Origin of the sequence: Burkholderia sp. AU45251 (assembly GCF_030482905.1) — a bacterium.
Taxonomy (GTDB): Bacteria; Pseudomonadota; Gammaproteobacteria; order Burkholderiales; family Burkholderiaceae; genus Burkholderia; species Burkholderia aenigmatica.
Window position 1 is genome coordinate 112,354 of record NZ_JAUJQH010000008.1, and the last position, 112,596, is coordinate 224,949.

Annotated in this window: 103 protein-coding genes, 1 tRNA gene and 1 pseudogene (2 of these 105 cut by a window edge); 57 read left to right on the forward strand and 48 right to left on the reverse strand. The window is 67.7% G+C overall.

What is annotated here, in order from left to right:
* From QZM67_RS18240 to QZM67_RS18250, 3 genes are all read right to left on the reverse strand, one after another.
* Nucleotides 1-1,201: the 5' portion of a DEAD/DEAH box helicase gene (locus tag QZM67_RS18240; RefSeq protein ID WP_301805539.1), read on the reverse strand. It extends 260 nt beyond the left edge of the window; only the first 1,201 of its 1,461 coding nucleotides appear in the window; it begins with the start codon at nt 1,199-1,201; the stop codon falls past the left edge of the window.
* A 127-nt stretch (nt 1,202-1,328) separates the two neighbouring features.
* Nucleotides 1,329-2,627: a cytochrome c gene (locus tag QZM67_RS18245; protein WP_043190707.1), complete on the reverse strand. Its 1,299-nt coding sequence runs from the start codon at nt 2,625-2,627 to the stop codon at nt 1,329-1,331.
* Nucleotides 2,628-2,646: 19 nt separating this feature from the next.
* Entirely contained in the window at nt 2,647-3,411 is a 765-nt protein-coding gene (locus QZM67_RS18250) for a c-type cytochrome (RefSeq protein ID WP_301805542.1), read from the reverse strand.
* Between QZM67_RS18250 and QZM67_RS18255 the strand changes: the two genes are divergently transcribed.
* Both QZM67_RS18255 and QZM67_RS18260 read left to right on the forward strand, forming a co-directional pair.
* A complete protein-coding gene (locus tag QZM67_RS18255) occupies nt 3,410-3,598 on the forward strand; it encodes a hypothetical protein (RefSeq protein ID WP_143331030.1) in 189 nt (62 codons plus the stop codon). The genes QZM67_RS18250 and QZM67_RS18255 overlap by 2 nt on opposite strands.
* Nucleotides 3,599-3,790: 192 nt before the next feature.
* The gene (locus tag QZM67_RS18260; protein ID WP_301805545.1) at nt 3,791-4,723 is read left to right on the forward strand and encodes a CopD family protein; all 933 of its coding nucleotides are present in this window, start codon (nt 3,791-3,793) and stop codon (nt 4,721-4,723) included.
* Between the two features lie 152 nt (nt 4,724-4,875).
* Here QZM67_RS18260 and dgoD read toward each other — a convergent pair whose 3' ends face one another.
* Entirely contained in the window at nt 4,876-6,024 is a 1,149-nt protein-coding gene (gene dgoD, locus QZM67_RS18265; protein WP_043190713.1) for a galactonate dehydratase, read from the reverse strand.
* 222 nt (nt 6,025-6,246) lie between these two features.
* Here dgoD and QZM67_RS18270 point away from each other — a divergent pair, with 222 nt between their 5' ends.
* Nucleotides 6,247-6,879 (forward strand): FadR/GntR family transcriptional regulator, encoded by a 633-nt coding sequence (locus tag QZM67_RS18270; RefSeq protein WP_301805771.1) that lies wholly within the window; start codon nt 6,247-6,249, stop codon nt 6,877-6,879.
* A gap of 27 nt (nt 6,880-6,906) precedes the next feature.
* Here QZM67_RS18270 and QZM67_RS18275 read toward each other — a convergent pair.
* Nucleotides 6,907-7,166: pseudogene (locus QZM67_RS18275) on the reverse strand (DUF1272 domain-containing protein).
* Between the two features lie 154 nt (nt 7,167-7,320).
* Between QZM67_RS18275 and QZM67_RS18280 the strand changes: the two are divergent.
* Entirely contained in the window at nt 7,321-7,668 is a 348-nt protein-coding gene (locus QZM67_RS18280; RefSeq protein ID WP_043190717.1) for a GFA family protein, read from the forward strand.
* Nucleotides 7,669-7,702: 34 nt separating this feature from the next.
* Here the strand turns inward: QZM67_RS18280 and QZM67_RS18285 are convergent, their stop codons facing one another.
* Nucleotides 7,703-10,810 (reverse strand): transglycosylase domain-containing protein, encoded by a 3,108-nt coding sequence (locus tag QZM67_RS18285; protein WP_301805550.1) that lies wholly within the window; start codon nt 10,808-10,810, stop codon nt 7,703-7,705.
* Between the two features lie 426 nt (nt 10,811-11,236).
* Between QZM67_RS18285 and QZM67_RS18290 the strand changes: the two genes are divergently transcribed.
* Entirely contained in the window at nt 11,237-11,623 is a 387-nt protein-coding gene (locus QZM67_RS18290; protein WP_301805774.1) for an MAPEG family protein, read from the forward strand.
* A 153-nt stretch (nt 11,624-11,776) separates the two neighbouring features.
* A complete protein-coding gene (locus tag QZM67_RS18295) occupies nt 11,777-12,061 on the forward strand; it encodes a PAAR domain-containing protein (RefSeq protein ID WP_301805552.1) in 285 nt (94 codons plus the stop codon).
* Between the two features lie 58 nt (nt 12,062-12,119).
* On the opposite strand, the gene QZM67_RS18300 is transcribed toward QZM67_RS18295, so the two are convergent.
* Together QZM67_RS18300 and QZM67_RS18305 are read right to left on the reverse strand one after the other, a co-directional pair.
* On the reverse strand, nt 12,120-12,431 hold the full coding sequence (locus QZM67_RS18300) for a cupin domain-containing protein (RefSeq protein WP_301805555.1): 312 nt from the start codon (nt 12,429-12,431) through the stop codon (nt 12,120-12,122).
* Nucleotides 12,432-12,498: 67 nt separating this feature from the next.
* Nucleotides 12,499-13,182 carry a DJ-1/PfpI family protein gene (locus QZM67_RS18305; RefSeq protein WP_301805558.1) on the reverse strand — a complete coding sequence of 228 codons (684 nt, stop codon included), beginning with the start codon at nt 13,180-13,182 and terminating at the stop codon, nt 12,499-12,501.
* A gap of 117 nt (nt 13,183-13,299) precedes the next feature.
* On the opposite strand from QZM67_RS18305, the gene QZM67_RS18310 reads away from it, so the two are divergent.
* Together QZM67_RS18310 and QZM67_RS18315 are read left to right on the forward strand one after the other, a co-directional pair.
* Nucleotides 13,300-14,271 carry a GlxA family transcriptional regulator gene (locus tag QZM67_RS18310; protein ID WP_301805561.1) on the forward strand — a complete coding sequence of 324 codons (972 nt, stop codon included), beginning with the start codon at nt 13,300-13,302 and terminating at the stop codon, nt 14,269-14,271.
* Between the two features lie 181 nt (nt 14,272-14,452).
* Nucleotides 14,453-15,427 (forward strand): LysR family transcriptional regulator, encoded by a 975-nt coding sequence (locus tag QZM67_RS18315; RefSeq protein ID WP_175022046.1) that lies wholly within the window; start codon nt 14,453-14,455, stop codon nt 15,425-15,427.
* Nucleotides 15,428-15,512: 85 nt separating this feature from the next.
* Here QZM67_RS18315 and QZM67_RS18320 read toward each other — a convergent pair whose 3' ends face one another.
* The 8 genes from QZM67_RS18320 to QZM67_RS18355 form a co-directional block, all read right to left on the reverse strand.
* Complete coding sequence (locus QZM67_RS18320) at nt 15,513-15,794, reverse strand: hypothetical protein (protein WP_301805566.1); 282 nt, start codon at nt 15,792-15,794, stop codon at nt 15,513-15,515.
* Entirely contained in the window at nt 15,791-16,339 is a 549-nt protein-coding gene (locus QZM67_RS18325; protein ID WP_301805568.1) for a hypothetical protein, read from the reverse strand. Before QZM67_RS18325 ends, QZM67_RS18320 begins: the two co-directional genes overlap by 4 nt.
* 144 nt (nt 16,340-16,483) lie before the next feature.
* Nucleotides 16,484-18,277 (reverse strand): ATP-dependent endonuclease, encoded by a 1,794-nt coding sequence (locus QZM67_RS18330; protein WP_301805573.1) that lies wholly within the window; start codon nt 18,275-18,277, stop codon nt 16,484-16,486.
* Nucleotides 18,278-18,633: 356 nt separating this feature from the next.
* Nucleotides 18,634-19,839 carry an IS110 family transposase gene (locus tag QZM67_RS18335; protein ID WP_301805577.1) on the reverse strand — a complete coding sequence of 402 codons (1,206 nt, stop codon included), beginning with the start codon at nt 19,837-19,839 and terminating at the stop codon, nt 18,634-18,636.
* A gap of 684 nt (nt 19,840-20,523) precedes the next feature.
* Nucleotides 20,524-20,600: transfer RNA gene (locus tag QZM67_RS18340), tRNA-Met, on the reverse strand.
* A 138-nt stretch (nt 20,601-20,738) separates the two neighbouring features.
* A complete protein-coding gene (locus QZM67_RS18345; protein WP_301805579.1) occupies nt 20,739-22,397 on the reverse strand; it encodes an MFS transporter in 1,659 nt (552 codons plus the stop codon).
* A gap of 226 nt (nt 22,398-22,623) precedes the next feature.
* The gene (locus QZM67_RS18350) at nt 22,624-24,171 is read right to left on the reverse strand and encodes a sensor histidine kinase (protein WP_301805581.1); all 1,548 of its coding nucleotides are present in this window, start codon (nt 24,169-24,171) and stop codon (nt 22,624-22,626) included.
* 17 nt (nt 24,172-24,188) lie between these two features.
* Nucleotides 24,189-24,917 (reverse strand): response regulator transcription factor, encoded by a 729-nt coding sequence (locus tag QZM67_RS18355; RefSeq protein ID WP_041492943.1) that lies wholly within the window; start codon nt 24,915-24,917, stop codon nt 24,189-24,191.
* On the opposite strand from QZM67_RS18355, the gene QZM67_RS18360 reads away from it, so the two are divergent.
* The 10 genes from QZM67_RS18360 to QZM67_RS18405 all read left to right on the forward strand — a co-directional run bounded on the left by QZM67_RS18360 (nt 24,916) and on the right by QZM67_RS18405 (nt 34,286).
* Nucleotides 24,916-25,056, forward strand: a complete 141-nt coding sequence (locus QZM67_RS18360) for a hypothetical protein (protein ID WP_155292077.1) — start codon at nt 24,916-24,918, stop codon at nt 25,054-25,056. The two genes, QZM67_RS18355 and QZM67_RS18360, sit on opposite strands and share 2 nt — an antisense overlap.
* A gap of 50 nt (nt 25,057-25,106) precedes the next feature.
* The gene (gene recA, locus QZM67_RS18365; protein ID WP_301805583.1) at nt 25,107-26,180 is read left to right on the forward strand and encodes a recombinase RecA; all 1,074 of its coding nucleotides are present in this window, start codon (nt 25,107-25,109) and stop codon (nt 26,178-26,180) included.
* Nucleotides 26,180-27,052: a recombination regulator RecX gene (gene recX, locus QZM67_RS18370; protein ID WP_089451217.1), complete on the forward strand. Its 873-nt coding sequence runs from the start codon at nt 26,180-26,182 to the stop codon at nt 27,050-27,052. Before recA ends, recX begins: the two co-directional genes overlap by 1 nt.
* A gap of 146 nt (nt 27,053-27,198) precedes the next feature.
* Nucleotides 27,199-27,807 (forward strand): DUF2889 domain-containing protein, encoded by a 609-nt coding sequence (locus QZM67_RS18375; protein WP_175022041.1) that lies wholly within the window; start codon nt 27,199-27,201, stop codon nt 27,805-27,807.
* Nucleotides 27,808-27,875: 68 nt separating this feature from the next.
* A complete protein-coding gene (sucC, locus tag QZM67_RS18380; RefSeq protein ID WP_043190750.1) occupies nt 27,876-29,042 on the forward strand; it encodes an ADP-forming succinate--CoA ligase subunit beta in 1,167 nt (388 codons plus the stop codon).
* A 69-nt stretch (nt 29,043-29,111) separates the two neighbouring features.
* Nucleotides 29,112-29,993, forward strand: a complete 882-nt coding sequence (gene sucD / locus QZM67_RS18385; protein ID WP_006477916.1) for a succinate--CoA ligase subunit alpha — start codon at nt 29,112-29,114, stop codon at nt 29,991-29,993.
* A 156-nt stretch (nt 29,994-30,149) separates the two neighbouring features.
* Nucleotides 30,150-30,854: a TerC family protein gene (locus QZM67_RS18390; RefSeq protein WP_175022040.1), complete on the forward strand. Its 705-nt coding sequence runs from the start codon at nt 30,150-30,152 to the stop codon at nt 30,852-30,854.
* A 98-nt stretch (nt 30,855-30,952) separates the two neighbouring features.
* Nucleotides 30,953-31,549 carry a pilin gene (locus QZM67_RS18395; protein WP_301805591.1) on the forward strand — a complete coding sequence of 199 codons (597 nt, stop codon included), beginning with the start codon at nt 30,953-30,955 and terminating at the stop codon, nt 31,547-31,549.
* Nucleotides 31,550-31,702: 153 nt separating this feature from the next.
* Nucleotides 31,703-33,481 carry a Wzy polymerase domain-containing protein gene (locus QZM67_RS18400; protein ID WP_175022039.1) on the forward strand — a complete coding sequence of 593 codons (1,779 nt, stop codon included), beginning with the start codon at nt 31,703-31,705 and terminating at the stop codon, nt 33,479-33,481.
* A 454-nt stretch (nt 33,482-33,935) separates the two neighbouring features.
* Nucleotides 33,936-34,286 carry a TonB family protein gene (locus QZM67_RS18405; protein ID WP_089451216.1) on the forward strand — a complete coding sequence of 117 codons (351 nt, stop codon included), beginning with the start codon at nt 33,936-33,938 and terminating at the stop codon, nt 34,284-34,286.
* A gap of 118 nt (nt 34,287-34,404) precedes the next feature.
* On the opposite strand, the gene QZM67_RS18410 is transcribed toward QZM67_RS18405, so the two are convergent.
* Together QZM67_RS18410 and moaC are read right to left on the reverse strand one after the other, a co-directional pair.
* Complete coding sequence (locus QZM67_RS18410; RefSeq protein ID WP_301805595.1) at nt 34,405-35,613, reverse strand: hypothetical protein; 1,209 nt, start codon at nt 35,611-35,613, stop codon at nt 34,405-34,407.
* 97 nt (nt 35,614-35,710) lie between these two features.
* Nucleotides 35,711-36,199 (reverse strand): cyclic pyranopterin monophosphate synthase MoaC, encoded by a 489-nt coding sequence (moaC, locus tag QZM67_RS18415; RefSeq protein WP_043190762.1) that lies wholly within the window; start codon nt 36,197-36,199, stop codon nt 35,711-35,713.
* Between the two features lie 270 nt (nt 36,200-36,469).
* On the opposite strand from moaC, the gene QZM67_RS18420 reads away from it, so the two are divergent.
* Complete coding sequence (locus tag QZM67_RS18420; RefSeq protein ID WP_301805597.1) at nt 36,470-38,164, forward strand: M48 family metalloprotease; 1,695 nt, start codon at nt 36,470-36,472, stop codon at nt 38,162-38,164.
* A 39-nt stretch (nt 38,165-38,203) separates the two neighbouring features.
* Here QZM67_RS18420 and QZM67_RS18425 read toward each other — a convergent pair whose 3' ends face one another.
* From QZM67_RS18425 to QZM67_RS18450, 6 genes are all read right to left on the reverse strand, one after another.
* Complete coding sequence (locus QZM67_RS18425) at nt 38,204-38,791, reverse strand: DUF2946 family protein (protein ID WP_301805601.1); 588 nt, start codon at nt 38,789-38,791, stop codon at nt 38,204-38,206.
* Nucleotides 38,784-39,821: a hydrolase gene (locus QZM67_RS18430; protein WP_043190246.1), complete on the reverse strand. Its 1,038-nt coding sequence runs from the start codon at nt 39,819-39,821 to the stop codon at nt 38,784-38,786. The genes QZM67_RS18425 and QZM67_RS18430 overlap by 8 nt, the downstream gene beginning before the upstream one ends.
* 34 nt (nt 39,822-39,855) lie before the next feature.
* Nucleotides 39,856-40,302, reverse strand: coding sequence for a nuclear transport factor 2 family protein (locus tag QZM67_RS18435; protein WP_006749968.1), 447 nt, complete (start codon nt 40,300-40,302; stop codon nt 39,856-39,858).
* Between the two features lie 115 nt (nt 40,303-40,417).
* Nucleotides 40,418-41,455: a lipopolysaccharide heptosyltransferase II gene (waaF, locus tag QZM67_RS18440; RefSeq protein ID WP_043190244.1), complete on the reverse strand. Its 1,038-nt coding sequence runs from the start codon at nt 41,453-41,455 to the stop codon at nt 40,418-40,420.
* Between the two features lie 140 nt (nt 41,456-41,595).
* On the reverse strand, nt 41,596-41,790 hold the full coding sequence (locus QZM67_RS18445) for a zinc-finger domain-containing protein (RefSeq protein WP_006749970.1): 195 nt from the start codon (nt 41,788-41,790) through the stop codon (nt 41,596-41,598).
* Nucleotides 41,791-41,840: 50 nt separating this feature from the next.
* Nucleotides 41,841-42,764 (reverse strand): branched-chain amino acid transaminase, encoded by a 924-nt coding sequence (locus QZM67_RS18450; RefSeq protein WP_089451211.1) that lies wholly within the window; start codon nt 42,762-42,764, stop codon nt 41,841-41,843.
* Nucleotides 42,765-42,970: 206 nt separating this feature from the next.
* Here QZM67_RS18450 and QZM67_RS18455 point away from each other — a divergent pair, with 206 nt between their 5' ends.
* The 3 genes from QZM67_RS18455 (at nt 42,971) to QZM67_RS18465 (ending at nt 45,523) form a co-directional block, all read left to right on the forward strand.
* The gene (locus tag QZM67_RS18455; protein ID WP_043190241.1) at nt 42,971-43,726 is read left to right on the forward strand and encodes an AzlC family ABC transporter permease; all 756 of its coding nucleotides are present in this window, start codon (nt 42,971-42,973) and stop codon (nt 43,724-43,726) included.
* Nucleotides 43,723-44,046 carry an AzlD domain-containing protein gene (locus QZM67_RS18460; protein WP_043190239.1) on the forward strand — a complete coding sequence of 108 codons (324 nt, stop codon included), beginning with the start codon at nt 43,723-43,725 and terminating at the stop codon, nt 44,044-44,046. Before QZM67_RS18455 ends, QZM67_RS18460 begins: the two co-directional genes overlap by 4 nt.
* Nucleotides 44,047-44,326: 280 nt before the next feature.
* Nucleotides 44,327-45,523, forward strand: coding sequence for a phosphoglycerate kinase (locus QZM67_RS18465; RefSeq protein WP_011353068.1), 1,197 nt, complete (start codon nt 44,327-44,329; stop codon nt 45,521-45,523).
* 157 nt (nt 45,524-45,680) lie between these two features.
* Here QZM67_RS18465 and QZM67_RS18470 read toward each other — a convergent pair whose 3' ends face one another.
* Nucleotides 45,681-45,809, reverse strand: coding sequence for a hypothetical protein (locus QZM67_RS18470; RefSeq protein WP_260865387.1), 129 nt, complete (start codon nt 45,807-45,809; stop codon nt 45,681-45,683).
* On the opposite strand from QZM67_RS18470, the gene pyk reads away from it, so the two are divergent.
* The 6 genes from pyk to QZM67_RS18500 all read left to right on the forward strand — a co-directional run bounded on the left by pyk (nt 45,808) and on the right by QZM67_RS18500 (nt 52,578).
* Entirely contained in the window at nt 45,808-47,244 is a 1,437-nt protein-coding gene (gene pyk / locus QZM67_RS18475) for a pyruvate kinase (RefSeq protein ID WP_043190263.1), read from the forward strand. The genes QZM67_RS18470 and pyk overlap by 2 nt on opposite strands.
* A 302-nt stretch (nt 47,245-47,546) precedes the next feature.
* A complete protein-coding gene (fba, locus tag QZM67_RS18480) occupies nt 47,547-48,611 on the forward strand; it encodes a class II fructose-bisphosphate aldolase (RefSeq protein WP_011353066.1) in 1,065 nt (354 codons plus the stop codon).
* Between the two features lie 221 nt (nt 48,612-48,832).
* A complete protein-coding gene (locus tag QZM67_RS18485; protein ID WP_175022035.1) occupies nt 48,833-49,723 on the forward strand; it encodes a phosphoribosylaminoimidazolesuccinocarboxamide synthase in 891 nt (296 codons plus the stop codon).
* Nucleotides 49,724-49,739: 16 nt separating this feature from the next.
* Nucleotides 49,740-50,261, forward strand: a complete 522-nt coding sequence (gene purE / locus QZM67_RS18490; protein ID WP_043190233.1) for a 5-(carboxyamino)imidazole ribonucleotide mutase — start codon at nt 49,740-49,742, stop codon at nt 50,259-50,261.
* 80 nt (nt 50,262-50,341) lie between these two features.
* Nucleotides 50,342-51,538, forward strand: coding sequence for a 5-(carboxyamino)imidazole ribonucleotide synthase (locus tag QZM67_RS18495; RefSeq protein WP_043190230.1), 1,197 nt, complete (start codon nt 50,342-50,344; stop codon nt 51,536-51,538).
* An 11-nt stretch (nt 51,539-51,549) separates the two neighbouring features.
* A complete protein-coding gene (locus tag QZM67_RS18500) occupies nt 51,550-52,578 on the forward strand; it encodes an L-threonylcarbamoyladenylate synthase (RefSeq protein ID WP_043190227.1) in 1,029 nt (342 codons plus the stop codon).
* Nucleotides 52,579-52,688: 110 nt separating this feature from the next.
* Here QZM67_RS18500 and QZM67_RS18505 read toward each other — a convergent pair whose 3' ends face one another.
* The 3 genes from QZM67_RS18505 to dacB form a co-directional block, all read right to left on the reverse strand.
* Entirely contained in the window at nt 52,689-53,816 is a 1,128-nt protein-coding gene (locus QZM67_RS18505) for an SGNH/GDSL hydrolase family protein (RefSeq protein WP_301805614.1), read from the reverse strand.
* A 95-nt stretch (nt 53,817-53,911) separates the two neighbouring features.
* Nucleotides 53,912-54,826: a sterol desaturase family protein gene (locus QZM67_RS18510; protein WP_175022032.1), complete on the reverse strand. Its 915-nt coding sequence runs from the start codon at nt 54,824-54,826 to the stop codon at nt 53,912-53,914.
* Nucleotides 54,827-55,223: 397 nt separating this feature from the next.
* On the reverse strand, nt 55,224-56,756 hold the full coding sequence (gene dacB / locus QZM67_RS18515; RefSeq protein ID WP_175022031.1) for a D-alanyl-D-alanine carboxypeptidase/D-alanyl-D-alanine-endopeptidase: 1,533 nt from the start codon (nt 56,754-56,756) through the stop codon (nt 55,224-55,226).
* Nucleotides 56,757-56,942: 186 nt separating this feature from the next.
* On the opposite strand from dacB, the gene QZM67_RS18520 reads away from it, so the two are divergent.
* The 6 genes from QZM67_RS18520 to QZM67_RS18545 all read left to right on the forward strand — a co-directional run bounded on the left by QZM67_RS18520 (nt 56,943) and on the right by QZM67_RS18545 (nt 62,312).
* On the forward strand, nt 56,943-57,605 hold the full coding sequence (locus QZM67_RS18520; RefSeq protein WP_039360640.1) for a response regulator: 663 nt from the start codon (nt 56,943-56,945) through the stop codon (nt 57,603-57,605).
* A 3-nt stretch (nt 57,606-57,608) separates the two neighbouring features.
* Nucleotides 57,609-58,955 (forward strand): ATP-binding protein, encoded by a 1,347-nt coding sequence (locus tag QZM67_RS18525; RefSeq protein WP_175022030.1) that lies wholly within the window; start codon nt 57,609-57,611, stop codon nt 58,953-58,955.
* A 100-nt stretch (nt 58,956-59,055) separates the two neighbouring features.
* On the forward strand, nt 59,056-60,543 hold the full coding sequence (locus tag QZM67_RS18530; RefSeq protein WP_175022029.1) for a DegQ family serine endoprotease: 1,488 nt from the start codon (nt 59,056-59,058) through the stop codon (nt 60,541-60,543).
* A 104-nt stretch (nt 60,544-60,647) separates the two neighbouring features.
* A complete protein-coding gene (locus QZM67_RS18535) occupies nt 60,648-61,085 on the forward strand; it encodes a carboxypeptidase-like regulatory domain-containing protein (protein WP_043190209.1) in 438 nt (145 codons plus the stop codon).
* Nucleotides 61,086-61,216: 131 nt separating this feature from the next.
* Entirely contained in the window at nt 61,217-61,576 is a 360-nt protein-coding gene (locus QZM67_RS18540; RefSeq protein ID WP_301805624.1) for a DUF427 domain-containing protein, read from the forward strand.
* Between the two features lie 28 nt (nt 61,577-61,604).
* A complete protein-coding gene (locus QZM67_RS18545; RefSeq protein ID WP_301805627.1) occupies nt 61,605-62,312 on the forward strand; it encodes a CoxG family protein in 708 nt (235 codons plus the stop codon).
* Nucleotides 62,313-62,354: 42 nt separating this feature from the next.
* Here QZM67_RS18545 and QZM67_RS18550 read toward each other — a convergent pair whose 3' ends face one another.
* Entirely contained in the window at nt 62,355-63,368 is a 1,014-nt protein-coding gene (locus QZM67_RS18550; protein WP_301805629.1) for a helix-turn-helix domain-containing protein, read from the reverse strand.
* A gap of 152 nt (nt 63,369-63,520) precedes the next feature.
* On the opposite strand from QZM67_RS18550, the gene QZM67_RS18555 reads away from it, so the two are divergent.
* Complete coding sequence (locus QZM67_RS18555) at nt 63,521-64,198, forward strand: cysteine hydrolase family protein (protein ID WP_301805630.1); 678 nt, start codon at nt 63,521-63,523, stop codon at nt 64,196-64,198.
* Nucleotides 64,199-64,286: 88 nt separating this feature from the next.
* On the opposite strand, the gene QZM67_RS18560 is transcribed toward QZM67_RS18555, so the two are convergent.
* Nucleotides 64,287-64,928 (reverse strand): TetR family transcriptional regulator, encoded by a 642-nt coding sequence (locus QZM67_RS18560; RefSeq protein WP_043190193.1) that lies wholly within the window; start codon nt 64,926-64,928, stop codon nt 64,287-64,289.
* 401 nt (nt 64,929-65,329) lie between these two features.
* Between QZM67_RS18560 and QZM67_RS18565 the strand changes: the two genes are divergently transcribed.
* Genes QZM67_RS18565 through QZM67_RS18575 form a run of 3 tightly spaced genes read left to right on the forward strand, consistent with a single transcriptional unit; the run spans nt 65,330 to nt 71,346 of the window.
* On the forward strand, nt 65,330-66,607 hold the full coding sequence (locus tag QZM67_RS18565) for an efflux RND transporter periplasmic adaptor subunit (RefSeq protein WP_175022025.1): 1,278 nt from the start codon (nt 65,330-65,332) through the stop codon (nt 66,605-66,607).
* Between the two features lie 15 nt (nt 66,608-66,622).
* Nucleotides 66,623-69,823 (forward strand): efflux RND transporter permease BpeB, encoded by a 3,201-nt coding sequence (bpeB, locus tag QZM67_RS18570; protein WP_175022024.1) that lies wholly within the window; start codon nt 66,623-66,625, stop codon nt 69,821-69,823.
* Nucleotides 69,823-71,346, forward strand: coding sequence for an efflux transporter outer membrane subunit (locus QZM67_RS18575; RefSeq protein ID WP_301805633.1), 1,524 nt, complete (start codon nt 69,823-69,825; stop codon nt 71,344-71,346). The genes bpeB and QZM67_RS18575 overlap by 1 nt, the downstream gene beginning before the upstream one ends.
* Nucleotides 71,347-71,705: 359 nt before the next feature.
* Here the strand turns inward: QZM67_RS18575 and QZM67_RS18580 are convergent, their stop codons facing one another.
* Nucleotides 71,706-73,082: a nucleobase:cation symporter-2 family protein gene (locus QZM67_RS18580; protein ID WP_043190182.1), complete on the reverse strand. Its 1,377-nt coding sequence runs from the start codon at nt 73,080-73,082 to the stop codon at nt 71,706-71,708.
* 439 nt (nt 73,083-73,521) lie between these two features.
* Between QZM67_RS18580 and QZM67_RS18585 the strand changes: the two genes are divergently transcribed.
* From QZM67_RS18585 to fghA, 3 genes are all read left to right on the forward strand, one after another.
* Nucleotides 73,522-74,988, forward strand: coding sequence for a xylulokinase (locus QZM67_RS18585; RefSeq protein ID WP_301805636.1), 1,467 nt, complete (start codon nt 73,522-73,524; stop codon nt 74,986-74,988).
* Between the two features lie 277 nt (nt 74,989-75,265).
* On the forward strand, nt 75,266-76,372 hold the full coding sequence (locus QZM67_RS18590) for an S-(hydroxymethyl)glutathione dehydrogenase/class III alcohol dehydrogenase (protein WP_011353045.1): 1,107 nt from the start codon (nt 75,266-75,268) through the stop codon (nt 76,370-76,372).
* Nucleotides 76,373-76,388: 16 nt separating this feature from the next.
* A complete protein-coding gene (gene fghA / locus QZM67_RS18595) occupies nt 76,389-77,237 on the forward strand; it encodes an S-formylglutathione hydrolase (RefSeq protein WP_301805639.1) in 849 nt (282 codons plus the stop codon).
* Between the two features lie 112 nt (nt 77,238-77,349).
* Here fghA and QZM67_RS18600 read toward each other — a convergent pair whose 3' ends face one another.
* Genes QZM67_RS18600 through QZM67_RS18615 form a run of 4 tightly spaced genes read right to left on the reverse strand, consistent with a single transcriptional unit; the run spans nt 77,350 to nt 80,452 of the window.
* Nucleotides 77,350-78,132, reverse strand: a complete 783-nt coding sequence (locus QZM67_RS18600) for a metal ABC transporter permease (protein ID WP_027789245.1) — start codon at nt 78,130-78,132, stop codon at nt 77,350-77,352.
* Nucleotides 78,125-79,015, reverse strand: a complete 891-nt coding sequence (locus QZM67_RS18605) for an ABC transporter ATP-binding protein (RefSeq protein ID WP_175022020.1) — start codon at nt 79,013-79,015, stop codon at nt 78,125-78,127. The genes QZM67_RS18600 and QZM67_RS18605 overlap by 8 nt, the downstream gene beginning before the upstream one ends.
* A 14-nt stretch (nt 79,016-79,029) precedes the next feature.
* The gene (locus QZM67_RS18610; RefSeq protein ID WP_301805646.1) at nt 79,030-79,944 is read right to left on the reverse strand and encodes a metal ABC transporter solute-binding protein; all 915 of its coding nucleotides are present in this window, start codon (nt 79,942-79,944) and stop codon (nt 79,030-79,032) included.
* A 46-nt stretch (nt 79,945-79,990) separates the two neighbouring features.
* The gene (locus QZM67_RS18615; RefSeq protein WP_011353040.1) at nt 79,991-80,452 is read right to left on the reverse strand and encodes a Fur family transcriptional regulator; all 462 of its coding nucleotides are present in this window, start codon (nt 80,450-80,452) and stop codon (nt 79,991-79,993) included.
* Nucleotides 80,453-80,781: 329 nt separating this feature from the next.
* Here QZM67_RS18615 and QZM67_RS18620 point away from each other — a divergent pair, with 329 nt between their 5' ends.
* From QZM67_RS18620 to QZM67_RS18655, 8 genes are all read left to right on the forward strand, one after another.
* Nucleotides 80,782-81,558, forward strand: a complete 777-nt coding sequence (locus QZM67_RS18620) for an L-iditol 2-dehydrogenase (protein WP_043190168.1) — start codon at nt 80,782-80,784, stop codon at nt 81,556-81,558.
* A gap of 96 nt (nt 81,559-81,654) precedes the next feature.
* A complete protein-coding gene (locus QZM67_RS18625) occupies nt 81,655-82,611 on the forward strand; it encodes a sugar kinase (protein WP_301805650.1) in 957 nt (318 codons plus the stop codon).
* Nucleotides 82,599-83,951: a D-tagatose-bisphosphate aldolase, class II, non-catalytic subunit gene (locus tag QZM67_RS18630; RefSeq protein ID WP_301805653.1), complete on the forward strand. Its 1,353-nt coding sequence runs from the start codon at nt 82,599-82,601 to the stop codon at nt 83,949-83,951. Before QZM67_RS18625 ends, QZM67_RS18630 begins: the two co-directional genes overlap by 13 nt.
* Before the next feature lie 58 nt (nt 83,952-84,009).
* Nucleotides 84,010-85,335, forward strand: coding sequence for a sugar ABC transporter substrate-binding protein (locus tag QZM67_RS18635; protein ID WP_089451193.1), 1,326 nt, complete (start codon nt 84,010-84,012; stop codon nt 85,333-85,335).
* A gap of 99 nt (nt 85,336-85,434) precedes the next feature.
* Entirely contained in the window at nt 85,435-86,388 is a 954-nt protein-coding gene (locus tag QZM67_RS18640; RefSeq protein WP_175022015.1) for a carbohydrate ABC transporter permease, read from the forward strand.
* Nucleotides 86,385-87,236 carry a carbohydrate ABC transporter permease gene (locus QZM67_RS18645; RefSeq protein ID WP_011353034.1) on the forward strand — a complete coding sequence of 284 codons (852 nt, stop codon included), beginning with the start codon at nt 86,385-86,387 and terminating at the stop codon, nt 87,234-87,236. The genes QZM67_RS18640 and QZM67_RS18645 overlap by 4 nt, the downstream gene beginning before the upstream one ends.
* Nucleotides 87,233-87,919, forward strand: coding sequence for an HAD family phosphatase (locus QZM67_RS18650; protein ID WP_301805656.1), 687 nt, complete (start codon nt 87,233-87,235; stop codon nt 87,917-87,919). Before QZM67_RS18645 ends, QZM67_RS18650 begins: the two co-directional genes overlap by 4 nt.
* Nucleotides 87,920-87,977: 58 nt before the next feature.
* The gene (locus QZM67_RS18655; RefSeq protein WP_301805659.1) at nt 87,978-89,087 is read left to right on the forward strand and encodes an ABC transporter ATP-binding protein; all 1,110 of its coding nucleotides are present in this window, start codon (nt 87,978-87,980) and stop codon (nt 89,085-89,087) included.
* 13 nt (nt 89,088-89,100) lie between these two features.
* On the opposite strand, the gene QZM67_RS18660 is transcribed toward QZM67_RS18655, so the two are convergent.
* Nucleotides 89,101-89,985 (reverse strand): LysR family transcriptional regulator, encoded by an 885-nt coding sequence (locus tag QZM67_RS18660; protein WP_175022013.1) that lies wholly within the window; start codon nt 89,983-89,985, stop codon nt 89,101-89,103.
* Nucleotides 89,986-90,099: 114 nt separating this feature from the next.
* Here QZM67_RS18660 and QZM67_RS18665 point away from each other — a divergent pair, with 114 nt between their 5' ends.
* Together QZM67_RS18665 and QZM67_RS18670 are read left to right on the forward strand one after the other, a co-directional pair.
* Nucleotides 90,100-91,296: a serine hydrolase gene (locus QZM67_RS18665; protein WP_301805663.1), complete on the forward strand. Its 1,197-nt coding sequence runs from the start codon at nt 90,100-90,102 to the stop codon at nt 91,294-91,296.
* Nucleotides 91,293-92,504: an MFS transporter gene (locus QZM67_RS18670; RefSeq protein ID WP_301805666.1), complete on the forward strand. Its 1,212-nt coding sequence runs from the start codon at nt 91,293-91,295 to the stop codon at nt 92,502-92,504. The genes QZM67_RS18665 and QZM67_RS18670 overlap by 4 nt, the downstream gene beginning before the upstream one ends.
* 35 nt (nt 92,505-92,539) lie before the next feature.
* On the opposite strand, the gene QZM67_RS18675 is transcribed toward QZM67_RS18670, so the two are convergent.
* The 4 genes from QZM67_RS18675 to QZM67_RS18690 form a co-directional block, all read right to left on the reverse strand.
* On the reverse strand, nt 92,540-93,553 hold the full coding sequence (locus QZM67_RS18675; RefSeq protein WP_175022010.1) for a sugar-binding transcriptional regulator: 1,014 nt from the start codon (nt 93,551-93,553) through the stop codon (nt 92,540-92,542).
* Between the two features lie 44 nt (nt 93,554-93,597).
* Nucleotides 93,598-95,079: a xylulokinase gene (gene xylB / locus QZM67_RS18680; RefSeq protein WP_175022009.1), complete on the reverse strand. Its 1,482-nt coding sequence runs from the start codon at nt 95,077-95,079 to the stop codon at nt 93,598-93,600.
* An 83-nt stretch (nt 95,080-95,162) separates the two neighbouring features.
* The gene (gene dalD, locus QZM67_RS18685; RefSeq protein WP_301805671.1) at nt 95,163-96,557 is read right to left on the reverse strand and encodes a D-arabinitol 4-dehydrogenase; all 1,395 of its coding nucleotides are present in this window, start codon (nt 96,555-96,557) and stop codon (nt 95,163-95,165) included.
* A 222-nt stretch (nt 96,558-96,779) separates the two neighbouring features.
* Nucleotides 96,780-97,691: a LysR family transcriptional regulator gene (locus QZM67_RS18690; protein ID WP_301805674.1), complete on the reverse strand. Its 912-nt coding sequence runs from the start codon at nt 97,689-97,691 to the stop codon at nt 96,780-96,782.
* 97 nt (nt 97,692-97,788) lie between these two features.
* Here QZM67_RS18690 and mdlC point away from each other — a divergent pair, with 97 nt between their 5' ends.
* The 4 genes from mdlC to QZM67_RS18710 all read left to right on the forward strand — a co-directional run bounded on the left by mdlC (nt 97,789) and on the right by QZM67_RS18710 (nt 103,501).
* Nucleotides 97,789-99,396: a benzoylformate decarboxylase gene (gene mdlC / locus QZM67_RS18695; RefSeq protein ID WP_301805676.1), complete on the forward strand. Its 1,608-nt coding sequence runs from the start codon at nt 97,789-97,791 to the stop codon at nt 99,394-99,396.
* 29 nt (nt 99,397-99,425) lie between these two features.
* On the forward strand, nt 99,426-100,877 hold the full coding sequence (locus QZM67_RS18700; protein ID WP_301805679.1) for an aldehyde dehydrogenase: 1,452 nt from the start codon (nt 99,426-99,428) through the stop codon (nt 100,875-100,877).
* A gap of 14 nt (nt 100,878-100,891) precedes the next feature.
* Nucleotides 100,892-101,836: a ketopantoate reductase family protein gene (locus QZM67_RS18705; protein ID WP_301805681.1), complete on the forward strand. Its 945-nt coding sequence runs from the start codon at nt 100,892-100,894 to the stop codon at nt 101,834-101,836.
* Between the two features lie 267 nt (nt 101,837-102,103).
* The gene (locus tag QZM67_RS18710; RefSeq protein ID WP_301805684.1) at nt 102,104-103,501 is read left to right on the forward strand and encodes an MFS transporter; all 1,398 of its coding nucleotides are present in this window, start codon (nt 102,104-102,106) and stop codon (nt 103,499-103,501) included.
* Between the two features lie 30 nt (nt 103,502-103,531).
* On the opposite strand, the gene kynA is transcribed toward QZM67_RS18710, so the two are convergent.
* The 3 genes from kynA to kynB all read right to left on the reverse strand — a co-directional run bounded on the left by kynA (nt 103,532) and on the right by kynB (nt 106,462).
* Nucleotides 103,532-104,464, reverse strand: a complete 933-nt coding sequence (gene kynA, locus QZM67_RS18715; protein WP_175022074.1) for a tryptophan 2,3-dioxygenase — start codon at nt 104,462-104,464, stop codon at nt 103,532-103,534.
* A gap of 78 nt (nt 104,465-104,542) precedes the next feature.
* Entirely contained in the window at nt 104,543-105,793 is a 1,251-nt protein-coding gene (gene kynU, locus QZM67_RS18720) for a kynureninase (RefSeq protein ID WP_301805776.1), read from the reverse strand.
* 27 nt (nt 105,794-105,820) lie between these two features.
* Nucleotides 105,821-106,462: an arylformamidase gene (gene kynB, locus QZM67_RS18725; RefSeq protein ID WP_301805687.1), complete on the reverse strand. Its 642-nt coding sequence runs from the start codon at nt 106,460-106,462 to the stop codon at nt 105,821-105,823.
* Between the two features lie 130 nt (nt 106,463-106,592).
* Between kynB and QZM67_RS18730 the strand changes: the two genes are divergently transcribed.
* Nucleotides 106,593-107,093, forward strand: a complete 501-nt coding sequence (locus QZM67_RS18730; protein ID WP_006477992.1) for an Lrp/AsnC family transcriptional regulator — start codon at nt 106,593-106,595, stop codon at nt 107,091-107,093.
* Here QZM67_RS18730 and QZM67_RS18735 read toward each other — a convergent pair.
* From QZM67_RS18735 to QZM67_RS18745, 3 genes are all read right to left on the reverse strand, one after another.
* Complete coding sequence (locus tag QZM67_RS18735) at nt 107,080-107,586, reverse strand: flavin reductase family protein (RefSeq protein WP_043190113.1); 507 nt, start codon at nt 107,584-107,586, stop codon at nt 107,080-107,082. The two genes, QZM67_RS18730 and QZM67_RS18735, sit on opposite strands and share 14 nt — an antisense overlap.
* A 302-nt stretch (nt 107,587-107,888) precedes the next feature.
* Nucleotides 107,889-108,554, reverse strand: coding sequence for a hypothetical protein (locus QZM67_RS18740; protein WP_301805690.1), 666 nt, complete (start codon nt 108,552-108,554; stop codon nt 107,889-107,891).
* The gene (locus QZM67_RS18745) at nt 108,551-109,957 is read right to left on the reverse strand and encodes a selenium-binding protein SBP56-related protein (RefSeq protein WP_301805693.1); all 1,407 of its coding nucleotides are present in this window, start codon (nt 109,955-109,957) and stop codon (nt 108,551-108,553) included. The genes QZM67_RS18740 and QZM67_RS18745 overlap by 4 nt, the downstream gene beginning before the upstream one ends.
* 582 nt (nt 109,958-110,539) lie before the next feature.
* Between QZM67_RS18745 and msrA the strand changes: the two genes are divergently transcribed.
* Nucleotides 110,540-111,100 (forward strand): peptide-methionine (S)-S-oxide reductase MsrA, encoded by a 561-nt coding sequence (msrA, locus tag QZM67_RS18750; protein ID WP_043190104.1) that lies wholly within the window; start codon nt 110,540-110,542, stop codon nt 111,098-111,100.
* A gap of 22 nt (nt 111,101-111,122) precedes the next feature.
* Here the strand turns inward: msrA and QZM67_RS18755 are convergent, their stop codons facing one another.
* On the reverse strand, nt 111,123-112,412 hold the full coding sequence (locus QZM67_RS18755; RefSeq protein WP_301805697.1) for a DUF72 domain-containing protein: 1,290 nt from the start codon (nt 112,410-112,412) through the stop codon (nt 111,123-111,125).
* Between the two features lie 23 nt (nt 112,413-112,435).
* Nucleotides 112,436-112,596 carry the 3' end of a cyclopropane-fatty-acyl-phospholipid synthase family protein gene (locus tag QZM67_RS18760; protein WP_175021999.1) on the reverse strand. The gene runs 1,060 nt beyond the window's last position, so only the last 161 of its 1,221 coding nucleotides appear in the window; its start codon lies beyond the right edge, outside the window; its stop codon occupies nt 112,436-112,438.

Here is a 112,596-nt window from a genome sequence, read left to right on the forward strand (position 1 = left end):
CACCGCCGCGCGGTTGCTGCTGGCCGCGGCGCTGCTGGATCGGCTCCGGCTTCGCGTTCGGATCGGGTGTGAAGCCCGCGATCACTTCCTGCGGAATCTCGCGCTTGATCAGCCGCTCGATGTCGCGCAGCAGTTGCTTTTCGTCGACGCACACGAGCGACACGGCTTCGCCGGTCGCGCCCGCGCGGCCCGTGCGGCCGATCCGGTGCACGTAGTCTTCCGGCACGTTCGGCAGGTCGAAGTTGACGACGTGCGGCAACTGGTCGATGTCGATCCCGCGCGCGGCGATATCGGTCGCGACGAGCACCTGCAGCGTGCTGTTCTTGAACTCCGCCAGCGCGCGCGTGCGGGCCGACTGGCTCTTGTTGCCGTGGATCGCCATCGCGCTGATGCCGTCCTTCGTCAGCTGCTCCGCAAGCCGGTTCGCGCCGTGCTTCGTGCGCGTGAACACGAGCACCTGGAACCAGTTGTGTTCGCGGATCAGGTGCGTGAGCAGTTCGCGCTTGCGATCGCGGTCGACCGGGTGGATCTTCTGCGCGACGCTTTCGGCGGTCGTGTTGCGGCGGGCGACTTCGATCAGCGCGGGCGAGTCGAGCAGGCTGTCGGCGAGCGCCTTGATCTCATCGGAGAAGGTCGCCGAGAACAGCAGGTTCTGGCGCTGCGGCGGCAGCTTCGCGAGCACGCGCTTGATGTCGTGGATGAAGCCCATGTCGAGCATCCGGTCGGCTTCATCGAGCACGAGGATGTCGAGATCCGACAGGTCGATCGTCTTCTGCTGCATGTGGTCGAGCAGGCGGCCCGGCGTCGCGACGACGATGTCGACGCCGCGCTTGAGCGCATCGATCTGCGGATTGATGCTGACGCCGCCGAACATCACGGTCGAGCGCAGCTTCAGGTATTTGCTGTACGCACGGACGCTTTCCTCGACCTGGGCGGCGAGTTCGCGCGTCGGCGTGAGGATCAGTGCGCGCACCGCGCGTTTCGCGCCGCGATGCTCGGCGTAGAACGTATGCAGGCGTTGCAGGATCGGCAGCGTGAAGCCGGCGGTCTTGCCGGTGCCCGTCTGCGCGCCGGCGAGCAGGTCGCCGCCGCCGAGGACGGCCGGGATCGCCTGCTGCTGGATCGGGGTCGGCGACGTGTAGCCGAGCTCGTTGACCGCCTTGACCAGCGGTTCGGCCAAGCCGAGAGATTCGAAAGACATAGATACCACTCTTCAGTTTTATGATCGGCGACGTCTCGCGCGGCCCGCGCGGGAGGTGACATCGCAAAATGCAAAAGGGCGCGGCCGCGGTTTCCCGCAGCCGCGCCCCGTTTGTGTCAGCCGCTTCTTAGTCGAGCGGCGCGGAACGCAGGTCGCTCACCTGTTGCGGCGAGATCGGCGTACCGTTGTTGCCCCACGACATCCGGATATACGTGACGACCGCCGCAACTTCCTGGTTCGACAGCGACTGTGCGAACGGCGGCATCCCGTACGGACGCGGATTCTTGAACGTGCTCGGCGGATAGCCACCGTTCAGCACCATGCGGATCGGGTTGACTGCCGATTCCATCACGATCGAATGGTTGCCCGCGAGCGGCGGATACGCCGGCGGCTTGCCTGCGCCGGTTGCAGCGTGGCAGGTCGCGCAGTTGTCCGCGTAGATCTTCTTGCCCTGGTCGAACAGCGCGTTGCCGAACTGCTTCGACGGCTCGTACTGCATGTTCTTCGGCGCTTCAGCCTTCTGCGGGATCGACTTCAGATACGTCGACATCGCGCGCGTATCTTCGTCGTTCATGTACTGGAGGCTGTTGTGCACGACGTCCGCCATCGGGCCGAACACGGCGCCCTTGTTCGACACGCCGGCCTGCAGCAGGTTGGAGAGCTCTTCAACGTGCCAGTCGCCGAGGCCGAGTTCCTTGTCGTTCGTCAGCGACGGCGCATACCAGTTCTGCAGCGGAATCAGGCCGCCCGCGAAGGCTGCCGAGCTCACCGGGCCGCCCATCATGTTGATCGACGTGTGGCACATCGAGCAGTGGCCGAGGCCTTCGACGAGGTACGCGCCGCGGTTCCATTCAACCGACTTGGTCGGATCCGGCTTGTACTCGCCTTCCTTGAAGAACAGCGTGCGCCAGCCGATCAGCAGGTTGCGGTTGTTGAACGGGAACTTCAGTTCATGCGGACGGCTCGGCACCGATACCGGCGCGACCGAGCGCAGGTACGCGTAGATCGCGTCGGAATCCGCACGCGTGACCTTCGTGTAGCTCGCGAACGGGAAGCCCGGGTACAGCAGGCTGCCATCCTTCGAACGGCCGGTGTGCATCGCGCGGTAGAAGTCGTCCGACGTCCACTTGCCGATGCCATCCTTGTCGTCCGGCGTGATGTTCGGCGTGTACATCGTGCCGAACGGCGTCGCCATCGGCAGGCCGCCCGCGAACGACTTGCCGCCGCGCACGGTGTGGCACGCGATACAGTCGCCGACGCGCGCGAGGTATTCGCCCTTCTTGATCAGCGCGGCCTGGTCGGCCGGCGTGGCCGCGACGGCGGAAGCGCCGTGCAGCGTGTCGTTGCCCGGCCACAGGACCGGCACGAGGGCGGCAGCCGCGACGATCGCGACGGCCGAGAGTGCAAACAGGGACTTGCGTTTCATTGTGTCTGTCTCCCTTGCCTTATTGCGGTTCGCTGCCGCAGGCGAGCGGAGTCTTCATCGAACGCGCCGGAGCCGGCACGGGGTTGGCGGGCGCCGGTTGCGCGGCGAGCCATGCGGTCACGGCGGTCACGTCTTCGTCGGAAAGCTTCGAAGCGACTTCATGCATGCAATCGGGCGCCTTCGCGTGACGGTTGCCCGAACGCCATGCACCGATCTGCGCGCTCAGGTAGTCGGCGTGCAGGCCGACCAGGCCCGGGATCGCCGGCTGCATGCCGGTCAGCGTCGCGCCGTGGCAGGCCACGCAGGCCGGCAGCTTGCGCGACGGATCGCCTTGCGTGACGAGCTGCTTGCCGCGCGCGAGCGTCGCGGCCGGCAGCGTCGGCTTCGCCGGTGCCGGATACGGCGGGCGTTCGGCCGAGAAGTGCTCGGCCATTTCGCGCAGGTAGTCGTCGTTCAGGTACGTCAGCAGGTAGTTCATCGGCGGGTACTTGCGCCGGCCGTCACGGAAGTTGACGAGCTGGTTGTACAGGTACTCGGCCGGCTTGCCGGCAAGACGCGGGAAGTAGTCGTTGTCGGTGCCTTGGCCATGGACACCATGGCAGGCCGTACAGCCGCGCACGCGCTCGGCCATGGTATCGGGTGCCTTGAGCGGCGCCTGCTGGGCTTGCGCTTGCTCCGTGGGCTTGGTCTGCGCTTGGGCAGCGCTCATAAGGCCCGCGCTGCCGAACATCAGAACGGCGAGCAGCGGACGGAAGAGGCGTCTTGAAGACACACGAGACTCCATGTTTATTCGACGGGGACCTGTTGTCCGGGCTACGATCGGCTCGGCGCATGACGGCAAGGCAGCCGGGCTGCTGCGACGCGGCATTCTATCATCGATGGGTAATGACGGCTATTTGGCAAAAGGTCATCGGTTCCTGTCCGTTTGCGACTTGCGACAATTTGACGCGCATTGCGACGTGCTGGTGTGAACCGGCGTGCGTTTTCACCATCGAAGACCGTACACTCGCGGGTCGCGCGGCGGCGCCTCCGCCGCAGGTCCAGTCATTTCTCCCGTTTCCGGATTCATCGATGACGTTTTCTACCGTGCCGTTGCCTTCCTCACGCTGTCCGTCCCGTTGCCGCCGCTCCGTCGGCCTGCCGCTTTCGGGAGGGTGTGCGCGATGAAGTTCGACAGCTTGTGGATCGGTCAGGTCGCGCTCGCGGCACTGATGGACGCCGCGTTCGCGATGGCGGTCGGCTCGGCGCTGCTCAAGGCATGGCTCGGCAAGGACGGCGCCCGTCCGGTCGTCGCGCCGTCGCATCCTGCTTGGCTGCGCGCGCAACATTCGCTGGCCGCGGCGGCGCTGGCGCTGGTGCTTGCAGATCTCGGCTGGCTCGTCTACGAGGCCGCGACGATGAGCGGGGCGGGGCTCGGCGGCGCGTTCGCCGCGATTCCCGTCATGCTGACGCAGACGCATACGGGCTTCGCGTGGAGCGTCGCGTTCGGCGGCGCCGTGGTGCTCGCGATCGTCGCGCTGGCCAAGCCGGAGGGCCCGGTCGCGCATGCGGTGCTGTGGCTCGCGGTGATCGTGGTCGCGGCCGGCAAGGCGTCGCTCGGCCATGCGGCCGATACGGGCGCGCTGTCCGCGGCGGTCGGCGTACAGACACTGCACCTGCTCGCGACGGCCGTGTGGGGCGGCCTCGTGCTCGCGGGCGGGCTCGCGGTGCTGCCGGCGCTCGGTTCGTCGGTCGCGCGCGGCGCGCTGATCCGCATTGGCCAGCACCTGTCGCGGACGTCGATCGTCTCGGTCGTCTTCGTGCTCGGCACCGGCGCGCTCAACGCGATTCGCGGGCTCGGCGGTTCGCTCGCGCCGCTCGACGGCAGCACGTGGGGGCGCGTGTTGCTGCTGAAGCTGCTGCTCGTCGCGCTCGCGCTCGTGCTCGGCGGCCTGAACCGCTTCTCGGCACTGCCGCGCCTGCGCCGCACCGCATCGACCGAGGATGCGCACACGTTCCGCAACATCCTGCATCTCGAAGCGCTGACGATGATCGGCGTGTTCGTCGCGGCAGCCGTGCTGTCGTTCAGCGTGCCGGGGTTCGCGGCCCTCGGCTGACGGCAGGGCTTGCGCGGAGGGGCGCGCCGCAAGGCCGCCCGCGCGCACCCGGCACGTGCCGGGCGTCGCAGCGCGCATGCAAAAACGGCTGCCCGTCGGGCAGCCGTTCTCGAATCGATACCGACCGCGCGGGCCGCAGTCGCGCGCCGTGCTTACCACTCGGCGACGCTGCCGTCCGCGTGGCGCCACACCGGGTTGCGCCAGCGGTGGCCCGTCTTCGCCATCTCGCGCACCTTCTCCTCGTTCACGTCGATGCCGAGCCCCGGGCCCTGCGGGATCGCGACGAAGCCATCCTCGTAGCGGAACACCTCGGGGTTGCGCAGGTAGTCGAGCAGGTCGTTGCCCTGGTTGTAGTGGATGCCGAGGCTCTGCTCCTGGATGAACGCGTTGTAGCTGACCGCGTCGAGCTGCAGGCACGCGGCAAGCGCGATCGGGCCGAGCGGGCAGTGCAGCGCGAGCGCGACGTCGTAGCTCTCCGCGAGCGTCGCGATCTTGCGGCACTCGGTGATGCCGCCCGCGTGCGACGCGTCGGGCTGGATGATGTCCACGTAGCCGCCCGCGAGGATGTGCTTGAAGTCCCAGCGCGAGTACAGCCGCTCGCCGAGCGCGATCGGCGTGTTGGTCTGGTTGACGATGTCGCGCAGCGCCTCGACGTTCTCCGACAGCACCGGCTCCTCGATGAACATCAGCTTGTACGGGTCGAGCTCCTTCGCGAGCACCTTCGCCATCGGCTTGTGCACCCGGCCGTGGAAGTCGACGCCGATCCCGACGTGCGGGCCGACCGCGTCGCGCACCGCTGCGACGTTCGCGATCACCTGCTCGACCTTGTCGTAGGTGTCGACGATCTGCAGCTCCTCGGAACCGTTCATCTTCACGGCCTTGAAGCCGCGCTCGACCACCGCGCGCGCATTGTTCGCGACGTCGCTCGGCCGGTCGCCGCCGATCCACGAGTACACCTTGATGCGATCGCGCACCTGGCCGCCCAGCAGCGCATGCACGGGCACGCCGTGATGCTTGCCCTTGATGTCCCACAGCGCCTGGTCGACGCCCGCGATCGCGCTCATCATGATCGGGCCGCCGCGGTAGAAGCCCGCGCGGTACATCACCTGCCAGTGATCCTCGATCAGCAGCGGATCGCGGCCGACGAGGTAGTCGGCCAGTTCCTGCACCGCGGCCTCGACCGTATGCGCGCGGCCTTCGACGATCGGCTCGCCCCAGCCGACGATCCCCTCGTCGGTTTCGATCTTGAGGAACAGCCAGCGCGGCGGGACGACGAAGGTTTCGAGGCGGGTGATTTTCACGATGCGGGTCTCCAGGGTTGACCGGCGCGGGCAGTCGGGCGCGGCGCACGGTCGCGTGCTTTCGCGGTCATCCTAGCGTAGCCCGGTAAAAAATAGTATTAATAGCACTATTGTGCAGATAGTGAGATAGCGGGCAGCCGGCCCGCCCGGGTGCCGGCATAACGGAGAACGATCATTCGACGCGACCTGCATGGACAGACGGCCTTCCGGCTCGCCACGGCGATCCTGCGCGGCGACTACCCGCCCGAGTCGCTGCTGCCGAGGGAGCCCGACCTGATGGAGATGTACGGCGTGAGCCGCACGGTGATGCGCGAGGCGCTGCGTACGCTCACGTCGAAGGGGCTCGTTGAATCGAGGCCGAAGATCGGCACGCGCGTGCGGCCGCGCGGCGTATGGAACCTGCTCGACGCCGACCTGCTCGACTGGTACGCGCGCGTTGCGCCACCGCTCGCGTTCGCACTGAAGCTGCAGGAGATGCGGGAGATGGTCGAGCCCTACGCGGCCGCGCTCGCCGCGCGCATGCATACGCCGGACACGTTCGACGCGATCGACGGCGCGGCGCGCGCGATGGCCGCCGCGCGCAACGTCGACGAATGGGTGCGCGCCGACCTGCGTTTTCACCTGAGCGTGCTCGAGGCCGGCGGCAATGAGCTGCTGGTGCCGCTCGGCACGCTGATCGATCGCACGCTCGAGGCGCAGCTGCACCTGAATGCGCGCCGCGCGGACGTGTACAACGCGTCGCTCGCCGAGCACACGGCCGTCAGCGACGCGATCCGCGTGCGCGACGAGGACGGTGCGCGCAGCGCGATGGCGGCGCTGCTCGCGGTGACGCGCGCGCGGATCGAGATGTCGTGACGGGCACGGGCGAGCGGTGCGGCGCCGTCAGGCGTTCGCGCAGCCGCCCGGCTTGTGGATGCGCTCGGTCGACGCGGGGTATTTCGCGAGCAGGCTCGCCGGCCGCCGCGGGCGCACGACCAGGTCGCCGCCGCAGTTCGGGCAGCGGCCCTTCAGCACGTCGTCGGCGCAGGTCGCGCAGAACGGCTCGCCGCCCGCGTACATTCGAACGTACAGATGCGCGCGTCCGCCGAATCGGGCGGCAGGTCCTTGTCGCAGCATTCGCAGCCGGGGCGCAGTTCGAGCATGACGGTGTTTCTTGGTTCGGGCAGGGTCGGGACGGGCGCCGCCGGACATTGCGTGCAGCGCATGTGCGCGCTACTGTACCCGCTTGGATCGGCCTGGCCAACGGTGTCCCGACGGGGCGCCGTCGATGCGCACGGGCCGCACCGGGAGACGACCATGCTTTATCGCGGAAGCTGTCACTGTGGCGACGTGAAGTTCGAGGCGGAAGGCGACCTGCAGGGCGTGATGGCGTGCAACTGCTCGATCTGCCAGCGCAAGGGCGCGCTGATGTGGTTCGTGCCGCGCACGAGCATGACGCTGCTCACGCCCGACGAGAACCTGGCGACCTACATGTTCAACAAGCACGTGATCAAGCACCGTTTCTGCAAGCGCTGCGGGATTCACACGTTCGGCGAAGGCGTCCACCCGAACGGCACCGCGATGGCCGCGATCAACGTGCGCTGTCTCGAGGATGTCGATCTCGACGCGCTGCCGGTCACGCACTACGACGGCCGCTCGCACTGAGCGGCGCGTCGGCGCATGAAGGGTCGCGTGGCCGTCAGGACGGTTGCGCGGCAGCGGCATCCGGCGCGGGCGTTTCCGCCTGCGGGGCGGGGCCCGCGGTGCGCGTGCCGGTGCCGGCCGGACGTTCGATCAGCGGCGCGAGCGCCGGCGCCATCGACTTCAGCAACTGCACGGCCATCGCGCTCGTGAAGTCGTAGCGCGCCGCATACGGTTCATGCGCCGTTGCGGTCAGGACCCCGAAGAACCGGTCGCCGAGCACGAACACGAACGTGCCGCTGCGATTGACCTTGCGCGACTCGATCAGCCGAGCGCCGCGCGCATAGACGTTGAAGCGCTGGTCGCCGGTCCCTGTCTTGCCGTACACGTCGAGCGTCTTGCCGTCGGGCAGCGTGAAGCCGCCCGCGAGGCGGCGCGCGGTGCCGTTGAGCACGACGTCGCGCAGCAGCGTGTGCGCCACGTTGACGATCTCCGGCGACAGCATCGGCTGCGGCTGCGCGGCCGCGCGCACGAAGCGCGTCTCGTACGGCGTGCCCTTCGCGAAATCGAGCCGCGTGATCGTCTCGGTCGGCGCTTTCTGGCCGCCGTTCGCGATCAGGCCGATCAGTTTCGCGAGTGCGTCGGGCTGGTCGCCCGATGCGCCGATCGCGGCCGCATACGACGGCGTGACCTCCGCGAACGGGTAACCGAGCGCGCGCCACGCCTTCGTGATCTCCGCGTACGCGCGCAGTTCGACCATGCGGCGGATGCGGCGGTCTTGGGTCGCGTGGTAGCGCGTCTTGTACAGCCATGAGTACGTGTAGAAACGCGCATCGTGGCTGTCGCGCTGGACATCGGCGAGCGATGCGCCCGGGTGCGCGCGCAGGTAGTTGAGCGTCCACAGCGCGAGCGGATGCACGCTCGCGATATAGCCGCGATCGTTGAGGTTGAAGCGGTCGATCGCGTACTTCGCGTAGAGCTTGGCGAGGTCGTCGTCGGACAGCGTGGCGGCCGGCGTGCCCTTCAGTTGCGCGCGCATCTGCGCATCGAACCACGCGAGCGATTCGTTCGGCGCGACGCTGCGCAGCACCGTCGCGATCTTCGGTGGCGACTTGCGCACGTCCTTCAGCATCAGCGCGAGCGCGTCGTCGGGCGCCTTGCCCGCATAGCGCGTGTAGTAACGCTTCACGTAGACCTGGCTTTCGCCGTCGACGAACTGCTGCAGGTAATGCTGGCGCTGCTCGGGATCGTCGAGCCACGACGACGACGGGCCGGCCGCCTGCAGCGTCTCGTAGTGGACGATGTCGCGCATCAGCCGCACGAACACGAGGTTGACCGAGTGCTCGAACGCCGTGTGCAGCGTCAGGATCCGGCCGTTGTCCGATTTCTCGAAGTTCGAAAACACCTGCGCGCCGCCGCCCGTGTAGAACACGTCGGGGCTGGCCGAGTACTTGCGTTCGACGGCCGCGTCGAGCATTGCCTGCAGCGAGCGGTCGCGCGTATGCGACAGATAGTCGAGCGCCCAGTGCGACAGCCCGTCGATCGGGTCGGGCTTCACGCGGGCCAGCTCCGCGTTCGACAGGTTCGCGTAGCGCGCATGCAGGTCGGACACGATCTGCAGGTACGTGATCAGCGTGCGCAGCTTCGCGGTCGAGCCGAGGTTGATGCGGCCGCCGCGATTGACGTCGAACGGTTCGTTCACGCTGTCGGTCTGCACGCGCAGCAAGTTCGCGCCGTTGCGGTGTTCGTACAGCGTGAAGCTATACGTGAGGTGCGCCGGGTCGTCCTTCGGCGCGAGCATCTCGAAACCGTACAGGCCCGCTTTCTGCGCGCCGTCACGCGTCGATGCCTGGGCGAGCCGTTCGGCGACCGCCTGCTGCACGCCGTTGTCGAGCGTGCTGGTCGCCTGCAGGTCGAACTGGTCGAGCTGGTACAGATCGCTGATGCCGAGTGCCGACAGCAGCGACGCGCGCGCGGACGTCACGGCCTTGCGCGACACGAACGACTGCACGTGCGCGGCGGCTGGCGGCGCGCTGCGTTCGATTTGCGCGGCGAGCGCGGCGTCGCGCAGCGCGGGCGAAATCACGCCGCCGTTCGACAGCAGCCGCAGGTAGCTGTCGGTCAGCTTCTGCAGCGCCGGATAGCCGCGGTTGAGGAAGTACGACGGCGCGCGCTGCGCGATGATCAGCGACAGCACCTCGCGGAACGTCTTGCCTTGTTCGTCGACGTTGTCGCCGGTCGTCGGCGCGGACAGGATGCGGTTCACGTCGTTGAAGTCGCGGCCGTACCACGCGGCGAGACCGTCGCCGATGCCGGTGATTTCACCGACATGCGGCCGTGCGGCGAGCGGGACGGAATTCAGGTAGCGCACGACGATGGTGCGGCGCGCGGGCATCGTCTGCGGGCCGTTCAGGTACGCGCGCACCGATGCGGACGCGATCTGCCGCAGCTTCTCGGGCGGCGTCGCGGTGCGGCCCTCGGGCGAATGGCGGAACTTCTCGATCTGCGTCGCGAGCGTGCTGCCGCCCGGGCGTGCCTGATGGCGGTTGACGACGTGCAACGCCTGGTCGGCGACCGCGCGGCCGAAGCGCCCCCAGTCGATCGCCGGGTTGCGGTTCGGCTCGTTCGCGTCGAGCAGGTAGCGATCCTCGATGAACAGCAGCGAATTCGCGACCACGGGCGGCACCATGTCGAAGTCGGCGTAGACGCGCTGCGGGAACGCGGTCGTGAACAGCGGCGCGCCGGTCGAGTCGAACAGCATCAGGCCCGCCTGGTCCTTCTCTTCGAACGGGAGGAACAGCCCGCGATCGCCGAGCAACAGCATCCGCTGCGAATCGCGCGCCTGCTTGCTGACGACGAAGCCGCGCGCGAGCAGCCGCTCCTGGAACGCCGGAATCATCGCGTAGCCGAGGCGCTGGTCGTACGGACCGTTGGCGGGGAAGCGGATGTGATCGCTCGGGCCCGTCTCGACCGTGTAGCCGACATCGCGGGTGAGCTCGGACAGGTAGTGCGCCTGCAGCCGGGACGTTTCGATCTCGCTCTGCACGAGTCGCGCAACGATCGCCACGGCGATCAGCAGCGCGGCCAGCAAAGACCACTTGATCCACGTCCAGACCGATGCGAGACCGGTCACGCGCGGCAGGATACGATTCAGCGGCCGATTCATGGCGGCGTCTCCCTGAAGGCACGGGCTCCGGCCGCACCCCATTAAGGATTAGTGTAGTCCTCCGCAGCGGGCTGCCAAGGGCGTTCACTACCGAGATGCGTCGACGCAACGCGCGTGCCTGTGACGCGCTGTAACCCGCGTTGCGTCGCGGTGGTGCATGCCGTCGCAGGGCAACGTTTGCGCGTTTCGTGCCGAGGCACCCGCGTGGCGGGCGTGTCGGCGGGCAGGCCCGGACGGCCGGGCAGGCGGGCAATGCACCGGATTCGTGCGGTGCGGCGGAGCGACAATTGGGATCGGAACCCGACCGTAAAATTGTGTCCGGCGAACGGCGATGCTGCGGGTTTCCGTGATAGCCGCGCGAGCCGGCCACGGGTACGATCGCCGGATGTGCGGCGCATTTCCGTTTTTGCCGGGAGTCCCATGCCGATCCACCCCGTCGTGCTCGTTTGCACGGCCATCCTCGGGTTGCTGCTGTTCGGGCTCGGCCTCGTCGTGTCCGTCACGCGCTTCCGTTGCACCACCGGTTCCGGGTGTGCGCCCGATCCGGCGAACGGGTTGCACAAGATCGTGCGCGCGCACGGCAACACGGCCGAATACGCGCCGTTTCTCGCGGTGCTGTTTCTCTACTTCGGCGCACACGATCCATCGCGCACGATCCTGACGCTGATCGTCGCGGCGACCGCGTGCCGCTGTCTGCTGGTGATCGGCTTGCTCGCCTGGCCGACGATGGCCAACCCGAATCCCGTGCGTTTCGTCGGCGCGCTCGGCACGTATCTGTGCGGTGCCGCGTTGTGCGTCGCGCTGTTCGTCTGAACGGCGGCATCCGGCGACATACGGTACAAGTCCTGACGGCGGTGGTTGCGGCGGGCGGTGATATGCTCGCGGGACGCCCGCGATCGACGGGCGGATTCCGACTGCCTGCGCGCTGCCGCGCTGCACGGCGATTCCGAGGGAAGAACCGGCAACATGAGCCGCAAATTCATTCTGAAGGGCGACACGACCGACCACGGCGGTGTCGTGCTCGACGGGATCGCCAATTCGTCGTTCGACGGACGCGAACTCGCCTATCTTGGCGCGCCGGTGTTCTGCGCCGCCTGCAAGTCGCCGGGCGTGATCGTGTCCGACGGCGGCGAGCGGACGATGGCCGTGATGGGCAAGGTCGTCGCGCTCGAACACGACCTGTGCCAGTGCCTGTGCACGCCGCAGCCGAAGCTGATCGCGTCGCAGGCCACCGGGACGATCACCGGATGACACCTGCCGCGCGGAGGCGGTTGCCACCCGCGCGGCGTCGGCATATCGCCGCCGGCCGTCAGACGCTGCCTTCGGTTTCGATCACGAGGATGCGTGCTTCGCCGAGCGGATGCGCGACGTGCTCGGCGCCGGCCGCCGCATGGAACACGTCACCCGTTTCGAGTACCGTCGCGTGCTCGACGCCTGCATCGCGATAGCGCATCTCGACGCGACCGTCGAGCACCGCGAACACTTCCTCGCCGTCGTTTACATGCCATCGATACGGCTGATCGGTCCAGTGCAGGCGGACCGAGATGCCGTTGAGGTTCGCGATGTCGAGCGCGCCCCACGCGCGGTCTGCGGTGAACGCGGCGCTGCGGATGATGTTCATCGATGAGTTCTCCGGCGCGAATGCGCGTCGTCTTCCAGTCTTCGCGTCAATTTCCTGGCGTCCGCATTCAGCGCGACATCGCGCGCAGCGCCTGTTCGATCGTCTCCTTGCGCTTCGCGAAGCCGGCCGCCGAGCGTTCGGTGACGCGCTTCACGACCGCTGCCGGCGCGGTGTCGGGCGAGCCGGCGTCGAACGGCGGGGCGGGCGCGTATTCGAGTTGCAGCTGGATTGCCTGCGCTTCTTCGTCGCCGGCCAGTTCCGCGGCGATCGTCAATGCGAAGTCGATGCCGGCCGTGACGCCGCCGCCCGTGATCAGGTTGCCGTCGCGTACGACGCGCTCGCGCACGGGCACCGCGCCGAGCGGTTCGAGCAGCGCGTGGAACGCCCAGTGCGTCGTCGCGCGCCGCCCGCGCAGTAGACCGGCCACGCCGAGCAGCAGCGCCCCCGTGCAGACCGACGTCACGTAGCGCGCGGTGGCGGCGCGCTGCTGCACGAATGCGATCGTCTCGGCGTCGAGCAGCAACTCGTTGATCCCGATCCCGCCCGGAATGCAGATCACGTCGAGCGGCGGGCAGTCGTCGAACGTGCAGGTCGGCGCGAGCGCGAGCCCGCTGCTCGACGCGACGGTGTCGCGCGACTTCCAGACCAGATGGACGGTGGCGTCGGGCAGCGACGCGAGCACGTCGTGCGGGCCGGTGAGATCGAGTTGCTGGACGCCCGGAAACACGAGAAAGCCGATATGCAGGGTCATGCGAAGACTCCGAGAGGAAGGGGAACGAACCATTGCGGGCACGGGATGGACAGATCGATTCTAGGCGCGTAGTGTTTGGCGAAATTGCCATATCACCCACGTTTTCAGCCAATCGCCATGCCTGCCGCTCCGCGTTCGATCCTGGTCCTCGCGTTCCCTCGCGCGCAGCTGCTCGACGTGTCGGGGCCGCTGCAGGTGTTTGCGTCCGTCAACGAGCTTGCGCTGGAGCGCGGCCAGCCGGCGCCGTATGCGCCGCGCGTCATTGCGGCTGATGCGGGGCCCGTCGAGACGTCGTCGGGCCTCGTCGTGATGGCGGAATCGCTGCGTTCGGCGGCGCGCCATCCCGATACGCTGATCGTCGCCGGCGGCAAGGGCGTGCATGCGGCATCGAAGGATGCGCGGCTGGTGCGGTGGGTACGGCAGCAGGCGGCGCGCACACGGCGCGTGGCATCGGTCTGCACCGGCGCGTTCCTGCTCGCCGAGGCCGGCCTGCTCGACGGGCGGCGTGCGGTCACGCACTGGGCGCGCTGCGACGAATTCGCGGCGCGCTATCCGAACGTGCGCGTCGAGTCCGATCCGATCTTTATCCGCGAAGGCGCGCTGTGGACCTCGGCCGGCGTGACGGCCGGCATCGATCTCGCGCTTGCGCTGGTCGAGGAGGATCTCGGTCGGGCCACCGCGCTCGACGTCGCGCGCGAACTCGTCGTGTTCCTGAAGCGTCCGGGCGGACAGGCGCAGTTCAGCACGATGCTGTCGATGCAGTGCACCGACGACCGGTTCGGCGAACTGCACGCGTGGATGGCCGAGCACCTGACGGCCGACCTGTCGGTGCCCGCGCTGGCCGAGCGCGTGCGCATGAGCGAACGCAGCTTCGTGCGCCACTACCGGGCGGGAACCGGCCGCACACCCGCGCGCGCGGTCGAGCAGATCCGCGTCGAGGCCGCGCAACGCCTGCTCGGCGAAACGGCATGGCCCGTCAAGCGGATCGCCGCGCGTTGCGGCTTCGGCTCGGAGGAAACGCTGCGACGCTGTTTCGTGCGCGTGCTGGGCGTGTCGCCGCAGGGGTATCGGGAGCGGTTCGTGCGGTAACGCACGCCGTGCGGCCGGGGTCGGGGCCGGAACGATTGCCGCGAGAGACTGCACGGAAATCGATCGCTTTCCAGTCCGAAATTCGGAAATTATTCAGGATCGTAGAACAATAGGTGGGGGCTTGTGCCGCGCCCGTCGCGCGCTCTATTCTGTTTCGTTGGCGATTCGAAGGGGGAGCAGCATGGACCGAATCCAGGCAATGGAAGTTTTTACCCGCGTGGTCGACGCGAACAGCTTCACGCGCGCGGCCGATACGCTCGCGATGCCGCGCGCGTCGGTGACGACCATCATCCAGAACCTCGAGGCGCTGCTCGGCGTGCGCCTGATGCACCGGACGACGCGCCGGCTGTCGCTGACGCCGGAAGGGGCGGCGTACTACGAGCATTGCATGAAGATCATCTCGGAGATCGCGGAGGCCGACGCGAGTTTCCAGACCGGCAACCGCAAGCCGAGCGGCGTGCTGCGCGTCCACATGCCGAGTTCGCTCGGGCGGCGCATCGTGTTGCCGTCGCTGTCGATTTTCCGGCAGCGCTACCCGGACATCACGCTCGAACTGGGGCTCTCCGACCGCTACGTGGACCCGGTCGAGGAGGGCATCGACTGCATGATCCGGGTCGGGCCGCTCGAGGATTCGTCGATGGTCGCGCGGCGGATCGGGATGCTGAAGCGCGTGACCTGCGCGTCGCCCGACTACCTCGCGCGTCACGGCGAGCCGCACGAGATTGCCGATCTTGCCGAGCATCATGCGGTGAATTTTCGTTCGAGCCACGGCGCGCGCGCGATTCCGTGGGTGTTCATGATCGACGGCAAGCCGTTCGAGGTGCGGATGAACGGGAGCGTCACGGTCAACGATTCGGATGCCTATGTGACGTGCGGGCTCGAGGGGTTCGGGATGATCCAGCCGACGCTGTTCATGGTGCTGCCGAACCTGCTCGACGGCTCGCTGGTCGAGGTGCTGCCGGACTGCAATCCGAAGCCGAAGCCGATCTCGATCGTCTATCCGCACAACCGGCATCTGTCGCAGAAGGTGCGCGTGTTCGCCGACTGGATCGCGGAGGTGTTCGAGTCGACGCCGTCGCTGGAGGGCGGGGAGAACTGGCGCGGGCGGGTGGGGGCGCAGGCGGCGAAGGTGCAGAGGGGCGCGGTGGCGGCGTAAGGCGTCAGGCTGCTGCCCGGGTGGCCGTGTTGCCGGCCATCGTGGATTCCGGCGCGCGCCGCCGGCACGCGTGGGGAGGCCGCCGCTACCAGCGGATGGTGTACGGATTGTTGCCCAGCGCCCAGTGCGCGTTGTCGTCCCGCTCGAGGAGAATCCCCTTGTGGGCCCAGCCATCGTCCTCGGGATAGAACGACAGCGCGCCCAGCAGGTCCGGGTCTGCCAGCCACGGCGTCGCTTGCTTGTCCGGTTTCCACAGGAAATTGACCCACGTCACCAGATGCGGATTGTCGTCGAACGGATTCTTGGAGGGCGTCATGAATTTTTCGACGCCGCCATATGAAACGTGCGCGCAGAACAGGTTGATCATGTACAGGACGCTCCCGCCGGGTGACGAAGGATCGGTCGACTCGAGTTCGTGATTACCTGTAGTACGGCATTTCCGAATGCGGTGAGTTCGATGTGGCTCAAGCGCACATGCTTTTCGCTCGGCTCGTAATCCGGATTCCGGACGGTTGGCTTCCCATTGCCGGCGTCGAACTTGATGGTAATCAGGCCACGGTAGATGAGCGCCTGCACGTCTTTCCTGACCACTCCGTCCACTCTCAGCAAGCTCGCAGCGGTGACGTCGGCGGGCAGCTCGGCGCCGCTCAAGGTGACGCAGGCGTCCGTCGGAGCCGTGTTCTTGTCCGCAAGCGCGGTTTTCAGAATCTCGTCAATCTCGCTCTTGTCCAGGTCACCCGGCGATGACATGTAGCGCACACCCGCCATCACGGCCGCGGCAACCGCGACGCCTGCAATCCGTCTGCGGTGTGTTGAATTAGTAATCGTACAACGCGACGATAAATCATCATGAAAAAGCAGATGCGAGCATCCGGTCAACTTGGGATGAATTTCTAGCAGCCCTTCGCTCATCTAGAGAGCGAAGGGCAAGAGCAGCAATCACACACGACTGTGCGGGCGTACTTGAAGGTCAGGCAAACTGCGTGCTAATCCAGGCCACGAGAGATTTCAGTTTTTCTTCTGTTTTTGGGAAATCGGCATGCTCGCCCGTTGCTACTAGTTCCTGAAAGAACATTGAAAAATGCGCTTTTTTATTTTGTCAATATCAAAGCGTTTCTTTACTGCTTCAATCACATCTTCTTGGTAGGCTGCTTCCAATGCTTTGCCGTCAAATACTTCATCGAAATCACTCAAGCACCTTGCTTCATTTTCCTGAATATAATGTTCCTCGATATATCTCGATTTCTCTTTCTTTCCGGCGCCATCTCCGTCGAGTAAGATCCGGAAATTCACCCCCCAGCCACGAAACAAGCTAATCAATGGAACGATTGCACCTGATCCGGTTGCTGGGAATATGTCAAATTTGATGTTTGGCGTGCACATTTTCTTCGCGAAAAACATCAAAGGGTGGTAGTCAAATTTACCTTCGACGATCAGCGCACGTTTAGCGCTGATCAAAGGGCTAAACGAGACGTCGAGCGCATCTAAAACCGGTTGAAAATATGTTGTGAGGTTGGGGTGCGATCCTACGAAAGTTTTATATTTTATGGACTTTATATCGCTCTCCCTTGGTTCATAGTAATCGAGGGCATCATCTGCATCGTAGTCTGCAGCTTCGTTTCTAATAATATATGCGCGCTCCAGCCATCTCGGATTTATCATGTAATGTGAGTGCGTTGAGTAAACGATGTATGTTGTTCCTCTCGCAATCTTTGAGAAGCTATCAAGGAGTTTTATTTGGGCGCGAGAGTGAAGGTTCGATGCGGGTTCGTCGAAAAGAAATATAGTTCCGGCTTCGTTTTTTCTGCTTACGCGAAACTGTGTGAAAAGGAGAAATGAAAAAAACCAACGAAATCCGAGGGATCGCTCTGACAATTTGTATGTTGACTCTCCGTCGATTATCGAGACCTCAACATATGGTGTGTTTTCTTTTTCCGAGTCTAGTAGCCAATCAATTTGAACCCTTTTTCCCGTCGTCTTTCGCCCAAAGATTTCGTTCCATGATCCAAAGATCACTCGACTCATTTCTGCCGAAGCTTTCTGAAGGACTGCATCGATTTGCTTTTTTTCATCGCTTGCAAATAGATAGGATAGAAAATTTGGATTTTTCCCGTGCTTTTCTTTAACCCGATCTATTCTGGCCACTATGTGATTGTCTATATTTAAGCCATTGCCCTGACTGTCAAGAACGTCCTGGATTATTTTCCGGTAATAATTGTTGACATCGTCTCCGATATCTTTCAGATATATTCTGTCTGGAAATCCAAAAAGAAAGGTGGGGAAGTAAACGGTTTTTGGTAGTCGTTCTCGGAAAGCATTTATACCTATCATCCAAATTTGTTTATCTTCTTTCTTTTCAGAAGGGCGCCCATTATATTCCTTGAATGCTTTTGCCCCGGATTTTCGTAATTCGAAATCGACACTCCAGTTGGTTCGAGTTTCGATGTATGAACTATCCTTGAAGACATAATTTCTCTCGATTACTAGCATATCGAGAGAAAAATCGTCTTTTAATTGAAAGTCTTGTTTTTTGTACGCGTCTCTTACGTGGTCGATGTCGGATTTGTTGAGTTTTACGATTGCGCGTATTATGATTTTTCCTGTGAAGGCGGCTTTTTTGTCCTTTGGGATTAGATCGATTAATGGGGCTTTTTCGTGTACGGTTCCGACTAGATTCGCAGTTTCCGTATCTGCAGTTCCGAAAACGGAAAGCGCTTCAAGGACGGTTGTTTTTCCACTTTCATTTAAGCCTACGAGAGTGCTTATATTTCCGGGGGAATTGTCAGATAAGTCGATTTTTATTCTTTTTATTCCTTTGAAATTCTCGATCTCGAAGCTCTGAATCTTCATGTTTTCCCCGTGGCGTGAAAAATAAAAATATATGTGTTGTGGTGATCCGTCAATCAATCGTAAGTGTGACTCATCAATGGTCGACACGCAATAACCCAAAGCATTTCCAGATTTTGATGCTCGGTCGCTTGACGAGCGCGTGCATTTTTGAGCGGCGCGGAGGTGGGGGCGGCAGCTATTCTTTATCCTGGCAAATCCGGTTTCTCTGTGCGGATTCGCCGGTAATCGATAACGTCTCGAATCTCGCCAACGCTTGCAAGTTTCAGGTGAATATGTTGGCTATTGGACAGCGTAAGGAGCGGCGGCTGAACTGGTGCGACTTCAACCGGTCGGCGGGGGGGGGCCTATGTGTTTCGTCAAGCGTTAGGGGCTGACTTGGGTTGGTAAATGGTGCCGTCGCGCAGCATGGCGAACAGAACGTCGCAGCGTCGCCGTGCGAGCGCGATGAGCGCTTGGTTGTGACGCTTGCCCTGTTGGATCTTGCGGGCGTAGTAAGCCCGCGAGACGGGGTCTCGCAATGCCGCGAAGGCGGATAGGAACAAGGCACGCTTGAGCACCTTGTTGCCGCGTCTGGATGGATGTTCACCCCGTATCGATGAACCTGAGCGCCGAGTAACCGGCGCGAGGCCGGCGTAGGCCGCCAGATGTGCAGCCGAAGCGAATGCCTTATGGGCGACCTCGGTCAGGAGTCTGGCGGCGGTCCTGACGCCGACTCCCGGCATGCTGGTCAGGACCGGCCAAAGAGGGTGAGCAAGCACCAGTCGCTCCACTTCGGCAGCGACCTCGTCGCGTTGCTTACGCAAGGCTGCAAGCTGCTGGGCTAAACGGGGCATGACGATGGTGGCGGCTTGCGTGCCGGGCACGATCACGGCTTGTTCGCGCAGTGCCTGAACGATCTCGGCCGCCAAGCCTTTGCCCATGCGAGGAGCGAGCTTGGTCAGGCGATTGGCGAGCGTCTTCTCGGTGGTGCCGGCAAGCGCGGCGGGTGACGGATAGCGCTCAAGCAGATCGAGGACCGCTGGATGGTCGAGGCGTGGCCCGAGAACACGCTCAAGCGCCGGGTGGATCTGGGTAAGCAAGCCTCGAATGCGGTTGCTGGTTTGCGTGACCTGAGCGGCGAGGTCGTCATCGAAGCCGCACAGCATGGTGAGCTCGGCGAGTTGCTCGTCCGCCAATCGAAGTGAACGCAGCGTGTGCGGCATCGAGCGGGCAGCTTCGGCAATGATCGCGGCATCGCGGGCATCAGTCTTGGCTTCGCCCGCATGCAGATCGGCGATGCGGCGCATAGCCAGTCCCGGCAGATAGGCGACGAGTACGCCTTCATCGCGAGCGACGGCCACCGGAAGCGCGCCGATGGTGGAGGGCTGATCGACGACGAACAGTAGTCGACCGTGCGTCTTGAGTTCGGTGATGAGGGCGCGCAGCTTGGCCTCGTCGTTGGGTAGCGCCTTGTTGTACAGGCGCTTACCGTTCCGATCGAGTGCCACGGCGTGATGATGGCCTTTACCGACATCGACGCCGACAAAGACATCGACGGCGTCACGTTGTTGAGTGTCTTGCATCGAAGTTTATGCAGAGTGAACGGATTGGCCTGCAACAACGGTGGCAAGTCTCGGCATCCACGTTACGGACGGCGTCGGGATATCCCGGCCAAACCCCTATCAGCGATCACCAGCCACCCACCAGGCCCGGTGACAACACCCCCCGGATCATGACTGCGACTGGGGGCGGGAATCATGCCGGGCCTGGCTGGCCATAGCCCCGATTATTGGAGCGTGAAGATAGTAACGGGGGCATAACCGCGCGCAGGTTAGTCCGCGTGCCGGTTGCTGTCGGAGCGGTATCGTGGCTGATGCGCGGGGTCTCTTCACGTGTGGGCATTGCGAACTCACCGAGGCGGGGCAGGTGATTGACGATGCGACAGCCGTGGACGATGCAACTACGCCACTTGGAAGCTGTGTGGCTCAGCGAGACATTACGACAGCCTGACAGATCTCGTCTGGTTCACGAATCGGGGTGGGACTGATTGAACTCCGAACTGGTGGAATCTCGGTCGGTGTCCGGATGGCCTGAACAGGTGGGAGGGGAGGCCAGTGCTGCCGCCATGGTGCTCTTCACCTGAAGTCTGCATCGCATGTTGCGCCGAATTTGCGCCGCGAGACGATCGGAAAATAGAAGCTCGCAGTGAAGTCAGCAGGGAAATTGAAAAAGCCCGGTAGATCAAAGATCTACCGGGCTCTCGCATTTGGTGGCGAATCAGGGATTCGAACCCCGGACCTGCGGATTATGATTCCGTCGCTCTAACCGACTGAGCTAATTCGCCGAAGAAATGAATTATGGAGAATGCCGGTCTGGCTGTCAACACCTTTTTTCGTCTTCCGTGAAAAAGGTTGCTGTCGGCCCGCGCCGGCCTCGTCGCGGGGCGGGTTGCCGTTCACCGGAACCCGCCCGCCACCCGGCCTCAATCCTGCGCGTAGATATTCGAGTCCTTCGTCTCCTTGACGAACAGCAGGCCGATCACGAACGTGCCCAGCGCGATCACGATCGGATACCAGAGGCCCGAGTAGATGTTGCCCTTCGCCGCGACGATCGCGAACGCGGTTGCCGGCAGGAAGCCGCCGAACCAGCCGTTGCCGATGTGATAGGGCAGCGACATCGACGTGTAGCGGATCCGCGTCGGGAACATCTCGACCAGCATCGCGGCGATCGGGCCGTAGACCATCGTCACGTAGATCACGAGGATCGTCAGGACCACGATCGTCATCGGCCAGTTGAGCTGCGCCGGGTCGGCCTTCGCCGGGTAGCCGGCCGACTTCAGCGTTGACGCGAGCGTCTTGTCGAACGCCGCGCCCTGCGCCTTCGCGTCGGCCGCCTTGCCGTCATAGGCCGCGACCACCGTGTCGCCGACCTTGATCTGCGCGGTCGTACCGGCCGGTGCCGCGACGTTCTCGTAGTTCAGGCCGGCCTTCGCGAGCGCGCCCTTCGCGATGTCGCACGAGTCGGTGAACTTCGACGTGCCGACCGGGTTGAACTGGAACGCGCAGCTGGCCGGATCGGCGATCACCGAGATCGGCGCCTTCTGCGTCGCAATCTCGAGCTGCGGGTTCGCGTAGTGCGTGAGGGCCTTGAACAGCGGGAAGTAGGTCAGCGCGGCGATCAGGCAGCCCGCGAGGATGATCGGCTTGCGGCCGATCTTGTCCGACAGCGAACCGAAGAACAGGAAGAACGGCGTGCCGATCAAGAGCGCGATCGCGATCAGGATGTTCGCGCTCGCACCGTCCACCTTCAGCGTCTGCGTGAGGAAGAACAGCGCGTAGAACTGGCCCGTGTACCACACGACGGCCTGGCCGGCGGTCAGGCCGACGAGCGCGAGGATCACGATCTTCAGGTTCTTCCACTGGCCGAACGCCTCGGTCAGCGGCGCTTTCGACGTCTTGCCTTCGGCCTTGATGCGCATGAACACCGGCGATTCGTTCAGCTGCATCCGGATCCACACCGACACCGCGAGCAGCAGGATCGACGCGACGAACGGCACGCGCCAGCCCCAGCTGCCGAACGCTTCCTCGCCGATGAACGTGCGCACGCCGAGAATCACGAGCAGCGACAGGAACAAGCCGAGCGTGGCGGTCGTCTGGATCCACGCGGTGTAGAAGCCGCGACGGTTGGCCGGCGCATGCTCGGCGACGTAGGTCGCCGCGCCGCCGTATTCGCCGCCGAGCGCGAGACCCTGCAGCAGCCGCATCGCGATGAAGATCACGGGCGCGGCAATGCCGATCGACGTGTAGCCGGGCAGGAAGCCGACCACGAACGTCGAGATGCCCATGATCACGATCGTCACGAGGAACGTGTGCTTGCGTCCGACCATGTCGCCGAGCCGGCCGAACACGATCGCGCCGAACGGCCGCACCGCGAAGCCGGCCGCGAAGCCGAGCAGTGTGAAGATGAACGCGGCGGTTGGATTGACGCCGGAGAAGAAACTCTTGCTGATGTAGGCCGCGAGCGAGCCGGCCAGGTAAAAGTCGTACCACTCGAACACGGTGCCGAGCGACGACGCGAAGATCACCTTCTTCTCTTCGCCCGTCATCGGCGCGTGCGAAATTTGCCCGCCTAACGTTGCCATGAGTCGTCTCCAAGTCCCTTGATATAGATATGCGGCCGCCTTGGGTGAGCGGGCCTGTGGACGATTATTGGTACGGAAACTTACGGCGGACTGACTCGCGCGTGCAAAACGACTGCGCGTTAACCCGCGTCGAATCGGTCGCTTTGTGCGCTCATCTTGCGTCGAACGTCCGGCAAATCGCTGGTTTTGGTGCAATTGCGGCGTGCTGCGGCGGCGCGCGTCAGGGTTAATCCGGGGCGGTGTCGGTCAGCGGCAGGCTGATGCGCACGAGCGTGCCGGCGAGGCGCGGTGCGTGCTGGTACACGTGATCGTCGAGGGTCAGCGTGCCGCCGTGCTGCGTGGCGATCTCGCGCACGATCGCGAGCCCGAGGCCGCTGCCGTCGCCTTCGCGGCCGAGGATCCGGTAGAAGCGCTCGACGACGCGCTCGCGTTCGGCGGCCGGGATGCCCGGCCCGGTGTCCTCGACTTCGAGATGCACGACCCGCTCCGCAGGCTCGGCGCACACGCGCACCGTGATGCGGCCGCCGTCCGGCGTGTAGCGGATCGCGTTGTCGATCAGGTTGCCGAGCATCTCGCGCAGCATCACCGGATTGCCATCGACGTCGAGCGGCGTGTCGTCCGGCGGGCCTTCGTAGCCGAGATCCATCCGTTTCGCGAGCGCGGCCTGCACCCAGTCGCGTACCGCGCGCCGCGCGAGTGTGGCGATCTCGACCGGCTCGAACGTCAGCCCGCTCGCGCGGTTCTCGGCGCGCGCCAGCGCGAGCAACTGCGTGACGAGCCGCGCGGCCTGCTCGGAGCTCGTCGCGATCTGCTCGAGCGAGCGCTGCACGTCGGGCGGGACAGGGTGGCGCAGCGCGAACTCGGCCTGCGTGCGCAGGCCCGCGAGCGGGGTCTTCATCTGGTGCGCGGCGTCGGCGATGAAGCGCTTTTGCAGCGCCATGTTCTGTTCGAGACGCGCGAGCAGGTCGTTGAACGACGTGACGAGCGGCTCGATCTCGGGCGGCGCGCGCTGCGCCTCGACGGGCGACAGGTCGTCGGGCCGCCGCGCGCGGATGTGCGCCTGCAGCGCGTTGAGCGGCGCGAGGCCGCGCGACAGCCCGAACCAGACCAGCAGGATCGCGAGCGGCAGGATCACGAATTGCGGCAGGATCACGCCCTTGATGATGTCGTTCGCGAGCGCGTTGCGCTTGTCCAGCGTTTCGCCGACCTGCACGAGCACGGGCTGCGTGTTGCCCGGTTGCGGCAGCGCGACCGTCGTATAGGCGACGCGCACGTCGTTGCCGCGCAGCAGGTCGTCGCGGAACATGACGACGCCTGGCGGCGGGCGATCCTCGTCGCGCGGCAGCGGCATGTCGGCTTCGCCCGCGACCAGCTCGCCGCGTGTGCCGAGCACCTGGAAGTAAACGCTGTCGACGTTGTCCGCGCGCAGGAAGTCGCGTGTCTGCTCCGGCAGCGTCAGCTCGGCGACACCGTTTACCGGATGGATCTGCCGCGCGAGCACGTACGCGTTGGTCTCGAGCGCGCGGTCGAACGGGCCGTTCGCGATCGTCTTCGCGACCAGATAGGTGACGGCGATGCTCATCGGCCATAGCAGCAGCAGCGGCGCGAGCATCCAGTCGAGGATCTCGCCGAACAGCGAGCGCGGGCGCGGTGCCTCGGGCGCATCGGTTTCGTCGGGTGGCGCGAACGGGTTCTCGTAGCGCGCGTCGCGCGCCTCGTCGGCGGCCGACGACGGCGCGCCGGTCGGGTGGCGGGTATGGGCCGGCGTGGCCATCGCGGCGACGCCCGGGTTCAGCGCAGCGGCGTGCCGGCCACCGCGGGCTGGGGCGCTGCCGTGTCGGCCGGCGCGGCGGGCGCGACCTTCTCGAGGCAATAGCCGAGGCCGCGCACGGTCGAGATCCGTACGCCGCTGGGTTCGATCTTCTTGCGCAGCCGGTGCACGTAGACTTCGATCGCGTTGTTGCTGACTTCCTCGCCCCATTCACACAGATGGTCGACGAGCTGCTCCTTCGACACGAGCCGGCCGATCCGCTGCAGCAGCACCTCGAGCAGGCCGAGCTCGCGTGCGGAGAGATCGAGCACGTGATCGTTCGCATACGCGATGCGGCCGACCTGGTCGAACGCGAGCGAGCCGTGGCGCACGACGGTCGGGCCGCCGCCCGCGCCGCGCCGGGTCAGCGCGCGCACGCGCGCCTCGAGCTCGTTGAGCGCGAACGGCTTGGCCATGTAGTCGTCGGCGCCGAGGTCGAGCCCCTTCACGCGCTCGTCGACGCTGTCGGCGGCCGTCAGGATCAGCACGGGGAGGTTGGAATTGCGGGCGCGCAGGCGCTTGAGCACGTCGAGCCCGGGCATTTTCGGGAGCCCGAGATCGAGGATCAGCAGGTCGAACGTCTGCATCGACAGCGCCGTATCGGCGTCGACGCCGGTCTTCACGTGGTCGACCGCATAGCCCGATTGGCGGAGTGACCGGGTGAGGCCGTCCGCGAGTATGCTGTCGTCTTCCGCGATGAGAATTCGCATGATGCTGACCGATGGCCGGCAGGGCGTTCGCGCCGGCCGGCTGTCTCCGAAGTTATTCGTGTACAACGCAGCCTGCATTGCGGGCTTGCACAAAACACTGTTTTTTTATACAGTGTCTGCATTCGTGGGCGGCGCTTGAAAGCGGGCGCGCCTCTAACAGACGCTGCTCATCATAGCAAAGGACGATTCATGGAAGATAGCAAGAAGGGCTCCGGGATGACCGCCGAGAAGAGCAAGGCGCTGGCCGCCGCGCTTGCCCAGATCGAAAAGCAGTTCGGCAAGGGCTCGATCATGCGCATGGGCGACGGCGAGGCGACGGAGAACATCCAGGTCGTGTCCACGGGCTCGCTCGGTCTCGATATCGCGCTTGGCGTCGGCGGCCTGCCGCGCGGCCGGGTGGTCGAGATCTACGGTCCGGAATCGTCCGGTAAAACCACGCTCACGCTGCAGGTCATTGCCGAACTGCAGAAGATCGGCGGTACGGCGGCGTTCATCGACGCCGAGCACGCGCTCGACGTTCAATATGCAGCGAAGCTCGGCGTGAACGTGCCGGAGCTGCTGATCTCGCAGCCGGACACCGGCGAGCAGGCGCTTGAAATCACCGACGCGCTGGTGCGCTCGGGCTCGATCGACATGATCGTCATCGACTCGGTCGCGGCGCTCGTGCCGAAGGCCGAAATCGAAGGCGAGATGGGCGATTCGCTGCCGGGTCTGCAGGCCCGCCTGATGTCGCAGGCGCTGCGCAAGCTGACCGGCACGATCAAGCGCACGAACTGCCTGGTGATTTTCATCAACCAGATCCGGATGAAGATCGGCGTGATGTTCGGCAACCCGGAAACCACGACGGGCGGTAACGCGCTGAAGTTCTACTCGTCGGTGCGTCTCGACATCCGCCGGATCGGCTCGATCAAGAAGAACGACGAGGTGATCGGCAACGAAACCCGCGTGAAGGTCGTCAAGAACAAGGTGTCGCCGCCGTTCCGCGAAGCGATCTTCGACATCCTGTATGGCGAAGGTATTTCGCGTCAGGGCGAGATCATCGATCTCGGCGTGCAGGCGAAGATCGTCGACAAGGCGGGCGCCTGGTACAGCTACAACGGCGAGAAGATCGGCCAAGGCAAGGACAACGCGCGTGAATTCCTGCGCGAGAATCCGGAAATCGCACGCGAGATCGAGAACCGCATTCGCGAATCGCTTGGCGTGGTCGCCATGCCCGATGGTGCTGGCCTGGACGAAGCCGAGGCGATGGACGAAGAAGAGTGATGGTCGGGCGCCGAGGTCAGGCTGGCGAGCCGGAGGAGAGCGACGTGCCCGAAACGGCGGGTCGCTCCGGCCGGCGAGCCGGATCCTCGGGCGCCGATCGGCGGGTCGCAGGCAGCCATGCCGCGAACCGCACCGCGACGAGGGCATCCGACGATGCCCTCGTTTCGTTTGAGATTACCGCACCGGACGATCCGTTCGACGACGATGAGTCGTTCGACGCGCACGACCGCTCCCGTCGTCGCGTGTCCGGTGTCAGCTTCCCGGGCGATCGCGCAGCCGACGCATCGGCGCCGGCCAGGGAAGATGTCTATACGCGCAGCAGCCAGCATCCGCGTCGCACACGTCGCGCGTCGGGTGCTTCTTCTTCCAGTGCTTCGCCAGGTGACGCTCCGGGCGCGACCGAGCGCAAGTCGTCGAAGCCTCAGCGATCGTTGAAGGGCCGCGCGCTCGGCTATCTATCCCGCCGCGAATACAGCCGCGCGGAACTCGCGCGCAAGCTCGCGCCCTACGTCGGCGAAGACGAATCCGTCGAGCCGGTGCTCGATGCGCTGGAACAGGAAGGCTGGCTGTCCGACGCGCGCTTTGCCGAGAGCCTCGTGCATCGTCGCGCGTCGCGCGTTGGTGTCGCACGCATCGTCAGCGAGCTGAAGCGTCATGCGGTGGGCGACACGCTCGTCGAGGAAGTGAACGCGCAGCTCCGCGAGACCGAATGGGCGCGTGCGCAGGCAGTCTGGCGCAAGAAATTCGGTGCACTGCCGCAAACGCCGGCCGAGCGTGCCAAGCAGGCGCGCTTTCTCGCCGCACGCGGCTTCTCGAGCGCGACCATCGTGAAGTTGCTGAAGGTCGGCGACGATTTCCTGATCGACGACTGACCGCGCCGATCGCGCGCATGGCGCGCGATTTTGCTGCAACGCAACCACTTCCGGACAGGCGGGAATACCCGCCGTCGCGTCAAGCTGTCTCAAATACCCAATATGCTAAAATCCACGGGTTTTCCTCTTCGGCCTCAACCTCCAGCATGCCGCTATCCGAGCCCGTGCCCCGTCAGTTGCGACATCAACGCGCAATCCGAGCGGAAGCTTACGAGCGCGGCGACGGCTTGTGGGACATCGAAGCCTGCCTGACCGACCACAAGCCGCGCGATGTCGCGCTTGCGTCGGGCATCCGGCCCCAGGGCCTGCCGATCCACGAACTCTGGCTGCGCGTGACTATCGATCGTGACCTCAATGTCGTCGACGCCGAAGCGTCTTCGGAATGGGTTCCCTATCCCGGTCACTGTCAATCCGCCCCTCCCGCCTATCGGGCCCTCATCGGGCTCAATCTCTTCCGCAATTTCCGCCGCAACGCGAACCGGCTGCTCGCCGGCGTCGCAGGCTGCTCCCATCTCACCGAACTGTGCGCCGTGCTGCCGACGGCAGCGATCCAGGCGTTCGCCGGTGATGTGTGGAACGTGCGCGAAGAGGGCGGCGAAGGGCCGGATCATGACGGCGCACACGACGAAGCGCCTTTCCAGCTCGGCCGCTGCCGGGCGTTGCGGTTCGACGGTGAGGTCGTGCGGCAGTACTACCCGCGCTGGTATGGCGCGAGCCGGCCGGACGTGCCCGGTGATGGCAGCACGAAGGAATGAACGGAAATCATTCGAAGAAGCGTCTAAAGCGACTTTTCATCCAACTCTCAGACTGAAGGGAATCACGCATGAAGATTCACGAGTACCAGGGTAAGGAAATCCTGCGGAAATTCGGAGTCGCGGTACCGCGCGGCAAGCCGGCGTTCTCGGTTGACGAGGCCGTCAAGGTGGCAGAAGAGCTCGGCGGCCCGGTTTGGGTCGTGAAGGCTCAGATTCACGCGGGTGGCCGTGGCAAGGGCGGCGGCGTGAAGGTGGCGAAGTCGATCGAGCAGGTTCGTGAATACGCGAACCAGATCCTCGGCATGCAGCTCGTCACGCACCAGACCGGTCCGGAAGGCCAGAAGGTCAACCGTCTGATGATCGAAGAAGGCGCTGACATCAAGCAGGAACTGTATGTCAGCCTCGTCGTCGATCGCGTGTCGCAAAAGATCGTTCTGATGGGTTCGAGCGAAGGCGGCATGGACATCGAAGAAGTCGCCGAAAAGCACCCGGAACTGATCCACAAGGTCATCGTCGAGCCGTCGACGGGCCTGCTCGACGCTCAGGCCGACGATCTCGCCGCGAAGATCGGCGTGCCGGCTGCTTCGATTCCGCAAGCGCGCGCGATCCTGCAAGGCCTGTACAAGGCATTCTGGGAAACCGACGCATCGCTGGCCGAAATCAACCCGCTGAACGTCTCGGGCGACGGCAAGGTCACCGCACTCGACGCGAAGTTCAACTTCGACGCGAACGCGCTGTTCCGCCACCCGGAAATCGTCGCTTACCGCGACCTGGACGAAGAAGATCCGGCTGAAATCGAAGCGTCGAAGTTCGACCTCGCGTACATCTCGCTCGACGGCAACATCGGCTGTCTCGTGAACGGCGCAGGCCTGGCAATGGCGACGATGGACACCATCAAGCTGTTCGGCGGCGAGCCGGCGAACTTCCTGGACGTCGGCGGTGGCGCGACGACCGAGAAGGTCACCGAAGCGTTCAAGCTGATGCTGAAGAACCCGGATCTGAAGGCGATCCTCGTGAACATCTTCGGCGGCATCATGCGCTGCGACGTGATCGCGGAAGGCGTGATCGCCGGTTCGAAGGCCGTGAACCTGAACGTGCCGCTCGTCGTGCGCATGAAGGGCACGAACGAGGACCTCGGCAAGAAGATGCTGGCCGATTCGGGCCTGCCGATCATCTCGGCGGACAGCATGGAAGAAGCTGCGCAGAAGGTCGTCGCGGCTGCCGCAGGCAAGTAAGCGCGCGCTAATGAACACGCATGGCGGCGCGGTTCGCTCGCGACGCCAATCGAACAGAGGTCAAAATACATGTCGATTCTGATCAACAAGGACACGAAGGTCATCACGCAGGGCATTACCGGCAAAACCGGTCAGTTCCATACGCGCGCCTGCCGTGAATACGCAAACGGCCGCGAAGCATTCGTCGCGGGCGTGAACCCGAAGAAGGCCGGCGAAGACTTCGAAGGCATTCCGATCTACGCAAGCGTCAAGGAAGCGAAGGCAGAAACCGGCGCGACCGTGTCGGTCATCTACGTTCCGCCGGCAGGCGCAGCGGCTGCGATCTGGGAAGCGGTCGAAGCCGATCTGGATCTCGCGATCTGTATCACGGAAGGCATCCCCGTCCGCGACATGATCGAAGTGAAGGACCGCATGCGCCGTGAAGGCCGCAAGACGCTGCTGCTCGGGCCGAACTGCCCGGGCACGATCACGCCGGACGAGCTGAAGATCGGCATCATGCCGGGTCACATCCACCGCAAGGGCCGCATCGGCGTCGTGTCGCGTTCGGGCACGCTGACGTATGAAGCGGTTGCTCAGCTGACGGCACTCGGCCTCGGCCAGTCGTCGGCAGTCGGTATCGGCGGCGACCCGATCAACGGTCTGAAGCACATCGACGTGATGAAGATGTTCAACGACGATCCGGACACGGATGCGGTCGTGATGATCGGCGAAATCGGTGGTCCGGACGAAGCCAATGCGGCAGAGTGGATCAAGGACAACATGAAGAAGCCGGTCGTCGGCTTCATCGCTGGCGTCACGGCGCCTCCGGGCAAGCGCATGGGCCACGCCGGCGCGCTGATCTCGGGCGGTGCGGATACGGCCGAAGCGAAGCTGGAAATCATGGAAGCGTGCGGCATCACCGTCACGCGCAACCCGTCGGAAATGGGCCGTCTGCTGAAGAAGGCGCTGTAATATTTCCCCTGGGTTCGTCCTGCAGAAAACGCCGGCTTTGCCGGCGTTTTTTGTTATGCTCGCGCAATGAATTCGTAAGCACCGGGCATGCATCGCGCATGTGCCGGCGATGAACCGGGCCGCCTGCAAGGCGGCCGCCGTCCTGCCCGTCACGCCATGCTCGAATTCCTGACGTCGCTCCACTGGGGCGCCGTACTCCAGATCGTCATCATCGATATCCTGCTCGGCGGCGACAACGCGGTCGTGATCGCGCTCGCCTGCCGCAACCTGCCCGCGAACCAGCGGCTGCGCGGTGTCATCTGGGGCACCGCGGGGGCGATCCTGCTGCGCGTCGCGCTGATCACGTTCGCGGTCGCGCTGCTCGACGTGCCGTTCCTGAAGCTCGGCGGCGGGCTGCTGCTGCTGTGGATCGGCATCAAGCTGATGGCGCCGGCCGCCGACGCGCACGACGACATCAAGCCGGCCAGCCGGCTGTGGGACGCGGTGAAGACGATCGTGATCGCCGATGCGGTGATGAGCCTCGACAACGTGATCGCGATCGCCGGCGCGGCCGAGCAGGCCGACCCGTCGCACCGGATCGCGCTGGTGATCTTCGGGCTCGTCGTCAGCGTGCCGATCATCGTGTGGGGCAGCACGCTGGTGCTGAAACTGCTCGACCGTTTCCCGATCGTCGTGGCGTTCGGTGCCGGGCTGCTCGGCTGGATCGCGGGCGGGCTGATCGTGAACGACCCGGTCGGCGACCGCTGGCCGGTGCTCGACACGCCGGAGGTCCTCTACGGCGCGAGCATCGCAGGCGCGCTGTTCGTCGTGGCGATCGGTTACACGCTCAGGAAGCGCCGCGACGTACCGCACGCACACTGACTATTGGCCGTCCGGCCGACTGCCGGATTCACGGCCCGCTGGCTACGATCGAGACGCCTGCCTTTACCGGCAGGCGTTTTTCGTTTCCGGAGCCTGCCATGTTCGAAGCCTTTTCCATTTCCCTGTTCCGTCGCGTGGCCGCCGATCTGCGGCGCGCGAACCGGCCGTCACCGCGCTGGCGGCCGGCCGGCTTCACGCTGATCGAACTGATGATCGTGCTGGCGATCGTCGGCGTGATCGCGGCCTATGCGATTCCCGCGTACCAGGATTACCTGGCGCGCTCGCGCGTCGGCGAGGGGCTCGCGCTCGCGTCGTCCGCGCGGCTTGCCGTCGCCGACAACGCGGCAAGCGGCACGAGCCTCGATGGCGGCTACAGCCCGCCGGCCGCGACCCGCAATGTCGAATCCGTCGCGATCGACGGCGCGACCGGCCAGATCACGGTCGCATTCACCACGCGCGTCGCCGCGGCCGGCGCCAATACGCTGGTGCTCGTGCCGTCGGCGCCCGACAAGGCCGATGCGCCCACCGCGCGCGTGCCGCTTAAAAAGGGCGCGATGCAGGCCGGTGCGATCGCGTGGGAGTGCTTCGCCGCCGGCAAGGATGCGTCGTCGTTGCCGGCGCCGGGGGCCGGGCCGTTGCCGGGCGACGCCGCGACGCTGCCTGCGAAATATGCGCCGGCGGAGTGTCGCGTGTAGTGCCGGCGGCGGGGCAGGGCGGCGCGGGCAGCATGCCGGCCGCCGCTTCCGCCGGCCCGGGCGGTCATCCCGCGTCGGGTCGCGGCGCGAAGGCCCCGCACAGAGGGGGGAAAGTTTTGTATAGTGCGCCGGTTGCTGACATCCGGTTCGCTCATGCCCTCCACTTTTTCCCGTTCGTTGCCGCTCGTTGCACTGGCTGTCGCCCTGATCGTGCCGTACGCAATCACGAATCACACGTATCCGATCCCGACCTTCTATTCCGAGTTTTCCGCGCTGGTGCTGTATCTGCTGGTGGGAGTGTCCGTCGTGCTGCTCGCGCGCACGGGTCGCCCGGCCGAGCCGTTTGCGGCGCCGGCCGCGTTCGTCGCGCCGCTCGGGTTCGCCGTGGTGCTCATCGCGCAGGTCGCGCTGATCCCGCTCAAGGTGCCGTCGATGAACTGGCTGGCGGTCGGCTATCTTGCCGCCGCGCTGGTCGCGATGCAGGCCGGCTATGCGCTCGCGCGCGACGGGCTGGCCGAGGCCGTGTCGCGGATGATGGCCGGTGCGCTGCTCATCGGCGGCGTGTTCGCGGTCGGAACCCAGATCGCGCAGTTGTTCCACCTCGAGTCGGCGCTGTCGCCGTTCGTCGTGATGTACAACGTCGCGGTCGATCGCCGTCCGTACGGCAACATGGCGCAGGCGAACCATCTGGCCAGCTACATCGCGTTCGCGCTCGCCGGCGCGCTGTATCTCGTGCAGACGCGCCGGCTCGCGGTATGGGCGTGGTTCGCGCTGTCGATCGTGCTGTCGGTCGGTCTCGCGCTGACGGTGTCGCGCGGGCCGTGGCTGCAGGTCGGGGTCATGGTCGTCGCAGGCTTCTGGATGGCGTGGCTCGAATCGCGTCGTGCGCCGGGCAATGCGCGCGCGTGGCTGATCCCGGTCGTGCTCGCGGTGGCATTCATCGCGGTGAACGTCGCGGTGCGCTGGGCCAACGTGCACTATCACCTGAATCTCGCGGAATCCGCGGCCGACCGGATGCGCGACGCGGGGCAGATTGCGCCGCGTCTCGCGCTGTGGAAGTACGGGCTCGCGATGTTCCGCGAGCATCCGCTGCTCGGCGTCGGCTGGGGCGAGTTCCCGTCGCACCAGTTCGCGCTCGTGCGTTCGCTCGGCGGCGTCGAGATTGCGAACAACTCGCACGACATCTTCATCGACCTGCTCGCGAAGTCCGGCCTCGTCGGCTTGGGCGTGCTCGTCGTCACGCTCGTGACGTGGTTTGTGCGTGCGGTGCGCGCGCCGCAGTCGAGCATGCGCGTGTTCGGCTTTGCGCTGATCGGCATCCTTTTGATGCACGCGCTGGTCGAGTATCCGCAGCAGTACATGTTCTTCCTGTTGCCGGCGATGTTCGTGATCGGGCTGCTCGACGTGAAGCCGCTGCGCATCCTGCCGGGGCGCGCAGCGTTCGGGTTGTTCGCGGTGCTGTCGGTCGGCGGCGTGCTGGCGGCGGTGCCCGTGCTGCGCGACTACCAGCGCGCGGAAGTGCTGTATTACGGCAGCGATCCGGCCGCGCAGTACCGCGATGCACCGTCGCTGCTGTTCGGCGCGTGGGGTGAATACGGCGCGGCCACGCTGCTGCCGATTTCGGCGGACGACCTGCCGGCCAAGCTCGCCGCGCATGAACGCGCGATCGCGCTGCTGCCCGGCGAGACGGTGCTGCGCCGCTATGCGGCGCTGCAGGCGCTGGCGGGCCGCAACACCGATGCGCTCGACACCGTCGCGCGCCTGCACGTGTTTGCGAAGGAGTTGAAGGACTGGCCGCAGCAACTGGCGGCGCTGTACAAGCTGTGCGATCAGCAGCCGGCGCTGAAGCCGTTCAAGGCGGCGGTCGTCGCGAAATACGGCGAAGTGCCGGCCGATGCGGCCGACGACGAGGACGACGACGATTCGGATTGATGCAGGCCGCGCCTGCCGGACGGGGAATGCCGGCATGTGCCGCGCGGTGAGGAAGTCGCGGTGTGCGTCGGGCCGAACTGCCGGGCGCGAACCCGGCGAATCCGGCCGCGTAGCGATTACCTCGCGGATTGCGCGGATTCCGGCTGAACGCGCGACGATTCGCGTCAACCATTGTCAAATCACCGCCGCTTTCCGGGTGGCGCGTGCACAATGCGCGAAAGCGCGTGCGTACCGGCTCGCATCGGGCCTGGGCCGGCGTCAGCACGAGCAGTACCCCGGCCATCCGGGAGGTTCACCACGCAGGATCGCGGCCGGGCATCGATCGGCCGTGCGGCCGTAACGGGGCGCCGGTCCGAAGGCCGCGGCGCAGTGTGACGCACGCGGTGCGGCCGGGCGATGTTCCCCGGTGCGCGGCGCGTGTGTCCGGAACAGTGCTCAAGAACGATATTCGACCATGGCTATTCGCTCGACCTACCTGATCCTGCCCGCCGTCGCGATGCTGTTTTCCGGCTGCGCGATGCTGTCGTCGTCGCAGGAAAGCAAGCTGACCTGCCACATTCCGCGTGCCGTCTATCCGGATACCGCGAAGCCGCTCACGCGCCCGGCAACCGTACTCGTGCGCGCGCTGATGACGACGTCCGGCGAGGCGCAGAACGTCACGGTGACCACGAGCAGCCGCAATGCGGCGGCCGATCGCGCGGCCATCGACGCGATGACGCACGCGACCTGCGTGCAGACGGGCGCGACCGCGAACCCGTTCATGCTGACCCAACCGTTCGTGTTCGAGCCGCAGCGCGGCCAGTGATGGGCAGGCGGTGCGGCCTGCGTGCGGGTTGCCGTCCGGCTTCGCCGCGGCCACCCGCACCGTTTCGCTCGGCCGCCGACAGTCGATGCGCGCGGCCGTTGTGGCGCGCGCCCGACGTTCAGTGCTGCGGCATCAGGTTCGCGCCGCGGCAAGCCGGCTCGGCCGCCGTGCTCAGCCCGAGCAGCGTGAACCCGTTGCGCTCCTGGCGAATCAGCGCATAGTGCCGCGCGACCGTTTCTCCGGTGTTGCCCGTCAGATCGAGTTCGACCTGAAAGCGGTCCTTGCTGTCCGAGCAACTGCGCACCGGGCCGTACGCGAACCCCCTGTCGGCAGTCTTGCTGGCCTTTTCGAACACCTGTCGGCCTTTCAGCGCGGCCGCTGCGGCGGCGGGCTCGCTCCATTCGCGCGCCAGCGCATCGTCCGCCTTCAGCCATTCGTCGACGAAATCGCGGCCGTTGAGCGCAACGGGCTGTACGCGCTGCACGGTGGCGCCGTCGACGCGATAGCGGAAGACGCCCGGCCGCGTCATCACATCGCTGTCCTTCGAGCCGACCGTCGCCCGCACCTCGAAGCCGTCGGGGTGCACCTTGAAGCGGATCGGGTTTTCGTCGAGCACGTAGCTGTTCTCGGAATGGAACACCGTGCGCTGCACGGCCGAGCCGTTGGCCGGCGCGACCACGTCCACGGCGAACTGGCTCCAGCGCGACGCGCACCACGGCGTGCCGTGGACGACCGCGACCTGCCCGCCGGGTAGCGCCGAGAACCAGAAGCCGGCGCCGTACGCGCCGCCGATGTCCTTGTAGTCGCCGGCCTGCCAGCGCAGCACGCGCCGCCAAGCACCGTTTTCCCAGGCGTACGCGGTCAGCACGTTGTCGTCGCCGCATGCGATGTCGAAACCGGCGCGCACGAAAAGCAACGGGCGTGACGTGCCGCCGCGTTCGACGCCGACGTCCGGATTGCGGCCGAATGCCGATTCGCCATCTTTAAACTGGGTAGTGGGTTGGGCGGGCACGCCGAGCGTGGTCGCGAGCGTGCGTTTCAGCGCGGCCGGGTCGACCTGTTCGTCGCTGCACGCGAGCCGCGCGTCGATCGCGCCGACGAGCGCTTGCTTGTACGCACGCAGCGCGTCGCGCAGCGGTGGTGCAATGTCGACGCCGCCGCCGTCGCTCGGCGGAACGCGGATCTGCTGGACGCGATGCTGCGCGTCGATGGCCGCGCGCGCGGCGGTGTCGGCGGCGGGGCAGGTGCCGGCGGCCGATGCGGCGGCCGGCAGCAGGGCGAGCGCGCACAGCAGCGGCGCGCCGTATTTCAGCGTGTGGGTCTTCATTTGTGATGTGTTTTTCTGGTTTTTTATCGTTCGAACGGGAAATCGTTACGGCCGACGATGCCCCGTGAATGGCTGCTGCTGACGCCGCCGCTGGCGCTCAACCCGCCGTGTCTTCCGCCTTCCAGTCCCCCGACTTCCCGCCGCGCTTCTCGCGCACGCTCACGTCGGTGATCACCATCCCGCGATCGACCGCCTTGCACATGTCGTAGACGGTCAGCAGCCCGACCTGCACGGCGGTCAGCGCTTCCATCTCGACGCCGGTCCGGCCGAACGTCTCGACCTGCGCGACGCAATGGACGCCCGGCAGCGCGTCGTCGAGTTCGAAGTCGACGGCTACGCGCGTCAGCGCGAGCGGGTGGCACAGCGGGATCAGGTCGGCCGTGCGCTTGGCGCCCTGGATGGCCGCGATGCGCGCGACGCCGAGCACGTCGCCTTTCTTCGCCTTGCCGTCGCGGATCAGCGCGAAGGTGGCCGGCAGCATCCGGATCGTGCCGCGCGCGATCGCGATGCGTTGCGTTTCCTGCTTGCCGCCGACGTCGACCATGTGGGCGTGGCCGGCGGCGTCGAAATGGGTGAGTCCTGACATGTCTTCCTCTAGTGGAACGGAGTGCGCGAGCACGTCCCGCGATCCGGCGTCGCGATCGGGCGGGGCATCGAATCTCGTCTCTGCGCCGCGCGTCGATTCAACGTTTCAACGGGCGCCTATCATAGCAGTGGCATTCGCGGCGCCGGGTGCGCAGATGGCACCCATGCCGCACGGGACAGTCACGCTGCCGCCGGTACAATGACCCGAATATTCAGACCAAACGCCGCGATGCGCGCCCGGCGCGCGGGACGGCGTCGTTTTCATCCTGCCATGCGTGTCAAACAGTTGCTTGCCGTGTCGCTGTCGGCGGTGCTCGCGTTGCCGCCGAGCGGCCATGCGCAGCGCGCGTCCGCGCCGCCGCTCGAATCGGCGGCCGACGGCGCCCGGTCGATTTCCACCGTGCCCTCCGGCATCGCGCCCGGCGTGTTCGGTACGTACGGTGGCGCGGAGAGCCGGTTTTCGGACAAGGGCAGCGCATCGGCGCCGGCCGCGAGCCTGCGCGCGCCGCTTCGCGCGCTCGAACTGCCCGATCTCGGCGACGGCTCCGGCGGGTCGCTGACGCCGCAGGCCGAGCGCCGGCTCGGCGAGCGTGTGATGCGCGAAGTGCGGCGCGATCCCGACTATCTCGACGACTGGCTCGTGCGCGACTACCTGAACGCGATGGCGGCGCGGCTCGCGGCCGCCGCGGCCGCGCGCTTCATCGGCGGCTACACGCCGGACTTCGACCTGTTCCCGGTGCGCGATCCGCAGATCAACGCGTTCTCGATGCCGGGCGGCTTCATCGGAATCAACAGCGGGCTCGTCGTCACGACGCAGACGGAGTCGGAGCTTGCGTCGGTGGTCGGCCACGAGATGGGGCACGTGCTGCAACGGCACATCGCGCGGATGATCGGTGCGAGCGAGAAGACCGGCTATACGGCGCTCGCGACGATGCTGCTCGGCGTGCTGGCCGGCGTGCTCGCGAGAAGCGGCGACCTCGGCAGCGCGATCGCGGTGGGCGGGCAGGCGTATGCGGTGGACAACCAGCTGCGCTTCTCGCGTTCGGCCGAGCGCGAGGCCGATCGCGTCGGCTTCCAGTTGCTTGCGGGCGCGGGCTACGACCCGTACGGGATGCCGGGCTTCTTCGAGCGGCTCGACCGCGCGTCGATGGGCGATGCGGGCGTGCCGGCGTATGCGCGCACGCACCCGCTGACCGGCGAGCGGATCGCCGACATGGAGGATCGCGCGCGTCGCGCGCCGTACCGGCAGCCGCGCCAGTCGCCCGAATACGGGTTCGTGCGTGCGCGGCTGCGGGTCCTGCAGAACCGCGCGCCGACCGACATCGCGGCCGAGGCGCGCCGGATGCAGTTCGAGATCGACGATCGCACGGCGCCGAACGTCGCGGCGAACTGGTACGGCATCGCACTCGCGAACGCGCAGCTCGGCGAGTATGACGCGGCCGGCAAGGCGCTCGCGTCGGCACGCACCGCGTTCGACGCGCGCGAGCGGCGCGAGGGCGATCCGGCGACGGGTTCGCCGAGCCTCGACGTGCTGGCCGCCGACATCGCGCGCCGCGCGGGGCGCGCCGACGACGCGGTGCGGCTTGCTGCGCTCGCGCAGCGGCGCTGGCCGGCGTCGCACGCCGCGATCGTCGTGCATCTTCAGGCATTGATCGCCGCGCGCCGTTTCGCCGAAGCGCAGGCGCAGGCACGCGCGCAGGCAAAGGCCGACCCCGAGCAGCCGGACTGGTGGGACTATCTCGCGAAGGCGAGCGACGGCAAGGGCGACGTGCTGGCGCGGCGCCGCGCGCTAGCGGAGAAGCTCGCGCTCGACGGCGCATGGCCGTCGGCGATTCGTCAGCTGAAGGATGCGCGCGACGCGAAGGACGTGTCGTTCTACGAGCAGTCGATGATCGGCGCGCGGCTGCTGGAATTCGAGGCGCGCTACAAGGAAGAGCGCGAGGACGAGAAGAACGGCCGCGGGTAGCGGCCGCGACGCGGCAAACGCGGGCGAAGCCGCCGCGGGTCAGGTACTGCCGCCTGCCTCGCCGCGTGCCTGTTGCGCCGGGCTTGCGACGTAGCCGAACCGGGCGGGGACGTCCGCGCAGACAATGCTGCCGAGCGGCAGCGTGCGGCTGTCGCGCCAGCGCAGCACGGGCGGCGCGGTATCGAAATCCGCGTGATCGGCGAACAGCCCGAGATCATGATCGTGCAGCGCCGCGATGCGCGGCGGCGTACCGGCCGCGCGAAACAGTACGCCACCCGCGTCGTCGAGCCAGGCCTCGTCCGGTTCGAACGGTGTGCCGGTCTGGTCGGCGAGCGTGAGCTGCCCGTCGCGCTCGGCGAGCCGGACGACCCACGGCGTATAGGCGAGCTCGACGTACACGCGCTGCGGCCCGTTCTGGAAGAACCACTGGCCCTGCGCATCGCATTCGTAGTTGCGGCCAATGAACGCGTTCAGCGCCGCATGGCGGATCGGCGAGCCGAGCTCGCCGGCCGCCTGCGCCGCGTCGTCGCGCAACCGCCATTCGCCGCGCCGGTCGAGCAGCAGCCAGCCGGTACAGTGCGGCACGTTCGGCCATTTGGCGAGGGCCTGCCGGACGATGTCATCCATGGTCGACGAATTTGGAGCAATAGCCGAACACCCGCGCCGACAGCCAGTCGAGGCGGCCGGGGAACGGCCCGGTCATGAATCCCGCGTGCCCGCCGGCCGCGGGCTGGTCGAGTTCGACGGCCGGCGATACGTCGGCCGGGCCGGGCAGCGCCGATTCAGGCAGGAACGGGTCGTTGCGGGCGTTGAGGAGCAGCGTCGGTACGTCGATCGCGGGCAGCAGCGGCCGTGTCGTCGCCTTGGTCCAGTAGTCGTCCGCATCCGCGAAACCGTGCAGCGGCGCGGTCACGATCTCGTCGAAGTCGCGCATCGTCACGGCCTGCAGCATCGCTTCGCGGTCGAACAGCCCCGGATACTGGTCGAGCTTCGCGAGCGCCTTGCGCTTGAGCGTCTTCAGGAAGCTGCGCGTGTAGATCATCGCAAAGCCTTGCGACAACGCGCGCCCGCCTGCGTGCACGTCGATCGGCGTCGAGATCGCGGCGGCCGCTCGCAGGATCGACGTGTCGCTGCGATGCTCGCCGAGCCAGCGCAATAGCACGTTGCCGCCGAGCGACACGCCGGCCGCGACGAGCGGCCCGCGATGCTGCGCGGCGAGCCGGCGCAGGATCCAGTCGACTTCGGCGCTGTCAGCGAGATGGTAGAAGCGCGGCTGGCGGTTGATCTCGCCGCTGCAACTGCGGAAGTGCGGCACGACGGCGTGCCAGCCCTTCGCGCGCGCGGCGGCCATCATCGCGAGCGCGTAGTGCGAGCCGGAACTGCCTTCGAGGCCGTGGAACAGCACGAACAGCGGCGCATCGGGCGCCGGCGCCGCGCTGTCGAGATGCGCGACCCAGTCGAGATCGATGAAATCGTGGTCGGGCGTTTCCCATCGCTCTCGTCGGTAAGCGACGACGGGGCGTCGCGCGAACAGCGCGGGCACGATGGTTTGCGCATGGCTGTTGGGCAGCCAGCGTGGTGCGCGATAGCGCAGTGTGTCGTCGTCGGGGGCCGGGGCCCCGGTCAGCGGCGAGGTGGGCGGAGAAGCCGTACTCATGATCGCCCCGCGTATGCGTTGCTTCGTCTTTTCGTCAGTGCAGCGGACCCTGCCCGTGACGGATCTTCGCGGCGAATTGTCCGGCCGCTTGTTCAGGAATCGGGCTCGCGTGAATATGCGCGATGCGCCACTCGCCGCGTTCGTGAATCATTACGTACGTGGCGAAAACCATGTCGGGTTCGGCCGTCAGGTCGGCCTGCTGATGCGCTTCGGCGATCGTATAGACGACCGTGCCGAGGCTGTCGTACACGCGGATGTCAAGCGGCTCGATCGTCACGGGGCGCGTGGCGAGCCGGTTGGCGAGCCCGCTGCGGATCTGGTCGAGGCCGTGCAGATGCTCGCCGTCCGCCCATACGCAACTGGCGAAATCCTCGTCGATCCACAATCCCAGCAGCGCGTCGAGATTGGCATCGGCGACGGCCTGGTAGTAGGCGTTCAGCGTATCGGCGGCGGCTTCGAAGAGGCGGGCAAAACGTGGCATCGGGGTTATCTCTCGCGCGCGTCGCGCGCCGTATTCAGCACGGCGGCCCGGATGGAGCCGCCGTACACCGGTGAATCGGATTGCCCGGCGCGTCGTGCGACGCTGCCGGCCAGGGTCAGCGTTGCCCGACGAGCATGCCGCGCAAATCGCCGAATACCTGCTCGGGACCGAGTTCGCGCAGGCACTTCAGGTGGCCGAGCGGGCACTCGCGTTCGAAGCAGGGACTGCATTCGAGATGAAGCCATTGTACCTTCGCCAGATCCGACAGCGGAGGGGTGTGGCGCGGATCGGTCGATCCGTACAGCGCGACGAGCGGCCGGCGTAGCGCGGCCGCCACGTGCATCAGCCCCGAATCGTTGGTGACGACCGCGTTCGCGCGCGCGATCAGCGCGCACGCTTCCGACAGCGACGTCTGCCCGCACAGGTTGCGCACGTTCGGCGCGTGGTCGGCGATGGCCTGCGCGGCCGCCGCATCCTTCTGCGAGCCGAGCGCGACGATCTGCGTGTACGGGAACGACTGGTGGACGATGTTGGCGAGCGACGCGAAGTGCTCCGGCGGCCAGCGCTTGGCCGGGCCGTATTCCGCACCGGGGCAGAACACGACGAGCGGCTTGCGCGTGTCGAGATTGAAGCGCGCGGATACGCGCGCCGTCTCGTTCAGGTCGGCGTCGAGGCGCGGCGGCGGCAGCGTCTTCATCGACTCGGGCAGCTTCGCGCCCGGCGCGTACGCGAGCGCCGCGTAGTGGGCCGTCATCGGCGGCCGCTCGCCCGACTTGTCGGGGTTCGCGTGCCGCACGTTCAGCAGCCCGTAGCGGTGCTCGCCCGTGTAGCCGACCCGCAGCGGGATGTTCGCGAGCCACGGGATCACCGCGGATTTCAGCGAATTCGGCAGCACGTACGCCGCGTCGTAGCCGACGTCGCGCAGGTCGCTCGCGAGTTGCCAGCGGCGCAGCATCTGCAGCTTGCCGTGCGCGAGATCGGTCGCGTAGACATCGTGGATCTCCGGCATCCGCTCGAGCACGGGCGCGACCCACGAGGGCGCGACGGCATCGATTGCGATGCGGGGATGGTTTTTCTTCAGCAGCGCAAAAAGCGGCTGCGCCATCAATGCGTCACCGATCCAGTTCGGTGCGATAACCAGCGCTCGACGCATCAGGTCGACTTCCGATGTCGTAATGAAGCACGGCGCTCAGGCGCCGCGTTCGGGTTGCCAGAATGGAGAAGGGCGGCGCGCCGGGGATCCGGGTGCGCCGCCTTGCGGGTCGGCGGGCCTGCAAGCCCGGCCGCCGGGGCTCAGTGGCCCTTGACGACCTCGCCGTCGCGCAGCTTGTAGCGCGTGCCGCAGTACGGGCAGCGCGCCTCGCCGTGCGAGACGTCGATGAAGACGCGCGGGTGCGCGCTCCAGCGTGCCATGGCCGGGTTCGGGCAGTACGCGGGAAGATCCTTGGCCGTCAGTTCGACCAGCGGCATTTCCTTGATTTCACTCATGAGACTTTCTCTTATCACTCTTTTGTGGGGCGGTCGGTGGCGCGGCGCGCTCAGACCTTCGTCAGCCAGTGCGCGTACTTCGCGTTCTTGCCCGACACGATATCGAAAAACGCCGACTGGAGCTTTTCGGTGATCGGGCCGCGCGCGCCGCTGCCGATCGTGCGGTTGTCGAGCTCGCGGATCGGCGTGACTTCGGCGGCCGTACCGGTGAAGAACGCTTCGTCGGCCGTGTAGACCTCGTCGCGCGTGATGCGTTTCTCGATCACCTCGATGCCGGCGTCGCGCGCGAGCGTGATGATCGTGTCGCGGGTGATGCCGTCCAGGCACGACGCGAGATCGGGCGTGTACAGCTTGCCGTTGTTCACGAGGAAGAAGTTCTCGCCGGAGCCTTCCGACACGTAGCCGTCGACGTCGAGCAGCAGTGCCTCGTCGTAGCCGTCGGCGGTCGCTTCCTGGTTCGCGAGGATCGAGTTCACGTACCAGCCCGACGCCTTCGCGCGCACCATCGACACGTTCACGTGGTGGCGCGTGAACGACGACGTCTTCACGCGGATGCCCTTCGCGAGCCCGTCCTCGCCGAGGTATGCGCCCCACGGCCACGCGGCGATCGCGACGTGGATCGTGTTGCCCTTGGCCGACACACCGAGCTTTTCCGAACCGACCCAGATGATCGGGCGCAGATAGCACGACTCGAGCTTGTTCTCGCGCACGACTTCGAGTTGTGCGGCTTCGAGCGTTTCCTGGTCGAACGGCACGTCCATCTGGAAGATCTTCGCCGAATTCAGCAGACGTTTCGTGTGCTCGCGCAGGCGGAAGATCGCGGTGCTGCCGTCGGCCGTCTTGTATGCGCGCACGCCTTCGAAGACGCCCATGCCGTAGTGCAGCGTGTGGGTCAGGACGTGGATCGTGGCATCGCGCCAGTCGATCAGCTTGCCGTCCTTCCAGATCTTGCCGTCGCGGTCGGCCATTGACATAGGATTCTCCTGGAAGCAGTGAGGTGCAGCGGGTTATGTGCAGCGTTGAGCCGGAAAGACGCTTATTTTAGCGTCATTTGGCGTCAACCCGGTCGGTCGGCGCAGGGCCGGCGCTATAATCGCCCGGTACCGATTCCAATAATGACGGGCCGTGCCGGCAGGAGGCGCCGCCGCCCCGACGAACCGCCCGCTGCGGCCCGTTTCCCATGCTCGCTCGATTGTCCGCCACCGACCGCTTCGCGCTGATCCAGGGCGCACGCGACTATTCCCCGACGTTGATGGCGATTTTCTCGTGGGGGCTCGTCACGGGCATCGCGATGAGCAAGTCGGTGATGACGCTCGGGCAGGCGAGCGCGATGTCGCTGCTGGTCTACGCGGGCTCGTCGCAGCTCGCGGTGCTGCCGCTGCTCGCCGCGAAGCTGCCGATCTGGACCATCCTGCTCACGGCCGCGATGGTCAACACGCGCTTCGTGATCTTCAGCGCCGGGCTCGCCCCCCATTTCTCCTACCTGCCGCTGTGGCGGCGCCTCGCAATCGGCTATTTCAACGGCGACGTGATCTACCTGCTGTTCCAGAAGCAGGGCTTCGCGAACGGCTACGTGCCGGGCAAGGAAGCGTACTTCTGGGGGATGGCGCTCGCGAGCTGGGCGTCGTGGCAGGTGTCGTCGCTCGCCGGCATCCTGCTCGCGAGCTTCTTTCCCGCGAGCTGGGGGCTGGAGCTGGCCGGCACGCTCGCGCTGATCCCGATCATGGTGTCGGCGGTCGCGAACCGCTCGACGCTCGCGGCCGTCGCGGTAGCCGGCGTCGTGTCGCTCGTCGCGTTCGACCTGCCGTACCGGCTCGCGCTGCCGCTCGCGGTGCTCGCCGCGCTCGCGGCCGGCAGCATGGCCGACTTCTTCGTCGAGCGGGCCGACTGGCGGCGCATCCGCACCGAAACCGTGCATGACAAGGAAATCGAATGAGCGCGACCGACATCTGGATCGTCATCATCGGGATGACGATCGTCACGGCGGTCACGCGCGCGCTGTTCCTGATCGGCGGCGAGCGCACCGTGCTGCCCGAGCGCGCGCAGCGCGCGATGCGCTACGCGCCGGCGGCGGCGCTGGTCGCCGTCGTGCTGCCCGACGTGCTCGAAACGCCGGCCGGGCTGTCGTTCGCGCTGTCCAACCATCCGTTCTACGCGGCGCTCGCCGGCCTCGGCTGGTTCTTGTGGCGGCGCAGCATGCTCGGCACGATCGTCGTCGGGATGCTCGTGTTCACCGTACTGCGCCTGATCTTCTGATGAGCCGCCCGTGCAGTCCCGCCGGGCACCGGCCGCTCGCGCGGATGCATTGCTGCATTGCGGCAATGTGTCCGTTCCCGCGCGCGATCCCAAATAGGCGGAATTCGCCGCCCGCGGGGCAGTCTGCCGGGTGGATCGGCTAGAATGCCCGTTCGAGATTTTTTACCCGTGCGCGTCATGCGAACCGCCAGCCACGGCCGCATCCGGCGCCCTTTCGCGGCAGCCCGCGCACGTCCAGCGTGAACCCCCTTTCCCCATCCACTACTTCAATCTGTTCAACATGAGCCAAGTCAAGCGTCTTACCGACCTGATCGCCGCCGGCCAGCTCGCCGGCAAGCGGGTATTCATCCGCGCCGACCTGAACGTCCCGCAGGACGACCAGGGCAACATCACCGAAGACACGCGCGTGCGCGCGTCCGTGCCGGCCATCCAGGCCGCGCTCGACGCCGGCGCGGCCGTGATGGTCACGTCGCACCTCGGCCGCCCGACCGAAGGCGAATTCAAGCCGGAAGATTCGCTCGCGCCGGTCGCGAAGCGCCTCGCCGAGTTGCTCGGCCGCGACGTGCCGCTCGTCTCGAACTGGGTCGAGAACGGCGTGAACGTCGCGCCGGGCCAGGTCGTGCTGCTCGAGAACTGCCGCGTGAACAAGGGCGAGAAGAAGAATTCGGACGAGCTCGCGCAAAAGATGGCGAAGCTCTGCGACGTGTACGTGAACGACGCGTTCGGCACCGCGCACCGCGCGGAAGCGACCACCCACGGGATCGCGAAGTACGCGCCGGTCGCGTGCGCGGGCCCGCTGCTGGCCGCCGAACTCGACGCGCTCGGCAAGGCGCTCGGCAACCCGGCCCGCCCGCTGGTGGCGATCGTCGCCGGCTCGAAGGTGTCGACCAAGCTCACGATCCTGAAGTCGCTGGCCGGCAAGGTCGACCAGCTGATCGTCGGCGGCGGCATCGCGAACACGTTCATGCTCGCGGCCGGCCTGTCGATCGGCAAGTCGCTCGCGGAAGCCGACCTCGTCAACGAGGCGAAGGCGATCATCGACGAAGCGCGCGAGCGCGGCGCATCGGTGCCGATCCCGACCGACGTCGTGACGGCCAAGGAATTCTCGCCGACGGCCGTGGCCACGGTGAAGCAGGTCGCCGACATCGAAGCGGACGACATGATCCTCGACATCGGCCCGGATACCGCCAAGGCGCTCGCGAGCCAGCTCGAGAAGGCCGGCACGATCGTGTGGAACGGCCCGGTCGGCGTGTTCGAGTTCGACCAGTTCGGCAACGGCACCAAGACGCTCGCGGAAGCGATCGCCAAATCGTCCGCGTTCTCGATCGCGGGCGGCGGCGACACGCTCGCGGCCATCGCGAAGTACGGCATCCATGACCAGGTCAGCTACATCTCGACGGGCGGCGGTGCCTTCCTCGAGTTCCTCGAGGGGAAGAAGCTGCCGGCAGTGGAAGTGCTGGAAACGCGGGCGGCCTGAGCGTGGCGGCGCGCGCAGGGGTGACGAAGGCCGCGCGCTCCGCGAAAGCGGAGCAGCCGGCCGGCGCGGGCAAGCGCAAACGCGCGCCCGCGCGGGCGAACACCGCCCCGCGCGCACCGGCGGCCGCCGGCGACGCGGCCGAGCAGCACCACGAGATTCAGAACAAAGCGATGCCGGGCGCAAGCACCGGCACGCCCCCCGGAACGGCCGCCGCTGGGCCCGCCGTTTCCGGCTCTCGCAGCGTTTCACCCAGCGCATCCACCTTGATCCAGATGAGGAGTTTCATGCAGCGCGCCACCAAGATAGTCGCCACGATCGGCCCGGCTTCCAGTTCGCCGGAGATTCTGCTGCAGATGATGCAGGCGGGCCTCGATGTCGTGCGGCTCAATTTTTCGCACGGCACGGCCGACGATCACCGCCAGCGCGCCGAGATGGTGCGCGAGGCCGCCCGCAGGGTCGGCCGCGAGATCGCGATCATGGCCGACCTCCAGGGCCCGAAGATCCGCGTCGGCAAGTTCGAGAACGGCAAGACGACGCTCGAGCCGGGCCAGTCCTTCATCCTCGACGCGGGCTGCGAGATGGGCAACGACGAGCGCGTCGGGCTCGACTACAAGGAACTGCCGCGTGACCTGCGCACGGGCGACCTGCTGCTGCTGAACGACGGCCTGATCGTGCTGACCGTCGAGCGCGTGCTCGGCGACGAGATCCACACGATCGTCAAGGTGGGCGGCGAGCTGTCGAACAACAAGGGCATCAACCGCCAGGGCGGCGGCCTGTCGGCGCCCGCGCTGACCGCGAAGGACATGGAAGACATCCGCACCGCGATGTCGCTCGGCGCGGACCTGGTGGCCGTGTCGTTCCCGAAGAACGCGACCGACATGGAAATGGCGCGCCAGCTCGCGAACATCGCGGGCGCGCCGTACGGCATCAAGCCGAAGATGATCGCGAAGATCGAGCGCGCGGAAGCGATTCCGGCGCTGCAGAGCATTCTCGACGCGTCCGACGGCATCATGGTCGCGCGCGGCGACCTCGCGGTGGAAGTGGGCAACGCGGCCGTGCCGGCGCTGCAGAAGCGCATGATCCGGATGGCGCGCGAGTCGAACAAGCTCGTGATCACCGCGACGCAGATGATGGAATCGATGATCCACGCGCCGGTGCCGACGCGCGCGGAAGTGTCGGACGTCGCGAACGCGGTGCTCGACGGCACCGACGCGGTGATGCTGTCGGCCGAGACGGCCGCCGGCAAGTATCCGGTCGTCACGATCGAAACGATGGCGGCCGTGTGCGTCGAGGCGGAAAAGTCGGAACACGTCGAGCTGGACAAGGATTTCCTCGACCGCACGTTCACGCGGATCGACCAGTCGATCGCGATGGGCGCGCTGTTCACCGCGTACCACCTGGGTGCGAAGGCGATCGTCGCGCTGACCGAATCGGGCGCGACCGCGCTGTGGATGTCGCGCCACTACACGCACGTGCCGATCTTCGCGCTGACGCCGCGCGTCGGCAGCGAGCGCACGATGGCGCTGTACCGCAACGTGACGCCGCTGCACGTCGACTTCAACAGCGACCGCGATTCGGCGCTGCAGGCGGCGCTCGAAATCGTCGTCAAGCAGGGCTACGTGCAGCACGGCGACATGGTCGTGCTGACCGTCGGCGAGCCGATGGGGCAGGCGGGCGGCACCAACACGCTGAAGATCGTGCGGGTCGGCGAGCACTATTGAGCACCGGCCGGGCAGCTGCCCGGCCCAAAAACCGGCGGCCGAGGCAATCGGGCCCCGATTTTTGACGAAAGCCGCGCGGGGTCGCATGCCCCGCGCGGTTTTTTTTCTTTTTTTGCCCGCTTTGTGCCGTGCGAACGTAACAAATTGCGAGTGGGCGCCACCGGGCGGTCGGAATCGGAGGCGCTTCGCGATAAAATGCGGCTATTCGACGCTCAGCCGCGCCGCGCCACCCCGGGTTCGAACGGGAGCGAGCGCCGCGCCGGCGTCAGGGCGCACCGGTTTTCATTCCAAGGAGTTCCACAATGCCTCTCGTATCAATGCGTCAATTGCTGGACCACGCGGCAGAGCACGGTTACGGCCTGCCGGCCTTCAACGTGAACAACCTGGAGCAGGTCCAGGCGATCATGGCGGCGGCGGACCAGGTCGGCGCACCCGTGATCATGCAGGCATCGGCCGGCGCGCGTAAGTATGCGGGTGAGCCGTTCCTGCGCCACCTGATCGAAGCAGCGGTCGAGTCGTATCCGCACATCCCGGTCGTGATGCACCAGGATCACGGCCAGTCGCCGGCGGTCTGCATGGCCGCGATCCGCAGCGGCTTCACCAGCGTGATGATGGACGGTTCGCTCGAAGCCGACGGCAAGACGGTCGCGTCGTATGAATACAACGTCGACGTGTCGCGCAAGGTCGTCGAGATGGCGCACTCGATCGGCGTGACGGTCGAAGCCGAACTCGGCGTGCTCGGCTCGCTCGAGACGATGAAGGGCGACAAGGAAGACGGCCACGGCGCGGAAGGCACGATGACCCGCGAGCAGTTGCTGACCGATCCGGAGCAGGCCGCCGACTTCGTGAAGCTCACGCAGTGCGATGCACTCGCGATCGCGATCGGTACGTCGCACGGCGCGTACAAGTTCTCGAAGAAGCCGACGGGCGACATCCTGTCGATCCAGCGCATCAAGGAAATCCACGCGCGCATCCCGAACACCCACCTCGTGATGCACGGTTCGTCGTCGGTGCCGCAGGAACTGCTGGCCGAGATCCGCGAATTCGGCGGCGACATGAAGGAAACCTACGGCGTGCCGGTCGAGGAAATCCAGGAAGGCATCAAGCACGGCGTGCGCAAGATCAACATCGACACCGACCTGCGTCTCGCGATCACCGGTGCGATCCGCCGCTACCTGTTCGAGAACCCGGGCAAGTTCGATCCGCGCGACTACCTGAAGCCCGCGCGCGAAGCGGCGAAGCAGGTGTGCGTCGACCGCTACCTCGCGTTCGGCTGCGAAGGCCAGGCCGGCAAGATCAAGCCGGTGTCGCTCGACAAGATCGCCGAGCAGTACAAGTCCGGTGCGCTCGCACAGGTCGTGCGCTAAGACTGTAGTACGATTGCCGCGCCGAAAGGCAACGGCAAGGCTGTCCGGCCGGATCTGATCCGGCCCCGCAGCCGTTCCGTCCGGCCGAACGAGGGCCGGCCGGCAATCGCCCGGGCGCTGTCGCCCGGCCGGTTCGCCGACGTATTGCAAGACCGCCGTTCCCGCCTGCCGCGGGGAACGGCGTTTCCCTTTTTGTTTGGCTCCTTATCTGCGAAAAGACGATGTCTACCCTCTACGAATCCACGCTCCGCTCGCTGCCGCTCCTCGGTCGCGGCAAGGTCCGCGATAACTACGCGGTCGGCAACGACAAGCTCCTGATCGTCACGACCGACCGCCTGTCGGCATTCGACGTGGTGATGGGCGAGCCGATTCCGAACAAGGGCCGCGTGCTGAACCAGATGGCGAACTTCTGGTTCGACAAGCTCGCGCACATCGTGCCGAACCACCTGACGGGCGACGCGCCGGAAGCCGTCGTCGCGGCCGACGAGGTCGAGCAGGTCAAGGGCCGTGGCGTGGTCGTCAAGCGACTCGAGCCGATCATGATCGAAGCGGTCGTGCGCGGCTACCTGGCCGGCAGCGGCTGGAAGGAATACCAGGCGTCGGGCGCCGTGTGCGGCGTGCAGCTGCCGGAAGGCCTGCAGAACGCGCAGAAGCTGCCCGAGCCGATCTTCACGCCGGCCGCGAAGGCCGAGATGGGCGAGCACGACGAGAACATCACGTTCGAGGAAACCGAGCGCCGCATCGGCACCGAGCTGGCCGCGACGATCCGCGACATCTCGATCAAGCTGTACAAGGAAGCGGCCGACTACGCGGCGACGCGCGGCATCATCATCGCCGACACGAAGTTCGAATTCGGCCTCGACAACCACGGCAAGCTGTACCTGATGGACGAAGCGCTGACGGCCGATTCGTCGCGCTTCTGGCCGGCCGACCAGTACCAGGTCGGCACGAACCCGCCGTCGTTCGACAAGCAGTTCGTGCGCGACTGGCTCGAGGCGCAGCCGTGGGGCAAGACGGCGCCGGCGCCGGCGCTGCCGGCCGACGTCGTCGAGAAGACGGCCGCGAAGTATCAGGAAGCGCTCGAGCGCATCACGGGCCAGGCGCTCGTCTGAGCGGGGAACAGAACACATGAGTGAAGTCCAGACTGCCCACACGCACAGCGCGCCGCTCGTCGGCGTGCTGATGGGTTCGAGTTCCGACTGGGACGTGATGAAGCATGCAGTTGCCATCCTGCAGGAATTCGGCGTGCCGTACGAAGCGAAGGTCGTGTCCGCGCACCGGATGCCCGACGAGATGTTCGACTATGCGGAGAAAGCGCGTGAGCGCGGGCTGCGCGCGATCATCGCGGGCGCCGGCGGCGCCGCGCACCTGCCCGGCATGCTGGCCGCGAAAACCACGGTGCCGGTGCTCGGCGTGCCGGTCGCGAGCAAGTACCTGAAGGGTGTCGATTCGCTGCACTCGATCGTGCAGATGCCGAAAGGCGTACCGGTCGCGACGTTCGCGATCGGCGAGGCCGGCGCCGCGAATGCCGCGTTGTTCGCGGTGTCGATCCTGTCCGGCAATTCGGTCGATTTCGCGAACCGGCTCGCCGCGTTCCGCGTGCGCCAGAACGAAGCCGCGCACGCGATGGTGCTGCCGCCGCTGGAATGACGGCGCACCGGCGGCCGCGCGTCGTGGCTGCCTGACCTCCCCACTGCGGCGGGCAGCGCCCGCCGCGACCGACCACTGACATGACCGCAACTCCTGATTCCGTTTCCCCGATCCTGCCCGGCGCGTGGCTGGGCATGGTCGGCGGTGGCCAGCTCGGCCGCATGTTCTGCTTTGCCGCCCAGTCGATGGGCTATCGCGTCGCCGTGCTCGATCCCGATCCGACGAGCCCCGCCGGCGCGGTCGCCGACCGCCACCTGCGCGCCGCGTATGACGACGAAGCCGCGCTCGCCGAACTGGCCGACCTGTGCGAGGCTGTTTCGACGGAGTTCGAGAACGTGCCGGCCGCGAGCCTCGATTGCCTCGCGCGCACGACCTTCGTCGCGCCGGCCGGCCGCTGCGTCGCGGTCGCGCAGGACCGGATCGCGGAGAAGCGCTTCATCGAAGCGTCGGGCGTGCCCGTTGCACCGCACGTCGTGATCGAATCGTCGGCGGCGCTCGCCGCGCTCGACGATGCCGCGCTCGACGCGGTGCTGCCGGGCATCCTGAAGACGGCGCGCCTCGGCTACGACGGCAAGGGCCAGGTGCGCGTGAGTACCGCGCAGGAAGCGCGCGACGCGCATGCAGCGCTGAACGGCGTGCCGTGCGTGCTCGAGAAGCGTCTGCCGCTGAAATACGAAGTGTCGGCGCTGATCGCGCGCGGCGCGGACGGCCGCTCGGCCGCGTTCCCGCTCGCGCAGAACGTGCATCACAACGGCATTCTCGCGCTGACGGTCGTTCCGGCGCCGGCGGCCGATGCCGCGCGCGTCGAAGAGGCGCAGCAGGCGGCCGTGCGGATCGCCGATACGCTCGGCTACGTCGGCGTGCTGTGCGTCGAATTCTTCGTGCTGGAAGACGGCTCGTTCGTCGCGAACGAAATGGCGCCGCGCCCGCACAACTCCGGCCACTACACGGTCGACGCGTGCGCCACGAGCCAGTTCGAGCAGCAGGTGCGCGCGATGACGCGCATGCCGCTCGGCAACCCGCGACAGCATTCGCCGGCCGCGATGCTGAACATCCTCGGCGACGTGTGGTTCCCGAACGGTGCGGCGGCCGATGCCGTCACGCCGCCGTGGGACACGGTCGCGGCGATGCCGGCCGCGCACCTGCACCTGTACGGCAAGGAAGACGCACGCGTCGGCCGCAAGATGGGCCATGTGAACTTCACGGCCGAAACGCGCGACGAAGCCGTTGCCGCGGCCACCGCGTGCGCGCAGCTGCTGCGCGTGCCGCTCGACTGAGGCGCCAGCCGATGTCCATCGATCTCCCGAACTCCGTGACGGCCGCGCAGATCGACGCGGCCGCCGCGCTGCTCGACGCGGGCCAGCTCGTCGCCTTTCCGACCGAAACCGTCTACGGGCTCGGCGGCGACGCGGCGAATCCCGAGGCCGTCGCGCGCATCTATGCGGCGAAAGGGCGGCCCGCGAACCATCCGGTGATCGTGCACCTGCCGCCGGGCGGCGATCCCGGCTACTGGGCCGACGCGCTGCCGGCCGACGCGCAGGCGTTGATCGATGCGTTCTGGCCGGGCCCGCTGACGCTGATCCTGAAGCGCCATGCGCGCATTCCGGACGCCGTGAGCGGCGGGCAGGATTCGGTCGGGCTGCGCTGCCCGTCGCATCCGGTTGCGCAGGCGCTGCTGGCCGCGTTCAGCGCGCGGCGCGGCGGACATGGCGGCGTGGCCGCGCCGTCCGCGAACCGGTTCGGCCATGTGAGCCCGACCACCGCGCAGCACGTGCGCGACGAATTCGGCGACACCGTACACGTGCTCGACGGCGGCGCATCGGAAGTCGGTATCGAGTCGACGATTCTCGACCTGTCGCGCGGCTTCCCGGCGCTGCTGCGTCCGGGCCACGTGACGCCGCAGCAGATCGCCGACGTGCTCGGTCGCGCGCCGCGGCTGCCGGACGGCAGCGATGCGACCGCACCGCGTGCGTCGGGCACGCTGAAAGCGCATTACGCGCCGCGCACGCCGCTCGCGCTGCTGCCGTTCGATGCGCTCGAGCCGTTGCTCGCGGCCGCGCAGACCGACGGCGAACGCGTCGCGCTCGTTGCACGCGCATCGCGCGCGGGACGCTGGGCGCAGGCCGACGGCGTGCATTTCGTCGCGGCGCCGGAAGATCCGTCCGCGTATGCGCGTGAGCTGTACGGGATGCTGCGTGCGCTCGACCGCGCGCAGGTCGCGCGGATTCTCGTCGAGAAGCTGCCCGAGACCGTCGAATGGATCGCGGTCAACGACCGGCTCGGCCGTGCGGCCGCGGCGTTCGAAGCGACCGAATGACGAAGGGGCGCGGCTGATGCAACCGTCGCCGCGCCGATTGCCCCGCGCATGAAAAAACGCCCGACCGGCGAACCGGTCGGGCGTTTTCGTTTGGGCGCGTGGCCGGCGGCTTACTTGCCGACGCCCGACGCCGCGATCTTCGACTGGACGAACTGCGCGAACAGCGCGTACAGGTGCGTGGTCGGGTGGACCGTGTCGGCGAACATGTAGGTCTGGTCCGCGTTGGCGGCCGTGTAGGTCTGCGGCGAGCAGAACAGCGACGAGCCGAATGCGGTTGCGTTCGCGACGCCGTATTGCGTTGCTGCCGCGACCATCGCCTTCAGGTTGCACCCGGTATCGGTGTTCGATACGGTGAAGCCGTTCGCCTGGTAGTTCGCGAGGATGCCGTCCTGCCACGTGAACGTGTCCATCAGCACAAACTTGGTCGTATCGACCTTGAGCGCCTGCAGCGTCGCGGCGAGCGTGCCGTTGAACAGCATCGACAGTTGCGTGAGGGTCGTCTGCGTGCCGCCTTGCAGCGCGAGCGGCGTGCCGCCGATGTCCGGCACGTTCGACACGAACACGTGGGTCGCGCCGGCGGCGACGATCTGCTGGACGATGCCGGCAAGCTGCTGCGCGGCCAGCCCGATGTTCTGCTGCAGTTGCGTCGGCGTGATCGCGCCCGCCTGCAGCGCTGCGACCTGATAGAAGATGTCGTTCGCGCCGCCGTTGAGCAGTACGATCTGGCCGGCGTTGAAGCTGCCGTGCTGCGACACGTATTGCTTGACCTGGTCGGCGATCGGCATCGTGGTCGCCTGTGCGTAGTCCGCGTTCGGCACGCTCGCGTCCGCGTGGCCGATGCCCGGCTGCTGCGTCACGCGTGCGCCGCCCTGAGCGTAGCCGAGGCCGCCGGTGGCCTGCAGCGGCACGCCGAAACCGCCCTGGTTGGCCGGCTGCAGCGTGTCGCCGTAATACTGCGCGACGTCCTGCGTCCACACCTGGCCGGGGTTCGTCGTGAAGCGGCCGCCGCCGAAGCCGAGCTTGATCTGCGAGTAGGTGCCGGCGTCGGACAGGCTGTCACCGAACGACACGATCTGCATTTTCACGCCCGACGGCGGCGTGTTCGACGCGCTGTTGTTGTCGTCACCGCCGCCGCCGCACGCGGCGAGCAGCGCGAGCGCGGCGCCGGCGATCGCGACTTGCGCGGTGCGCAGCATGCGTTGCCGGGTGCGGGTAGGTGCGTGTTGTTGTGTCTGCATCGTTCGATCTCCTCGTAGATATGGCCTGATGTGTTTCTCATCTGCCGTGTGCCTGCTCGGTTCCGGGCTGCGCGGCGGCCGTTGGCTGAAACGGTTTATTGGTCGCGCGCAGCCGCAAGCGGCACGGTGCGCGGATCGGGGTTCGCGGCCTCGGCAATCTGCGCATGATAAGCGCTCGCCCATTCAGGCGGGCCGAAAATCGCGCGCAGCTTGTTGCGCCAGCCGTCGACGCGCAACGCGTCGCCGGCCATCGATACCCACTCGTGGAACGTCGCGACGAGCGGGTTGTTCGAGCCGAGCCGTTCGACGATCCCGTACTGCGGCGGATCGTCGGGCGTTTCCTCGACATAGCTGCCGAACAGGCGATCCCAGATCACAAGGACGCCTGCGTAATTGCGGTCGATGTAGCGCGGATTGCGCGCATGATGCGCGCGGTGGATCGACGGCGTGTTCAGCACGTATTCGAGCCAGCCGAGCTTGCCGATCGCCTGCGTGTGCACGAAGAACTGGAACGCGAGGTTGATCAGCACGATGCCGACGACCTGTTGCGGCGGAAAGCCGGCGAACGCGAGCGGCAGCCAGAACACCCACATCCCCGCGACCGGGTACATCAGGCTCTGGCGGAACGCGGTCGAGAAATTCATTCGCTCCGACGAGTGGTGCACGACGTGCGCGGCCCACAGCCAGCGCACGCGATGGCTCGCGCGATGAAACACGTAGTAGAGGAAATCCTGCGCGACGAACAGCACTGCGAATGACAGCCAGCCGTCGTGCCACGTGACCAGCCGATAGTGCCGGTAGCAGTACGCATAAACGGGGATCACGAACAGCCATGCGAGCTTGTCGGCGCCCTGGTGCATCAGCGCGAGCGCTGCGTTGCACAGCGTGTCGCGCCACGCATAGACATGGTCCTGCGCACGAGTGCGGGCGAGGTGCCAGGCCTCCCACGCGATGCAGAGCAGGAAGACGGGCGCCAGCGCGAGCAGAAGCAATTCGACGTCGAATCGCATGGGCGTGTCTCCTTCTTTCCCCTGCAAGCCGTGAGGCCGGGCGTGTGGCCCGTTGTAGATATCAGTCAGGCCAACAGCCTACGCAATCGCCACGCGCTAGGCGAGGGGGGAGCGTAGAGGGTTCCCTCTGAGGACAGGGTTTCTACGGAAACCGCGCGGCGCGGGGCCGGGCGGTGCGGCCCTGTTTTGTGGGCACGGTTGGCGTGCGGTGCGTTGCGCACCGGTGGCGGCTACCGTTTCAAACCGGGGAGAGCGGAATTCCGTGTGCGGCGGCCCCGGCAGGCCGTGCCGCCCGCCCGCCGGGGCGACCTGCTGCGCGGTGCCGCCCCGTGGCCGGCGCAGGTCGACGCGAGCGGGCCGCCGGCGCCGCCGCATCGTGTCGCTGCGCGCTGAAACGTCAGTGCGCGCCCGCGTAGATCCACTCGAGCAGCGTGTCGTGCGCGGCGCGCGCGGCTTCCGCGTGATCGTTGTTGATGAAGCTGACGACGATGTAGCTCTGGCCGTCGGCGCCGGCGACGTAGCCGGCGATCGCGCGCACGTCGCGCAGCGTGCCGGTCTTGATGTGCGCGTTGCCGAGCACGCCGGCGTTGGTGAGGCGGTTCTTCATCGTGCCGTCGATGCCCGCGATCGGCAGCGAATCGATGAAGGTCTGCGCAACAGGGCTTGCGTTCGCGGCCTGCAGCAGTGCGGCGAGCGACAGCGCGCTCATGTGCTCTTCGCGCGACAGGCCCGAGCCGTTTTCGAGCAAGAGGTCAGGCATCGCGATGCCGTTCTTCTGCAGGAACGCCTGGATCACGCGGCTCGACTGTTCGGGCGTCGCGGGCGGCTTGCCGCTGACCGCGCCGATCGTCAGGAACAGGTTGCGCGCCATCACGTTGTTGCTGAACTTGTTGATGTCGTAGACGATGCTGCCGAGCACCGGGCTGTGATGCACGGCGAGGGGCCGCGCGGTGGTCGGCACCTTGCCTTCGCTCACCGGCCCGGCGATCGTGCCGCCGTCCTGCTGCCACAGCGCAAGGAAGCCGCGCGCGAAGAACGTCGTGTGATCGAGGATCGCGAGGTTGGTCGTGTGCGCGCCGCAGCGCAGCGGATAGTCGCCGGCGAACGAGGCGGTCATGATCCCGCTGCCAGCCGTCAGCGTCGGGCGCGCGGCCGCGGCGGCCGCGCTGCACGAACCCGAGCCTTCGACCAGCTGGTTGTCGATCGACAGGTCGGCGAGTGGCGGCAGCACGTCGACGGCCACCTTGCCGTCGTCGCCCGGCGTGACGGTGAACGATATGGCCTTGAATGCGTACAGCAACGGATCGGGGCCGACGTTGTACGGCGCGCTTGCGTCGTCGTCGAACGAAGGAAGATCGCGCGTCGATGCCGCGAAGTAGCTCTTGTCGAGCACGAGGCCGCCGGCCACGCGCTTGACGCCGGCCTTGCGGAGCTTGTCGACGAGGTCGATCAGCTCTTCGGGCACGAGCTTCGGATCGCCGGTGCCCTTGATGTACAGGTTGCCCTGCAGCGTGCCGTCAGGGTCGATCGTGCCGTCCGTGTAGGCGGTCGTGCGCCAGCGGTAGTCGGGGCCGAGGATCGACAGGCCCGAGAAGGTCGTCACGAGCTTCATCGTCGAGGCGGGCATCATCGGCCGGCTCGCGTTCCACGCGATGAGCGGCTCCGGATCGCCGACGCGCTCGACGACGACGCTCATCGCCGACGCCGGCACCTTCGCGCGCTGCAGCGCGACGAGCACGGACGCCGGCAGGCCGGCCGCACGCGCGGCGGGCGACACGACCGGGGTCTTGCGCGCTTCCTTGTGGGATTTCTTGCGGGCCTGCGCGGACGGCGCGAACGCGAGGGCCGTGCAGGTGGCGACGACGGCGGCGGCCCGCAGGCAGACGCGGGCGCGGGGGGCGAACCGGGTGGACAGATCGGAAATCGGCATGGGCGAATACGGGAGAAGCACGACGTTCGGGCAGGGCGCGTGCGGCGCCAAAGCGCACATTGTAGAGACAAGTCCGGACAGGCCCCTTGCAATCCGCCTTTCTGTTGCATTGCACCGTGCCGCGCACGCGATTCGCGGCGCTACAATGGTCGCCGTGTTTCACTCGCCCGATGGATGCCTGTCCCGATGCGGATTCTGCTTGTCGAAGATGATCGAATGATTGCCGAAGGCGTGCGCAAGGCGCTGCGCTCGGACGGCTTTGCGGTCGACTGGGTGCAGGACGGCGACGCCGCGCTGACGGCGCTCGGCGGCGAGACGTACGACCTGCTGCTGCTCGATCTCGGCTTGCCGAAGCGCGACGGCATCGATGTGCTGCGCACGCTGCGCGCGCGCGGGCTGGCGCTGCCGGTGCTGATCGTCACCGCGCGCGACGCGGTGGCCGATCGCGTGAAAGGGCTCGACGCGGGCGCCGACGATTACCTCGTCAAGCCGTTCGACCTCGATGAACTGGGCGCGCGGATGCGCGCGCTGATCCGCCGCCAGGCCGGGCGCAGCGAATCGCTGATCCGCCACGGCGCGCTGACGCTCGATCCCGCTTCGCACCAGGTGACGCTCGACGGCGTGCCCGTCGCGCTGTCCGCGCGCGAGTTCGCGCTGCTCGAGGCGCTGCTCGCACGGCCCGGCGCGGTGCTGTCGAAGAGCCAGCTCGAGGAGAAGATGTACGGCTGGGGCGAGGAGATCGGCAGCAACACGGTCGAGGTCTACATCCACGCGCTGCGCAAGAAGCTCGGCTCGGACCTGATCCGCAACGTGCGCGGGCTCGGCTACATGGTCGTCAAGGAAAGCTGACGCGTGAGGTCGATTCGTCATCAATTGCTGATCTGGCTGCTCGCGATCGTCGTCGCGGGCGTGGGTATCGCGGGCTGGCTCATCTACCGGCAGGCGCTCGCCGAGGCGAACGAGCTGTTCGACTACCAGTTGCAGGAAATCGCCGCGGCCTTGCCGTCCGAGCCGTTCTCGCAGGTGTTCGGCTCGCGCACCAACGGCGACGAAGGCATCGTGATCCAGATCTGGAACCGCAACGGCGTGCTGATGTACTTCTCGCATCCGCGTGCGCCGATCGCGCCGCGCGCGGAGCTCGGCTTCTCGACCGAGCGCACCGACCGCGGCGAATGGCGCGTGTACGGTGCGATCGTCGGCGACAACGTCGTGCAGCTCGCGCAGCCGCTGTCGGTGCGCAACCGGCTCGCGGCGAACGTCGCGCTGCGCACGCTGTGGCCGCTGATCGTGCTGCTGCCGTTCCTCGGCGCGGCCGTGTGGGTGATCGTCGGGCGCGGGCTCGCGCCGCTTGGCCGCGTGACGCGCGCGGTCGAGGCACGCCGGCCGGAAGCGCTCGATCCGCTGCCCGATGCGCGCCTGCCGCTCGAGGTGCAGCCGCTCGTACGGGCGCTGAACGGGCTGCTCGCGCGGCTGTCGGCCGCGCTCGACACGCAGAAGGCCTTCGTGGCCGACGCCGCGCACGAACTGCGCACGCCGCTCGCGGCGGTGCAGATCCAGGCGCAGCTCGTCGCCCGCGCGAAGGACGATGCATCGCGCCGCGAGGCGGTCGCGGATCTCCAGGATGGCGTATCGCGTGCGACGCGTCTCACGGAGCAGCTGCTTGCGCTCGCACGCGCCGAGCCGGATGGCGCGACGATGCGTGAGCCGGTCGACCTGCAGGGGCTGCTCGCCGAATGCGTGGCCGCGCTTGCGCCGCTCGCGCAGCGGCGCGACATCGATCTCGGCTTCGAGGAAACGCGCGCGGCGAGCGTCGTCGCGGACGTCGGCGCGCTGCGCGTGATGTTCGGCAACCTGCTCGACAACGCGGTGAAGTACACGCCGGACGGCGGCCGCATCGACGTGTCGCTGACCCGCGACGCGGCCGGCCGCGCATGCGTGCAGATCGGCGACAGCGGGCCCGGCATTCCGGCCGACGAGCGCGAGCGCGTGTTCGACCGCTTCTACCGCGACAGCTCCGCGCGAGCGCGCACCGACGTGTCGGGCAGCGGGCTCGGGCTCGCGATCGTCAAGCGCGTGGCCGCTCAGCAGGGCGCGACGGTGTCGCTCGGCGACGCGGCCGCGGGCGGCCTGCTCGTCAGCGTCGTGTTCCGCGACGCGGAGATGCGGGCCGAGGCGCCACAGCCGTCCGAATCCGTGTGAAGAACGGTGCCGGAAGGGCGTCGGCAGCCGCTTAGGGCTGATTAAGCCTCCTTTAAGTCAGGGTCGTTACGCTGCGTCCTAACAAAGAGGAGGTCCTACGATGAACACCCGATTCCTTGCGCGCGGCGCCGTCGCGGTCGCCGTGGCGGCCGCCCTGTCCGCCGCTTATGTCGCCGGCACCCACCGTGCCGATCCGCAGATCATCACGCCGGCGCAGGCCGCCGCGCTGATGCCGGCCGAAGCGGCCGCCAAGACCGGCATCCCCGATTTCTCCGGGCTCGTCGAGACCTACGGCCCCGCGGTCGTGAACATCAGCGCGAAGCATGTCGTGAAGCAGGTGTCGCGACGCGTGCAGCAGCAGCCGCAACTGCCGATCGATCCGAGCGACCCGTTCTACCAGTTCTTCAAGCACTTCTACGGCCAGGTGCCGGGCATGGGCGGCGACGCGCAGCCGGACGACCAGCCGAGCGCGAGCCTCGGTTCCGGGTTCGTCATCAGCTCCGACGGGTACATCCTCACCAATGCGCACGTGATCGACGGCGCGAACGTCGTCACGGTCAAGCTGACCGACAAGCGCGAATACAAGGCGAAGGTCGTCGGCGCGGACAAGCAGTCCGACGTCGCGGTGCTGAAGATCGACGCGAGCGGCCTGCCGACCGTGAAGATCGGCGACCCGGCGCAGAGCAAGGTCGGCCAGTGGGTCGTCGCGATCGGTTCGCCGTACGGCTTCGACAACACGGTCACGTCGGGCATCATCAGCGCGAAGTCGCGCGCGCTGCCGGACGAGAACTACACGCCGTTCATCCAGACCGACGTGCCGGTGAACCCCGGCAACTCGGGCGGCCCGCTGTTCAACCTGCAGGGCGAGGTGATTGGCATCAACTCGATGATCTACTCGCAGACGGGCGGCTTCCAGGGTCTGTCGTTCGCGATCCCGATCAACGAGGCGATCAAGGTCAAGGACGAACTCGTGAAGACGGGCCACGTGAGCCGCGGCCGCCTCGGCGTCGCCGTGCAGGGGCTGAACCAGACGCTCGCGAGCTCGTTCGGCCTGCAGAAGCCGGACGGCGCGCTCGTCAGCTCGGTCGATTCGAACGGCCCGGCCGCGAAGGCCGGCCTGCAGCCGGGCGACGTGATCCTGTCGGTCAACGGCTCGCCCGTTGCCGATTCGACGTCGCTGCCCGCGCAGATCGCGAACCTGAAGCCGGGTTCGAAGGCCGACCTGCAGATCTGGCGCGACAAGTCGAAGAAGACGATCAGCGTGACGCTCGGCGCGATGGCCGACGCGAAGCTCGCGTCGAATGACGGCGGTCCGGTCGAGCAGGGGCGCCTGGGTGTCGCGGTACGTCCGCTGTCGCCGCAGGAGCGCAGCGCCGACAACCTGTCGCACGGCCTGATCGTGCAGCAGGCCGGCGGGCCGGCCGCCAACGCGGGCATCCAGCCCGGCGACGTGATCCTCGCGGTCAACGGCCGCCCGGTCACGAGCCCCGAGCAGTTGCGCGACGCGGTCAAGGGCGCGGGCAACAGTCTTGCTCTACTGATCCAGCGCGATAATGCACAGATCTTCGTGCCGGTCGACCTGAGCTGACCGGCCACGGCCGACGGCCGGCCAGGCCGGCCGCGGCGGGCGCCGCCGCCGTTCGAACGCGTGACGCTGCGCCCTGTATGTGTTCCGACCCCAAGGAGGGAGCCATGCAATATCTACGCAACGTGTCCCGATTTGCCGTCGCCGCGGCGCTGGTCGCCGGCCTCGCAGCCGGTGCGACCGGCGCGTACGCGCAGTCGGACGGCTTGCCCGCCGCGCGCCAGCAGGGCGACGTCACCTTCGTGTCCGGCGGCGTCGGGCAGGACGAATCGACGGCGTTCCAGCGCAACGAGCCGATGTGGCCACTGGCGCTGCGGTTCACCGGCAAAGGCGGCGAGTTCCTGGCCGACGTCCATGTGCGGATCGTCGACGGTAAGGGCGATGAGGTGCTGAAGACCGACGCGCGCGGGCCGTACATGCTCGTGAAGGTGCCGCCGGGCCGCTATACCGTGCACGCGTCGTACCAGGGCAATGAGGAATCCCGCGCCGTCACGGTCGGCGCGAAGGGCGGCGCGAAAACCGCATTCCAGTGGAGCGCCCAGTAGCCCGCCGCGCGCGCCCCGGCCGGGGTCGCGCATTTGGCAGCGGTTTCGCCCATAATGAAAGCCACGGCACGCGTGCCGTGGCTTTTTCGTTTCCTGAGTCCGGCCTGGCCGGGCCGCCCCAAGGAGAAACGATGTCCGATGCAGCCGACCCTCGTCTCGAAATCGTGCCGAACCGCCATCGCGTGCGCGTGATCCATCGCGGCATCACGTACGCCGATTCGCACGGCGCGTTGACCGTGCGCGAAACGGGCCTGCCGGACACCCACTACCTGCCGCGCGGCGACGTCAACATGCGCCGGCTCGTGAAATCGGGCGTCACGTCGGCCTGTCCGTTCAGGGGCCGGGCCGTGCACTTCGACTTGCAGACGGAAGACGGCGTGATCGAAAACGCCGCATGGAGTTACGAGGAACCGGAGGAGGCCGCGTCGGCGCTCGCGCACTACGTCGCCTTCGACGCCGCACGGATCGACAGTCTCGTCGAGACGTCCTGATGCGGCGCGCGTTCATCGGGGAGGCGTCATGGAACTGAACGACACATTACGCGTACCGCTCGCGCCGCCTGTCGTACAGGAGGCGTTCGAGGATCTCGCGTTGCTGCGCGCGAGCTTCGAGCATTGCGAATCCTTCGAGAAGCATGCGCATGGCGAGTTCGCGCTGACGATCACGGTGCCGCTCGGCCCGCTGCGTGGCCGCTACGACGTGCGGGCGCATGCGGCCGCCGAGCAGGGCGACGCGGAAGGGCAGCCGCGCCGCGTGCTCAACTTCAAGGCGCGGGCCGACGGGCTCGGCGCGCTGCGCGGTCAGGTCGAACTCGTGCTGATGCCGGATGACGACGCGAACGCCACGCGCATCGAGTACGTGGTCTGGGTGACAGCGAGCGGCCCGCTCACCGAGCTGCCGGGGCGGCAGATCGAAAATACGCTGCGCGAATGGACCGACGATTTCTTCCGCGAATTCTGCGCGGTCGTCCAGGCGAAGCACGGCCTCGCACCGAATCGCGCACGCTCGGCCGCGCCGCGGCGCCAGCATGTGTTCCTGCGGCCGGCGGCGCTGGTGGCCGCGACGAAGCGTGCGTTGCCGCCGCACCTCGGTGGCGCGCTGACCGGGCGCGCCGCCAGCGCGCTCCCGCATCGCGGCTCCGGCACGGTGCCCGTCTGGGGCTGGGCCGCGATGATCGTCTTCGTCGCGCTGCTGCTTTACGCGGCGCGCTGGATCAACGGCGGCTGAACGGCCGGACGGTTCCGCAGCAAGGCCCGCCCGCCGCGCGCGTTACCGCACGACATCGGCGCCGGCTCCGGCGCCGCGAAATTCCCTTCGATACGCGGACGGCGAGGTGCCGAGCGCGCCCGCGAAATGCTGGCGCAGCGACACGCTCGACCCGTAGCCGGCCGCCTGCGCGATCGCATCGATCGACTGCCCGGTGGTTTCCAGCAGATGCTGCGCACGCGCGAGCCGCTCGGCCTGCAGCCACGCGGTGACGGTCGTACCGGTTGCCTGGCGGAAGTGGCGCGTGAACGTGCGCCGGCTCATCAACACGCGTTCGGCGAGCGAATCGACGCTGTGCGCGGCGTCGAGGTGGGCGCGTACCCAGTCGAGCAGGCCCGCGAGCCGCGCGTCGCGCGGGTGCGCGGCGACCGGTTGCGGCACGTATTGCGCCTGCCCGCCCTGGCGGTGCGGCGGGATTACGAGGCGGCGCGCGATCTGGTTCGCGGCGTCCGAGCCGAAGCGCCGCCGCACGACGTGCAGGCAGCAGTCGAGCCCCGCGGCCGTGCCGGCCGACGTCATCAGGTTGCCGTCGTCCACGTACAGCACGTCCGGATCGAGCTTCACGCGTGGAAAGCGTTGCGCGAAGTCGTCGGCCCATGCCCAGTGCGTGGTGGCCGGGCGGCCGTCGAGCAGGCCGGCCGCGGCGAGCACGTAGGCGCCGAGGCACAGCCCGACGAGCTGCGCGCCACGCGCGGCGACCGCGCGGACCGCGTCGACCAGCACGTCGGGTGGCGCTTCGTCCGGATCGCGCCACGCCGGCACGATGACGATGTCCGCGTCGTCGAGCCCGTCGAGCCCGTATGGCGCGGTGATCGTGAAGCCGCCGGTCGTCGACAGCGGGCCGCGTTCGGCCGAGCAGACACGGAACTCGAATACGGGCGACGCGGCCGCATCGCGTTCCTTGCCGAACACGACGGACGGCACCGACAGGTGGAACGGGCTGATGCCGTCGTACGCGATCACGGCAACGACGGTCGGAACGGGCGAGGCGGGCCGGGTGGACGAGGCGGCGGTCATGGCGGGCTCCGGAATGGCGATGGCCCGATTTTATCGAAGAATGGCTATCGGGCCACTGTCCGCGCGAGCGATGCGCGCCGACAATGCATCGCATCGCGCCGCTGGCCGTCCCGTTTCGGGGCGGGGCCGCGCCCCCGGACCAGGAGCCCGCCATGTCGAACGCCGTCCCGCATTCCGCTGCCCATTCCGTTTCCCACCCGACTTCCCGCCGCGCGCTGATCGTGATCGACGTCCAGAACGAGTACGTGACGGGCAACCTGCCGATCGAATACCCGCCGCTCGACGTGTCGCTCGCAAACATCGGCCGCGCGATCGATGCCGCGCATGCGGCCGGCGTGCCGGTGATCGTCGTCCAGCACGTCGCACCGGCCGGTGCGCCGATCTTCGCGCCCGGCTCCGACGGCGTCGCACTGCACGCGGTGGTCGCCGGCCGGCCGTACGCGCACCTGATCGAGAAGCAGCAGGCCAGCTCGTTTGCCGGGACCGACCTTGCCGAGTGGCTCGAGGCGCACGGGATCGACACGCTCGCGGTGGCCGGCTACATGACGCACAACTGCAATGCGGCAACGGTCTATCACGCGGCGCACGCGGGGCTGAATGTCGAGTACCTCGATGACGCGACGGGCGCACTGCCGTACGAGAACGAAGCGGGCGCGGCGAGCGCCGAGGAGATTCACCGCGCGTACGGGGTGGTGTTCCAGTCGAATTTCGCGGCCGTGATGTCGACCGATGCGTGGATCGCGGGACTGGCCGGCGCGCCGATACCGAAGCGCGATTCGGTCGCCGCGTCGAATCGGCGGGCCCGCGCGCAGCGCGCGAAGGCGGCCTGAACCGGGCGGGGAGGAGGGGGCGGCGCGTTGGCGAGGTTGCCGCGCCGCCCGATGAAACGAAAGCCGCGGGCGAACGCGCGTCACGCGGTCAGTCGTCGTCCTTCAGCATCGCCGGGCTGTAGCGCAGCATGTCGAAACAGCCGTCGACGAGCTTTTCCGCATGCCGCTCGCCATCGATCTCGTCGGGCAGCATCAGCGTGTCGCGCACGAAACCGCTGACGAGCGTGTGCAGCATCAGCGTCGCACGCCACGTATCGAGCCGCTCGGGCAGCAGCTTGAGCCGCACGGCCGCCGCGAGATCGGCGTCGATCGCGTGCAGCGCCTCGCTCATCCCTGCGCGGTTGCGCTGCAGCAGCGGCTCCAGGTCCGCGACGTACTCGCACTTCATGAACAGGATGCTGAACACGCGGCGCAACTGCGCGTCGCGCTGCACGCCGAGCAGGCACCAGATCAGGATCTGGCGGATCTTCTCCAGCGGATTGCCGCCCGGCGCGTCGAGCGGCATCCGCTTCAGTTCGTCGATCGGCAGAAACACGCGGTCGAACATCGCGTCGAACAGTTCGCTCTTGTTCGCGAAATGCCAGTAGATTGCGCCGCGCGTCACGCCGGCGTGCTGGGCGATGTCCGCGAGCGACGTGTGCGATACGCCCTTCTCGAAGAACACGTGTTCGGCGGCGTCGAGAATGCGATTGCGCGTCTCGAGCGCCTCCTCCTTGGTACGTCTGACCATGTGCAGGCCTGATTGGATCGATCGTAGGTGAATATAGGGTCTGCAACCCTCGTCGCCGTCTGGGAGACGGGCTATGCTTGCGACTGGTAACAATTCGTAAGACTGGACAGTCGGCTGGGCATAAACGGGCTTTTTACATACATTCATGAATGTATATACAATACCACCCTACGATCGAATGACCCAAGTGGCAATCAGTTAATATCCCACTCTGCTGATTCCCGCCAAAGTACCAGTCCGCAGTGCGGGGCAACCTGTTGGCACGGAGGTTTCGTGCCGCTTGCTGTATCTAGCAGTCCAGTAATTCAGGTGTTCGATCTGCGCCGTGAGGCGCATCCGTGTTGCGCTCCCTCCGGTCGGGTGCGGCACTTATTCCATTGGTTATACACAGAGGTCGCTCCATGCGCGTCGAACGGGTTCCATACCGCTTAATCACTGTCGCGACGGCCGCCGTTTTCCTGGCCGCGTGCGGGAAGAAAGAATCGGCACCGCCGCCGCAAACGCCGGAAGTTGGCGTCGTCACTGTCCAGCCGCAAACCGTACCGGTCTTCACCGACCTGCCGGGCCGCACCAGTGCGTTCCTCGTCGCGCAGGTCCGCGCACGGGTCGACGGCATCGTGCTGCGCCGTGAATTCACCGAAGGCACCGACGTCAAGGCCGGTCAGCGCCTCTACAAGATCGACCCGGCGCCGTACGTCGCCGCGCTGAACAGCGCGAAGGCGACGCTCGCGAAGGCGCAGGCGAACCTCGTCACGCAGAATGCGCTGGTCGCGCGCTACAAGGTGCTGGTGGCCGCGAACGCGGTCAGCAAGCAGGACTACGACAACGCGGTGGCCACGCAAGGCCAGGCCGCGGCAGACGTCGCGGCCGGCAAGGCAGCGGTCGATACCGCGCAGATCAACCTCGGCTATACCGATGTCGTGTCGCCGATCACCGGCCGCGTCGGCATCTCGCAGGTGACGCCGGGCGCGTACGTGCAGGCAAGCCAGGCGACGCTGATGTCGACGGTCCAGCAGCTCGACCCGGTGTATGTGGACCTCACGCAGTCGAGCCTCGAGGGCCTGAAGCTGCGCCAGGACGTGCAGAGCGGCCGCCTGAAGACGAGCGGCCCGGGCGCCGCGAAGGTGTCGCTGATCCTGGAAGACGGCAAGACCTATTCGGAGCCGGGCAAGCTGCAGTTCTCGGACGTGACGGTCGACCAGACCACCGGTTCGGTGACGATCCGCGCGGTGTTCCCGAACCCGGGCCGCGTGCTGCTGCCGGGCATGTTCGTGCGTGCACGGATCGAGGAAGGCGTGAACGAGAACGCGTTCCTGGTGCCGCAGATCGGCGTCACGCATGACCAGAAGGGCCAGGCGATCGCGATGGTGGTGAACGCCGGCAACAAGGTCGAGCCGCGCCCGCTGAAGACGACGGGCATGCAAGGCGCGAACTGGATCGTCGAAGGCGGTCTGGAAGCGGGCGATCACGTGATCGTGCAGGGCGTCGACAAGGTGCGCCCGGGTGCGACCGTGAAGACGGTCCCCGCGCAGCTCGCCCCGGCGGCCAATGCCGCACCGGGTGCGGCTGCCGCCACCGCCGCGCCGGCTGCCGCCGGTTCCGGCGCCGCTGCCGCTTCCGGTGCTGCCGCATCGGGCGCTGCGCCGGCGAGTGCTGCCGCTGCTTCGAGCGCGCAATAACAGGGAGCCTGTTTCATGGCAAAGTTTTTTATCGATCGCCCGATCTTCGCGTGGGTGATCGCCATCATCCTGATGCTGGCCGGGGTTGCGGCGATCTTCACGCTGCCGATCTCGCAGTATCCGACGATCGCGCCGCCATCGATCCAGATCACCGCGAACTACCCGGGCGCTTCCGCGAAGACGGTGGAAGACACGGTGACGCAGGTGATCGAGCAGCAGATGAGCGGTCTCGACAACTTCCTGTACATGTCGTCGACCAGCGATGACTCGGGCAACGCGACGATCACGCTGACCTTCGCGCCGGGTACCAACGCCGACATCGCGCAGGTTCAGGTGCAGAACAAGCTGTCGCTCGCGACGCCGATTCTGCCGCAGGTCGTGCAGCAGCTCGGTCTTTCGGTGACGAAGTCGAGCAGCAGCTTCTTGCTGGTGCTCGCCTTCAACTCCGAAGACGGCAGCATGAACAAGTACGACCTCGCGAACTTCGTGGCGTCGCACGTGAAGGATCCGATCAGCCGGTTGAACGGCGTCGGTACCGTCACACTGTTCGGCTCGCAGTACGCGATGCGGGTCTGGCTCGATTCGAACCGCCTGACGAACTACGGCCTCACGCCGGTCGACGTGTCGACCGCGATCGCCGCACAGAACGTGCAGATCGCAGGCGGCCAGATCGGCGGCACGCCGGCCACACCGGGCACCATGCTGCAGGCGACGATCACCGAATCGACGCTGCTGCAGACGCCCGAGCAGTTCGGCAACATCCTGCTGAAGGTCAACCAGGACGGCTCGCAGGTTCGCCTGAAGGATGTCGCGAAGATCGAACTCGGCGGCGAAAACTACAACTTCGACACGAAGTACAACGGTCAGCCGACCGCGGCACTCGGTATCCAGCTCGCAACCAACGCGAACGCGCTCGCAACCGCGAAGGCCGTGCGCGCGAAGATCGACGAACTGGCACCGTTCTTCCCGCACGGCCTCGTCGTGAAGTACCCGTACGACACGACGCCGTTCGTGAAGCTGTCGATCGAGGAAGTGGTCAAGACGCTGCTCGAAGGTATCGTGCTGGTGTTCCTCGTGATGTATCTGTTCCTGCAGAACCTGCGGGCGACGATCATCCCGACGATCGCGGTGCCGGTCGTGTTGCTCGGCACGTTCGCGATCATGTCGATGGTGGGCTTCTCGATCAACACGCTGTCGATGTTCGGCCTCGTGCTCGCGATCGGCCTGCTGGTGGACGATGCGATCGTGGTGGTGGAGAACGTCGAGCGGGTGATGGCGGAAGAGGGCCTGTCACCGAAGGAGGCGACCCGCAAGGCGATGGGCCAGATCACCGGCGCACTCGTCGGCGTGGCGCTCGTGCTGTCGGCGGTGTTCGTGCCGGTGGCGTTCTCCGGCGGGTCGGTCGGCGCGATCTATCGTCAGTTCTCGCTGACGATCGTGTCGGCGATGGTGCTGTCGGTGCTCGTCGCGTTGATTCTGACGCCGGCACTGTGCGCGACGATCCTCAAGCCGATCCCGCAAGGGCATCACGAAGAGAAGAAGGGCTTCTTCGGCTGGTTCAACCGCACGTTCAACAACAGCCGCGACAAGTACCACGTCGGCGTGCACCACGTGATCAAGCGGTCGGGCCGCTGGCTCATCATCTACCTGGTCGTGATCGTCGCGGTCGGCCTGCTGTTCGTGCGCCTGCCGAAGTCGTTCCTGCCGGATGAAGACCAGGGCCTGATGTTCGTGATCGTGCAGACGCCGTCGGGCTCGACGCAGGAAACGACCGCGAAGACGCTCGCGAACATTTCCGACTACCTGTTGAAGGACGAGAAGGAAATCGTCGAATCGGCGTTCACGGTCAACGGCTTCAGCTTCGCGGGCCGCGGCCAGAACTCCGGTCTCGTGTTCGTGCGCCTGAAGGACTACTCGCAGCGTCAGCATGCGAACCAGAAGGTGCAGGCGCTGATCGGCCGGATGTTCGGGCGCTACGCGGGCTACAAGGACGCGATCGTGATCCCGTTCAACCCGCCGTCGATTCCTGAACTCGGTACGGCTGCCGGCTTCGACTTCGAGCTGACGGACAACGCGGGTCTCGGCCACGATGCACTGATGGCCGCGCGTAACCAGCTGCTCGGGATGGCCTCGAAGGATCCGACGCTGCAGGGCGTGCGTCCGAACGGCCTGAACGATACGCCGCAGTACAAGGTCGACATCGATCGCGAGAAGGCGAACGCGCTCGGCGTGACGGCGGATGCGATCGATCAGACGTTCTCGATCGCATGGGCGTCGAAGTACGTGAACAACTTCCTGGATACCGACGGCCGGATCAAGAAGGTCTACGTGCAGGCAGACGCACCGTTCCGGATGACGCCGGAAGACCTGAACATCTGGTACGTGCGCAACGGGTCGGGCGGGATGGTGCCGTTCAGCTCGTTCGCGACCGGTCACTGGACGTACGGTTCGCCGAAGCTCGAGCGCTACAACGGTGTGTCGGCGATGGAAATCCAGGGTCAGGCCGCACCGGGCAAGTCGACCGGTCAGGCGATGGCCGCGATGGAAGGGCTCGCGAAGAAGCTGCCGGTCGGTATCGGCTATTCGTGGACCGGCCTGTCGTTCCAGGAAATCCAGTCCGGCTCGCAGGCGCCGATCCTGTACGCGATCTCGATCCTCGTCGTGTTCCTGTGTCTCGCGGCGCTGTATGAAAGCTGGTCGATCCCGTTCTCGGTGATCATGGTGGTGCCGCTCGGCGTGATCGGTGCGCTGCTGGCGGCAACGATGCGCGGCCTCGAGAACGACGTGTTCTTCCAGGTCGGCCTGCTGACCACCGTGGGCTTGTCCGCGAAGAACGCGATTCTGATCGTGGAGTTCGCGCGCGAACTGCAGGTGACGGAGAAGATGGGGCCGATCGAGGCCGCGCTGGAAGCAGCGCGCCTGCGGCTGCGTCCGATTCTGATGACGTCGCTCGCGTTCATTCTCGGCGTGATGCCGCTCGCGATCAGCAATGGCGCGGGTTCGGCCAGCCAGCACGCGATCGGTACGGGCGTGATCGGCGGGATGATCACGGCGACGTTCCTCGCGATCTTCATGATCCCGATGTTCTTCGTGAAGATCCGCGCGATCTTCAGCGGCGAGAAGGAAGACGTCGACGAGGCGCTGCGCCTGGCTCAGGAGCACTCGCACCACGAAGAGAAGCCGGGCAACGGCGACGAAGGCAACAAGGGACAGTGATGATGCAAAAACACGCTTTGACTGCAATCGCGGTCGCGCTCTTCGCCACGGGCTGCACGATGGCGCCGCATTACAAGCGGCCCGATGCACCCGTCGCGCAGGCGTACCCGGCCGGCGGCGTCTACGCGACGCAGCCGGGTGCGGCCGGCGCGCGCAGCGCGAACGGCCAGGCGGCGACCGCCATCGGCTGGCGCGAGTTCTTCGTCGATCCGCGCCTGCAGCGGCTGATCGAGATCGCGCTGAAGAACAACCGCGACCTGCGCGTGTCGGTGCTGAACATCGAGGCGGCGCGCGCGCAGTACCAGATCACGCGCGCGGGCCTGTTCCCGACGCTCGATGCGACGGGTACCGGTAATCGTCAGCGCCTGCCGAATGCGCTGTCCGTGGCGCCGGGCCGGAACATCACGACGACCTACAACGTCGGCCTGTCGGCGTCGTGGGAACTCGACCTGTTCGGCCGCGTGCAGAGCCTGAAGGACCAGGCGCTCGCGCAGTACCTGGCGACCGCGTATGCGCGGCAGGCGTCGGAGATCTCGCTGGTGTCGCAGGTGGCCGATCAATACCTGACGCTGCTGTCGACCGACGATCTGCTGAAGGTCACGGAAGACACGCTGAAGACGGCGCAGGCGTCGTACGATCTGACGAAGCTGCAGTTCGACAACGGCACGGGCTCCGAGCTCGAGCTGCGTCAGGCGCAGACGGTGGTCGAGCAGGCGCTGGCGAACCAGCAGGCGCAGGCGCGTGCGCGTGCGCAGGCGCTGAACTATCTGGTGCTGCTGATCGGCGAGCCGCTGCCGGACGATCTGCCGGCGGGCATGCCGCTCGACGCGCAGAACCTGCTGACGGACGTGCCGGCTGGCCTGCCGTCCGACCTGCTGACGCGTCGCCCCGACGTGATGCAGGCCGAGCAGTCGCTGCTGGCGGCGAACGCGAACATCGGTGCGGCACGCGCGGCGTTCTTCCCGAAGATCTCGCTGACGGCCGCGTTCGGCACGGCGAGCCCGACGCTGGGCGGTCTGTTCAAGGCCGGCACGGCGGCGTGGTCGTTCGCGCCGAACATCGCGCTGCCGATCTTCGAGGGCGGCGCGAACATCGCGAACCTCGATCTTGCACACGTGCAGAAGCGCATCGAGATCGCAAACTACGAGAAGGCGATCCAGTCGGCGTTCCGCGACGTGGCGGACGGGCTGGCCGCACGCGGCACGTACGACCAGCAGATCGCGGCGCTGGAGCGCAACGAGCACGCGCAGCAGCGACGTTTCGACCTGTCGGACCTGCGTTACAAGAACGGTGTCGACAGTTACCTGTCGGTGCTGACCGCGCAGACGGACCTGTACACCGCGCAGCAGTCGCTGATCAACGCGCGTCTGGCCCGCTGGACCAACCTGGTCAACCTGTACCGTTCGCTGGGCGGCGGGTGGATCGAGCGGGCCGGCGAGACGCCGCGCGCGCCGGATGCACCGGTCGACTACGACAAGGCGGCCGCTCCGGCGCCTGCGTCGGCGGCGGTGACGAACGGGTAAGCAAGTGCAAGGAAAGGGCAGGCGCGGTTTACCGCGCTTATCCTTCGAACCGGCAGTATGCGGAAACGAAAACGCCACGGATGAAAATCCGTGGCGTTTTCTTTTGTGCGCTCGAGTCATGAGGGGCAAACACGGGCGGGGTGGCGATGCGTGCACCGAACGCCGGTGCAGCCCGTTGCGTCGGGCACGTCGCGCCGCTCGACCATCCGGCATCCGGTACCGCGCCGTCGGCGGCAACCCTTCAAGCGCGATGGCGGACCGTCCGATCGCCGAGCGTCGTCCGCACCCCAAAGCAAAACGCCACGGCATGCCGTGGCGTTTTTCGTTACCGCTTCGCGCCGTCGTCCGGCGCGTGGCGATCAGTGATGCACGTCGGCCGGGCGGCCGTCGAAGTCGTGTCCGGTGCGGCGGATGTCGCAGCGCGCGTCCTTTTCGCCTTTCACGCCGTTGAACACGATGTTCAGGATCACGGCCGTCGCCGATGCCAGCAGGATGCCGCTGTGCAGGATCGGGGCGAGTGCCGGCGGCAGCTTCGAGAAGAAGTGCGGCGACACGACCGGCACGAGACCCATGCCGACGCTCACGGCGACGATGAACAGGTTGTGCGTGTTGTTCACGAAGTCGACCTTCGACAGCACCTTGATGCCGTTCGCCGCGACCATCCCGAACATCACGATGCCCGCGCCGCCAAGCACGAACGGCGGCACCGATGCGACGACCTGCGCCATCTTCGGGAACAGGCCGAGCAGCACGAGGATCACGCCGCCGGTGGCGCACACGAAACGGCTCTTCACGCCCGTCACGCCGATCAGGCCGACGTTCTGCGAGAACGACGTATGCGGGAACGAATTGAAGATGCCGCCGATCAGCGTGCCGAGGCCATCGACGCGCAGGCCGCGCACGAGGCGCTCCTGGTTGACCGGACGATCGACCATGTCGCCGACCGCGAGGAACATGCCGGTCGATTCGATGAACGTGACGAACATCACCGTGACCATCGTCGCGATCGACAGCGGGTCGAAGTGCGGCAGGCCGAAGTGGAACGGCATCACGAAGCCGACCCACGGCGCGTGCGCCACGCCGTCGGTGTTCACGCGGCCGATCGCGAAGGCGATCGCGAAGCCGGCGACGATGCCGAGCAGCACCGAGATGTTCGCGAGGAAGCCGCGGCCGTACTTGTTGATCAGCAGGATCAGCGTGAGCACGAGCAGCGACAGGCCGAGATAGACGGGGCTGCCGTATTCGGGGTTGCCGACGCCGCCGGCCGCCCAGTTGATGCCCACTTCCATCAGCGACAGCCCGATCACGGCGATCACGGTGCCGACGACGACTGGCGGGAAGAACCGCAACAGCTTGCCGATCATCGGCGCGAGCACGATGCCGATGATGCCGGCCGCGATGGTCGAGCCGAAGATATCGAGGATGCCGAGGCCGGGGTTGGTGCCGATCGCGATCATCGGGCCGACGGCCGCGAACGTGCAGCCCATGATGACGGGCAGGCGGATCCCGAAGATCCACAGGCCGAGCGTCTGGATCAGCGTGGCGATGCCGCACGAAAACAGATCGGCGCTGATCAGGAACGCGATCTGGTCTTTCGGCAGCTTGAGCGCGCCGCCGACGATAAGCGGCACGGCGACAGCGCCGGCGTACATGACGAGGACGTGTTGCAGGCCAAGCGTTACCAGCTTGCCGGTCGGCAGCACCTCATCGCACGGATGGACCGTGTTCGATTGCATCTGTCTCACTCCATGATCTTGTTTTCGGGGTGATACGAAATTATTCGGAATGAATCCATGCAACAAGAGTGCTGGGTTCTATTCCGTTCTTTGCTGGTTCGATATGCCAATTCGGCATGGAGCAGGGTGTCGATCATCGGGAAACTGCCGCAGGAGTGAGGTTTCCCGGATTTATAGCCCTTCAAAATAGCGCGGGCCCCCATGTCAAATATAGGCCGCCTTATGGTGTGTATCGGGCGGGCGGCATAGTGGCAAAAAGTGCCTGGGAAAAATCGTGCCGGGTTAACCCGCGAACGGCCGCTTTTGCCCGCAAGGTGCAGCCGGGTGGAACCCGGCCGGCGACCGCACTTTCGACCTGCTTCGACGACGGCAAAAAACGGGGCGCGCATCGCGATCCCGTTATCATCGACATCCGTTCATTCGAATTCGCTCTCACGTCATGCGCCTGCTCGGAATCGACCTCGGCACCGGCTCCGTCAAACTCGTCACGCTCGATGCCGACGGTGTCGAGCGCGCGGTCGCGAGCGAACCTTATGCGCTGTCGTCGCCGCAGCCCGGCTGGGCCGAGATCGCGCCCGATACGTGGTGGCAGGCGCTCGTGCGCGCGGCCGCGCGGCTGCCGGCCGACGAGCGCGCGCAGGTGGCGGCGATCGGGTTCTCGGGGCAGATGCATGGCGTCGTGCTGATCGATGCGGCCGGGCAACCGGTGCGGCCCGCGCTGCTGTGGCCCGACACGCGCGCGGTGCGCGAAGCGGAGACGGCCGGCTGGCCCGATGCCGGTTTGCCGGTCGCTGGACTGCCCGTCGCACCGAATCCCGTCGCGCCCGGCATGGCCGGCCCGCTGTTGCGCTGGCTGGCCGCGCACGAACCCGATGCGCTGCGCGCCGCCCGCTGGGCCGTGCAGCCGAAGGACTGGTTGCGCATCGCGCTGGGCGGCGACGTTGCGGCCGATCCGAGCGATGCGTGCGCGACCGCGCTCGCGACGCCCGACGGTGCATGGGATCTCGCGCTGATCGACGCGCTCGGCTTGCCGGCGGACCGCTTCGCACCGGTCCATCCGTCGACCGCGCGCTGCGGCATGCTCGGTGCACCGGCTGCCGCGGCACTCGGCCTGCCGGCCGGCGTGCCGCTGGCGACCGGCGCGGCCGACACCGCCTGCGCGGCGCTCGGCAGCGGGCTTGCCACCGCCGGCGATGCGCTGCTGACGACCGGCAGCGGCGGCCAGATCGTCGTGCTCGCGGATGCGCTGCCGCCCGCGCGACGCGGGCTGCATCGCTATCGCGCGGCGGCCGGCGGCGGCTATTACACGATGGCCGCGATGCAGAACGTCGGGCTCGCGCTCGAAGCCGTGCGCGGCTGGCTCGGCTACCCGCAGTGGGCCGATGCGTATGACGATGCGTTTGCCCAGGCCGCGTCGGAACGCCTGTGCTTCCTGCCGTACCTGACGGGCGAGCGTTCGCCGTGGATGAATCCCGATGCGCGTGGCGGCTGGCTCGGCCTCGGGCTCGGCGACACGCGCGGCGCGATGATGCGCGCCGCGTTCGAAGGTGTCGCGTTCGCGTTGCGCGCCGGGCTCGACGCGATCCGCGACGCCGATCGCAGCGATCCGGTGACGACGCTGCGTCTCGCGGGCGGCGGCTCGGTCGATCCGCGCTGGCGCCAGTTGCTGGCCGACGCACTGGGCGCGTCGCTCCACGCGATCGACTGCCCGAACGCCGCGACGCGCGGCGCCGCGCTGCTCGCGGGCGTCGCGATCGGGCACTGGCGGGAAGACGCGCTGCACGCGCTGGCGCCGGCCGCGTCGCCGGTTGCCGCGCCGCGCGACGATCGCTTGCTGGTCGCACGCCACGCGCGCTTCGTCGATCTGTATGCGCGAACGGATGCATGGTTCACGACGGGCGTTTAAACTCGAACACTTGTTCTTTTGCGTCAGCGATGACGCATCGTGGCAAGCCGGCGACCGTTTCCCGCACGCGATGCGCGGCGGGACCGGCCATCATGGCGAGCACGAGATTCTTTCGCCGTGCCGCGCGCGATCGACGCGCGGCACGGCTTCGACAGCTTTGCATGGAACCCGGTGCGAAGCATGAAGCCGGCACGCTCGTGGTCGAGCGCCACGCCGGTCGACCTGAGCGCTGACGCGCGAACCCGGGCCGACCTCACACACAGACAGGAGTCACACGATGAAGACGAAAGCAGCGATTGCATGGAAGGCGGGCGCGCCGCTGACGATCGAGGAAGTCGATCTGGAAGGGCCGCGCGCAGGTGAAGTGCTGATCGAGGTGAAGGCGACGGGCATCTGTCACACCGATTACTACACGCTGTCGGGAGCCGATCCGGAAGGGATCTTCCCGGCGATCCTCGGCCATGAAGGCGCGGGCGTCGTGGTCGACGTCGGCCCCGGCGTCGGCACCCTGCGCAAGGGCGATCACGTGATTCCGCTCTACACGCCCGAATGCCGCGAGTGCAAGTTCTGCCTGTCGCGCAAGACCAACCTGTGCCAGAAGATCCGCGCGACGCAGGGCAAGGGGCTGATGCCCGACGCGACGTCGCGCTTCTCGCTCGACGGCAAGCCGCTGTTCCACTACATGGGCACGTCGACGTTCTCGAACTACATCGTCGTGCCGGAAATCGCGGTCGCGAAGGTGCGTGAGGACGCGCCGTTCGACAAGATCTGCTACATCGGCTGCGGCGTGACGACGGGTGTCGGCGCGGTCGTGTACTCGGCGAAGGTCGAGGCGGGCGCGAACGTCGTCGTGTTCGGCCTCGGCGGGATCGGCCTGAACGTGATCCAGGGCGCGAAGATGGTCGGCGCGGACAAGATCATCGGCGTCGACATCAACCCGAAGCGCGTCGAGCTCGCGAAGAAGTTCGGGATGACGCACTTCATCAACCCGAACGAAGTCGAGAACGTGGTCGACCACATCGTGCAGCTGACCGATGGCGGTGCCGACTACTCGTTCGAGTGCGTGGGCAACGTGAAGCTGATGCGCCAGGCGCTCGAGTGCACGCACAAGGGCTGGGGCCAGTCGTTCATCATCGGCGTGGCGGCAGCCGGCGAGGAAATCAGCACGCGTCCGTTCCAGCTCGTGACGGGTCGCGAGTGGAAGGGCTCGGCGTTCGGCGGCGCACGCGGCCGCACCGACGTGCCGAAGATCGTCGACTGGTACATGGAAGGCAAGATCAACATCGACGACCTGATCACGCACACGCTGCCGCTCGAGCGGATCAACGAAGGCTTCGACCTGATGAAGGCCGGCGAGTCGATCCGCTCGGTCGTGCTGTACTGACCGGGAGCGCACCGCGATGCTCGAACTCGTTTCCTCGCATGCGTGCCACGGCGGCGAGCAGCGTTTCTACCGTCACGATTCGGCGGCCATCGGCCTGCCGATGAAGTTCTCGGTGTACCTGCCGCCGCAGGCCGCGCACGGCCGCGTGCCGGCGCTGTTCTATCTCGCGGGGCTCACCTGCACCGACGAGACGTTCGCGATCAAGGCTGGCGCGCAACAATACGCGGCGCAGCACGGCCTCGCACTCGTGATGCCCGACACGAGCCCGCGCGGTGCGGGTGTGCCGGGCGAGACCGACGCGTGGGACTTCGGCGTCGGCGCGGGCTTCTATGTCGATGCGACCGAAGCGCCGTGGTCCGCGCATTACCGGATGGAGTCGTACGTGACGGGCGAGCTGCGCGAACGCGTCGCGGCCGAGCTGCCGATCGACGGCGCGCGGCTCGGGATCTTCGGGCACTCGATGGGCGGGCACGGCGCGCTGACGCTTGCGCTGCGCCATCCGGGCCTGTACCGGTCGGTGTCGGCGTTCGCGCCGATCGCCGCGCCGACGCGCTGCCCGTGGGGCGAGAAGGCGTTCTCGGGCTATCTCGGCGCCGATCGCGAAGCGTGGAAGGCACACGACGCGAGCGAGCTCGTCGCGCGCGCCGATGCGCCGAAGTTCGCGGACGGCATCCTCGTCGATCAGGGTCTCGCCGATCAGTTCCTTGCGAACCAGCTCAACCCTGACGTGTTCGAAGCCGCGTGCGCGAAGGCCGGCCAGCCGCTGACGCTGCGTCGTCATGCAGGCTACGACCACGGGTATTACTTCATCTCGACGTTCATCGCCGATCACATCGCGCATCACGCGCGCGTGCTCGCACGGTGAGCGGGCCGGGAAGCAGGTAACGCACACGGCGTGCCGCGCGATCGCGGGCGCATGAAAAAACGCCGGCGCTGCCCTCGGGCACGCCGGCGTTTTTATTTCCGACAAGCGGCGATCAGTGGCGCCGCAACAGGCTCGCGCCGTACACGAGCGCCGACAGCGCGGTGATCCAGAAGCTCGTCGGCCAGTCGGTGTGATACGCGAGCACGATGCCGAGCCACGCTTCGAACAGCGCGAACAGTGCGGCGAGCAGCACGCCGGTCGACAGCCGCGTCGTCACGTTCTGCGCGGCGGCAGCCGGCCCGACCAGCAGCGTGAACACCAGCAGCACGCCGACGATCTGCGTCGCCGCGGCCACCGCGAGCGCGCACACCGCGAGGAACAGCATCGACACGGTGCGCAGCGACACGCCCTTGGCTTCGGCCAGTTCGGGCTGCAGCGACGCGAACAGCAGCGGCCGCGCGATCAGCGCGAGCGCGAGCAGGCTCACCGCGCCGATGCCGGCGAGTACCGCGAGCGTGTCGTGGCTCACCGCGAGCACGTTGCCGAACAGCAGCGCGGTGACCTGCGTCGCGAACGACGTGTAGAAATGCAGGAACAGCAGGCCGAAGCCGAGCGCGCCCGACAGGATCACGCCGATTGCGACGTCGCGGCCCGCGAGCTTTTCGCCGAGCGCGCCCATCCCGATCCCGGCCGCGAGCGTGAAGCCGACCATCCCCCAGATCGGCGAGATGCCGAGCAGCACCGCGCCCGTCGCGCCGGTGAAGCCGACGTGCGACAGCGCGTGGCCGGCGAAGGTCTGCCCGCGCAGCACCAGGAAGTAGCCGACGATGCCCGCGAGCACCGCGACGATCCCCGACGCCGCGAAGGCGTTGATCATGAAGTCGTATTCAAACATCTTGCGAATGCCCGGGATGAGCGTGTCCGTGGTGGTGATGGCCGTGGCCGCCGCCACTGTCGTGCGAGTGACCGTCGTCGTCCTCGTGTTCGTGGTCGTGCTTCTCGATCTCGACGTCGCCCGACATCACGAAGATCTTGCCGTTCACGCGCATCACGTCGATCGGCGACCCGTAGAGCCGCGACAGCACGGGCTTCGTGATCACCTCGTCGACGGTGCCGAGCGCCGCGACGCCGTTGCCGAGATACAGCACGCGGTCGAGCGCGTTCAGCAGCGGATTCAGTTCGTGCGCGGAGAACAGCACGGTGATGCCGAGCTCGCGCTGCACGTTGCGCACGAGTTCGACGACGCCGCGCTGGTGGTTCGGGTCGAGGCTGATCAGCGGCTCGTCGAGCAGCAGCAGCTTCGGGCTGCCGAGCAGGCACTGCGCGAGCAGCAGGCGCTGCCGTTCGCCGCCGGACAGTTCCGACAGCGGCCGGCGTGCGAGCGTCGGGCCGCCGACGAGATCGAGCACGCGGTCGACGTCGCGGCGCGTTGCCGCGTTCGTGTGCGGCAGCCCCCAGCGGTGGCCGTCGGCAGCCATCGCGACGAAGTCGTAGCCGCGCATCCGGCGGTTCGCGAGGCCGCTCCTGATCTGCGGCATGTAGCCGATCGACGGATTGCCGCGCACGACCGGCACGCCGCCGACGGACAGCGTGCCGGCCGACACGGGCACGAGGCCGAGCACCGCGCGCATCAGCGTGGTCTTGCCCGCACCGTTCGGCCCGAGCACGCCGACGAATTCGCCGGGTTCGATCGAGAAGCTGACGTCGCGCAGGATCGTGCGTCCGCCCAGTTCGAGCGTGACGCGATCGACGGCGAGTGCGTGAGGAGTTGCGGTCATTTCGTTACGGTTGTTTATTTCTTGCCGGCGGCCAGCGCGGTCGAGAGCGCGTCGAGCTGGCCGGCCATCCATTGCTGGAAGGTCTTGCCAGCCGGCTGCGTCTCGGTGACGCTGACGGTCGGCACGCCGCCGTCGCGCGCGATCTTCAGCATGCGCTTGGTCATCGGTTCTTCAGCCTGGCTGTTGTAGATCAGCACGCGCACCTGCTTCTTGCGCAGGTCGTTCTCGAACGCGGCGACATCCTGCGCGCTCGCCTCGGTGTCGTTCATCGTCGCGAGTTGGAAGCGCTGGTTGCGCATGTCGAGGCCGATCGCGTCGGACATGTAGCCGAACACGGGCTCGGTGGCCGTGACCGGCAGCCCCTTGTACTGCGCGCGCAGCGCGGCGACCTTGGCGTCGACGGGCTTCATCGACGCGACGAACTTCTGCAGGTTCGCGTCGTATTCGGCCTTGTTCGCCGGGTCGGCGCGGCCGAGCTCGGCCGCGATCGCGCGCGCGGCGGCCGGCATCGTCGCCGGGTCGTACCACAGGTGCGGGTTGTCGCCGGCCTTCTTGCCGACCAGATCGGCGACGACGATCGTCGCGCGCTTCGCCTGCTTCGACGCGCCGAGCAGCTTGCTCATCCACGGATCGTAGTTCGCGCCGTTGTAGATCACGACCTGCGCGTGCTGAAGCGCGCGGGCCGTTTTCGGGCTCGCTTCGAACAGGTGCGGATCCTGGTCGGGATTGCTGAGGATGCTCGTCACCGCGACATGGCTGCCGCCGATCTGCGACGCGACATCGCCGTAGAAATTCTCGGCGGCGACGACGTTGACGGTCGCGGCCTGCGCGAACGCGGGCGCCGCGAGCGACAGCGCGGCGACGGCGGCGGCGAGCCAGCGGACAGGCGACAGGGCACGCCGCGGCGCGCGCTTCAGGGCAATGGACATGGAACTCCTCGTTGGAAGGGGCGGCGCGGGCGCCGCGCGAGATGCGTCAGCGTTGCACGGGCTTGTGCTTGCAGTGCCCGCACAGGCCGCTCAGCTCGACGACCTGGTGGTGGACTTCGAAACCGTGCGCGGGCTCGCTCGCGGACAACTGCTTCGCGAGGTCGCCGCCGGGAATCTCGACGGTGTCGCCGCACGAATCGCAGATCAGGAACTGGCCTTCGTGCGGCACGCCGATCTCGCAGCACGCGAAGAACGCGTTCTTCGATTCGATCCGGTGAATGAAGCCGTGCTCGACGAGGAAATCCAGCGCGCGATAGACGGTCGTGGGCGGCACGCGGCCGCGCTGCGGTTCGAGTTCGGCGAGCAGGTCGTACGCGCCGATCGGGCGCTGCGCGGCCAGCACGCGTTCGTAGACCTGACGGCGCAGCGGCGTCCACGCGAGCCCGTGCTCGGCGGCGAATGCGTCGGCCCGGGACAGCCGGGCGTCAATGGACGAGGAGGTAGCCATGGCGTGAGGCAGGGCGATGAAACAAAGTACGGCGATGATATAACGTATCGCCGCGCCGTGCAGCGCGATTTCCCCTTTCCGTCCTCGCTCCGTCCCCTTCACCGCCGACCCGGCCGCACCGCACCGTGCGGGCTGTGCCTTGCCGGGCGTGCGCGACGGGCCGCCACGCTGCGCCATCGTGCCGCAGTGCGTCATAGAAAGCCGTCACGTCGCCTTGACAGCGCGAATCGCGTATCCGATCATTCGATCACCAACAGAGCAATTGATCGGTTAGCGGGCGTTCGCTCACCTCGCAGCCGTCGTAACGCAGAACGAACCGGAGACAGCCAGTGAGACTGGAAGACAAGGTCGCGATCCTGACGGGCGCCGCAAGCGGCATCGGCGAGGCGGTCGCGCAACGCTATCTGGACGAGGGCGCGCGCTGCGTGCTCGTCGACGTGAAGCCGGCAGGCGGCTCGCTCGCGCGGCTCATCGAGGCACACCCTGGCCGCGCGGTGGCCGTCACCGCGGACGTGACGCGCCGCGACGACATCGAGCGCATCGTCGCCACGGCGGTCGAGCGCTTCGGCGGTGTCGACATCCTGTTCAACAATGCGGCGCTGTTCGACATGCGGCCGATCCTCGACGAATCGTGGGACGTGTTCGACCGGCTGTTCTCGGTCAACGTGAAAGGGCTGTTCTTCCTGATGCAGGCCGTCGCGCAGCGGATGGTCGAGCAGGGGCGCGGCGGCAAGATCGTCAACATGTCGTCGCAGGCCGGACGTCGTGGCGAGGCACTCGTTTCGCACTACTGCGCGACCAAGGCCGCGGTGATCAGCTATACGCAGTCGGCCGCGCTCGCGCTCGCGCCGCACCGGATCAACGTGAACGGCATCGCGCCGGGCGTCGTCGACACGCCGATGTGGGAGCAGGTCGATGCGCTGTTCGCGCGCTACGAGAACCGGCCGCTCGGCGAGAAGAAGCGGCTGGTCGGCGAAGCCGTGCCGCTCGGCCGCATGGGCGTGCCGGGCGACCTGACGGGCGCCGCGCTGTTTCTCGCGTCGTCCGACGCCGATTACATCACCGCCCAGACGCTGAACGTCGACGGCGGTAACTGGATGAGCTGACGTGGCGCCGCTCGCACGCGCCATCTGCCGGCCGGCCCTCGACGCAGCCGCATCGCTGCACGCCGAGGCCGCCGTCGCACGAGGAGGGGCCGCTTGATGGCCGAGATCGTCGTCGCCGGCGAACTGCTGGCCGAATTCGTCGCCGTCGAACGCGGCCAGGGTTTCGAGATGCCGGGCCTGTTTGCCGGGCCGTTCCCGAGCGGTGCGCCGGCGATCTTCGCCGACCAGGCCGCGCGGCTCGGCGCGCGCGTCGCGTATGCGGGCTGCGTCGGCCGCGACGCGTTCGGTGACGCGATCGTCGCGCGGCTCGAACGCGACGGCGTGGACGTCGCGCGTATCCGCCGCGTCGCGCGACCGACCGGCACCGCGTTCGTCGCGTATCGCGACGACGGCTCGCGCAGTTTCGTCTACTCGCTGTCCACCAGTGCGGCCGCGTGCGTCGACGCGTCCGATGTCGATACCGCGATGTTCGACGGCTGCCGTTACTTCCACGTGATGGGCTCGTCGCTGACGAGCGAAGCGGCGATCGCGGCGGTGCAGCGCGGCGTGATCGAGGCCGCGCGCGCCGGCGCGAAGGTGTCGTTCGATCCGAACGTGCGGCCCGAAATGCTGAGTTTCCGCCCGATGCGCGCGGCGCTCGACGCGATGCTCGCCGCGTGCCACCTGTTCCTGCCGAGCGAAGCCGACCTGCCGTTCTTCTGCGGACCGCAGCCGGCCGAGCGCGCGATCGCGGGGCTGCTCGCGACGCATCCGCTGCTCGAGCGTGTCGTGCTGAAGCGTGGCGCGCAAGGCAGCGTCGCGTTCGACCGCGCGAACCGTGCGGAAGCGCCGGCGTTTCAGGTCGACGAAGTCGACCCGACCGGCGCGGGCGACTGCTTCGGCGGCACGCTGGTCGCGAGCCTTGTCGCCGGCGTGCCGATCGAGGCCGCGCTGCGCCGCGCGAACGCGGCCGGGGCGATCGCGGTCACGCGGCGCGGCCCGATGGAGGGCAACAGCAGCGCGGCCGAGATCGACCGCTTCCTGACCGAACGAGGTATGGCATGTCCGGCTTGACGACCTTCGCCGAACGTACACGTCCCGCGCACGCGGATGCCGTGCTGCGGATGATCTTCGACGCGAACCGCGCGGACGCGCAGCGCGGCATCTATTCGATCTGCAGCGCGCACCGGCTCGTGCTGGAGGCCGCGTGTGAAGCGGCGCGTGCGGACGGTTCGCCGCTGCTGATCGAGGCGACCTGCAACCAGGTGAACCATCTCGGCGGCTATACGGGCATGACGCCCGCCGATTTCCGCCGCGATGTCGACGCGATCGCGCAACGTTGCGGGCTTGCACCGTCGGCGCTCGTGCTCGGCGGCGACCATCTCGGGCCGAACCCGTGGCGGCATCGCCGCGCGGCCGATGCGATGCGCGAGGCAGGCACGATGGTTGCCGCGTACGTCGAAGCGGGCTTCGAAAAGATCCACCTCGACGCGAGCATGGCGTGCGCGGACGATCCGGTGCGGCTCGACGATCGCACGATCGCCGCGCGCGCGGCCGAACTGTGCCGCGCGGCGGAAGACGCGGCAGCGCGCGCCGGCATCGCGCCCGTTTACGTGATCGGCACCGAGGTGCCGACGCCGGGCGGCGAAGTGAGCGGTAACGACAGCGATGCGGCGATCGCACAGATCGCGGTCACGCGCAGCGACAGCATCGCGGCGACGCTCGATGCGCATCGCCGCGCGTTCGCGGCGGCCGGGCTCGACGATGCGTGGACGCGGGTCGTCGCGATCGTCGCGCAGCCGGGCGTCGACTTCGACGATCGTCACGTGCTCGACTACGACAGCGCGAAGGCGGCGTCGCTCGGCGCGAGTATCCTGCAGACACCGGGCCTCGTGTTCGAGGCGCATTCGACCGACTACCAGACCGAGGGCGCGCTCGCCGCGCTCGTGCGCGACCACTTCGCGGTACTGAAGGTCGGCCCCGCGCTGACGTTCGCGCTGCGCGAGGCGCTGTTCGCGCTGACCTTCATCGAGGATGCGCTGATCGGCGAGCCCGCGCAGCGCTCGCGGCTGCGCGACGTCGTCGACGCCGCGATGCGCGCGCAGCCCGAGCACTGGGCACCGTACTACCGCGGCGACGAAACCGAGCAGCGGCTTGCGCGCCAGTTCAGCTACAGCGACCGGATCCGCTATTACTGGCTGCAGCCGGCCGTCGCGGCCGCGGTCGAGCAGCTGTTCGACAACCTCGCGCGGCAGCCGGTGCCTGAGACACTCGTCGCGCAGTGGTTGCCGGACGTGTACGCGGCCTGCCGCGCGGGCGGGCTCGCGAAGGAGCCGCGCGCCTGGGTGCGCCACCGGATACGCGACGTGATCGCGCACTATGCGCGCGCGTGCGGAATGCAGCGGCCGGTATGACGGGCCGCGAAGTCAACGCAGTACCGACGACACTTCGAACAAACACAGGAGACATGCCATGCAACGAAAGATGCTCGACGCCGCCGCACGCTGCTTCGCCGGAGCCGCGCTCGCGACGGCGGCCTGCGCCGCGTCCGCCGGCACGGTGACGATCGCGACGCTGAACAATCCCGACATGATCGAGCTGAAGAAGCTGTCGCCGGCCTTCGAGAAGGCGAACCCGGACATCAAGCTGAACTGGGTGATCCTCGAGGAGAACGTGCTGCGCCAGCGCGCGACGACCGACATCACGACCGGCAGCGGCCAGTTCGACGTGATGGCGATCGGCACCTACGAGGCGCCGCAGTGGGGCAAGCGCGGCTGGCTCGCGCCGATGACGGGCCTGCCCGCCGACTACGACCTGAACGACATCGTGAAGACCGCGCGCGACAGCCTGTCGTACAACGGCCAGCTGTACGCGCTGCCGTTCTACGTCGAGAGCTCGATGACGTTCTACCGCAAGGACCTGTTCGCGGCGAAGGGGCTGAAGATGCCCGACCAGCCGACCTACGACCAGATCGCCGAATTCGCGGACAAGCTCACCGACAAGGCGAAGGGCACCTACGGGATCTGCCTGCGCGGCAAGGCCGGGTGGGGCGAGAACATGGCGTACGTGTCGACGGTCGTGAACACGTTCGGCGGGCGCTGGTTCGACGAGAACTGGAATGCGCAGCTCACGTCGCCGGAGTGGAAGAAGGCAATCACGTTCTACGTGAACCTGCTGAAGAAAGACGGCCCGCCGGGAGCGAGCTCGAACGGTTTCAACGAGAACCTGACCCTGACCGCATCGGGCAAGTGCGCGATGTGGATCGACGCGACGGTCGCGGCCGGGATGCTCTATAACAAACAGCAGTCGCAGGTGGCTGACAAGATCGGCTTCGCGGCCGCGCCGGTCGCCGCCACGCCGAAGGGTTCGCACTGGCTGTGGGCATGGGCGCTGGCCGTGCCGAAGACGTCGAAGCAGCAGGATGCCGCGCGCAAGTTCATCGCGTGGGCGACGTCGAAGCAGTACATCGAGATGGTCGGCAAGGACGAGGGCTGGGCGTCGGTGCCGCCGGGCACGCGCACGTCGACCTATCAGCGCCCCGAGTACAAGGCCGCCGCGCCGTTCTCGGACTTCGTGCTGAAGGCGATCGAGACGGCCGACCCGAACGATCCGTCGCTGAAGAAGGTGCCGTACACGGGCGTGCAGTACGTCGGGATTCCTGAATTCCAGTCGTTCGGCACGGTGGTCGGCCAGTCGATCGCCGGTGCGGTGGCGGGCCAGATGACGGTCGACCAGGCGCTTGCCGCCGGGCAGGCCGCCGCCGACCGCGCGGTGCGGCAGGCCGGCTACAAGAAGTAACGCGGCCCGCACCGTGCGCGGTGGCGCACGGTGCGCGTCGTCGAAGCTGACAGGCGGGCTGACCTTCGCGCCCGCGCATCAACCGGAGGGACTCCGATCATGCGTCACCTGCGTCTTCCCCTGAGCCACGCTCACGCGCCGTCGGTCGGCGACGCGTCGTCGCCGCCCGGCGCGCCGCGCCGCGCGCGCGGCGGTGCGAGCTGGCTCGTCTCGCCGTCCGTCGCGGTACTGCTGCTGTGGATGTCGATTCCGCTCGCGATGACGATCTGGTATTCGTTCTCGCGCTACAACCTGCTGAACCCGGACGTGAAGGGTTTTGCGGGCATCGACAACTATCGCTTCCTCGCGACCGATCCGTCGTTCCTGCCCGCGATCTGGCACACGCTCGTGCTGATCGGCGCGGTGCTCGCGATCACGGTGATCGGCGGCGTGCTGATGGCCGTGCTGTTCGACCGCAAGTTCTACGGGCAGGGCGTCGCGCGCCTGCTCGCGATCGCGCCGTTTTTCGTGATGCCGACGGTGTCCGCGCTGATCTGGAAGAACATGATCCTGCACCCGGTCTACGGGCTCGTCGCGAACGCGATGCGCGCGCTCGGGATGACGCCGATCGACTGGTTCGCCGATTACCCGCTCACCGCCGTGATCATCATCGTCGCGTGGCAGTGGCTGCCGTTCGCGTTCCTCATCCTGTTCACCGCGATCCAGTCGCTCGACCAGGAGCAGAAGGAAGCCGCGCGGATCGACGGCGCCGGCCCGATCGCGATGTTCTTCTACATCACGCTGCCGCACCTGAAGCGCGCGATCGCCGTGGTCGTGATGATGGAGACGATCTTCCTGTTGTCGATCTTCGCGGAGATCTACACGACGACCGGCGGCGGCCCCGGCGACGCCACGACCAACCTGTCGTACCTGATCTACGCGCTCGGCCTGCAGCAGTTCGACGTCGGCCTCGCGTCCGCCGGCGGCATCATCGCCGTCGTGGTCGCGAACGTCGTGTCGTTCTTCCTCGTGCGGATGCTCGCGCGCAACCTGAAGGGAGAGTACGAGAAATGAGCGACCTGACCTTCGAAGGCCGGCGCGTGCCGGCCGTGTTCGACCTCGTGCGGCGCGCGCTGCCCGGCACGCTCGCGTGGCTGATCGCGCTGCTGCTGTTCTTCCCGATCTTCTGGATGGCGATCACCGCGTTCAAGACCGAGCAGCAGGCATATGCGTCGACGCTGTTCTTCATCCCGACGCTCGACAGCTTCCGCGAGGTGTTCGCGCGCAGCAACTATTTCGCGTTCGCGTGGAATTCGGTGCTGATCTCGGCGGGCGTCACGGTGATCTCGCTGCTGTTCGCGGTGCCGGCCGCGTACGCGATGGCGTTTTTCCCGAACCACCGCACGCAGAAGGTGCTGCTGTGGATGCTGTCGACGAAGATGATGCCGTCGGTCGGCGTGCTGGTGCCGATCTACCTGCTGTGGAAGAACGCGGGGCTGCTCGACACCGTGTCGGGCCTCGTGATCGTCTACACGCTGATCAACCTGCCGATCGCGGTGTGGATGACCTTCACGTACTTCAACGAGATTCCGAAGGACATTCTCGAAGCCGGGCGTATCGACGGCGCGTCGACGTGGCAGGAGATCGTCTACCTGCTGATGCCGATGGCGCTGCCGGGGCTCGCGTCCACCGCGCTGCTGCTCGTGATCCTGTCGTGGAACGAGGCGTTCTGGAGCATCAACCTGTCGAGCTCGAACGCGGCGCCGCTGACCGTGTTCATCGCGTCGTATTCGAGCCCCGAAGGGCTGTTCTGGGCGAAGCTGTCCGCGGCTTCGTTGCTCGCAGTCGCGCCGATCCTGATCGTCGGCTGGCTGTCGCAGAAGCAGCTCGTGCGCGGGCTCACGTTCGGAGCCGTCAAATGACCGGGACGAACGTCTTGATCTGCGATTGCGACGGCGTGCTGATCGACAGCGAGGCCGTGGCGGCCGACGTGATCGTGCGCGAACTCGATGCGCGCTGGCCGGGCGTCGATGCGCGGCCGGCCGTGATGCCGCTGCTCGGGCTGCGCATCGAGCGCGTGCTGGCCGGCGCGGGCGAGGCCGTCGGGCGCACGCTGTCGGCCGACGATGTCGACGCGATCCGCCGTGCGGTCGAGGCAGCGGCCGTCAATGCGCTGATGGTCGACGGCATCGATGCGGCGCTGGCCGCGATCCGGCTGACGACGGCCTGCGCGAGCAACAGCTATCGCGCATACGTCGAGGCGGCACTGGCACGCACGGGCCTCGCGCGCTTCTTCGGCGACCGGCTGTTCTGCGCGGACGCCGTCGCGCGGCCGAAGCCGGCACCGGACGTGTATCTCGCGGCCGCGCGTACGCTCGGTGTCGCGCCGGCCCAGTGCCTCGTGGTCGAGGACAGTGCGACCGGCATTACCGCGGCCGCCGCGGCCGGCATGACCGTGCTCGGCTTCGTCGGCGGCGGGCATGCGTCGGCCGCGCAGATCGACGCGCTGCGCGGGATCGGCGCGCGTCACGTATTCGACGACATGCACGAGCTGCCCGGCTACGTCGCGCGCTGGCAGGCGACGGGCGCGGTGCTGCCGAACTAGCCACAACGATTGCGCGCCGCGTTCGACGCGGCGCATCACGAACGAACGGAGACAGATCATGGCAAGCGTGCTCCTGCGCAACATCGCGAAGCGCTACGACGACACCGAAGTGCTGCGCAACGTGAACCTCGACATCGCCGACGGCGAATTCGTCGTGTTCGTCGGCCCGAGCGGCTGCGGAAAATCCACGCTGATGCGGATGATCGCCGGGCTCGAGGACATCTCGAGCGGCGACCTGCTGATCGACGGCGCGAAAGTCAACGATGTGCCGAGCGCGAAGCGCGGCATCGCGATGGTGTTCCAGTCGTATGCGCTGTACCCGCACATGACGCTGTACGACAACATGGCGTTCGGCCTGAAACTCGCGGGCGCGAAGAAGCCGGAGATCGACCAGGCCGTGAAGCAGGCCGCGAAGATCCTGCACATCGACCATCTGCTCGACCGCAAGCCGAAGCAGCTGTCGGGCGGTCAGCGGCAGCGCGTCGCGATCGGCCGCGCGATCACGCGCAAGCCGAAGGTGTTCCTGTTCGACGAACCGCTGTCGAACCTCGATGCGGCGCTGCGCGTGAAGATGCGGCTGGAATTCGCGCGGCTGCACGACGAGCTGAAGACGACGATGATCTACGTGACGCACGACCAGGTCGAGGCGATGACGCTCGCCGACAAGATCGTCGTGCTGTCGGGCGGCGCGGTGCAGCAGGTCGGTACGCCGAACGCGTTGTATCACGCGCCGGCGAACCAGTTCGTCGCGGGCTTCATCGGCTCGCCGAAGATGAACTTCCTGAAGGGCACCGTCGATTCGGTCGATGCGGGTGGCGTGCTCGTGCGCTTCGACAGCGGCGAGACGCAGCGCGTTGCAGTCGAAGCGGCGGGGCTGCAGCGCGGTGCGGCGGTGACGGTCGGCGTGCGGCCCGAGCACCTGAAAGTCGAAGCCGCGGCCACCGGCGTGGCCGCGCGGACGATGGCCGTCGAATCGCTTGGCGATGCCGCGTATCTGTACGCGGAGTCGGCCGTCGCGCCGGACGGGCTGATCGCGCGGATTCCGCCGCTCGACACGTACCGCACCGGCGCGGCGCTGCACGTGCAGGCGGAAGCCGAGCACTGCCACCTGTTCGACGAGCACGGGCAGGCGTTCCGCCGGCTGAGCGTGCACGCGAAGGCCGCATGACGGCCGGTCGCGCTCACACCGGCAGGTGCGACGCCATGTAGTCGACGAACGCGCGCAGTTTTGGCGTCGGGTGGCGGCCTGACGGCCACAGCACGTAGATTGGCGTGCAGCTCGCGACGTGTTCGTCGAGCACCGCGCGCAGCGTGCCGTCTTCGAGCGCATCGCGCACGAAGAAGATGGGCAGGCACGCGATGCCGAGCCCCCGCAGTGCGAAGCATAAGCGCGCTTCCGCGCTGTTGCTGACCATCGCGACCGGCACCTCGGGCGGCGTGCCCGCGCGCGGCACGCGCAACGGCCAGGTCTCGAGCTTGCCGCTGGTCGGGAAACGGTAGTGCAGGCAGCGGTGCTGCGCGAGATCGGCGGGCGTGCTCGGCGTGCCGTGCCGGTCGAGATAGGCGGGCGATGCGACGAGGTGCTGGCGGAAGTGGCCGAGCAGCCGCGACGACAGTCGTGAATCCGACGGCTGGCCGGTGCGCAGCACCGCGTCGAAGCCTTCGTCGACGACGTCGACGAGCCGGTCGCTGAAATCGATGTCGAGCTCGATCTCCGGATACGCGGCCATGAAATCGGCGAGCACCGGCAGCAGCAGCGTGCCGATCGTCGGCAGGCTCACGCGCAAGCGCCCGCGCGGCGCTTCGGCGCTTTGCGTCAGTTCCTGCTCGGCCGCGTCGAGCTCGGCGAGCACGCGCCGGCACCGTTCGAGAAAGCGCGTGCCTTCGGCCGTCAGCGCGATGCTGCGCGTGCTGCGGTGAAAGAGCCGCACGTTCAGGCGCGCCTCGAGCCGCGCGATGCGCTTGCCGATCGCCGACGCCGACAGCCCGAGCGCGCGGCCGGCCGCGACGAAGCTGCGCGTTTCCGCGACCTGAACGAACACGACGAAGCCGCCGAGGTTTTCCATGCGAGTTTCCGATTGCGGACGCCAGCGTCCGGATTGTCCGGAACTCTACCCCGGTTTTTCTTCTTGCGTCGGCTCCCTACGATGAGCGCTCGTTCACTGTTGAGAGGTCACGTCATGTCATCCCTGCCTGTCTCCGCTTTGCGCGTGGAACCGGACGTCGCGCTGCGCGACCGGCTCGACGACGCGCTCGATCGCGCGCTTGCCGACGCGTGCATGGTCGGCGCGGTCGTGCTGGTCGCGCAGGACGGCGAGCTGCGCTATGCGCGCGCCGTCGGGCTCGCCGATCGCGAAGCCGGCACGCCGATGCGGGAAGACGCACTGTTCCGTCTGTCGTCGGTCACGAAGCCGATCGTGGCGGCCGCCGCGATGCGGCTGGTCGCGGCCGGAAGCATCGCGCTCGATGAACCGGTCACGCGCTGGTTGCCCGAATTCCGCCCGACGTTGTCCGACGGTACGCCCGCCGTCATCACGTTGCGTCATCTGCTGTCGCATACGGCCGGCCTCGGCTACCGTTTCCTCGAAGCGGACGGCGACGGCCCTTACGCGCGCGCCGGCGTGTCCGACGGAATGGATCGCTCGGGCCTCTCACTCGCCGAGAACCTGCGGCGCATCGCCGGCGTGCCGCTGCAGTTCGCGCCGGGCACGTCGTGGGGCTATTCGCTCGCGCTCGACGTGGTTGGCGCGCTGATCGAGGCGGTCGACGGGCGGCCGCTCGCCGACGCGGTGGCCGCGCTCGTCACGACACCGCTCGGGATGACCGACACCGCGTTCGTCGCGCACGATGCCGCACGCTTCGCGACGCCTTACGTGGGTACGCCGGGCGCCCCGCGCCGGATGGCGGACGTCGATCTCGTGCCGGTGTTCGACGGCACGATCGGCATCCGCTTCGAGCCGGCGCGCGTGTTCGATGCCGATGCGTGGGCGTCGGGCGGCGCGGGGATGATCGGCACCGCGCGCGATTGCGTGACGCTGCTCGACGCGCTGCGCACGGGCCGCGACGGCTGGCTCGGTCGCGAATGGGGAGACGAGATGGCGCGCCTCCAGCCGGGTGCGCGCGAACTGCGGGATATGCCCGGTTTCGGCTTCGGGCTCGGCTTTTCGGTGCTGCGCGATCCGGTGGCCGCGCAGTCGCCGGAGTCGGTCGGCACCTGGCGCGGCGGCGGCGCGTACGGGCATACGTGGTTCGTCGACCGCGCGGCCGGGCTGACGGTCGTCGCGTTTTCCAACACGCTGTACGAGGGCCTCGATGGGCGGATCGTGACCTGTGTGCGCGATGCGGTCTACGGCGTCGAAACCGGGAGCGCGGCATGAGCGACTGCACGTCGATCGATGACGAGGTTGCCGTTCTTCCGGTGCAGGCCGACGCGCGCCTGCCGGTCGCGAACCTGCTGGCGCTCGCGACGGCCGCCTTCATCACGATTCTCACCGAGGCGTTGCCGGCCGGCCTGCTGCCGCTGATGAGCGTCGACCTGCGCGTGCCCGAGGCGCTGATCGGCCAGCTCGTGACCGTGTATGCGCTCGGCTCGATCGTCGCGGCGATTCCGCTCGTCGCCGCGACGCGCGCGATGCGCCGGCGCAGCCTGCTGCTCGCCGCGCTGGCCGGTTTCGTCGTGTCGAATGCGCTGACCGCCGTGTCGCCGTACTACGCGCTCACGCTCGCCGCGCGCTTCGTCGCGGGGATGGCGGCCGGGCTGCTGTGGGCGCTGCTGGCCGGCTACGCGAGCCGGATGGTCGATGCGTCGCTGCGCGGCCGCGCGATCGCGGTCGCGATGCTCGGCGCGCCGGTCGCGATGTCGATCGGCATTCCGGCCGGCACCGCGCTCGGCGCGGCGCTCGGGTGGCGCGTCGCGTTTGCGGGCATCACGCTCGCGGCGCTCGTGCTGATCGGCTGGATCCGCTGGCGCGTGCCCGATTATCCGGGGCAGCAGGCCGGCGCGCGTGAGCCCGTGCTCGGCGTGATGACGCTGCCGGGCGTGCGGCCGGTGCTGACCGTGATGTTTGCCTACGTGCTCGCGCACAACATGCTGTACACGTACGTCGCACCGTTCCTCGCGGGCGTGCGGATGGGTGCGCAGGTCGATGCGGTGCTGCTCGTGTTCGGTATCGCGTCGCTGGTCGGCATCGCGCTGACGGGCGCCTGGATCGGCGCCGCGCAGCGACGCCTGACGCTCGCCAGCATCGCGATGTTCGCCATTGCGGCGGCGATGCTCGGCGCCGGTTCCGGAATGGTGATCGTGTACGCGGGCGTCGCGTTGTGGGGGCTGGCGTTCGGCGGTGCGCCGACACTGTTCCAGACGGCTACCGCGAATGCGGCGGGGGACGCGGCCGACGTCGCGCAGTCGATGCTCGTGACGGTGTGGAACCTCGCGATCGCGGGCGGTGGCATCGCGGGCGGAATGCTGCTCGGCGCAACGGGCGCCGGGGCGATTCCGTGGGTGCTCGTCGTGCTGCTGGCTGCTGCGTGGGTCGGCGCGTGGCGTGCTCGACGGCATGCGTTTCCGGCGCCGCACACGGCTTGAGCGTTTGCTGCCGCGCGCGGTGCGCGGCTTCGACGTCAGGCCGCCTTCGCGTCGAGCGCCGCGCGTGCGCAGGTCTCGTCGGTGACGAGCCCCGACAGCCAGCCGCCGCGCAATGCGGCGATCACCGCATCGCGTTTCTTCGGGCCGCCGGCGAACGCGATCGTCGGGCGCTTCGGCGGCGTGGCGAGCGACACGCTCGTCACGCGCGCGCTCGTCGATACCGCGATCTGCGTGCCCTGCGCATCGATCGGCACGCCGAGCAGCTCGGCCACCGCGCCGAGCGCGGTCATCTCGTCGCGTTCCTGTTCGGTGATGAAGCCGTCCTCGTAGAGCGGGCAGTGCGGGCCGATGTTGCCGATCCCGACGAACGCGACATCGGCCTTGCCCGACAGCGCCTCGACGATCCGGTACAGCCGGTGATTGCACCACTGCGCGCGCTCGACGTCGCTGTCGGCGAACAGCGGCGCGGGCAGCAGGAAGTGCTTGCTGCCGGTTTTCTCGGAGATGTACTGCGCGACGTCGTAGCGGTTCGACGACCCGTCGGCCGCGATCGCGCCGACCATCGACACGAGCCGGTGCTGCGGCCGGTCGATCTGCGCGATCTGCGCGACCGCGGCTTTCAGCGTCCGGCCGCTGCTGACCGCGATGACCATCGGCCGCGTTTCGTTCAGGTAGCGCTCCATCACCTGCGCGCCGGCGACTGCGAGCTTGCGGTCGATCGCGTCGGGTGCATCGGCATCGACGGGCACGACTTCGCACATCGCGAGGCCGTAGCGCTTCGACAGCTGCGCGCCGAGATCGAGACAGTCGGCGAGCTGGTGGTCGACACGCACGCGGATCAGGTTCTTCTCGACTGCGAATGCGACGAGGCGCTGCGCGACCGGGCGCGACACCTGCAGCTTTTCCGCGATTTCGTTCTGCGTGTCGCCCGCGACGTAGTAGAGCCACGCGGCACGCGTGGCGAGATCGAGTTTTTCTGAGGACTTGGACACGATAGCGATTCGGTTTGGATCTGGGCGGGCCGCATGACGGCATCCACTGTACCGCATGTCGCGCACCTGGCCGCCGGCCGGCGCGCGTGACCTGCGGGCGCTTACGCGAGCCGTGCGCGCGACGGTTCGTACAGCGGCCGCACGTGGCGGTACAGCGCGCGGAACGCATCGAGGCGTTCGCGCAGCAGCGCATGGCGGGCGGCATCCGGCGCGTATTCGGCACGCACCGGAGGCTTGGTCAGCACCGCATGCGGATCGCCGCCGACGGCCAGCCAGCCGAGCCGCGCCGCGCCGAGTGCCGCGCCCGTTTCGCCGCCGCCGTGCTGGCGCGTGCGCACGTTCAGCGCATCGGCGATCAGTTGCGCCCAGAACGCGCTGCGTGCGCCGCCGCCGATCAGCGACAGCTGGTCGGTTTCGACGCCGGCCGCATGCAGCGCGTCGAGGCCGTCGGCGAGGCCGAGCGTCACGCCTTCGAGCACCGCGTAGCCGAGATGCGCGCGTTCGGTCGCATGCGTCATCCCGAAGAACACGCCCTGCGCGTACGGATCGTTGTGCGGCGTGCGCTCGCCGGACAGATAGGGCAGGAACAGCGGGGCCGTCGCGAGTGAGTCGGCGTCGAGCGCTTCGACTTCGGCGAGCAGCGCGGGCTCGTCGGTGCCGGTCAGCTTGCAGACCCAGCGCAGGCAGCTCGCGGCCGACAGCACGACGCTCATCAATTGCCAGCGATCGGGAATCGCGTGGCAGAACGCATGCACGGCCGATGCGGAGTTCGGCATGAAGCGGTCGCCGACCACGCTCAGCACGCCCGACGTGCCGAGCGACACGAAGCCGTCGCCCGCGTGGATCGCGCCGATGCCGAGCGCGCTCGTCGCGTTGTCGCCGCCGCCGCCGGCCACCACGACGGCTTCCGACAGCCCGAGTTCGCGTGCGACATCCGCGCGCAGCGTGCCGGACGGCGCATTGCCTTCGACGATGCGGGGCATCTGGTCGCGTGTCATCCCGCACGCGGCGAGCAGCGCGTCGGACCAGTCGCGGCGCGCGACGTCGAGCCACAGCGTGCCGGCCGCGTCGGAGGGATCGGACACCTTCGCGCCGGTCAGCCGGAACCGCAGGTAGTCCTTCGGCATCAGCACGCAGGCGGTCGCCGCGAACACGGCGGGTTCGTGCTTCGCGACCCACAGCAGTTTCGGCGCGGTGAAGCCCGGCATCGCGAGATTGCCCGCCAATGCGTGGAGATCGGGCGCGCGTTCGGTGAGCAGCGCGCATTCGTCTGCGCAGCGCATGTCGTTCCACAGGATCGCGGGGCGCAGCACGCGATCGTCGCGGCCGAGCAGCACGGCGCCGTGCATCTGGCCCGACAGGCCGATGCCGCGCACGGCCGCGAATTCGTGCGGATGCCGCTCGCGCAGGGCGGCGAGCGCGGCGAGCGTACCTTGCCACCAGTCGTCCGGATGCTGTTCGGCCCAGCGCGGATGCGGTCGCGACACGGTGAACGGCGAGCCGGCGGTGCCGACGACCGTGCCGTCCGGGGCGAGCAGCAACACCTTCACTTCCGAGGTGCCGAGGTCGATGCCGAGATACATGAGCGATCCGTTCCGTCAGTGGGGAGTCGCTACTTTAGCCGCGCGGCCGCGCACGTGCCAAGGCAGGTTCGCCCGGATGTGCGTCAGCGAGCCGCGAGCCATGCGTCGACGCGCCAGAGTCCGCCGCGCAGCGCCTCGAACAGCGCCGCGTTGCCGGCGAGCGAGCCCCACAGCGCGCGGCTCGCGCACAGCGCGACGACCGGGTCGTCGGCCCCGACGATCGCTCGCGCGGCGCTTTCGTCCATCACGCCGTCCTGGTACGCGTACGGCAAGGTGCCGCGCGCCCAGCGTTCGAGAAAGCGCAGGAACAGCGCGGGCAATACGGCGGTGGCGACCGGCGCCGCGCCGAGTGCGAACGATTCGACGAGCGTCGGCGCGATGAAGCCGGGGATCTTCGAGAAGCCGTCGGCCGCGACGCGCTGGTTCGTGTCGCGCACGTACGGGTTGCCGAAGCGTTCGAGCACGACGTCCCGGTAGCGCGCGAGATCGAGCGGGCTCGGCGTGAGGCACGGGATCACGTCCTGCGTCACGTAGTCGTGCGCGAAGCGGCGGATCGCCGCGTCATGCGTGCCTTCGTGGATATAGGTGTGGCCCGCGAGCGTGCCGGCCCACGCGATGCAGCTGTGCGTAGCGTTGAGGATGCGGATCTTCGCTTCCTCGTACGGATGGACATCGTCGACGAGTTCGGCGCCCGCCAGCTCCCAGCGCGGCCGGCCGGCCGCGAAGCGGTCCTCGATCACCCACTGGATGAACGATTCGCCCATCACGGGGCACGCGTCGTCGATGCCGGTGGCCGCCAGCACGCGCTCGCGCACGTCGGCGGTCGGGCGTGGCGTGATGCGGTCGACCATCGCGCTCGGCGTGGCAACGTTCGCATCGAACCACGCGAGCAGGTCGGTCAGCCCGCGCCGTTCGAGGAACTCGCGCATCCCCGCGCGAAAGCGCGCGCCGTTGTTGCGCAGGTTGTCGCAGCTCTGCAGCGTGAGCGGGCCCGCGCCGCGCTTCACGCGTTCGGCGAGCAGCGCGGCGAGCGCACCGTACAGCGTCGTGCGCGCGCCCTGCAGGTCGGCCGCGAGATCGGCGTTCGCGAGGTCGAGCCGGTTGTGTTCGTCGAGGTAGTAGCCGCCTTCGGTAACGGTGAACGACACGATCCGGCACGCCGGATCGGCGCCGGCGTCGATCAGTGCGGCGAGATCGATCGACCACGGCAGCACGCGCGTGATCGCGCGGATCGTCTCGTACGCGCGCTCGCCTTGCGGCGTGACGGTTTCGAGCGTGTAGGCGCCGTGCTGCGCGGCGAGCGCGTCCATCGTCGCGTGCATGTCGTCGCGGATGTTGCCGACGGTCAGCGACCAGCGCTCGTCGGCCGGGACGGACGCGTTCACGCGATGCAGATACCACGCCTGGTGCGCGCGGTGAAACGAGCCCGCGCCGATGTGCAGCAGCACGGGCGTGCGGGCGGAGGGCGATGCGCTCATCCGGTGTCTCCTGTTCGTGCCTGACTCTTTCCTGTCGAATGCGACCGACGTGTTCGACGTGTTCGACGAATACGATCATTTGCTCTTTTCGTGAGCGAATGATCGTATTCGGGCGAGCGAAAGTCAAGGCGGGGAAACGGCATTTCGATGGTGCGCTGCGGCGGCGCACGGGCAGGGCAGTGCGGGGAGGGCGCGAACAGGCGGCCGGCGCGGAAAGTGCCGTCAGCGTCCTTCACGCGTCAACGCGACGAGTTCCTCGAGCAGTTTGCCGGCCGGCCCCGGCAGGATGCCGTGACGGCGCCGGAACGCGGTGAGCGTGCGCACCGCGACGACTTCGCGCACGGGCAGCGTGTCGATCGTGCCGGCCCGCTGCTCGGCGCCGTACATCGGCTCGGCCATCCAGCTCAGGAAGCCGGCATGTGCGACGAGGCTCTTCAATGTCGTGACCGAGCGCGTCTCGACCGCGATGTCGGGCAGCGCGAGCCCGTGCGCGTCGAAGGTCGCGCGCATGTGGTCGAACGGCGCGGTGCCGCGCGGCGGAATCGCCCAGCGCGCGTGCAGCGTATCGGCGAGCGTCGGCGCGCGGCCGAGCGCGCGCAGCGGATGGTGCGGCGCCGCAACGATATGGCTGCGATCTTCCCAGCGGCACTCGGGAATCGCGACGATCTCGTCGGTGTCGGGCCCGTGCGCGGACAGCGCGAGATCGATCTCGTGCTTGTTCAGCCCTTCGGCGAGCCGGTCCCACACGCCTTCGATGATCTCGACGCGCAGGTTCGGCCAGCGGTCGAGCACGCGGCCCACCGCGACCGGCAGCACGAGGCTCGCGATGCTGCCCACGGTACCGACCTTGATCGTGCCCTTCGCGAACCCGCGCATCGCGTCGAGTTCCTCGCGCGCGTGCTCGGCCTCGTGCTGCAGCAGCGTCGCGTGCGGCAGCAGCGCCTCGCCGAACGCGGTGAGCTGGACGCCCTTCGAGTGACGCTCGAACAAGGGCGCACCGACCTGGTCCTCGAGCCGCTTCAGGATCCGGCTCAGCGCCGGTTGCGTCACGTGCAGCGCTTCGGCGGCGCGGCCGAGGCTGCCGCACGCGACGATCGTCGTGAAGGCGCGCAATTGTCGGAGATCGAAAGTCATGCCGGAATGTAATGGCTTATCGCAGAAAATACAGTATCCGAGAATGGGTTGTGCTTCGATACTGTGGAAACCGCCAAGCCACCGAGGAGCGCCGAGCATGTCCGGCCATTCGTCCCCTTCCGCCGCATCGATCACCGTTCGCGATGCGGTGATCGACCTGCTTCGCCAGTTCGGCATCGACCGCGTGTTCGGCAACCCCGGCTCGACCGAGCTGCCGATGTTCCGCGACTTCCCCGACGATTTCCGCTACGTGCTCGGTTTGCATGAAGCCGTCGTGGTCGGGATGGCCGACGGCCATGCGCAGGCCACCGGCAATGCGGCGGTCGTCAACCTGCATTCGGCGGCCGGCGTCGGCAACGCGATGGGCAATCTCTTCACCGCCTTCAAGAACCGCACGCCGCTGATCGTCACCGCGGGCCAGCAGGCGCGCGCGATCCTGCCGTTCGACCCGTTTCTTGGCGCGACGCAGGCCGCCGAGCTGCCGAAGCCGTACGTGAAGTGGAGCATCGAGCCCGCGCGCGCACAGGACGTGCCGGCCGCGATTGCGCGTGCGTATCGCATTGCGATGCAGGAACCGCGCGGCCCCGTGTTCGTGTCGATCCCGGTCGACGACTGGGATCAACCGGCCGAGCTGCTGCCGCGCCGCGACGTCAGCAGCGTCGTGCGGCCCGATCCCGATGCGCTCGCGCGGCTCGGCGACGCGCTCGACGCCGCGCGGCGTCCCGCGTTCGTGGTCGGTGCGGCGGTCGATCGCGCCGGTGCGTGGGACGAGGTCGTGCGGCTCGCCGAGCGGCACCGTGCACGCGTGTACGTCGCGCCGATGTCGGGGCGCTGCAGTTTCCCCGAGGACCATCCGCTCTTCGCCGGTTTCCTGCCCGCGATCCGCGAGAAGATCGTCGCGCGGCTCGACGGGCACGACCTCGTGTTCGCGTTCGGCGCGCCTGCGTTCACCTATCACATCGAGGGCTTCGGCCCGCACGTGCCGCCCGGTGCGACGCTCGTGCAGCTCGTCGACGATCCGGGCGTCGCCGCATGGACGCCGTCGGGCGACGCGGTCGTCGGCAACCTGCGGCTCGCCGCGCGCGACCTGCTCGCGCGCCCGGCGCCGCCCGAGCGGCCGATGCCCGCGCCGCGGCCGCCGCGTGCGCGTGTCGAGCCACCCGCCGCCGGCGAGCGCATATCGGTTGCGTTCGCGTTGCAGACGCTCGCCGACGTGCGCGACGCGCACGACATCGTCGTCGAGGAAGCGCCGAGCGCGCGGCCGGTGATGCAGGAACACCTGCCGTTCACGCACAGCGGCACGTTCTACACGATGGACAGCGGCGGGCTCGGCTACGGGATGCCGGCCGCCGTCGGCGTCGCGCTCGCGCAGCCGGGCCGGCGCGTGATCGGGCTGATCGGCGACGGTTCGAGCCTGTATTCGATTCAGGCGTTGTGGAGCGCCGCGCAACTGAAGCTGCCGATCACGTTCGTTATCCTGAACAATCGCCGTTACGCGGCGCTGCAGGATTTCGCGCCGGTGTTCGGCTTCGGCCCGGACGACCCCGTGCAGGGCACCGATCTGCCGAACCTGGATTTCGTCGCACTCGCGCAAGGGATGGGCTGCCGCGGCGTGCGCGTGACCGCTGCCGCGCACCTGCGCGACACGCTGGCCGACGCACTGCGCACCGCGACGCCGGTCGTCGTCGAAGTCGAGATTGCCTGACGCGCGCTGCGCGTCTTTCCGGAGAAGTCATGCAAACCGTAGCGATGCTGATCGGCGGCGAACGCCGCCATTCATCCAGTGGCGCGACCTTCGTGCGCCGCAACCCGCTTGATGGCGAAGTCGCGTCCGAAGCGCCCGCGTGTACCGTCGACGACGCGCGCGCGGCGGCCGATGCGGCCGCCCGCGCATTTCCCGACTGGGCCGCGCTCGGCCCCGGCGCACGCCGCGCGCTGCTGCTGAAGGCGGCCGCCGCGCTCGAAGCGAAGCACGAGCAGTTCGTCGCCGCGATGGCGGCGGAGACGGGTGCCTCCGCGCTGTGGGCCGGCTTCAACGTGCACCTTGCCGCGAGCGGGCTCGTCGAGGCCGCGTCGCTGACCACGCAGGTCGGCGGCGAGCTGATCCCGTCCGATGTGCCCGGTTCGCTCGCGATGGGCGTCCGGCAGCCGGCCGGCGTCGTGCTCGGCATCGCGCCGTGGAACGCGCCGGTGATCCTCGCGACGCGCGCGCTCGCGCTGCCGCTCGCGTGCGGCAACACAGTCGTGCTGAAGGGCTCGGAGCTGTGTCCCGTCACGCACGGGCTGATCGTCGAGGCGCTGCAGGAGGCCGGCCTGCCGCCGGGCGTCGTCAACTTCGTGACGAACGCACCCGAGGATGCGGGCGCCATCGTCGATGCATTGATCGCGCATCCTGCCGTGCGTCGCGTGAATTTCACGGGCTCGACGCGCGTCGGCCGGATCGTCGCCGAAGCGTGCGCGCGCCACCTGAAGCCGTCAGTGCTGGAACTCGGCGGCAAGGCGCCGTTCGTCGTGCTCGACGACGCCGATCTCGACGCGGCGGTCGCGGCGGCCGCGTTCGGCGCGTTCGCGAATTCCGGGCAGATCTGCATGTCGACCGAACGCATCGTGGTCGACGCATCGATTGCCGACGCGTTCGTCGCGAAGCTCGCCGACAAGGCCGCGTCGTTGCCGCTCGGCGACCCGCGCAACGGGCCCGTCGTGCTCGGTTCGCTGATCGACCTGAAGGCCGTCGAGCGCTGCAACGCGCTGATCGACGATGCGCTCGCGCACGGCGCGACGCTCGTGTGCGGCGGCAAGGCCGACAGCACGCTGTTCCCGGCCACGCTGCTCGATCATGTCACACCGGCGATGCGCATCTACGCGGAAGAGTCGTTCGGCCCGGTGAAGGGCATCGTGCGCGTCGACGGCGAGGCGGCCGCGATCCGTTGCGCGAACGACAACGCGTTCGGGTTGTCGTCGGCCGTGTTCAGCCGCGACATCGCGCGTGCGATGCGCGTCGCGGCACGCATCGAATCGGGCATCTGCCACGTGAACGGCCCGACCGTGCACGACGAGGCACAGATGCCGTTCGGCGGCGTGAAGGACAGCGGCTTCGGCCACTTCGGCGGCAAGGCCGGCATCGCGGCGTTCACGGACCTGCGCTGGATCACGGTGCAGACCGCACCGCGCCACTATCCGTTCTGACGAGGCCGCCGACGATGAGGATTGCGATTCTGGGCGCCGGCGCGATGGGCTCGCTGTTCGGCGGGCTGCTGGCCGAAAGCGGCGAGGCCGTCACGCTGATCGACGTGAACGACGCGCATCTCGATGCGATCCGCCGTGACGGGCTGCGCATCGATGACGATCGTGGTGAACGCACCATCCGTACGTTGCAGGCCGTGCGGCCGGAAGCCGCGAATGCGGACGCAGCCGCGTCGCCCGACACACCGTTCGACCTGCTGATCGTTTTCACGAAGTCGCTGCACACGCGCCACGCGCTGGACGGCGTGCGCGCGCTGCTGAGCCCCTACACGTACGTGCTGACGCTGCAGAACGGGCTTGGCAACGTCGAGACGTTGAATGCGTTCGTGCCGATCGAGCGCATTCTCGTCGGCGTCACGACCTGGCCCGCCGATCTTGCCGGGCCAGGCCACGTGCATTCGCACGGTGCAGGCGTCATCAAGATGATGACGGCCGACGGCGCGGAGCGCACGTTCGCGGCCGCCGTCGCCGATGCACTGTCGCGCGCGGGGCTCGCGTGCTCGCTCGATGACGACGTGTGGGCTGCGATCTGGGAGAAGGTCGCGTTCAATGCGGCGCTCAACACGCTGTGCGCGGTGACACGTTGCACGGTCGACCAGCTCGGCGAACACCACGACGGGCTGCGGCTCGCGCAGACGATCGCCGCCGAGACGGCGGCGGTCGCGCGCGCGAAGGGCATCGCGGTCGACGGCGAGCGCATCGCGCGCAACGTCGAGCATGCGATCCGCGAGCATCGCGGCCATCGCCCGTCGATGCTGCAGGACGTGCTCGCGGGCCGTCGCACGGAAATCGACGCGATCAGCGGCAAGGTCGTCGCGGCCGCGCGCGAAGCGGGCGTCGCGGTGCCGCATGCGGAAACGCTGCTCGCACTGGTCAGGCTGATCGACGCGCGGATGAACTGAGCATCAGGCTGGCGGCGCTGCCTGCGCCGCACGACGATACGGGCGCGTCGCGCGCAGACGACGGCACCGGATCGGGACAGGTTGGACGAGACACCGGGGCCGCCGCCGATGCGTCGACACCGGCCGACTGCGCAGCACGAGATCCGGCACGCGCCACAGCGCGGCAGCCCGGACAACAGGAGACGCCATGAAAGCCATCGAACGCCGTTGTCTTGTCGCGCGCCGTGCGCGCACGTTGCCGCGTCAGCGCGGCGCACGGGAGGCCGCATGAGCACGCGCGACGGATTGCAGTCGCCGTCCGTCGACATCGGCGCGACGCTCGACGACGGGCCGTTCACGACGATGCAGCGCTGCGTGGTGCTGCTCGCCGCGCTCGCGATCGTGCTCGACGGCTTCGACGGCCAGCTGATCGGCTTCGCGATTCCGGTGCTGATCCGCGAATGGGGCATCACGCGTGGCGCGTTCGCGCCGGCGGTGGCGGCCGGGCTGATCGGGATGGGGATCGGCAGCGCGTGCGCGGGGATCGTCGCGGATCGCTTCGGCCGTCGCCAGGCTGTGATCGGCAGCGTGTTCCTGTTCGGCATCGCGACCTGCGCGATCGGCTTCGCACCGGACGTCACGGCGATCGCGATGCTGCGCTTCGTCGCGGGGCTCGGCATCGGCGGTGCATTGCCGACGGCCACGACGATGACCGCCGAATACACGCCCGCGCGGCGCCGCACGATGATGGTGACCGCGACGATCGTCTGCGTGCCGCTCGGCGGAATGCTGGCCGGCCTGTTCGCGCACGAGGTGCTGCCGCGCTACGGCTGGCGCGGGCTGTTCTTCGCGGGCGGTGCGTTGCCGCTCGTGCTCGGCTTCGTGCTCGTGCGCGCGCTGCCCGAATCGCCGCGCTATCTCGCGCGGCGCCCTGCGCGCTGGCCGGAACTCGGCGCGCTGCTTGCCAGGATGCAGCGGCCGGTCGCGGCGGGCACCGTGTTCACCGATCTGAAAGATGCACGCGCGGCAGGCGGCCGCGGCGGCTTCGGCGCGCTGTTCGCGAGCGGTCAGGCGCGCGACACGATCGCCCTGTGGGGCGCGTTCTTCATGTGTCTGCTCGCCGTCTATGCGGCGTTCAGCTGGCTGCCGACGATGCTGGCGGCGAGCGGGCTGAGCGTGTCGGTCGCGGGTACCGGGCTCACCGCGTACAACCTCGGCGGCGTGATCGGCGCGCTGCTGTGCGCATGGACGATCGCGCACGCCGGGTCGCGCTGGCCGCTCGTGCTGTGCAGCATCGGCGGCGCGGCGAGCGCGGTGTGGCTGATGGGCGTCGATGCCAGCCGCCACACGGGCTGGCTGATCGTCGGGCTCGGTCTGCACGGATTGTTCGTCAACGCGGTGCAGTCGACGATGTATGCGCTCTGCGCGTACATCTACCCGACCGCGGTGCGCGCGACGGGCACCGCGAGCGCGCTCGCGTTCGGCCGGCTCGGCGCGATCCTCAGCGCGTTCGCGGGCGCGGTCGTGATCACCACGGGCGGCGCCACGGCCTATCTGACGATGCTGGCGATCGCGATGGGGGTGGTCTGCGTCGCGCTGCTCGTCGTGCGACGGCATATTCCGCGACTGTCGCGCGCGGCGGTGCAGCCGCGCGAAGGGGAGGAACTGGCCCGCACGTCGTCGTGACGGCGCGCGGGCCCAGGGGCGAGTCGTGCGTTACAGCGTGGTGCGCACGTGCCAGAGCTCGGGGAACAGGACGACGTCGAGCATCTTGCGCAGGTACGGCGCACCGCTGGTGCCGCCGGTGCCTTGCTTGAAGCCGATGATGCGCTCGACGGTCGTCACGTGACGGAAGCGCCACTGGCGGAACGCATCCTCGAGATCGACGAGTTCCTCGGCCATCTCGTAGAGCTCCCAGTGCTGCTGCGGGTGACGGTACACCTCGAGCCACGCGGCTTCGACCGTCTCGTCATGTCGGGTCGGCTGCGTCCAGTCGCGCTCGAGCCGCTCCGCCGCGATCGGGAAGCCGCGCCGCGCGAGCAGGCGCACGACTTCATCGTAGAACGACGGCGCTTCGAGCGTCGCACGCACTTGCTCGAGGATGTCGGGCCGGTGCGCATGCGGCTGCAGCATCTGCACGTTCTTGTTGCCGAGCAGGAATTCGAGCTGCCGATACTGGTACGACTGGAAGCCCGACGACTGCCCGAGATACGGTCGCATCGCCGAATATTCGGACGGCGTCATCGTCGACAGCACGTTCCACGCCTGCACGAGCTGTTCGAGGATGCGCGACACCCGCGCGAGCATCTTGAACGCGGGCGGCAGCGCATCGGTGCGCACCGCATCGAGTGCGCCGCGCAACTCGAACAGCGCGAGCTTCATCCACAGCTCGCTCGTCTGATGCTGGATGATGAACAGCATCTCGTTGTGATCGGGCGACAGCGGATGCTGCGCGTCGAGGATCGAATTCAGCGACAGGTAGTCGCCATAGCTCATCGACTTCGAGAAATCGAGCTGCGCGTTGTGCCAGCCGGCATCGCCGGGCACGTGCGACGCTTCGTGCGCGGCCTGGGCCGGTTGCGCCGTATGCGCGGCGCGTGCGCCCGAGAACGGGCAGCCCGCCGGCGCGTCGTTGCCGGGTGGCTGCATATGACCAGATTTCACGACTCTCTCCAGATTTGAATGACGGGGCGCGGCGCGCGGCTTGCGCACGCCGGGCGAGGCCGATCAGGTCACCGCGCCGCGTTCGGCGAACTCGGGCGCCTTCCACGCGTCGGTGGCGAGGATGTCGCGCAGCGTCTCGACGGCATCCCACACGTCGGCGAAGCGCGTATAGAGCGGCGTGAAGCCGAAGCGCAGCACGTACGGCTCGCGGTAGTCGCCGATCACGCCGCGCGCGATCAGCGCCTGCATCACTTCGTAGCCGTGCGGATGTTCGAAGCTCGCCTGCGAGCCGCGCTGGTGATGCGCGCGCGGCGTGACGAGCTTCAGCGACAGGCCCGCGCAGCGCGCTTCGACGAGCGCGATGAATGCGTCGGTCAGCGCGAGCGACTTGCGGCGGATCGCGTGCATGTCGGTCTGCAGGAACACGTCGAGCCCGCATTCGACCATCGACATCGACACGATCGGCTGCGTGCCGCACAGGAAGCGCGCGATGCCCGGATCGGGCGCGAAGCCCGGCTGCATCGCGAACGGTGCGCGGTGGCCCCACCAGCCGGACAGCGGCTGCGAGAAATGCGCGTGATGGCGCTGCGGCACCCACACGAAGGCGGGCGAGCCGGGGCCGCCGTTCAGGTACTTGTACGTGCAGCCGACCGCGCCGTCCGCGCGCGCGCCGTTCAGGTCGACCGGCACCGCGCCGGCCGAGTGCGCGAGATCCCACAGCATCAGCCCACCCGCGTCGTGCACGAGCTGCGTGACGGCCGGCATGTCGTGCATGTAGCCGGTGCGGTAGTTCACGTGCGTGATCATCGCGACGGCCGTGTCCGCGCCGAGTGCGCCGGGCAGGTCGGCCGGGTCGTCGATCAGGCGCAGTTCGTAGTCGCCGCCGAGCTGTTCGATCAGCCCCTGCGCGATATACAGGTCGGTCGGGAAGTTCGAGCGTTCCGACACGATCACGCGGCGCTCGGGCGCGCGCTCGGCCTGATGGCGCACCATCGCCGACAGCAGCTTGAACAGGTTGATCGAGATCGTGTCGGTCACGACCGTCTCGCCGGGGGCGCCGCCGATCAGCGTCGCGAGCTTGTCGCCGAGACGGCGCGGCAGCGCGAACCAGCCAGCCGTGTTCCAGCTGCGGATCAGGCCTTCGCCCCATTCGGCGCCGATTACCTGCTGTGCGCGGGTGGCCGACGCGCTCGGCTGCGCGCCGAGCGAGTTGCCGTCGAGGTAGATCACGCCGTCGGGCAGGGAGAACTGGTCGCGCAGCGGGGCGAGCGGATCGTCGCGGTCGAGCGCGAGCGCGTCTTCACGGGTCTTGATCATGATGTGGGTCGTCAGTCGGGGTAATCAGGAGGCACGCGCGGGCAGCGCGCGCAGCACCGCGCGCACGGGGCTCGCGTCGAGCGTCGCGAATTTCAGCGGCAGTGCGATCAGTTCGTAGTCGTCGGGCGGCACGTCGTCGAGCACGATGCCTTCGAGAATCGCCATCCGGTGCGCGCGCACGCGGTGATGCGCATCCATCGTCTTCGATTCCTGCGGGTCGAGCGACGGCGTATCGATGCCGATCAGCTTTACGCCGTGCGCGGCCAGCAGGTCGATGGTGTCCGGCGCGACCGCGCAGAAGCCGGTGTCCCATTGCGCGAGCGGCGCCTGCGCATAGGTGCGCAGCAACACGCGCGGCGGTACGCCATCGAGCGCGGCCGCGACATCGGCCGGCTGCACGACCGGCGATGCGCCGATGCAATGGATCACGCGGCACGGGCCGAGGTAGGTGTCGAGCGGCACGGCGCCGATCGGCGCGCCGTCGGCGTCGTAGTGCAGCGGCGCGTCGCAGTGCGCGCCCGTGTGCGGCGACAGTGTCAGGCGCGCGACGTTGACCGGCGAGCCGGCCTCCATCCGCCACACGCGTTCGACGGAAACCGGCGTATCGCCCGGCCACACGGGGGTGGCGGGGCTGACAGGCGGCGAGATGTCCCAGAGGGTGTTCATGGCATGACGATTCGGTGAGTCGATCCTTCGAATGATAGGTGGACGCTCGTCGAAAGTGCTTGCGAAATAAACATGGACAATCCGCCGGATTGGCAGATAATTCGACTCAGAGGGAAAACGGGGACCAAAAATGCACGCGATCACGCTCGATGCTACCGACTGCCGGATTCTGGCGGTGCTGCAGGAAGAGGGCAGAATCAGCAATCTCGATCTGGCGGAACGGATTTCGCTTTCGCCATCCGCCTGTCTGCGCCGCATGCGCCTGCTCGAGGAGCAGGGCGTGATCGAGCACTATCGTGCGTGCCTGAGCCGCGAGAAGCTCGGCTTCGAACTCGAGGCGTTCGTTCAGGTGTCGATGCGCAACGAAGAAAATCAATGGCACGAGCGCTTCGCGGAAGCGCTGCGCGAATGGCCGGAGGTCGTCGGCGCGTTCGTCGTGACGGGCGAAAGCCACTATCTGCTGCGCGTGCTCGCGCACAACCTCAAGCACTATTCGGATTTCGTGCTGAACCGGCTCTACAAGGCGCCGGGCGTGATGGACATCCGTTCGAACATCGTGCTGCAGACGCTGAAGGATGAAGCCGGCGCGCCGGTCGGGCTGGCGCGCACGGGGGCGATCAAAGCGGTGTAAGGCCGTGGAAGCCGCCGCCGTGGAACACGAGCGGCGCTTCGGCGTTCGGCACGCGGACGCCGCAGCGCTCCACTTCGCCGACGAAGATCACGTGATCGCCTTCGTCGTAGCGGCTGCGGTTGTGGCACTCGAACCACGCGAGCGCGCCGTCGAGCACCGGCATCCCGGAGTTACCGGCCGCATGCGCGATCCCTTCGAAGCGGTCGCCCTTGTAGCTTGAGAAGCGCTTGCACAGGTCGAGCTGCGACGCGGCGAGCACGTTCACCACGTAATGGCTGTTGCCGCGGAACACCGGCGTCGATGCCGATTTGTGCGCGAGGCTCCATAGCACGAGCGGCGGATCGAGCGACACCGAGTTGAACGAACTCGCGGTGATGCCGATCAGTTGCCCGGACGGCGCCTGTGTCGTGATGACGGTTACGCCCGTCGCGAACTGGCCGAGTGCCTGGCGGAACGCGGTCACGTCGAAATCCGGCGGAGTGGCGCGGCTCATCGGGCGGCCATCCGGAACGAAACGGGCGGGCACGGCGCGCGGCGGGTGCAACGGGCGGGGTGGACGAAAGGCGACAAGGCGGTCGGAGCGGAAGTGGTGCGCATGGCCCGATTTTAGCGGAATCGGGGCCGCCGGGCCCGGCCAGGCGGCGCAATGCGGGGATAGGGTGACGTAGCGAACACTGCGGTGCGCTGCCGGATGCGCGATTGGGTGCGTCCGCCCCGGCCGTTCTGTCGCGTTTTTTGTGCGGCGTCGCTGCGCGGGCCGGTACGGCGGCGTCACCCCTGGCATCGATACCTGCGCTATCGCGCCGCCGCCAGTCCGAGCGACAGCGCGCCCGTCACGATCAGGCTCGACGCCCACACGGCATCGAGATTGAACCAGCTCCGCGACACGAATTTCAGCCCGAGATAGCGGTACACGAGCCATGCGAGCCCGCCGCCGGCGCTGATCATCGCGATCGCATGCACGACCGCGACGACCAGCGCCATCCCGAGATGCGCATCGACGAGCGTGGCCGCCGCGCGGTGGCCGGCGTCCCGGTCGAGCCCGCACAACCCGAGGTAGATCGGCACCAGCATCAGCCCCGCGCCATGCGCGATCGCGACCGCGAACGACCACAGGCCGAGCCGGGCGGGCGGAATCCGCGCGAGCGCGCGCGGATGCCGGCGCCGGATCAGCAGCACGGCGCCGAAGCCGATCACGAGCGCGCTCGCGCCGATCCGGATCGCCGTTTGCCACGCGAGCAGCGCGGCGAGCAGCCCGAACGGCAGCATCACCGTGAAGACCGCGAGCGCATGGCCGAGCGCGAGATAGCCGAGCGCTGCGACGAGCGCGCTGCCGCGGCGCGTCATCAGCGCGTTCGACACCGCGAGCGGCCAGCCCATCGCGGGGTTGAGCCCGTGATACACCCCGCTCGCGAGCACGGCCGCCCACAGCGCGAGCGGGGCGTGAAGGCTGGCGTTCAACGCTTGACCGACGGATAGCAGAACGAGTCGGTCGAGCAGTCGCCGCCTTCAAGCCGGATCTGGTGCGCGCGATAGCCGTCGGGGAACTCGACCCAGTAGTCGTCGGCGAGCGTCAGCCCGCCTTCCGGCCCCACATGCGCGAGCACCTGCGCGGCCGGCACGCCGTCGGGGTAGAACTGGTCGTCCCACGTCGAATAGAGCGAGTTGGTCCAGTACACGCGCTTCCCGTCGCGGCTGATCTCGACCATCTGCGGGCCGCCGGCGAACGCGCGGCCGTTCGCGTGCGGCGCGCGGCGCACGATGCCGCCGATGCGCACCAACCCCGCGAGCACCGGGTGGTGCGGATCCGACACGTCGTACTGGCGCATCTCGCCGGTGCCCCAGCACGACACGTAAAGGAAGCGGTCGTCGAGCGACAGGTCGATGTCGGTCACGAGCGGCGGCACGGCGCCGAATCCCTTGAGCAGCGGCGGCAGTTCGTCGGCCGCGGCCGGCTCGGCCGGGATCGTCGCGGTCTTCTTCACATGGAACTGGCCGCCTTCGCGCCACCAGGTCCAGATCGAGCCTTCGAGATTCGTCGTGTCGACCACCACGCCGACGAACCCGTATTCGCGCACCGGGTCGTGCGCGGGCCGCACCTCGAGCGCCATCTGGTGATTCGCGCCGAGATCGATCGTCTGCACGTTGCGCCGCGCGCGCAGATCCCAGAAATGCAGCCGGTGCCCGTACTTGTTCGCGAGCAGATCCTCGGGGACGATGCCGTTTTCGAACTGCGGCGGCAGCGCCCATTCGCTCGACACCATGTAGTCGCGCGGCAGGTTCCACCAGAAGTCGTAATGCTTGTCCTGCGGGCCGCGGTCGATCTCCCAGCGGCCGAGCACGTCGAAGGTTTCGCAATCCATGATGAAGATGCCGGGCGCGCCGTCGGTGCCGTCCTTGCCCGCGCCGCCAAGCGTGCTCACGTAGATGCCCTCGGGGCCGCAGTGCACTGTGTGCGGGCGCGAGTAGCCGGTCTTTGCGAAGATCTCGCCGGGTTCGACGATCTTGTGGATGCGCGCCTGCGTCGGGTGCGGCTTCGTGTCGATCACGTAGATGCGCGACGAGCGCAGGCCCGGGATGATCAGGAAGCGGCGCTCGAGAAACGCGTGGCCCGTGAGCGGCGACAGGGACGACGAACAGGCATTCCAGCCGAAGTGGTGAAACTCGTCGCCGGTGTTCGGCATCGTGACCGTGTGCACGATTTTTCCGTAGGTCGACGAGCCGGGCTTCACGTCGATCACGGCGAGCGCGTCGGGTCTGGAAAAATCGGGGCTCAGCAACAACGTATAGGCAAACTCTTCCGCCGGCGCCTGCATCGCAAGCTCGGGCGAAGCGTGAAACGTCGGGTCAGGCCGCATGCTCATGGTGATGCCCTCTCGATGGTGTCGGATCGTGGCCGCACGGCCGTTCGTTGCGGACGTGCGGGCCAGGGTGGCCGCGCGGCGCGCGACACGCCGGCGGGAGCGATCGGCTGGCGGATGCACGCGTCGGCGACACGTGCGGCGCCGTGCATCAGATCGTGAAAGCGGATAAAGGCGATGGGCCGGCTCGCCGCACCTGGCGCAACACGGGGGCACGGCAGGGCGATGGCACAGTCGAAGCGACAGCCCGCGACGCGGCAACGGCGCGGCGGGTGACGTGGGTGATTTCTGTTGAGGCGTGCATATCGATGTTCCGGCAGATGATGTTTGCATCAGGGTCGGGCATGCATCGGACGCGATGCGCGGCGCGACGGGTTTGCCGTCGGGTTCGCGCGTGCCTCAGTGTAGACGAGAAAAGGGTGTGCCGTTCGCGCGCGGTACCTGCCCAATCGGCCGGGTTCGCACGCGAGTGAGATACTTGTCGAAGTGCCGCTGCGCCCCGCATCCTGCGCGGGCAGCGGCGATGCGTAACGATGGCGCCGGCGCATGCGTGCCGGCTGCCGTCATCAACGAGGGGCTGATTTCATGGGGAACGAAATGCTTGAAACCGCGACTGTGGGCGGCGGGTGCTTCTGGTGCACGGAGGCGGTGTTCCTCGACGTCGACGGCGTGACGGCCGTCCAGTCGGGCTACGCGGGCGGCCATACGCGCAATCCCGGCTATCGTGACATCTGCGAAGGCGACACGGGCCACGCGGAAGTCGTCAACGTGACGTTCGATCCGGCGCGCATCGGCTATCGCGAGATCCTCGAGATCTTCTTCGCGACGCACGATCCGACCCAGTTGAACCGGCAGGGCAACGACGTCGGCACGCAGTACCGTTCGGTCGTGTTCACGCATTCGGACGCGCAGCGCGACACGGCGCTCGACGTGATCCGCGAGCTGGAGCGCGAGCAGGTGTTCGGGCAGCCGATCGTCACGCAGGTCGTGCCGCTCGACGACAACTACTGGCCGGCCGAGGACTATCACCAGAACTATTACGCGCGTAACCCGGGGCAGGGCTACTGCTCGGTCGTGATCGGGCCGAAGCTCGCGAAATTCCGGCAGAAGTTCTCGCACCGGCTGAAGTCGCTGCGCGGCGCGTAAGCGCGGCCGGCGCAAGCTGGTATCAAGCCGCCTCGTTGCGCCACTGCGCGCACGCGGCGGCGATCTCGCGCGCGAGCGCGATGCACGACAGCGGCGCGGAGCCTTCCGCCTTGTTGTTGATCGTGATGATCACCGGCTGCCCGGCCAGCGCATAGCGCGCGGCCAGTTCGGCGAGCGCCGAGCGCGTGGCCGGATCCTCGTCGACGAGCTTGTCGAACGGCTCGTACTTTGCTTTCGCCTGTTCATACTTGAAGCCGCCGTGCAGGCTCCAGCGCACGATCAGCGGGCCCGGCGCATCGCCGTCGAGCAGCGCGAGCGCGGCCGCCTGGCGCAGCGGGTCGGGCATCCGCGCGTGCAGGCCGACGCAGTAGCGCACGCCGAGCGCGGCGAGCGCGCGGATGAAGCGCGGCGTGAGCAGACTCGCGTCGCGAATCTCGATCGCATAGCGGGTGCCGTCGGCTTCCGGCGGCAGCGGCGGCAGCGCCGCGAAGAACGCGGCGAGCCGGTCGATCAGCGCGGCCGGCTGGGCGAGCAGCTGATCGGGCAGCGGCGAGAATTGGAACACGAGCACGCCGGCTTTCCGGCCGAGCCCTTCGAGGCAAGGCTGCACGAATTCGCGGGTGGCGAGCGCCGCGTCGAGGAAGGTCGGGTTCGGCCCCGATGGTTCGCCGCGTCGGCCGCGGATCACCGCATCGGTCACGGAGGCCGGCGCCTTCACGACGAAGCGGAAATCGTCGGGCACCTGCTGCGCATAGCGCAGGTAGTCGGCCACCGACAGCGGGCCGTAGAACGACCGGTCGAGGCTCACGCTCTTCAGCAGCGGATGCGCGCCGTACGCTTCGAGCCCTTCGCGCGACAGCTTGGTCTGCGCGAAGTCGCCGTCGTAGACGATGCCGTCCCAACCGGGGAAGTACCACGACGACGTGCCGAGCCGGACGTTCGGCGGCAGGCCGGCCGCTGCGTCGGCCACCTCCGGCGCGATCGGCGCGGGCAGCACGCCGCGCCGGCGCCGGCCTTTCTTCGGCGGTGCGGCTGGCGGGGACGGTTCGTCCCACAGCTGGCCGGAAGCGGCAGGCGGGGTTTCGTCTGAAGAACGGGAGTGGGCGCGCGGAGCCGGCCGCGCATCGTCGGGCGCGTCCGGTGTCACGTGCTCGTCGGTGTTGGCAGGCCGGCCATCGTCCTCCGGCGACGCGCGTGCAGCGTCGGCCGGCACGCCGAACAGGTCGAATTGCCCGTCGGCGTGCGGCGCATCCGCGTCGTCGTGCTGCTGTCGTTCCGGCGGCGCCTTGCGCCGCGTCCTGCCGTCACCCATGCATGCCCAGCGTGAAGCGCCGCCTAGCGCGGCAGCGCGTGTTCGTACATATAGCGTCGCGACCACGGCAGCGTTTTCGCGCTCTGCCCGGCCTTGCGGCATACGATCTGGAAGATCGACACGTCGTCGTGCTCGAACGCATACGCGCAGCCGGCGAGATACACGCGCCAGATGCGGAATTTTT

Excerpts from the sequence above, each read along its gene's own strand:
- QZM67_RS18245 (WP_043190707.1), bottom strand. The coding sequence starts at position 2,627 with ATGAAACGCAAGTCCCTGTTTGCACTCTCGGCCGTCGCGATCGTCGCG.
- QZM67_RS18255 (WP_143331030.1), top strand. The coding sequence starts at position 3,410 with ATGTTTATTCGACGGGGACCTGTTGTCCGGGCTACGATCGGCTCGGCG.
- QZM67_RS18250 (WP_301805542.1), bottom strand. The coding sequence starts at position 3,411 with ATGGAGTCTCGTGTGTCTTCAAGACGCCTCTTCCGTCCGCTGCTCGCC.
- QZM67_RS18260 (WP_301805545.1), top strand. The coding sequence starts at position 3,791 with ATGAAGTTCGACAGCTTGTGGATCGGTCAGGTCGCGCTCGCGGCACTG.
- QZM67_RS18280 (WP_043190717.1), top strand. The coding sequence starts at position 7,321 with ATGCTTTATCGCGGAAGCTGTCACTGTGGCGACGTGAAGTTCGAGGCG.
- QZM67_RS18285 (WP_301805550.1), bottom strand. The coding sequence starts at position 10,810 with ATGAATCGGCCGCTGAATCGTATCCTGCCGCGCGTGACCGGTCTCGCA.
- QZM67_RS18295 (WP_301805552.1), top strand. The coding sequence starts at position 11,777 with ATGAGCCGCAAATTCATTCTGAAGGGCGACACGACCGACCACGGCGGT.
- QZM67_RS18300 (WP_301805555.1), bottom strand. The coding sequence starts at position 12,431 with ATGAACATCATCCGCAGCGCCGCGTTCACCGCAGACCGCGCGTGGGGC.
- QZM67_RS18305 (WP_301805558.1), bottom strand. The coding sequence starts at position 13,182 with ATGACCCTGCATATCGGCTTTCTCGTGTTTCCGGGCGTCCAGCAACTC.
- QZM67_RS18310 (WP_301805561.1), top strand. The coding sequence starts at position 13,300 with ATGCCTGCCGCTCCGCGTTCGATCCTGGTCCTCGCGTTCCCTCGCGCG.
- QZM67_RS18315 (WP_175022046.1), top strand. The coding sequence starts at position 14,453 with ATGGACCGAATCCAGGCAATGGAAGTTTTTACCCGCGTGGTCGACGCG.
- QZM67_RS18320 (WP_301805566.1), bottom strand. The coding sequence starts at position 15,794 with ATGATCAACCTGTTCTGCGCGCACGTTTCATATGGCGGCGTCGAAAAA.
- QZM67_RS18325 (WP_301805568.1), bottom strand. The coding sequence starts at position 16,339 with ATGAGCGAAGGGCTGCTAGAAATTCATCCCAAGTTGACCGGATGCTCG.
- QZM67_RS18330 (WP_301805573.1), bottom strand. The coding sequence starts at position 18,277 with ATGAAGATTCAGAGCTTCGAGATCGAGAATTTCAAAGGAATAAAAAGA.
- QZM67_RS18335 (WP_301805577.1), bottom strand. The coding sequence starts at position 19,839 with ATGCAAGACACTCAACAACGTGACGCCGTCGATGTCTTTGTCGGCGTC.
- QZM67_RS18345 (WP_301805579.1), bottom strand. The coding sequence starts at position 22,397 with ATGGCAACGTTAGGCGGGCAAATTTCGCACGCGCCGATGACGGGCGAA.
- QZM67_RS18350 (WP_301805581.1), bottom strand. The coding sequence starts at position 24,171 with ATGGCCACGCCGGCCCATACCCGCCACCCGACCGGCGCGCCGTCGTCG.
- QZM67_RS18360 (WP_155292077.1), top strand. The coding sequence starts at position 24,916 with ATGATGCTGACCGATGGCCGGCAGGGCGTTCGCGCCGGCCGGCTGTCT.
- QZM67_RS18355 (WP_041492943.1), bottom strand. The coding sequence starts at position 24,917 with ATGCGAATTCTCATCGCGGAAGACGACAGCATACTCGCGGACGGCCTC.
- recA (WP_301805583.1), top strand. The coding sequence starts at position 25,107 with ATGGAAGATAGCAAGAAGGGCTCCGGGATGACCGCCGAGAAGAGCAAG.
- recX (WP_089451217.1), top strand. The coding sequence starts at position 26,180 with ATGGTCGGGCGCCGAGGTCAGGCTGGCGAGCCGGAGGAGAGCGACGTG.
- QZM67_RS18375 (WP_175022041.1), top strand. The coding sequence starts at position 27,199 with ATGCCGCTATCCGAGCCCGTGCCCCGTCAGTTGCGACATCAACGCGCA.
- sucC (WP_043190750.1), top strand. The coding sequence starts at position 27,876 with ATGAAGATTCACGAGTACCAGGGTAAGGAAATCCTGCGGAAATTCGGA.
- sucD (WP_006477916.1), top strand. The coding sequence starts at position 29,112 with ATGTCGATTCTGATCAACAAGGACACGAAGGTCATCACGCAGGGCATT.
- QZM67_RS18390 (WP_175022040.1), top strand. The coding sequence starts at position 30,150 with ATGCTCGAATTCCTGACGTCGCTCCACTGGGGCGCCGTACTCCAGATC.
- QZM67_RS18395 (WP_301805591.1), top strand. The coding sequence starts at position 30,953 with ATGTTCGAAGCCTTTTCCATTTCCCTGTTCCGTCGCGTGGCCGCCGAT.
- QZM67_RS18400 (WP_175022039.1), top strand. The coding sequence starts at position 31,703 with ATGCCCTCCACTTTTTCCCGTTCGTTGCCGCTCGTTGCACTGGCTGTC.
- QZM67_RS18405 (WP_089451216.1), top strand. The coding sequence starts at position 33,936 with ATGGCTATTCGCTCGACCTACCTGATCCTGCCCGCCGTCGCGATGCTG.
- QZM67_RS18410 (WP_301805595.1), bottom strand. The coding sequence starts at position 35,613 with ATGAAGACCCACACGCTGAAATACGGCGCGCCGCTGCTGTGCGCGCTC.
- moaC (WP_043190762.1), bottom strand. The coding sequence starts at position 36,199 with ATGTCAGGACTCACCCATTTCGACGCCGCCGGCCACGCCCACATGGTC.
- QZM67_RS18420 (WP_301805597.1), top strand. The coding sequence starts at position 36,470 with ATGCGTGTCAAACAGTTGCTTGCCGTGTCGCTGTCGGCGGTGCTCGCG.
- QZM67_RS18425 (WP_301805601.1), bottom strand. The coding sequence starts at position 38,791 with ATGGATGACATCGTCCGGCAGGCCCTCGCCAAATGGCCGAACGTGCCG.
- QZM67_RS18430 (WP_043190246.1), bottom strand. The coding sequence starts at position 39,821 with ATGAGTACGGCTTCTCCGCCCACCTCGCCGCTGACCGGGGCCCCGGCC.
- QZM67_RS18435 (WP_006749968.1), bottom strand. The coding sequence starts at position 40,302 with ATGCCACGTTTTGCCCGCCTCTTCGAAGCCGCCGCCGATACGCTGAAC.
- waaF (WP_043190244.1), bottom strand. The coding sequence starts at position 41,455 with ATGCGTCGAGCGCTGGTTATCGCACCGAACTGGATCGGTGACGCATTG.
- QZM67_RS18445 (WP_006749970.1), bottom strand. The coding sequence starts at position 41,790 with ATGAGTGAAATCAAGGAAATGCCGCTGGTCGAACTGACGGCCAAGGAT.
- QZM67_RS18450 (WP_089451211.1), bottom strand. The coding sequence starts at position 42,764 with ATGTCAATGGCCGACCGCGACGGCAAGATCTGGAAGGACGGCAAGCTG.
- QZM67_RS18455 (WP_043190241.1), top strand. The coding sequence starts at position 42,971 with ATGCTCGCTCGATTGTCCGCCACCGACCGCTTCGCGCTGATCCAGGGC.
- QZM67_RS18460 (WP_043190239.1), top strand. The coding sequence starts at position 43,723 with ATGAGCGCGACCGACATCTGGATCGTCATCATCGGGATGACGATCGTC.
- QZM67_RS18465 (WP_011353068.1), top strand. The coding sequence starts at position 44,327 with ATGAGCCAAGTCAAGCGTCTTACCGACCTGATCGCCGCCGGCCAGCTC.
- pyk (WP_043190263.1), top strand. The coding sequence starts at position 45,808 with ATGCAGCGCGCCACCAAGATAGTCGCCACGATCGGCCCGGCTTCCAGT.
- QZM67_RS18470 (WP_260865387.1), bottom strand. The coding sequence starts at position 45,809 with ATGAAACTCCTCATCTGGATCAAGGTGGATGCGCTGGGTGAAACGCTG.
- fba (WP_011353066.1), top strand. The coding sequence starts at position 47,547 with ATGCCTCTCGTATCAATGCGTCAATTGCTGGACCACGCGGCAGAGCAC.
- QZM67_RS18485 (WP_175022035.1), top strand. The coding sequence starts at position 48,833 with ATGTCTACCCTCTACGAATCCACGCTCCGCTCGCTGCCGCTCCTCGGT.
- purE (WP_043190233.1), top strand. The coding sequence starts at position 49,740 with ATGAGTGAAGTCCAGACTGCCCACACGCACAGCGCGCCGCTCGTCGGC.
- QZM67_RS18495 (WP_043190230.1), top strand. The coding sequence starts at position 50,342 with ATGACCGCAACTCCTGATTCCGTTTCCCCGATCCTGCCCGGCGCGTGG.
- QZM67_RS18500 (WP_043190227.1), top strand. The coding sequence starts at position 51,550 with ATGTCCATCGATCTCCCGAACTCCGTGACGGCCGCGCAGATCGACGCG.
- QZM67_RS18505 (WP_301805614.1), bottom strand. The coding sequence starts at position 53,816 with ATGCAGACACAACAACACGCACCTACCCGCACCCGGCAACGCATGCTG.
- QZM67_RS18510 (WP_175022032.1), bottom strand. The coding sequence starts at position 54,826 with ATGCGATTCGACGTCGAATTGCTTCTGCTCGCGCTGGCGCCCGTCTTC.
- dacB (WP_175022031.1), bottom strand. The coding sequence starts at position 56,756 with ATGCCGATTTCCGATCTGTCCACCCGGTTCGCCCCCCGCGCCCGCGTC.
- QZM67_RS18520 (WP_039360640.1), top strand. The coding sequence starts at position 56,943 with ATGCGGATTCTGCTTGTCGAAGATGATCGAATGATTGCCGAAGGCGTG.
- QZM67_RS18530 (WP_175022029.1), top strand. The coding sequence starts at position 59,056 with ATGAACACCCGATTCCTTGCGCGCGGCGCCGTCGCGGTCGCCGTGGCG.
- QZM67_RS18535 (WP_043190209.1), top strand. The coding sequence starts at position 60,648 with ATGCAATATCTACGCAACGTGTCCCGATTTGCCGTCGCCGCGGCGCTG.
- QZM67_RS18540 (WP_301805624.1), top strand. The coding sequence starts at position 61,217 with ATGTCCGATGCAGCCGACCCTCGTCTCGAAATCGTGCCGAACCGCCAT.
- QZM67_RS18545 (WP_301805627.1), top strand. The coding sequence starts at position 61,605 with ATGGAACTGAACGACACATTACGCGTACCGCTCGCGCCGCCTGTCGTA.
- QZM67_RS18550 (WP_301805629.1), bottom strand. The coding sequence starts at position 63,368 with ATGACCGCCGCCTCGTCCACCCGGCCCGCCTCGCCCGTTCCGACCGTC.
- QZM67_RS18555 (WP_301805630.1), top strand. The coding sequence starts at position 63,521 with ATGTCGAACGCCGTCCCGCATTCCGCTGCCCATTCCGTTTCCCACCCG.
- QZM67_RS18560 (WP_043190193.1), bottom strand. The coding sequence starts at position 64,928 with ATGGTCAGACGTACCAAGGAGGAGGCGCTCGAGACGCGCAATCGCATT.
- QZM67_RS18565 (WP_175022025.1), top strand. The coding sequence starts at position 65,330 with ATGCGCGTCGAACGGGTTCCATACCGCTTAATCACTGTCGCGACGGCC.
- bpeB (WP_175022024.1), top strand. The coding sequence starts at position 66,623 with ATGGCAAAGTTTTTTATCGATCGCCCGATCTTCGCGTGGGTGATCGCC.
- QZM67_RS18575 (WP_301805633.1), top strand. The coding sequence starts at position 69,823 with ATGATGCAAAAACACGCTTTGACTGCAATCGCGGTCGCGCTCTTCGCC.
- QZM67_RS18580 (WP_043190182.1), bottom strand. The coding sequence starts at position 73,082 with ATGCAATCGAACACGGTCCATCCGTGCGATGAGGTGCTGCCGACCGGC.
- QZM67_RS18585 (WP_301805636.1), top strand. The coding sequence starts at position 73,522 with ATGCGCCTGCTCGGAATCGACCTCGGCACCGGCTCCGTCAAACTCGTC.
- QZM67_RS18590 (WP_011353045.1), top strand. The coding sequence starts at position 75,266 with ATGAAGACGAAAGCAGCGATTGCATGGAAGGCGGGCGCGCCGCTGACG.
- fghA (WP_301805639.1), top strand. The coding sequence starts at position 76,389 with ATGCTCGAACTCGTTTCCTCGCATGCGTGCCACGGCGGCGAGCAGCGT.
- QZM67_RS18600 (WP_027789245.1), bottom strand. The coding sequence starts at position 78,132 with ATGTTTGAATACGACTTCATGATCAACGCCTTCGCGGCGTCGGGGATC.
- QZM67_RS18605 (WP_175022020.1), bottom strand. The coding sequence starts at position 79,015 with ATGACCGCAACTCCTCACGCACTCGCCGTCGATCGCGTCACGCTCGAA.
- QZM67_RS18610 (WP_301805646.1), bottom strand. The coding sequence starts at position 79,944 with ATGTCCATTGCCCTGAAGCGCGCGCCGCGGCGTGCCCTGTCGCCTGTC.
- QZM67_RS18615 (WP_011353040.1), bottom strand. The coding sequence starts at position 80,452 with ATGGCTACCTCCTCGTCCATTGACGCCCGGCTGTCCCGGGCCGACGCA.
- QZM67_RS18625 (WP_301805650.1), top strand. The coding sequence starts at position 81,655 with ATGGCCGAGATCGTCGTCGCCGGCGAACTGCTGGCCGAATTCGTCGCC.
- QZM67_RS18630 (WP_301805653.1), top strand. The coding sequence starts at position 82,599 with ATGTCCGGCTTGACGACCTTCGCCGAACGTACACGTCCCGCGCACGCG.
- QZM67_RS18635 (WP_089451193.1), top strand. The coding sequence starts at position 84,010 with ATGCAACGAAAGATGCTCGACGCCGCCGCACGCTGCTTCGCCGGAGCC.
- QZM67_RS18640 (WP_175022015.1), top strand. The coding sequence starts at position 85,435 with ATGCGTCACCTGCGTCTTCCCCTGAGCCACGCTCACGCGCCGTCGGTC.
- QZM67_RS18645 (WP_011353034.1), top strand. The coding sequence starts at position 86,385 with ATGAGCGACCTGACCTTCGAAGGCCGGCGCGTGCCGGCCGTGTTCGAC.
- QZM67_RS18650 (WP_301805656.1), top strand. The coding sequence starts at position 87,233 with ATGACCGGGACGAACGTCTTGATCTGCGATTGCGACGGCGTGCTGATC.
- QZM67_RS18655 (WP_301805659.1), top strand. The coding sequence starts at position 87,978 with ATGGCAAGCGTGCTCCTGCGCAACATCGCGAAGCGCTACGACGACACC.
- QZM67_RS18660 (WP_175022013.1), bottom strand. The coding sequence starts at position 89,985 with ATGGAAAACCTCGGCGGCTTCGTCGTGTTCGTTCAGGTCGCGGAAACG.
- QZM67_RS18665 (WP_301805663.1), top strand. The coding sequence starts at position 90,100 with ATGTCATCCCTGCCTGTCTCCGCTTTGCGCGTGGAACCGGACGTCGCG.
- QZM67_RS18670 (WP_301805666.1), top strand. The coding sequence starts at position 91,293 with ATGAGCGACTGCACGTCGATCGATGACGAGGTTGCCGTTCTTCCGGTG.
- QZM67_RS18675 (WP_175022010.1), bottom strand. The coding sequence starts at position 93,553 with ATGCGGTACAGTGGATGCCGTCATGCGGCCCGCCCAGATCCAAACCGA.
- xylB (WP_175022009.1), bottom strand. The coding sequence starts at position 95,079 with ATGTATCTCGGCATCGACCTCGGCACCTCGGAAGTGAAGGTGTTGCTG.
- dalD (WP_301805671.1), bottom strand. The coding sequence starts at position 96,557 with ATGAGCGCATCGCCCTCCGCCCGCACGCCCGTGCTGCTGCACATCGGC.
- QZM67_RS18690 (WP_301805674.1), bottom strand. The coding sequence starts at position 97,691 with ATGACTTTCGATCTCCGACAATTGCGCGCCTTCACGACGATCGTCGCG.
- mdlC (WP_301805676.1), top strand. The coding sequence starts at position 97,789 with ATGTCCGGCCATTCGTCCCCTTCCGCCGCATCGATCACCGTTCGCGAT.
- QZM67_RS18700 (WP_301805679.1), top strand. The coding sequence starts at position 99,426 with ATGCAAACCGTAGCGATGCTGATCGGCGGCGAACGCCGCCATTCATCC.
- QZM67_RS18705 (WP_301805681.1), top strand. The coding sequence starts at position 100,892 with ATGAGGATTGCGATTCTGGGCGCCGGCGCGATGGGCTCGCTGTTCGGC.
- QZM67_RS18710 (WP_301805684.1), top strand. The coding sequence starts at position 102,104 with ATGAGCACGCGCGACGGATTGCAGTCGCCGTCCGTCGACATCGGCGCG.
- kynA (WP_175022074.1), bottom strand. The coding sequence starts at position 104,464 with ATGCAGCCACCCGGCAACGACGCGCCGGCGGGCTGCCCGTTCTCGGGC.
- kynB (WP_301805687.1), bottom strand. The coding sequence starts at position 106,462 with ATGAACACCCTCTGGGACATCTCGCCGCCTGTCAGCCCCGCCACCCCC.
- QZM67_RS18730 (WP_006477992.1), top strand. The coding sequence starts at position 106,593 with ATGCACGCGATCACGCTCGATGCTACCGACTGCCGGATTCTGGCGGTG.
- QZM67_RS18735 (WP_043190113.1), bottom strand. The coding sequence starts at position 107,586 with ATGAGCCGCGCCACTCCGCCGGATTTCGACGTGACCGCGTTCCGCCAG.
- QZM67_RS18745 (WP_301805693.1), bottom strand. The coding sequence starts at position 109,957 with ATGAGCATGCGGCCTGACCCGACGTTTCACGCTTCGCCCGAGCTTGCG.
- msrA (WP_043190104.1), top strand. The coding sequence starts at position 110,540 with ATGGGGAACGAAATGCTTGAAACCGCGACTGTGGGCGGCGGGTGCTTC.
- QZM67_RS18755 (WP_301805697.1), bottom strand. The coding sequence starts at position 112,412 with ATGGGTGACGGCAGGACGCGGCGCAAGGCGCCGCCGGAACGACAGCAG.